The organism is Streptomyces sp. NPDC001858 (assembly GCF_053594615.1).
In genome coordinates, this window is record NZ_JBSFEV010000005.1 from 283,978 (window position 1) to 396,959 (window position 112,982).

Below are 112,982 nucleotides of genomic sequence, written 5' to 3' on the forward strand. Positions count from 1 at the left end.
GCCGAACCGCGGGGGCCTGGCGAAGTCGGCTGCGCCCTGGAGGGGCGCGGGGAACTGCGCGACCGGCCACGATGGCGCCGCACCGGAACGACGGCAGAACGAGCGCACATCGCGGCACGTCCAGCGGAGCGCCTAGTGTGCGGAGCCCGACAGTTGGAGTCCGATCACTCCTATGATCACCAGGCTGATCGAGACGAGCTTCAGGACCGACACCAGGTCGCCGAGGAAGATCATGCCGTAGATCGCGGTGCCTGCCGCGCCGATGCCCGTCCACACGGCGTACGCGGGGCCGACGTCCAGTTTCTTCAGGGAGAGGGTCAGCAGGCCGAAGCTCCCCAGCGCGAAGATGCAGAACGCGACGGTGGGCCAGAGCCTGGTGAAACCGTGGGACAACTTGAGGCACACGGCGAACCCGGTCTCGAGCAATCCGGCTACGACGACCAGCAGCCACGCCATGAGCTGTCCCTCCGTGTGTCCGGCTCGGTGCGATTATGCACTTACCGGACTCGGGTGTACGCAAACAACGCGGTGGTCAACAGCTTGTCCGTCGGCTGCCGATCAGCGGCTCAGTCGCCTTCCGTGCGTTCGCGCGTGGAGAGCAGCCGGCGCAGGGAGTAGAGCCGGGCCGGGTCGGCGTGGCCCTCGGCCACCCACGCGTCCAGCGCGCAGTCCTTCTCGTCGTGACTGCACGCGCGCGGGCAGCCCTCGGTGCCCGGCACCAGATCGGGGAAGGCGAGGATCACCCGGGAGGGGTCGATGTGCGCGAGACCGAACGACCGCACGCCCGGAGTGTCGATCACCCAGTCGTCCGTGCCCGCCAGGGGCAGGGCCAGCGCCGAGGTCGTGGTGTGGCGGCCCCGGCCGGTCACCGCGTTCACATGGCCGGTCACCCGCCGCCGCTCCTCCGGCACCAGCGCGTTGACCAGCGTCGTCTTGCCGACGCCGGAGTGGCCGACGAACGCGGTGATCCGCCCGGCCAGCAGCTCGCGCACCCGGTCCGCCGCGTCGCCGTTCTCCAGCTCCTCGCGGCTGGTCACGACGTACGGGATGTCCAGATGGCCGTACAGCTCCAGCAGCTTGTCCGGCGGGGCCAGGTCCGACTTCGTCATGACCAGCAGCGGGGTGAGACCGCCGTCGTAGGCGGCCACCAGGCAGCGGTCGATCAGCCGGGGGCGGGGCTCCGGGTCGGCCAGGGCGGTGACGACGGCGAGCTGGTCGGCGTTGGCGACGACCACGCGCTCGTACGGGTCGTCGTCGTCGGCGGTGCGGCGCAGCGCCGAGGTGCGCTCCGCGATGCGGACGATGCGCGCGAGGGTGTCCTTGGCGCCGGACAGATCGCCGACCAGGGCGACCCGGTCGCCCACGATCGCCGCCTTGCGGCCCAGCTCACGGGCCTTCATCGCCATGACGATCCGGTCGTCGACGAGGCAGGTCAGCCGGCCCCGGTCGACGGTGAGGACCATGCCCTCGGCGGCGTCCTCGTGCTTGGGCCGGATGTGCGTACGCGGTCGGTTGCCCTTGCGGTTCGGGCGGCTGCGGATGTCGTCCTCGTCGGTGTGCTTGCCGTAGCGGCGCATGGCTGTCTCCCGCCGTCCCTATACCCCGAGCATCCCGGTCCACAGGTCGGGGAAGTCCGGCAGGGTCTTCGCCGTCGTCGCCACGTTCTCGATCTGTACGCCCTCCACCGCCAGGCCGATGATCGCACCGGCCGTGGCCATGCGGTGGTCGTCGTAGGTGTGGAAGATCCCGCCGCGCAGTGGGCGCGGACGGATGTGCAGGCCGTCGGCGGTCTCCTTGACGTCCCCGCCGAGCTCGTTGATCTCCTTGGTGAGGGCCGCCAGCCGGTCCGTCTCGTGCAGGCGCAGATGGGCCACGCCGCGCAGGGTGGACGGGGAGTCCGCGAGGGCGGCGACCGCCGCGATGCCCGGGGTCAGCTCGCCGACGTCGCTCAGGTCGACGTCGATGCCGTGGATCGAGCCCGAGCCGGTGAAGACCAGGCCGTAGTCGGCCAGCTCGCAGGAACCGCCCATCTCGGTGAAGATCTCCCGCAGCCGGTCACCCGGCTGGGTGGTGCGGGCCGGCCAGTCCGGGATCAGCACCCGGCCGCCCGTGACCAGCGCCGCCGCCAGGAACGGCTGGGCGTTGGACAGGTCCGGCTCGATCGTCAGGTCCCGGCCGAGCAGGGCGCCCGGCGTGACCCGCCAGACGTTCGGCTCGCCGCCCGACTCCGGGGTGTCCACCTGGGCGCCGACCGCGCGCAGCATGTCCACCGTCATCCGGATGTGCGGCATGGAGGGCAGGGTGGAGCCCGTGTGACGGACCTCCACCCCCTGGTTGAAGCGGGGGGCGGAGAGCAGCAGGGCGCTCACGAACTGGGACGACGAGGACGCGTCGATGGCCACCGGGCCGCCGTCCAGCGCGCCCGAGCCGTGCACCGTCAGGGGCAGCGCGCCCCGGTCGTCGTCGTCGATCCGCGCGCCCAGGACGCGCAGCGCGTCGATGACGCCGTTCAGGGGACGCTCGTACGAACGCGGGTCGCCGTCGAAGCGGACGGGGCCGTCGGCGAGGGCGGCGACCGGCGGCAGGAAGCGCATGACCGTGCCGGCGTTGCCGACGTCGACCGTGGCCGGGCCGCGCAGCCCCGCGGGCAGCACCCGCCAGGCCTCGCCGGTGCCGTCCGGACCCACGCCCTCCTCGATGCCGACGCCCATCTCGCGCAGCGCGCCCGCCATCAGCAGGGTGTCCCGAGAGCGCAGGGGGCGGCGCAGCCAGCCGGGCTCGGAGGCGAGGGCGGCGAGGACGAGGGCGCGGTTGGTGACGGACTTCGACCCCGGCACGTGGACCGTCGCGTCGACGGCCTCGCTCGCGTGCGGGGCGGGCCAGAGGGCGGTGGCTGCGGCGGGGTTCACGGGCATGCGCCCACTTTAGTCTGCGGGCGTGCTTCGGGTGCCGTGCGTAGGCCTGCGGCGGGCTGTGGTCGGGTGCGGCGCCGTGGGGGCTGGTCGCGCAGTTCCCCGCGCCCCTTAGGAGGAGGGCGTTTCTATGGTCCAGTAGCCAGGCGTCTGGGCCTGCGGCCGGTTGTGGTCGGGTGCGGCGCCCGTGGGGGCTGGTCGCGCAGTTCCCCGCGCCCCTTAAAAGCAGTCCTCCGCGCCCCCGAGAACTACAGGCCCAGCAGCCACCTGCCGCCGCCCAGTAGTGCGCACAGGCTCACCGTGTGGAAGAGGAACAGCCACAGGGCCGCCGGGACGTGGGTCAGGCGGGAGAGCTGGTCGGCGTCCGAGTCGCCCGCGCCGCCCCGCGAGCGCTTCATCTGCAGCTCGAAGGCCGGGCGGACGCCGCCCAGGAGCAGGAACCAGACCACCGCGTACGCGAACGCCGCCTGCACCTGGGGGCCCGCCAGCCAGGAGACCAGCAGGAACGTGCCGCCGGAGAGGACCACCGTCAGCGCGCCGTACGCGTTGCGGATCATCACCAGCATCGCCACCAGGAGGGCCGTCGCCACCCACAGCAGCAGGGTGATGCGGCCGGCGCCGAGCAGGGACGCGCCGCCGAGGCCGAGGAGCGGGGGAGCGGTGTAGCCGGCGGCGGCCGTGAGGATCATGCCGAGGCCGTGCGGCTTGCCGCGGCTCACGGTCAGGCCGCTGGTGTCGGAGTGCAGGCGTATCCCGGTGAGCTGCCGGCCGGTCAGCAGGGCTATCAGGCCGTGACCGCCCTCGTGGGCGATGGTGATCGCGTTGCGGGAGACGCGCCACAGGCTGTGCGGCACCACGACCGCGAGCGCGGCGACCGCGGTGGCGATCACCACCCACAGGTCGGGGTCGGACTGGGTGCCGACGAGACGGTCCCACAGGTCGGGCAGCGCGGTGGCGGCGGTGCTGTCCATGGTGTGCGGTGGCTCCCAATCGACGGACGGAGTCTGGCAGTGTGGCACGTATGTGCGGACGGTATGCAGCGAGTCGCAGGCCCGAGGATCTCGCAGGAGTCTTTGAAATCGAGAAGTGGGAACCTGAGGAGACCTTGGAGCCCGATTACAACGTGGCGCCGACGAAGGAGGTCTACGCCGTCCTCGACCGTCCGTTGAAAGACGCCGCCGACCGGCGCCCGGTTCGCCAGCTGCGCACGCTGAAGTGGGGGCTGGTGCCGTCCTGGTCGAAGACGCCCGAGGGCGCCGCCCGGATGATCAACGCACGCGCCGAGACCGTCCACGAGAAGCCCTCGTACCGCCGCGCCTTCGCCGCCCGGCGCTGCATCCTGCCGGCCGACGGCTACTACGAGTGGGTCACCGCCAAGGACGAGCGCGAGCTGGAGGTGGAAGGGAAGAAGAAGCGGGGCCGCAAGCAGCCCTACTTCGTGCTGCCGGCCGACGGCTCGGTCTTCGCGATGGCCGGGCTGTACGAGTTCTGGCGGGACCGCACCCTCCCCGACGACCATCCGCAGGCCTGGTGGGTGACGTGCTCGGTCATCACCACGGAGGCCGAGACGTCGCCGCTCGCCGTGGCCCCCGCCGACGGACCGCACGCCCTGGCCGACATCCATCCCCGGATGCCGCTCATGCTCACCCCGGACCGCTGGGACGCCTGGCTCGACCCCGCGCGGACGGACGTCGACGACCTGCGCTCGCTCCTTGCGCCACCCCCGGCCGGGCTGATGCGCGCCTACCCGGTGTCCACGGCCGTCAGCAACGTCCGCAACAACGCGCCGGAGCTGCTCAAGGAGCTGGAGGGGCCCGAGGAGGGCACGCTCTTCTGACCCGCTCTTCTCACCCTCTGTTCTGACCCGCTCTTCTGGCTCTCTTCTGACACCCTTCTCAGGTGAGCACCGAGATCGTTCCCACCGACGCAGGTGACGCCCGCGTCACCTGGCACCGGGCCGAGCAGGCCCGCCTCGTCCTCGCCGTCAGCCATGGCGCCGGCGGGGGCATCGAGGCCCGTGACCTCCGGGCGCTGGCCGCCGTGCTGCCCGGGCACGGGGTCAGCGTGGCCCTCGTCGAGCAGCCCTGGCGGGTGGCCGGCAAGAAGGTCGCGACCGCGCCGAAGACCCTCGACGTCGGCTGGCGCGGGATCTGGCCGGCCGTCGCCGCGCCGGGACTGCCGGTGATCTCCGGCGGGCGGTCGGCGGGCGCGCGGGTGGCCTGCCGTACCGCCGTCGAGCTGGGCGCCCACGCCGTCCTGGCGCTCAGCTTTCCGCTGCACCCGCCGGGCCGGCCCGAGAAGTCCCGCGCCGACGAACTGCTCGGCGCCGGGGCGCCCACCCTCGTCGTCCAGGGCGCGAACGACCCGTTCGGCCGGCCGGACGAGTTCCCCGAGGGCGCCTACGAGCTCCTGGAGGTGCCGTACGGCGACCACGGGCTCGCGGTGCCCAAGAGGGCCGCCACCACGCAGGAGGAGGCGCTGGAGGCCGTCACCGCCGGTGTCGTCCGGTGGATCACGTCACTCGGGTAAAGAGCGGGGAATGTCGAGGGGCGGGTCGCTGTTGAGGCGGACAGAAGTGCTGAACGTCCGGCACCGACGCCAGTGGGAAGGAAGTCCGCCGCATGGGTTCGACCGCATGCCCGAGCCGCAGCAGCCGTACCGACCTTGACTGGACGGTGCTGCACGCCGCCAAGGCCGCCCCTATTCGAGCGGCGGCGGGCACGGGTAGTCGTCTATCCTCCGATTCGAGTGGGATCGGTTTCGTTCCCACCCGCGATCTTGAGGAGGTGGGTCCGGTCACCGGTACCGACGCAGGGACCGACAACGGCCAGGCGGAGCTGCCCGAGGGCCAGGGCGTGAGCGCGGAGACGGGCACGGAGTCCACCGTGGAGCGCAGTGCGCGCTTCGAACGGGACGCGCTGGAATTCCTCGACCAGATGTATTCGGCCGCGCTGCGCATGACGCGCAACCCCGCGGACGCCGAGGACCTGGTGCAGGAGACGTACGCCAAGGCGTACGCGTCCTTCCACCAGTTCCGCGAGGGCACCAATCTCAAGGCCTGGCTGTACCGGATCCTCACCAACACCTTCATCAACTCGTACCGCAAGAAGCAGCGCGAGCCCCAGCGCAGTGCGGCCGAGGAGATCGAGGACTGGCAGCTGGCGCGCGCCGAGTCGCACATGTCCACAGGTCTGCGCTCCGCCGAGTCGCAGGCGCTGGACCACCTGCCCGACTCGGACGTGAAGGAAGCGCTCCAGGCCATCCCCGAGGAGTTCCGCATCGCCGTGTACCTCGCGGACGTCGAGGGCTTTGCGTACAAGGAGATCGCGGACATCATGGGGACACCCATCGGTACGGTGATGTCCCGGCTGCACCGGGGCCGCCGTCAACTGCGCGGCATGCTCGAGGACTACGCCCGTGAGCGCGGGCTGGTCCCGGCGGGCGCCGGAGAGTCGAACGAAGTGAAAGGTTCGGGCTCATGAGCTGCGGAGATCCGCACGAGACGGACTGCGGTGAGGTCCTCGACCACCTGTACGAGTATCTCGACAGCGAGATGCCCCCTCTCGACCGGGACAAGTTCCAGCACCACTTCGAGGAATGCTCGCCGTGCCTGGAGAAGTACGGTCTCGAAGAGGCCGTGAAGAAGCTGGTCAAGCGGTGCTGCGGGCATGACGACGTGCCCAGCGACCTGCGGGCCAAGGTCATGGGCCGGCTCGACCTGATCCGTTCCGGTCAGGCCGTTCCCGAGCGTGACGTGTACGAGGCGGCGCCGCCGGCCGAGCTGCCGGGCGCGACGGCCGCCGAGGGCTGAGGCCCCCGGCCGCCGTCGCGGCACGGGCCGAACCCGCGGGCCGAACCTGCCGGCCGAACCCGCGGGCCGGGTCAGATCTCCAGCGTGCTCTCGATCTTCTTCAGGCTGTGCCGGGCCAGCGCCAGGTTGCTGCGCGAGCGGTCGAGGGCCAGGTAGAGGAAGAGCGTTCCGGTCGTGCTCGCGAGCGGCCGGATCAGGTGGTACTGCCGGCCCAGCGTGATCAGGATGTCCTCGATGGTGTCGTCCATGTGCAGGGACGCCAGGGTGCGCATCTTCGAGCGCACCACCTCCGTGTTGCCCGCCGCGGCGAGCTCCAGGTCGAGCTGCGGACCGCCGCCGAGCGTGCCCAGCGACATGCCGCTTTCGTAGTCGACGAGGGCGACGCCGAGGGCGCCGTCCACGGTCATGGCTTCCTTGAGCGCTGACTCGATGTTCATGGTGTTGCCTCAATTCCCCAGTGCCGCTGACTGGTCGCTGCACGTACAACTACGATCGAACGCAAGCGACTTCTGAGTCACGGAACTTCAACTTTGTTGCTTGTTCTGAAAGATGACGTTCAACGTACTGTGTGACGTCTGCACGTGAAGGGGGAAACGCGGAAATGACGACCGCGCTCCAGGCTTCCCTGGCCCGGCTCCTCGACTCCCCCGGGGTCACCGGGGTTGCTCTGGTCGACGCCGTCACCGGTCTCACCTACGGGGAGGCCGGCGACGCCGGAGCGGTCGGGGACGGGGCGGCCGACGCCGCACTCGCCGCTCTCATCGCCGAACGGCTCGGACAGGCCGGCGCCGAAGGGGAGTTGGAGAGCGTGATCACCACCAGCACCCGGCGCCACCAGGTGCTGCTCGCGGTGGCCCGACCGGTCGGCGACCCCCTGCTGCTGGCGGCGGGCCTGGACCGGGAGCGGGCCAACCTGGCGCTCGCCGTCCGCAGCCTGGACTCGCTGGCCGCCGAGGTCCTCGGATGACGGCCGGCGCGCGCAACCTTCCCGCGCTGCTGCAAGGGCTGCACGACGACGGCTTCAGCGGCACGGTCCGGGTCTCCGGCACCCCAGGGGGAACGATTCATCTGCGGCAGGGCCTGATCGGCGCGATCGAGACCCCGGGCGCGCCGCCCGCCTCCTCGCTGCTGCTCACCCCGGGCCGGGTCGACGACGAGGCCTGGCTCGCCGCCCGCGCCGCCCAGCCCGACGTGGATCTGCTGAGCGGACAGCTGGTGGCCGCCGGTCTGATCGGCGCCGCCGAGCTGGAGGTGGTGTGCGTCGCCGCCGTGTTCGACGCCGCCTTCGCCATGGGGCTCGGCCCGCCCGGCAGCTGGCAGCTCAGCGGCCTGGAACCGACGCTCCGCGCCGAACCGGGCGTGGAGCCGAGGAAGGTGACCGAGGAGACCGGTCGGCGCATCGCGCTGCTCACCGAACAGTGGGGTCCGCCGGGCGAACTCGTCCGGGTCCGGCCCACTGCGGTCCCGGACGCCGCGGCCGGCGGGCCGCCCGAGTGGCTGTCGCTCCGCCATCGGTCGGTGCTCGGCGGTGTCAACGGCCGCCGTACGGCGCGGGACATCGCCTTCACGCTCGGCCGCGGGCTGTACGCGGTCATGCTCGACCTGATCCGGCTGCGGACGCTCGGGCTCGTCCGCTGGGAGCCCGGCGAAGGGCCCCGCGAACGGCCCAGCACCGCCCCGCGCGTGCTGCCGGCGAACGGAGCGGCGCCCGAGGCGGCGAGCCGGCCGGTGCGAGTCGTGCCGCTGCCGAGACGCACGCCGGGCGGCAACGCCCGGCGGCGCGGGGACACCCAGGGAGAGGACCCGACGAGCCCGAACGGCTCAGAGAGTTGGGGCGGTCGGTGAACTCACGCCAACGCCGTGCGGAGTTGCGCAACAGACGGCGCGCGAACGCCGAAGCGAAGCGGACCGTCCGGAGCCAGCGGCTCCGGGCCCGGGAACCGGACCGGTACCGGGACCCGCCCCCGACCCGCGATCGACCTTCGACACCAGCCCCGCCCCGGACACCTGATCGACCCCCGACACCAGACCCGCCCCCGACACCTGATCGACCTTCGACACCCGATCGGTCCCCGACCTCCGATCGGTTCCCGGCCCCCCACCGGCCCCGGACGCCTCGGCCCGACCCGCCGACCCGAGACCGGCCGACCCTTGACCGACCGCCGCCGCCCGCCCTGCCGCCTGATCGACCATCGCCTGACCGACCGCCGCCTGTTCAACCGTCCCCGCAGAAGCCGCCGTTGCCCGTGCGGGGCGCTTCGCCGTCCACGGACTGCGCCGGCGCCCTGCCGTTCGTCCTACCGATGCTGTCGGCTGAAGCCCTGGCCGCCGATCAGCCCTCCCTCGACACCCTGCGCCGAGTCCGGCGGGGCCTGGACGCGCTGCCGGAATCCGACTGAGGCGACCAGGACGGCACAGCGGGAAGAATATGCCAACTGCAAGGTACCAAGGAGTAGTTCATGAGTGAAGACCCGTCGCCGCAGCCGCCGCCGAACCCCTTGACCGACATCCTGATCTCGCTGCGCGACCGGGTGATGGGGGTCTCCGAAAGCGTGCTGTCCACGGTGGACGGTCTTCTCGTCGTCGCCGACGCGGACTCCGCCCACCCCGAGTCCGTCGCCGCGCTCGCCGCCGCCACCCTCGGGGTCGCGAGCCGCATGGCCGAGCAGGCGGGCACCGGCACGCTGCGCGAGGTGGTCGCCAGATGCGGCTCCGGACACGTCATCGTGGTGGGCGTCGGCGAACGGGCCCTGCTGACCGTCATCGCGGACGACGGCCTCGACCTCGCCGCGTTCCAGCGCGAGTCGCCGGCCACGGTGGAGCAGCTGAACCGGACCTTGGCGGCGGACGTGCCGAGGTGACACGTGTGACGCGTGTGACGCGGACCGGCCGCCCGGCCGGTCCGCTCACTCGAACGGGCTAATCTCACGCCGCTGGGACCGCGGAAACGTCCATTGCCTCCCCGGGGTCCCGTCCGGCCGTCCTATCCTCCAATTCCCGAGCATGTCCCGTAATCCGTACCGGGATTGAGCCCGAGCAGGTCCGCACGGCCGGCCGACGCCTCGGGTCACCGGGGAGGAGAGCGATGCGGTCGGTTCCGCCGCGGGCGTGGGGCTACGTCGCCTGTGTCGTGGTCGGCGCCGCGTCCTGTCTCTGGGGGCTGCCGTCCGTGCGGACGCCCTGGTGGGCGGTGGCCCTGCTGGCCGGGGTGTACGTCGGCTGCGAGCGGGTCACCCGGTGCCGCCCGGTCGGCCGAGCCGCCGCCGGGGACCTGGGCGCCTTCTACCCCGTGCTGCTCGCCGGGGCCTTTCTGCTGGCGCCGCCCGCCGCTGCGCTCGTACCGCTGCCGGGGGCGCTGCTCGCGCGGGTCGAGCAGCGGCCCCGGGGGCTGCGCCGGATCTGGCGGGCCGCCCAGCTCGCCGTCGCCGTCTGGGCGGCGTCGCGCACGCACGAGGCGCTGGGCGGGCGGGCCGCGATCGGCGACTGCGACTTCCCCGCCGCCCTCGGGCCCGCCGGGGCCGCCGTGCTGGCGTTCTGCCTGGTGCTGAGCGTGCTGGACGGCGGAGTGCGCACCCTCGCCGAGGGACTGCCGGCGCGGGCCGCCGGGCGCGGGCTGTTCGCCCGGTCGCTCGCCCCCGTCGCCGTGCACGGGCTCGCCGGGCTGATGATGGCCGTCCTGTGGCGCAGCCCGTACGGTCCGGTTGCCGCGCTGCTCGTGCTGTTCCCGATGGCCGTGTCCTGGTGGGTGTTCGCGCAGTACCACCGCGAGCGCGCCGCCCACCAGGCGACCATCCGCGCCCTGGTGCAGGCCGTCGACATCAAGGACGGCTATACGCGCGGCCACAGCGAACGCGTCGGACAGGCCTCGATGCTGATCGGGCGCGAACTGGGCATGGACGAGGACCGGATCGAAGTGCTCCGCTTCGCCGGGATCCTGCACGACGTCGGCAAACTCGGCGTCCCCACCCGCCTGTTGCGCAAGGACGGGCCGCTGACGCCCCAGGAGCGGCGGGTGATCGAACTGCACCCCGAGTACGGGCACGAGATCACCCGCGGGATCTCCTTCCTCGGCGACGCCCGCTCGGCGATCCTCCACCACCACGAACGCATCGACGGCACCGGCTACCCGTACGGCCTGGCGGGCGGGCAGATCCCGGAGTCCGCCCGGGTGGTCGCCGTGGCGGACGCCTTCGACGCGATGACCTCCACCCGCTCCTACAGCCGGGCCCGGCCGGTCGAGGCGGCCCTCGCGGAGCTGCGGCGCTGCGCGGGCGCCCACTTCGACCCGCGGATGGTCACCGCGCTGACCCGGGCCGTCGAGCGGGACGGCTGGCATCCGGTCGTCACCGCCGAGGAGACCCGGCCCGCCGCCGTCCCGACGCCCGCGCAGGCCCCCGCCGACGACCGGTCCGAGGTACGCCGATGATCGCCCCCCGCCCCTTCCCGGCTCCCCGCCCCTTCCCAGCCCGCCGCGCCTTCCTCGCCCCCCGCCCCCTCCTGGCCCTCTACAGCGCCGCCGGCCTCCTCGTCGTGGTCTCCCTCCTCGTGACGTTCATGACAGGCGTCGAGGAACGCCCCGTCGCGCTCGCCTTCGGGATCCTCGTGGCCGTCGGCGAGCTCATCCGGTGGAACGGGCCCGGGCTGCGCGAGGCCGCGCCGCTCGGGGCCGCCGGGTCGCTGTCCTACGCGCTGGTCGGGGAGCACGCCGGGCACCCCACGCACCACGGGGTCGCGCAGGTCGTGTCGGTCGTGGTCGCCGCCTCCCTGCTGGGCAGCGTGCCGCACCTGGCCCGCGGCGAGGGACCCGTCCTCGACCACCTGGTCCGGCGCGTGCTCGCCGTCGGATTCGCCGCGGTCTGCTTCCAGCCCCTCTACAACCGCGGCGTGTTCGACGGCTGGAGCGGCTCCGCCTACGCGCTGCTGCTGCTCGCGCTGCTCGTCCTGACCGTGCTGTGCGACGCCGTGGTCGGCGCCGCGCTCGCCCGCTCCCGCACCGGCTGGCCGTTCGCCCCGCTGCTGCGCGACGAGCTGCGGGCCGTGCCCGGCATCGGGTCGGCGGTGGCCGCGACGGGCGCGGTGATGGCGCTCGCGGTCGCCGTCGTCGGCCTGTGGGCGCTGCCCGTGTTCTCGGTGCCGCTGCTGCTCACCCAGCTGTCCCTGCGCCGGTACGCGGCCGTGCGGGCCACCTACCGGCAGACCATCGCCTCGCTGGCCCGCGCCACCGAGATCGCCGGTTACACCCCGGCCGGGCACGCCCGCCGGGTCGCCGCCCTGAGCCAGGCCGTGGGCCGCGACCTCGGGCTGCCGGAGCCCGAGCGGGCCGTCCTGGAGTACGCGGCCCTCATGCACGACATCGGGCAGCTCAGCCTCGTCGACCCGGTCCCGGCCGGGGCCACCGCCGGACTCCCGGCGGCCGAGCAGCGGCGGATCGCGCTGCTCGGCGGGGCGGTCGTGCGTCAGACCGGGGCCGGCGTCCAGGTCGCCACGGTCGTCGAGCGGCAGGCGGACCCCTACCCGGAGCAACCGGTGGCCGCCCGCATAGTCCGGGTGGTGAACGCCTACGACGAGAAGGTGCGCGGCACCGGTCCCGGCGGGCCCCTCACCGCACTGGAGGAACTGCGGCTGGGCACCGGCGGGGAGTACGCGCCGGAGGTGGTGGAGGCCCTGGCCAGGGTGCTTTCGAGAGGCTGTCTGACCTTGGCTGAGGGTGGGTAACCCATGGGTAATGAGCGGCCCTCCGGCGTCACGTGGTTGGATGCGAGGGAGAGAGTGTCCGGGGGCACTGGCCAGCCCACAGAACGGAACTGGCAGGCGGGAATCGTGAGGATCTTCGGCAAGGGACGGCACCGGCCCTCCGCCTCCTGGCGGCAGGCCACCGACCGCGCGTTCACGCTGATCGGCGACGGGCGGTACGAGGACGCGGGCGCGCTGCTGACACGTGCCGCCGACCTGGAACCCTGGCTGTCCGAGTCCTGGTTCAACCTGGCCCTGCTGCACAAGTTCCGGCACGACTGGGAGCAGGCCCGCACGGCCGGCCTGCGCGCGGTCGCCCTGCTCGACCGCGAGGCCGGGGCCCCCGACTGGTGGAACGTCGGCATCGCCGCCACCGCCCTCCAGGACTGGCCGCTGGCCCGCCGTGCCTGGCAGGCGTACGGGCTGCACGTGCCGGGCCATGCCACCGGCGCGGGCGAGCCCGTCGGCATGGAGCTGGGCAGCGCGGCCGTCCGGCTGTCGCCCGAGGGCGAGGCCGAGGTGGTGTGGGGGCGGCGGCTGGACCCCGCCCGGATGGAGGTGCTGTCGATCCCGCTGCCCTCCTCCGGACGGCGCTGGGGCGAGGTCGTGCTGCACGACGGCGTGCCCCACGGCGAGCGGACCACCTCCGTAGGCCACTCCTACCCGGTCTTCGACGAGATCGAGCTGTGGGCGCCGTCCCCGGTGCCGACCTGGGTGGTCCTCCTGGAGGCGGCCACGGAGGCGGACCGGGACGCGCTGGAGCAGCTGGCCGCCGACGCGGGGTTCGCGGCGGAGGACTGGTCCTCCTCGGTGCGGCTGCTGTGCCGGATGTGCTCGGAGTCCCGGATGCCGTCCGACGAGGGCGACGGCGAGCATCTCGATCCGCACGACCACAGCGAGCCCGGGCATCCCGGGCCGCTGGGGCATCGCACGGACGGGCAGCTGTGGGTGCCGGAGCGGGAATGTGGCGTGGCCGCCCCGGCGTCGCTCGTCCGCGGGTTGCTGGACGGGTGGGTCGCGGACAGCCCGGATTCCAGGGACTGGCGCGACCTGGAAGAGGTTTGCTGAGACCATTGCTCGGCTGCGGCCCGGTTGTGGCTGGTCGCGCCCGCGCGGCGGAGCCGCATATAAGACACAGCCCCGCGCCCCTTCAGGGCGCGCCCCCGTACCCTGTATCGAGCATTCACCCCATGTGTTTCCAGGAAGGCATCGTCGGTCATGGCGCAGCAGGACACCGATCAGCAGCACGCGGGCGTGCTCCCCGTGGACGACGAGGGCTTCGTCATCGACACCGAGGAGACGGAGGCGCGCGAGCTGGCCTGGCGTGAGGCCGGCACCTCGCGGCCGATCACCGTGGTCGGGAACCCGGTGCTGCACAAGGAGTGCAGGGACGTCACCGAGTTCGACGACGAGCTGCGGCAGCTGGTCGCGGACATGTTCGCCTCGCAGCACACCGCCGAGGGCGTGGGCCTGGCCGCGAACCAGATCGGCGTCGACCTGAAGGTCTTCGTCTACGACTGCCCCGACGACGAGGGCGCCCGGCACACCGGTGTCGTCTGCAACCCCAAGCTCGTCGAGCTGCCCGCGGACCGGCGCCGGCTGGACGACAGCAACGAGGGCTGTCTGTCGGTGCCCACCGCCTACGCGCCGCTCGCCCGTCCCGACTACGCCGAGGTGACCGGGCAGGACGAGCGGGGCAACCCGATCAAGGTGCGCGGGACCGGCTACTTCGCTCGGTGTTTGCAGCACGAGACCGATCACCTGTACGGGTACCTGTACATCGACAGGCTGTCCAAGCGCGAACGCAAGGACGCCCTGCGGCAGATGGCCGAGAACGAGCCCCGCTACCCCGTGGTCGCCAACGACTGAGCCCACCCGCAGCCCACCCGCACGAACGACGACGCCCGGCCGGGAAGCCCCCCGGCCGGGCGTCGTTCGTGTGTCCGACGGACGTTCGATCGCTTACGCACATCAACCGCACATCTACTGCACATCTGCTGATCCGTAATCAGTCAGGCCGGGGTGGATTCTCGGCATGTTGGGGTAGTGAATGAGGCAAATCCGTTCCCAGAACGGTCAGTTGTAGTGCTGAATAGGAAGTGCGGGGATACGCAACGGCGCACGCCCGGCACAGCGGGAGGGGTGTGTGCCCACTGGCGGCTGAGAGGGGTTGTTCGTGCCAGCTTTGCCATGCAGCACCACATACAGCACCACAGCGACGGTGGCCGCGCCCGCGGTTCCTCCTTCGCTCTCTCTTCCGGTCATCGAGGCGGCGTTTCCCCGGCAACTGCATCCGTATTGGCCTCGGTTGCAGGAGAACACGCGCTCCTGGCTGCTGAAAAAGCGGTTGATGCCGGCGGACAAGGTCGCAGAATATGCCGACGGTCTTTGCTATACGGACCTGATGGCGGGCTACTACCTCGGCGCACCCGACGAGGTGATGCAGGCCATCGCCGACTTCAGCGCGTGGTTCTTCGTCTGGGACGACCGGCACGACCGTGACGTCGTGCACGCCCGGTCGGCCTCCTGGCGGCAACTGCGGTTCCGCTTACACGCGGCCCTGGAGGCACCGGCCCTGCATCTGCGGCACCCGGATCCGCTGGTCGCCGGACTCGCCGACAGCGTGGGCCGGCTCTTCGCGTTCCTCCCCGGCACCTGGAACGCACGGTTCGCCCGGCACTTCCACACCGTGATCGAGGCGTACGACCGGGAATTCCGCAACCGTGTCGAAGGACGCATTCCCGGCGTCGAGGAATACCTCGCACTGCGCCGGCTGACCTTCGCCCACTGGATATGGACCGACCTGCTCGAACCGAGCGCGGGCTGTGAACTCCCGGACCCGGTACGGAAACACCCCGCCTTTCGGCGCGCGGCCCTGCTCAGTCAGGAATTCGCCGCCTGGTACAACGACCTCTGCTCGCTCCCCAAGGAATTGGCGGGCGATGAGGTGCACAATCTCGGAATCAGTCTCATCACCCATCAGGGACTGACTCTGGAAGAAGCGGTCGAGGAAATGCGGCGCCGCGTCGAGGAATGCATATCCGAGTTCCTCGCCGTCGAGAAGGACGTCCTGCTGCTTGCCGACCGGCTCACTGACGGGACCGTCCGCGGAAGGGAACTCGGCGCCGCGGTGCGGGCCTGCCTCGGCAATATGCGGAACTGGTTCAGTTCCGTCTACTGGTTCCACCACGAGTCCGGCCGATACATGGTCGACAGCTGGGACGACCGGTCCACGCCCCCGTACGTCAACAACGAAGCGGCAGGTGAGAAATGACCGTCGAGTCGGTGAAGCCCGCGACCCCCGAGACATCCGAACCGGGTGAGCCGCCGGTGGCCGGTGGCGGGGTTCCGCTGCTCGGACACGGCTGGAAGCTGGCCCGCGATCCGCTGGCCTTCATGGCCCGGCTGCGCGACCACGGCGACATCGTGCGTCTGCGGCTCGGCCCCAAGACGGTGTACGCCGTCACCGCGCCGGAGCTCGTCGGGGCCCTCGCGCTCAACCCGGACTACATCATCTCCGGACCCCTGTGGGAGACCCTGGAGGACCTGCTCGGCAAGGAGGGCGTGGCCACGGCCAACGGCCCGCTGCACCGCCGTCAGCGACGCACGATCCAGCCCGCGTTCCGGCTCGACGCCCTCCCCGGCTACGGGCCGGTCATGGAGGAGGAGGCGCATGCGCTCGTGGAGCGCTGGCAGCGCGGCGAGATCCTCGACGTCACCGCCGAGTCCTTCCGGGTGTCCGTGCGCATCTCCGCCCGCTGTCTGATGCGCGGCAGCTATATGGACGCCCGGTCCGAGCGCATCACCTCCGCGCTCGCCACCCTGTTCGCCGGTATGTACCAGCGCATGGTGGTACCCCTCGGACCGCTTTATCGGGTACCGATTCCGGCCAACCGCGTATTCAACCGCGCACTGGCCGATCTGCATCGGCTGGTGGACGAGATCATCGCCGAGCGCCGCGCGTCCGGTCAAAAACCGGACGATTTGCTGACGGCTTTGCTGGAGGCGAAGGACGAGAATGGCGACCCCATCGGGGAACAGGAGATCCACGACCAGGTCATCGCGATACTGACCCCGGGCAGCGAAACCGCCGGCTCCGTGGTCATGTCGCTGCTGCACGTCCTCACCGAGCATCCCGACCAGGTGGACAAGATCCGGGCGGAGGTGAAAAGCGTCGTCGGTGACCGGCCGGTCGCATTCGGCGACGTCCGAAAGCTGCGGCACACCGCCAATGTCGTGGTCGAGACCATGCGGCTGTATCCCGCCGTATGGATATTGACCCGGCGCGCGGTGACCGACACCGAGCTCGGCGGATACCGCATTCCCGCCGGCGCCGACATCGTCTACAGCCCCTACGCGGTGCAGCGCGATCCGCGGTCGTACGAGCGGCACACGGAGTTCGATCCCGACCGCTGGCTGCCCGGCGGCTCCCCGGAGGTGCCGAAATACGCCATGACGCCGTTCGGCGTCGGCAACCGCAAGTGCCCGAGCGACCACTTCTCGATGGCCGAGCTGACGCTGATCGCCGCCGTGGTGGCGTCCGCGTTCCGCTTCGAGTCCGCGCCCGGCTCCGACGCGCGGACGCACGTCGGCATCACGCTGCGACCGCGCAAGCTGCTGCTGCGGGCGATACCCGGGTGAGGACGGGGTGAGAGCCGCGGCTCAGGCGACCGCCTGCGGGCCGCGGAACGTGCGCCGGTAGGCGTTGGGGGTCGTCCCCAACGCCTGCACGAACTGGTGGCGCAGGGCTCCCGCGGTGCCGAAGCCGGCCCGCCAGGCGATCGCGTCCACCGTCTCGTCCGTGGCCTCCAGCAGGTGCTGTGCCAGCAGCACCCGCTGGCGCAGCAGCCACCGGTAGGGGGTGGTGCCCGTCTCCTGCTGGAAGCGGCGGGCGAAGGTGCGCGGGGACATATGGGCGCGCTCGGCGAGCTGCTCGACCGTGACCTCCTGGTCGAGATGCGCCTCCATCCACACCAGCACCCCGCCGACCGTGTCGCACGCCGACCGGGGCAGCGGCCGGTCGACGTACTGCGCCTGTCCGCCGTCCCGATGCGGCGGGACGACCATCCGCCGCGCGATGCCGTTGGCCACCTCGGGCCCCTGCTCCTTGCGCACGAGGTGCAGACAGGCGTCGATCCCGGCGGCCGTGCCGGCGGAGGTGATCACCGGGTCCTCGTCGACGTAGAGGACGTCCGGCTCGACGGTCGTGCGCGGATAGCGGCGGGCCAGCAGCTCCGCGTGCCGCCAGTGCACCGCGCAGCGCCGCCCGTCGAGCAGTCCCGCCGCGCCCAGCACGAAGACGCCCGAGCAGACGCTGAGCACCCGGGCGCCCCGGTCGACGCCCCGGCGCAGCGCGGCGAGCAGCTCGGGCGGAAACTCCCGCGCGACCATCGCGTCCGAGGCCGGCACGGCGATCAGGTCGGCCTCCTCCAGCCGGTCGAGGCCGTACGGCGTGGAGACGGTGAGTCCGCCGACATGGGTGCCCAGCACCGGGCCTTCCGCCGACACGACGGCGAAGTCGTAGGCCGGCAGCCCCTCGTCGCTGCGGTCGAGGCCGAACACCTCGCACAGGACGCCGAGCTCGAAGGGATGCACACCGTCGAGGAGGACCGCGGCCACGTTCGTCAGCATGGTGCCAGTGTGCCACCGATGTGGCAGGAATTTGAAGGTGTACGGCAGTCCTGCCACTCCCGGTCAGGAGTCTCGCGCAGGACAGTGGTGTCCATGAACACGAACCAGATCGAAGGCCTCATCGGAATGCTCACGGTCCTCGGGATCCTCGTCCTCCTGGTCCTCCCGTCCGCGGTCGGCATCGTGCGCGACCGGCGCGCCGACCGGCAGATCAGGGAGGCCCAGGAGGCCCGAGGGGAGAGGGCGGGTCAGAAGTCCTCGTCCAGGTCGACGGTGCCCTCCACCGCGACCTGGTACGCCGACGGACGGCGCTCGAAGAAGTTGGTCAGCTCCTGAACGCCCTGCAGCTCCATGAAGGAGAACGGGTTCTCCGAGCCGTACACCGGAGCGAAGCCCAGCCGCGCCAGCCGCTGGTCGGCGACGCACTCCAGGTACTGCCGCATGGAGTCGGTGTTCATCCCCGGGAGGCCGTCGCCGCACAGGTCACGGGCGAACTGCAGCTCGGCCTCGACGGCCTCCCGCAGCATGTCGGTGACCTCCTGCTGGAGCTGGTCGTCGAACAGCTCCGGCTCCTCCTTGCGGACCGTGTCGACGACCTCGAAGGCGAAGCTCATGTGCATCGTCTCGTCGCGGAACACCCAGTTGGTGCCGGTCGCCAGGCCGTGCAGCAGACCCCGGCTGCGGAACCAGTAGACGTACGCGAAGGCCCCGTAGAAGAACAGGCCCTCGATGCACGCGGCGAAGCAGATCAGGTTGAGCAGGAAGCGGCGCCGGTCGGCCTGGGTCTGCAGGCTGTCCAGCTTCTCGACCTCGTTGATCCACTTGAAGCAGAATTCTGCCTTCTCGCGGATGGAGGGGATGTTCTCCACCGCGTCGAAGGCGGCCGCCCGGTCCTGCGGATCGGGGAGGTAGGTGTCCAGCAGCGTCAGATAGAACTGGACGTGCACGGCCTCCTCGAACAGCTGCCGCGACAGATACAGGCGCGCCTCGGGCGAGTTGATGTGCTTGTACAGCGTCAGCACCAGGTTGTTCGCCACGATCGAGTCGCCCGTCGCGAAGAACGCGACCAGCCGGCCGATCATGTGCTGCTCGCCCTCGGACAGCTTCGCCAGGTCGGAGACGTCCGAGTGGAGGTCGACCTCCTCGACGGTCCAGGTGTTCTTGATGGCGTCCCGGTAGCGCTCGTAGAAGTCCGGGTAGCGCATCGGACGCAGCGTCAGTTCGAAGCCCGGGTCGAGCAGGTTCTTCTCGGTCTTTTCGGGGGCGGTGGACATTACTGGCAGGCCTCGCAGGACTCGGGGTTCTCAAGAGAGCAGGCGACCGCGTCTTCAGGGGTCGCCTGTACGGGGATCGGGGCTTGCGCCTGGGCGGCGCGGGCGATCCGGGTCGCCGGGCGCGAACGCAGGTAGTACGTCGTCTTCAGACCCGACTTCCACGCGTACGCGTACATCGAGGAGAGCTTGCCGATGGTCGGCGTCTCCAGGAACAGGTTCAGCGACTGCGCCTGGTCCAGGTACGGGGTACGGGCGGCGGCCATGTCGATCAGGCCGCGCTGCGGGATCTCCCACGCCGTGCGGTACAGGGCGCGCACCTCGGCCGGGATCCACGCGAACTCCTGCACCGAGCCGTTGGACTCGCGCAGCGCCTCACGGGTGCGGGCGTCCCAGACGCCGAGCTCCTTCAGCTCGTTCACCAGGTAGGAGTTGACCTGGAGGAACTCGCCGGACAGCGTCTCGCGCTTGAACAGGTTGGACACCTGCGGCTCGATGCACTCGTACACGCCCGCGATGGACGCGATGGTGGCGGTCGGCGCGATGGCGAGCAGCAGCGAGTTGCGCAGGCCCGTCGCCGCGATCCGCGACCGCAGCGCCGCCCAGCGCTCCGGCCAGGTGAACTCGACGCCGTAGTGGTCGGGGTGCAGCACACCGCGCGCGGTGCGGGTCTTGTCCCAGGCGGGCAGCGGGCCGCTGCGCTCGGCCAGGTCGGCGGAGGCCTCGTACGCGGCGAGCATGATGCGTTCGGCGATCCGCGTGGACAGGGCCTGGGCCTCGGCGGAGTCGAACGGCAGCCGCAGCTTGAAGAAGACGTCCTGGAGGCCCATCGCGCCCAGCCCGACCGGCCGCCAGCGGGCGTTGGAGCGGCCCGCCTGCTCGGTCGGGTAGAAGTTGATGTCGACGACCCGGTCGAGGAAGGTGACGGCGGTGCGGACGGCCGCGTCCAGCCGCTCCCAGTCGATGCCGTCCCCGCCCGCGGCCGACGGGTCGACGAACGCGCCGAGGTTCACCGAACCCAGGTTGCACACGGCCGTCTCGCCGTCGTCGGTGACCTCCAGGATCTCCGTGCACAGGTTCGAGGAGTGCACGACGTGACCCGGTTCGGCCGTCTGGTTGGCGGTGCGGTTGGCGGCGTCCTTGAAGGTCATCCAGCCGTTGCCGGTCTGCGCGAGGGTGCGCATCATGCGGCCGTACAGGTCCCGCGCCGGGATGGTCTTCTTCGCGAGGCCCGCCTCCTCGGCCTTGCGGTAGGCCGCGTCGAACTCCGCGCCCCACAGGTCGACCAGCTCGGGCACGTCGGCCGGGGAGAACAGCGACCACTGCCCGTCGGCGTTGACCCGTCGCATGAACTCGTCCGGGATCCAGTGCGCGAGGTTCAGGTTGTGCGTACGGCGGGCGTCCTCACCGGTGTTGTCCCGCAGCTCCAGGAACTCCTCGATGTCGGAGTGCCAGGTCTCCAGGTAGACCGCGGCCGCGCCCTTGCGCCGGCCGCCCTGGTTCACGGCGGCGACCGAGGCGTCCAGGGTCTTCAGGAACGGCACGATGCCGTTGGAGTGCCCGTTGGTGCCCCGGATCAGCGAACCGCGGCTGCGGATGCGGGAGTACGACAGCCCGATGCCGCCGGCGTGCTTCGACAGCCGGGCGACCTGGTGGTAGCGGTCGTAGATGGAGTCCAGCTCGTCCAGCGGGGAGTCGAGGAGGTAGCAGGACGACATCTGGGGGTGCCGGGTGCCGGAGTTGAAGAGCGTGGGGGAGGACGGGAGGTAGTCCAGCCGGCTCATCAGCCCGTACAGCGCGGCGACCTCGTCCAGCGCCCGCGCGCTGTCGTCCTCGGCCAGGCCGGAGGCGACGCGCAGCAGGAAGTGCTGGGGCGTCTCGACGACCTTGCGGGTGATCGGGTGCCGCAGCAGGTAGCGGCTGTGCAGGGTGCGCAGCCCGAAGTAGCCGAAGCGGTCGTCGGCGGCCGTGTCGATCAGCGCGTCGAGGCGGGCCGCGTGGACGCGCACGAACTCGGCGGTGCGGTCCGCGATCAGACCCTCGCGATGGCCGACGGCGACCGAGGCGGTGAACGACGTGACGCCCTGGGAGGCTGCCTCCGCGGCGATGCTGATGGTCAGCAGCCGGGCGGCCAGCTTCGAGTAGGCCGGGTCCTCGGAGATCAGACCGGCGGCCGCCTCCGTCGCCAGCTCGCGCAGCTCCGCCTCGTCGGCCCGCGAGGACCGGCCGCGCAGGGCGGCGGCGGCGACCCGGCCGGGGGCGGCGTCGGGAAGGTCGGCGGTCAGCTCGGTCAGGGTCCGCAGCAACGCGTTCCCGGGACCGTCGGTCTCCAGCTCGAAGACTGAAACCGGGTCGGCTGGCGCGATGGTCACGTGAGGCTCTCCCTCGCTCGGCAGGGGGCCTGGCGGAGGGCGGGGCAGCACACGAGCGCACGGGGCGTCGCGCCCACCGGCCCACTCCGCGAGGCCCGGACGTCAGGGCACCCGGACCGGGACGGCCGGGCGCGCTGTCGGCAGGACCTCGGACTGAACAGGCGTGCACATATGGGTGGACATGCACGCGTGTACACCGTTGCGGGACAGTTCCGGATTCGCACCGGATTCCCCTGCGACGACAGCGAGCATGAGCATACATCTTGTGCCTGCCTGTCGCGTCACCCCCAGATGTTGTGTCGCGCTGATTTCAGAGCGTCAACTCGTAGGTGAGGAGAGTGATGTCGTCAGGTGCGGCACGGGATTCCGGTCCCGCTCTGGTGTGCGGACGAAACCGAGACGTTCGTAGCCGACGGCCGGGGACGGCCGGGTTGCGGGTCGTCCCCGGAGTGTTTCCATGGAAAGTAGGTGCCGACACCGCACAGTCCCCCGTCCCGAGAACCCTCTCGGAGGGAGCAGACTCATGACGAGTGTCGTCCGCCGCCCGCCCGGGAAGACCCGTCTGCCCAACGCGCCGATGGCCACACTGGAACTCAGACGCTGGGGCAAACGGATCCGCGGCGCCCTCGTCGGCCGCTGGCACACCCACACCATCCGCCGGGAGGCCCGGCGCGGAACCACCCGGCCCAGGAAATGGCGGAGGTGGTTCTCCTACGCCAACGTGACCCGGTTCGTCTGGGTGCTCGCTGTGCTCGCGGTGTTCGCCTGGTGCATAGAAGGTCTGTACATCCTGCTCACGGGGGAGACGACCGGCTTTGAGGAGTGGCGCAAGGGCAACGGCGGCTTCGACGCCCTGCTGCGCTTCATCGGGCCCGTCCTCACCGCCTCGATCGCCGCGGCGTCGTTCCTGTTCTGCTGGTACAGCTGGACCAAGCGACGCTATCTCCTGGACGCCCGTAGAAATCCCGACAAGCTGGTGCTCACCGCAGGCCCGGAGACCGACGAGATCGTGGGCCGCGAGGAGGTCGCCGAGGTCATCGCCCAACGGCTGCGCGACCGCGACACCCGCCGGCCCTATCTGCTCGTCGGAGGCGTCGGCGTCGGCAAGACCGCCGTCCTCGTGCGGCTCACCGAACTGCTGGCCCATCAGCACGCCGTACCCGTGCCGATCCGGCTCCGGGACGCGACGGACGAGGCCACCCTGAACTTCGAGCGCTTGGCCAAGCAGAGGTTCGCCGAGGAGACGCCTCAGGGGACCCTGGCCCGCACCAAGATCGACCGGGTCTGGCAGCAACTGCTCGCCGACGACAAGCCCGTCGTCATCGCCGACGGGCTGGAGGAGGCCCTGCTCGACGAGGGACTCCAGCAGAACCGGGACAACATCATCCGCCGGGCCATCGAACGGGCCCACAAGGAGCGGCTGCCGCTGGTCATCGCCTCCCGGCCGCACAGCCCGCTGGAGAACACCGTCGCCGCCATCGTGGAGTTGGAGCCGCTCAGCGAGGAGGAGGCGCTGTACTTCGTCGAGGCGCGCGCCTCGGACGCCGAGGAACGGTACCTGGACGACCTCGTGGAGCGGGCGGAGGTCACCGAGTCGCCCATCTACCTCCAGATCGTCCGCGATCTGCATCACCACGGCAGGCTGCGCCCCGACGAGCCGGGCCACCTGGACACCTCGGACCGGGACCGGGGCACGCTGCGCCTGCGGCTGCTGGACCGATGGGCCGAGGAGCTGTGCGCGGGCCGGCTGCGGGAGAAGGTCGCGCTGAACCTGCAGGAGCGCCAGGACACCGTGGCGGTGGTCGCCGCGATGGCCTGCGTCGGCCTGCTCCAGGACAAACTGGAGGTCGGCTTCGAGGAGTTGTTGAGCACGGACGTGCACCCTGGTCCGGTGCGGTATGCGGCCGGCCACGCGGAGCACCTGTGGACCAGAGCCCGCGGCTTCGACCGGTACGGCAAGCGCGTCAACGTCTTCTCCGAGTGGCACCGCGAACAGATCTGGAACGCCCTGTGCAGGCTGCTCGGCGAGGAGGAGCGCAAGCGGCTCAGCGAGGGCAGCATGGAACAGTGCCAAGCCGTGCTCGCCCGTCACGCGACCAACGCGCACAAGCTCAAGCTGGTGGAGAGCCTGGGGCGAAAGGTCCGTTTCCCGCACAGCATCATCCAGGCCTATCTGGGATTCCGCGTCCTGGACGAGCTGGGGGAGCGGGTCGCCGGAGAGCTGGTCGACCAGGCGCTGCGACCGCCCGGCCCCAGCCGGGAGCTGCTCATCGCCCTGGTGTTCCTCTCCCGGCGGCGGGCCGCGAAGCTCGCCGACCGGGGCCACGGTGTCCGGACCGAGGTGAAGAAGGAGATCGAGGAGTGGATGCGGCAGGCACCCGTGCACGGCCGCACCCTGACCCACCGGCTCTGCTCGGCGGCCGAACACCGCACCGACGACCCGAAGGTCCTCGACCTCTACGCGGCGGCGCTGGAGGTCGAGAGCGCGGAGGAGTCCCCAGGACACCTGGACGACATCGTGCATGCGGCGCACGCGTCCTGGTCCGGCATCAAGGGGGACCGCCGCAGCCTCGACGACGCGAAACTGGCCTTCGTCAGGCAGCTCGGGGCGACACTGCGGACGGTCTCCGGGCGGCTCGGCAGGTCGACGCTGTACTCGGAGCTCTTCGACATGGCCATCGAGGAGCCCTCCTACGCGATCCGTATGGCCGCCGCCCAGGAGTGCGGCGCCGGAGGCAACGAGGCGTTCACCGTGATCCGCGAGCGTTTCCGCCTCGACAGCGACCCCGTCCGCGAGTACATCGACCAGGTCAACCGCCTCAAGGACGAAAGGAGGCAGAACTACCAGACATGGGCGGCGCAGATGGCGCTGGCGACGTACGGCACCCCCGTGCCGTCCAACCGCCGCCAAGGGCTGCGCCGCCAGCAGCTCACCCTCAAACAGCTCCAGCAGAAACGGCGCGAACTCAACGACGGGTACGAGGAACGGCGGGTGCGGCTGCTCCGTAACTTCATGATGCGGGCCTGGATCCTGCCCATGCTCCTGGGCTCCGTCGACGCCGCCCACCGCGACGAGGCGTCCGAACGCCTCGGCAAGTGGCTGCGCCACCTGGACCCGGTACACACCGGCGGCACCCCCGACATGCCGCTCGCGCTGGAGGCCGCACTGGCCCAGGGGTTCAAGTACGCGGCCAACCGGCGCATCCGCCACCCGCAGTCGGACCCGGGCAGCCGGGCCGGCCTGATCCGCCAGGCGGTGACGCTCCTGGAGCGCTCGCGGTGCTGGTACGCACAACTGAGCCTGCTCCAGGCGCTGTGCCTGTGGGAACTCCCGGACGACAGCGGCCGGCCGGCACACGCCCGCGGCGGCGGGTCGAACCCCGCGTCCCGCACCGTCGGTGGGGCCACCGCCGTGGAGACCGTCCGGCGCTGGCTGTCGATGGCCGGCACGGTCAACCGGCCGCCCGGCCCGCCGGGAGTGAACGGCGACTCGCCGCGGCGCCTGCTCCACCCGTTCGTCGCCGAGGCGGGCGACCTGGTGGCCCTGGCCCTCGAGACCGGGCAGCCCGAGCGCTTCCTGTGGATCGACGAGAAGGGCACCGCCGACAACATCGGCGCCCGCGTCGGCCGTGACGGCGGCTCCCGCAGGCACAACCTGTGGATCCCGCCCTCGGTCGGCTGGAGCACGCTCGACGGGCGCGCCCAGCGCCTGGTCGCCGATGTGCTGGTCATGGTGAACCTCATCGAACGGGACGGCCACCCGGACGAGGTCGAGGAGCGGATGGCCCGCGTGGAGCAGCCCGGCATGCCGCTCCCGCCGTGCATTCGCACCGACCGCGGACCGCTGCACCCCGGGTGGCCGGCCGGCAAGGCCGAGCCGCCCGCCCCGGGCTCCCAGTGCCTGCCCGACTGCAAGTTCCAGCTCTGCCCGTACCCGCCGCGCGGCTCGGTGCCCCGGGACGAGATCCGCGAGCCCTTCTGCCGCCAGCAACAGGCCCTGCTGCCGGGACGGCTGCGGCGGTGCCTCCCCAGACTCCTGCGCCGCAAGACACCGCACTGGGTCAGCATGCGCGTAGGCGAGCTGGACGACTTCTGGGACGCGATGGCCAGGCGCACCCGCTGAACAGCGCGGAACACGCCTGGCCGTCGGAGAGGCCCGGCCGGTGCGGACTAGTGCGTCGCCGCCGGCAGCTCCTTCTGGACGCCCGGGTCGCCGGCGTCCGCCGTGTAGTCCTCCGGCCTGGTCTCGTCGACGCCTTCCGGGGTCTTGAGCGCCTTCAGGACGAAGGTCAGGGCCACGGTGACGGCTACGTTCAGGACGAACGCCGTCAGGCCGATGTAGCCGATCTCGCCGATGCCCGGGATCTCCTTCGACGAGCCGCCGAAGTGCTTCTGGGTCGGGGAGGCGACGCCGTAGGCGGCGACCGTGCCGTAGAGCATGCCGACCGCCCAGCCGCCGAGCAGGGCCCAGCGGTGGAACCAGCGGGTGAAGAGGCCGCCGACCAGCGCCGGGAAGGTCTGCAGGATCCAGATGCCGCCCAGCAGCTGGAAGTTGATGGCGACCGTCTTGTCCATGGTGAGGACGAAGACCAGGGCCCCCACCTTCACCAGCAGCGAGACCAGCTTGGAGACCCTGGTCTCCTGCGCGGGCGTCGCGTCCGGCTTGATGAAGTCCTTGTAGATGTTGCGGGTGAAGAGATTCGCGGCCGCGATCGACATGATGGCCGCCGGCACCAGCGCGCCGATGCCGATCGCCGCGAACGCCACGCCCGCGAACCAGGCCGGGAACATGTCCTCGAACAGCTGCGGGATGGCCAGCTGCCCGTTGCTCACCTTGACCCCGGCGGCGATCGCCATGAAGCCGAGCAGCGCCAGCAGGCCCAGCATCAGGGAGTACAGCGGCAGGATCGTGGTGTTGCGGCGGATCACCTCACGGCTGCGGGAGGAGAGCGTCGCCGTGATCGAGTGGGGGTACATGAACAGCGCCAGCGCCGAGCCCAACGCCAGCGTCGCGTACGTCCACTGACCGGGTTCGGCCGGAGTCAGCGCGCCGCGCGGTTTGTCCGTGGCCGGGTTGGTCTGGCTGAACGCCTCGCCGGCCTTGGCGAAGATGTCGTCGAAGCCGCCGAGCTTGATCGGGATGTAGATGATGGCCACCGCGATGACGAGGTAGATCAGCGTGTCCTTCACGAACGCGATCAGTGCGGGAGCCCGCAGACCCGAGGAGTAGGTGTAGGCGGCCAGCACGCCGAACGCGATCAGCAGCGGCAGGTCCTTCACGAACCAGTTGGTGTCCTCGCCGCCGCCGACGCCCATCACGTCGAGCACCGCCTGGATGCCCACGAGCTGCAGCGCGATGTAGGGCATCGTCGCCAGGATGCCGGTGAGGGCGACCGCCAGCGACAGGCCCTTCGAGCCCCAGCGGCCGCGCACGAAGTCGGAGGTCGTCACATAGCCGTGCTTGTGGGAGACCGACCACAGCCGGGGCAGGAACGTGAAGATCAGCGGGTAGACGAGGATGGTGTAGGGCACCGCGAAGAAGCCGGCCGCGCCCGCCGCGTAGATCGCCGCCGGGACGGCGACGAAGGTGTACGCGGTGTAGAGGTCGCCGCCGAGCAGGAACCAGGTGACCCAGGTGCCGAACGACCGGCCGCCCAGGCCCCATTCGTCGAGGCTGTTCTCGTTCTCGGCCTTGCGCCAGCGCGCGGCCAGGAAGCCCATGGCCGTGACGGCCAGGAAGAAGAAGATGAAGACGGCGAGTGCCACGCCGTTCACGCCGCCGTCGTTCACTGCGCCGCACCGCCGCCCTGGGTCTTACGCCCGCGCCGGTCGATCTGCCACAGCTTGTACGCGATCACCGTGAGCGCGGTGGACAGCAGCACCCACAGCATCTGGTACCAGTAGAAGAAGGGGATCCCGATGAACGCCGGATCCACCTTCGCGTACGACCCCACCCACAGCATCGCCACGAACGGCGCGAGCAGACACAGGGCGATGACGACGCGCACAGGCGTCACCACCGGCTCCTTGGGCACTTCCGGGGCATCTGACATCGGCGGCTCCATCCCCTCGCTGATCGCCTTGATCACCGTTGTAATGCGCAGGCAATGTAGGGGACGAATAAGCGCAGCGGAAGACCGCCTCCGTATACGACGGCAGACGACTACAAGATCCTCACTCGGCGGGCCGCTTCAGGCGCGCGACGAACTTGTACCGGTCGCCCCGGTACACCGACCGCACCCACTCCACCGGCCCGCCGTCCTTGTCCAGCGAGTGGCGGGACAGCATCAGCATCGGCAGGCCCACGTCGGTGCCGAGCAGACCGGCCTCGCGCGGGGTGGCCAGGGAGGTCTCTATGGTCTCCTCGGCCTCGGCGAGATGGACGTCGTAGACCTCGGCGAGCGCGGTGTACAGGGACGTGTACCGGGCCAGCGACCTGCGCAGGGCGGGGAAGCGCTTCGCCGACAGATGGGTCGTCTCGATCGCCATCGGCTCGCCGTTGGCCATGCGCAGCCGCTCGATGCGCAGCACGCGCCCGCCCGCCGTGATGTCGAGCAGCTCGGCGAGCCGGTCGTCGGCGGTGATGTAGCCGATGTCCAGCAGCTGAGAAGTCGGTTCCAGTCCCTGGGCTCGCATGTCCTCGGTGTACGAGGTGAGCTGGAGCGCCTGGGAGACCTTCGGCTTGGCGACGAAGGTGCCCTTGCCCTGGATCCGCTCCAGCCGGCCCTCGACGACCAGTTCCTGCAGCGCCTGCCGGACGGTGGTGCGCGAGGTGTCGAACTCGGCCGCCAGCGTGCGCTCGGGCGGGACCGGGGTGCCCGGGGACTGGGTCTCCGTGATGTCCAGCAGGTGCTTCTTGAGGCGGTAGTACTTGGGCACCCGCGCGGTACGGACGGTCGCCCCACCCTCGTTCTCCGCACTGCTGACGTCGGTGCTCATGGCCTGCCTTCCCGGCTTCGGATGGGGTCACATCGTGGCACGGCAGCCTATCGGGAGGTCCGCGCACTTCGTGATCCCTTCTGTATACCGTCGCCGCCCCTTCTGGTCTAGTCCACCAGGGCAAGTGGTCTACCGGACCCATGGCTTCCGCCGGCGATGTTTTCGACGACTTCTTACTTAAAGGTTCCTGCATATGTAGGTCCCATAACGGCTGGTCAAAGCCGTTTCGACCACCCTTGACAGGCGTATTGGTCTCGGCCAAGCTCTGCCCACTGGTCTACACCATTGGTCCAGGTCCCGGCTTGTCGGCGGGAGGTGTGGGCATCCCTGAGGAGGGTGGCGTGAAGCGCAAGCTGATAGCCGCGATCGGTATCGCGGGCATGATGGTGTCCATCGCGGCGTGCGGGGACGACAGCGGCAGCGGTGACTCGAAGGGCTCCGACGCGAAGGAGCTGACCGTCTGGCTGACCGTCGACGCGCAGAACAACTGGCCCGAGCTGGTGAAGGCGGCCGACGCGGCGGTGGTGAAGGCGCACCCCGGCGTCAAGATCACCCACGAGTACTACGGCTGGCCGGACAAGAACGCCAAGCTCGACGCGGTTCTCGCCACCGACAAGGCCCCCGACGTGGTCGAGATGGGCAACACCGAGATGCTCGGCTACATGGTCAAGGGCGCCTTCGCCCCCCTCGACGCCTCGAAGTTCGACAACTCCGCCGCCTGGCTGGACGGCCTCAAGGACTCGGTGACCTACGACGGCAAGACCTACGGCGTGCCGTACTACGCCGGCGGCCGCGTCGCCAACTGGCGCAAGGACGTCTTCGCCGCCGCGGGCGTCAAGTCCACGCCGAAGACCTACGCGGAGCTGACCGCCGCCCTGGACAAGGTCCAGAAGAAGGAGGGCGACAAGTTCTCCGCCTGGTACCAGCCCACCCGCGACTGGTACGCGGCCATGTCCTTCGTCTACGACGCCGGCGGCTCCATCGCCAAGGAGGACGGCGGCCAGTGGAAGGGCACCCTGTCCTCGCCCGAGTCCGTCAAGGGCCTCACCGACTTCAAGAACATCGTCGACACGTACATGCACGGCGACAAGACCAAGGACGAGTCCGACCGCTACATCGTCTACGGCCAGGGCAAGTCCGGCATGATCTTCGCCCCCGCCTGGGAGGGCGCGACCGCCGCGGCCAAGGAGAACGACAAGACCGGCAAGCTCGCCGGCAACGTCGAGAACTTCGTGATGCCCGGCCCGTCCGGCAAGAACCTCCCCGTCTTCCTGGGCGGCTCCGACCTCGCCGTCCCGGTGAAGTCCAAGGCGCAGGACCTCGCCGCCGAGTGGATCAACGCCTTCACCGGGCCCTCCGGCCAGAAGGGCCTGATCGCCAAGGGCAACCTGCCCAACAACAAGACCGACCTCGCGACCCTCAAGAACGACCCGGCGACCGCCGTCCCGGCCACCGCCGCCGAGTCCAACTGGTTCGTCCCGATGGCCCCCGGCTGGGGACAGGTCGAGAAGGCCCAGGTGCTGCAGAACATGCTCCAGAGCATCGGCACCGGCAAGCAGACGGTCGAGGCCGCCGCGAAGGAAGCGGACGCCGCGATCGACAAGGTCATCAACACCAAGTGACCTGACGGCGGGGCCCCGACGCCTTTGGGGCCCTGCCACTCGTACGACCCGAGGGACCGCTGAGGAGCGCGCGGATGAGTGCCGCAGACACGACCACCCCTGCCAAGGCGCCGCCGACGCGGCCGTCACCCCCACCGCCCGCGCCGCCGGGAAGACCACGGGCGAAACGTTCCCCCGCCGGCACTCCCTGGCTGCTCCTGGCCCCCTGTCTGCTGGTCCTCGCCCTGGTCATGGGCTATCCGCTGGTCCGGCTGGTCACCCTCTCCTTCCAGAAGTTCGGGCAGTCCCAGCTCTGGGGCTTCCAGCCGGCCGAGTCGGTCGGGTTCGACAACTTCGCGGGCGTGCTGGGCGACGGCGAGTTCTGGCAGGTCGTCGTCCGCACGATCGTCTTCGCGGCCGGCTGTGTGATCCTCACGATGGTCCTCGGCATGCTGATCGCCCTGCTGCTCCAGCGGGTCTCCGGCTGGGTGAAGACCCTGATCAACATCGCGCTGGTGGCCGGCTGGGGCATGCCCGTCATCGTCGCCACCACCGTCTTCAAATGGCTGTTCGACTCCGACTACGGCATCCTCAACGCCGTCCTGAGCAAGCTCCCCGGCGTGGATCTGATCGGCCACAACTGGTTCGCGAGCGGACCGCAGGGCCTGGCTGTCATCATGCTGCTGGTGATCTGGGGCGCGGTCCCCTTCGTGGTCATCACCCTCAGCGCCGGCCTCACCCAGGTCCCCGCCGAACTGGAGGAGGCCGCCCGCCTCGACGGCGCGGGCTCCTGGGGCGTCTTCCGGTACGTCACCCTGCCCATCCTCAAGCCGATCATCGTGATGCTCACGACCCTGTCGGTCATCTGGGACATGGGCGTGTTCCCGCAGGTCTTCGTGATGCGCAACGGGCATCCGGAGCCCGAGTTCCAGCTCCTGACGACGTACTCCTACGACCGCGCGTTCGTGGTCAACGACTACGGACAGGGCTCCGCGATCGCCCTGATCACCGTGTTGTTGCTGCTCGGGGTGGTCGCCGTCTACATGCGTCAGATGCTCAAGATCGGAGAGGTCGAATGAGCAGCACGGTTTCCGCCCCGCGGCGGTCGAGACTCGGCTGGAACCTCGTCGGCCTGCTGGTCTTCACCGTCGTCGGCTTCCCCGTCTACTGGATGCTCAACACGGCGTTCAAGCCCGCCAAGGACGCCATCGACCCGGACCCGAGCCTGCTGCCGACCGGCTTCACGCTCTCCAACTTCAGCCGCGCGCTGAACATCGCCGACTTCTGGGGCCCGGTGGGCCGCAGCCTGATCGTCTCGCTGGCAGTCGTCGTGATCGGCGTCGTCGTCGGCCTGCTGGCCGCCCTCGCCATCTCCCGGTTCGCCTTCCGCGGCCGCAAGATCGTGATCGTCGGCATCCTGGCCGTCCAGATGGTCCCGCTCGTCGCCATGATCATCCCGGTCTTCCTGCTGCTGAACGACCTGGGCCAGTACGACAAGCTCACCGGCCTGATCATCACGTACCTGACCTTCATCCTCCCCTTCACGGTGTGGACGCTGCGCGGCTTCATCGTCAACATCCCCAAGGAGCTGGAGGAGGCCGCGATGGTCGACGGCTGCTCCCGCACCGGCGCCTTCGTCCGCGTCGTCTTCCCCCTCCTGGCCCCCGGCATGGTCGCCACCTCGGTCTACGGCTTCATCCAGGCCTGGAACGAGTACCTCTACGCCCTGATGCTGCTCAGCCAGAAGAACCAGACCGCGACCGTGTGGCTCGGCAACTTCACCACCAAGCACGGCACCGAGTACGCCCCGATGATGGCCGGCGCCACGATGATGGCGCTGCCGATCGTCGCCCTCTTCCTCCTCGTCCAGCGCAAGATGGCCGCGGGGCTGACCGCGGGCGCCGTGAAGGGATAACGCCCCCGATGACGACAACCGCGAGCCGCACGGACACCCTGACCCGCGACGCGCTCACCGTCCTGCAACCCGGCTTCCCCGGCACCACCGCCCCCGACTGGCTGCTGCGCCGGCTCGGCGAGGGCCTGGCATCGGTGGGACTGTTCGGCCGGAACATCGCCTCACCCGAACAACTCGCCGCCCTGACCGCCCAGTTGCGCACCGAACGCGACGACGTCCTGGTCGCGATCGACGAGGAGGGCGGAGACGTCACGCGCCTGGAGGTGCGCACCGGCTCCAGCTTCCCCGGCAACCACGCGCTGGGCGCGGTGGACGACGTCTCCCTCACCCGGGAGGTCGCCGCCGAACTGGGCCGCCGCCTCGCCGAGTGCGGGGTCAACCTCAACTGGGCCCCGTCCGCCGACGTCAACTCCAACCCCGCGAACCCGGTCATCGGCGTCCGCTCCTTCGGCGCCGCCCCCGACCTGGTCGCCCGGCACACCGCCGCCTACGTCACCGGCCTGCAGTCGGCGGGCGTCGCGGCCTGCACCAAGCACTTCCCGGGCCACGGCGACACGGCGGTCGACTCCCACCACGCGCTCCCGCGCATCGACGCCGACCCGGCGGTCCTCGCAGCACGCGAGCTGACCCCGTTCCGCGCGGCCATCGCCGCCGGCAGCCGCGCCGTCATGACCGCGCACATCCTGGTCCCCGCCCTGGACCCGGCCCGACCGGCAACGTTGTCCCCGCGCATCCTCACCACCCTCCTCCGCGAGGAACTCGGCTACGACGGCCTGATCGTCACCGACGGCATGGAGATGCAGGCCGTCGCCGCGACCTACGGCATCGAGCGCGGCAGCGTCCTCGCGATCGCCGCCGGCGCCGACGCCATCTGCGTGGGCGGCGGCCTCGCCGACGACGAGACCGTGCGCCGGCTGCGCGACGCCCTGATCACGGCCGTCCGCACCGGCGAACTCCCCGAACAACGGCTGGCGGACGCGGCGGAGCGGGTACGCGCGCTGGCCCGCTGGACGGCGACGGAGGCGAAGACCGGCGGCGCCGCCGCGCACCCGCCCGGGCGCGCCGACATCGGCCTGGTCGCCGCCCGTCGGGCCCTCCGCCTCACCGGCGGCGAGGTCTTCACACCGCTCGTCGAGCCCCCGTTCGTCGCCGCGTTCACCCCGGTCGCCAACTTCGCCGTCGGGGACGAGACCCCGTGGGGCGTCGCCGCGGAACTGCTGCGCCTGCTGCCGGGGACGGAGACGGCGAGCTTCGCGGGCGCGGACGCCGGGCACGCGGCGCTGGTCGCGGCGGGGGAGCGGCGCATCGTCGTGGCGGTCCGCGACGAGCACCGGCACCCCTGGATGGCGACCGCCCTCGACACCGTCCTGACGGCCCGCCCGGACACGATCGTCGTCGAGATGGGCGTCCCCCAGGCCCCACCCCGAGGCGCCCTGCACATAGCCACCCACGGCGCAGCCAGAGTCTGCGGCGATGCAGCAGCAGAGATCATCGCGGGCGCGTAAGGGCTTTTACGTCAGGACGGGGCGCCGGCTCCTTGAAGGACTCGGCACCCCGTCCCACCTAGGGGCGCGGGGCTGTGTTGAATGTGCGGCTACCGCCGCGTGGGCGCGACCAGCCACAGCGCACCCGCGCCCCGCAGACCACCGAACCAGGCAGTCGGATCCGCCCTAGATCCCCTGCCACGCAGGCTTGTTGCCGAAGGTGTAGCGGAAGTAGTCCGCAAACTTCAGCTTCGACGCCGCCCCCTCGTCGACGACAACCGTCGCATGCGGATGCAGCTGCAGCGCCGAGGCCGGGCACACCGCGGCGATCGGCCCCTCGACGGTCGCCGCGACCGCGTCCGCCTTCCCCTCGCCCGTCGCGAGCAGCACCAGGTGCCGCGCCTCCAGGATCGTGCCGATGCCCTGGGTGATGACGTGGTGCGGGACCTGTTCGATGTCGCCGTCGAAGAAGCGCGCGTTGTCGACGCGGGTCTGCTCGGTCAGCGTCTTGATCCGGGTGCGCGAGGCCAGCGAGGAGCAGGGCTCGTTGAACCCGATGTGTCCGTCGGTGCCGATCCCGAGCAGCTGGAGGTCCACCCCGTCGGCCTCGGCCAGCGCGCGGTCGTAACGCTCGCAGGCGCCCTGTACGTCCTCGGCCGTGCCGTCCGGGCCGAGGAACGCCTGCGTCCCGATGCCCAGCGGTTGCAGCACCTCGCGCAGCAGGACCGAGCGGTAGGACTCGGGGTGCTCGGCGGGCAGGCCCACGTATTCGTCGAGCTGCGCGATCCGCGCCCGCGCGGTGTCCACCGCGCCGGCGCGCGCCTTGGCCGCGAGCGCCTCGTAGACGGGCAGCGGGGTGGAGCCGGTGGCCACGCCGAGCAGCGCGTCCGGCTTGCGCCGCAGGAGCTGTGCCATGGCCTCGGCGATGAGCTCGCCGCCCGCCCGGGCGTCCGAAACGATGACAACTTCCACGCTGGCCTGCCGTTCTCGTAGCGCTGTGTATCCGTATATGTGGTTTAGACCAATCTAGCAGGGCTCCCCGAAATTGCCCCTCGTATCTCACTCCGTGGAGGAACCCCTACAGGCTAGGCTGCGTTGTGGACCATAGGGCATGGACACCCTTAGTGGTCTAGTCCACAATGGATGGTGCGGAAACAGCACAAGAACGTCCGTCTTCCCCGCACAGGAGGACGGATCGAGGACCCGGAGCTCTCTGCCCTGACTGCCCCGGCTCCTCACCTTCGGCCTGTGGGACCGCACACCCCGCGGCCGATACTGCTCCGGGCTGCGGTGCCGGGAGGGCTGAGGGTCCCTCTCAGGCGCCGCGGCCCGCGGGTGTTTCCGGGCCTCTTCCCGGGCGCCTCGGGCGCTCGCACGCCACTCGGCGCATTTAGGCCCCCGACAAACCCACAGGTACGCTCGCAGACGTGCCCTCCATGAACGAACTCGTACGCCAGCACACCGCACTCGACGACTCCGACCTCGAGTGGCTCCACCTGCTGGTCTCGGAGTGGCAGCTGCTCTCCGACCTGTCCTTCGCCGACCTGGTCCTGTGGGTCCCCACCCGCGACGGCGCCCGCTATGTCTCCGTGGCCCAGATGCGCCCCAACACGGGCCCCACCTCCTACCAGGACGACATGGTCGGCCACCTCGTCCCGCGCGGCCGCCGCCCGCTGCTGGACGCCGCCCTGGACGAGGGCCGGATCGTCCGCGAGGGCGACCCGGAGTGGCGTGAGGAGGTCCCCGTACGGGTCGAGTCGATCCCCGTGCGGCGTGAGGGCCGCGTCCTCGGCGTCATCGCCCGCAACACCAACCTGCTCACCGTGCGCACCCCGAGCCGCCTGGAGCTCACCTACCTCCAGAGCGCCTCCGACCTCGCACAGATGATCGCGGCCGGCTCCTTCCCGTTCCCCAACCAGCAGATGGACATGGACGCCGCCCCGCGCGTCGGCGACGGCCTGATCCGGGTCGACGGCGAGGGCATCGTCCAGTACGCCTCCCCGAACGCGCTGTCCGCCTATCACCGGATGGGCCTCGCCTCCGACCTGGTCGGCCAGCACCTCGGCCTGACCACCGCCGAACTCGCCCCGACCCGGGGTCCGGTGGACGAGGCGCTCGCCAAGGTCGCCAGCGGCTGGGCCCCCCGCGAGTTCGAGATCGAGGCCAAGGACGGGGTCATCCAGTTCCGGGCGATCCCGCTCAAACCCAAGGGGACCCGCATCGGCGCGCTCGTCCTGCTCCGGGACGTCACCGAACTGCGCCGCCGCGAGCGCGAGTTGATCACCAAGGACGCGACCATCCGGGAGATCCACCACCGGGTGAAGAACAATCTCCAGACGGTGGCCGCCCTGCTCCGCCTGCAAGCCCGCCGGATCGAGTCCGAGCGCGGCCGCGAGGCCCTCGAAGAGGCCGTGCGCCGGGTCGGCTCGATCGCCATCGTGCATGAGACGCTGTCCCAGAACCTGGACGAGCGGGTGGAGTTCGACGAGATCGCCGACCGGGTGCTGGCCATGGTCGCCGAGATCTCACCGGGCAAGGTCGCCGGCCGGCGCACCGGACGCTTCGGGATTCTGGACGCCGAGGTCGCCACCCCGCTGTCCATGGTCCTCACCGAGATCCTCCAGAACGCCCTGGAACACGGCTTCCGCGAGGGCGAGACCGGCACGGTCGAGGTCTCCGCGGTCCGCAGCGGCGGCACGAAGGAGGCCCGCCTCCTCGTCACCGTCCAGGACGACGGCGTCGGCCTCCCCGAGGGCTTCGACCCGCACACCTCCGGCAACCTCGGCCTGCAGATCGTCCGGACACTGGTGGAGGGCGAGTTGGGCGGCGCCTTCGACATGGTCCCGGCGCCGGACCGCGGCACCCGGGTGATCCTGGACATCCCGGTGCGCTCGCAGAAGTGACCGGCGGGAGCGACTCGCAGAAGTAAGAGGTCTGTAAGGGCGGTTGTGCACAGCAAGAAGCCCCGGACCGTTCAGGGGTCCGGGGCTCGAATGCTCGCTGGCAGCTTGTGCTGCGCATCGGGGGTACTGCGCGCTGCGGCTCGGGGGCGGGAGATGCGTACTCGCTGTACGCGCCGCCAAGCTCAGGCTTGTGGGGCGGGTGTTGTCAGGCGGTGGCCTGACGGGCCCGGTTGCGGGCGGCGCGACGCTTCATGGCACGGCGCTCGTCCTCGCTGAGACCACCCCAGACGCCGGAGTCCTGGCCGGACTCGAGCGCCCACTGCAGACACTGCTCCATAACCGGGCAGCGACGGCAGACGGCCTTGGCTTCCTCGATCTGCAGCAGCGCAGGACCGGTGTTGCCGATGGGGAAGAAGAGCTCGGGGTCTTCCTCGCGGCAAACGGCGTTGTGACGCCAGTCCATGGCTGCTACCTCTCCTTGGTATTACGTGCAGGTTGCTTGTGAATGTGAACGCTTTCACGAATCCCTCAACAAGTGAAGGGCCAACCCGCCAGCATGACTGGCGTGGTCCTGTGTGTTTGAAGAGGGGTTCCGGTGATCAGTGGATGCCGGTGTTGCGGGCTGTCCCGATCGCCACGTAGAGACTCGCAAACCTCAGCGGCGGATACAACCCCTACCGGAAAGTTTTTTTTGATTCCTCGGTGTCGACTAGGTCACAGCCGTACTTCCATGGGGTGGACCCTGGCCTAAACGTTCGAGTGAAAGGACTTCCGCCCTTTCTGCTCACACAATCACACGCAGTGCACGGCGTACGCCTGTGAACGTCACGCTCGTTCGCAGCCCGAGGTGGTCGCCGTCCATCTGGAGGGGCAACGGCACCTTCGAATGCAAGGTGAACTGGTCCAGGTCGTGCAGCGAGACGGCATGCTTGCCGTGCGGTCCCCGTTCGGGGGACGAAGTGAGCATCTGGGTGCCATATCGGGCAACCGCGACGGTGGACAGACGGCTGAGACCGAGTACGTCGAGCCCGGTATCGAACGAGGCCTTAGGCGACGCGTACACCGGGCGATTGCCCAGATAGGTCCACGGAGCCGTGTTGCAGACTATGGACAGCACCAAATCGGTCACCGGCTCCGCACCCGCCCGTTCCAGGGTGATCGACCCGTGCCGGCGCTGTGATTCGCCCAACAATTGGCGGACGGCCTGGCGGAGGTAAAGAGCGTGTGTGGATTTCCTGCCGCGCTCCCGCTGCTGCTCCACCCGGCCCACCACCCCGGCGTCGAAACCGAGCCCGGCGTTGAAGGTGAACCAGCGCGACGGCACCGCCTCGTCCTCCGTGCCGTGCGTTCCGGAGGCCAGGCCGAGGCCGACCGTGCGCTCGCTGTTCTCACGCAGCGCGTCCAGCAGCGCGCCGGTGGCCTCCACCGGGTCGTTGGGCAGACCCAAAGCGCGGGCGAAGACATTGGTGGAACCGCCGGGGACCACCGCGAGGCCGGGCAGGTTGTCCGGATCCGGGCCGGCGTGCAGGAGGCCGTTGACGACCTCGTTCACCGTGCCGTCGCCGCCGAGGGCGACCACCAGATCGACGTTTCCGCTGTCCGCGGCCTGCCGGCCCAGGTCACGTGCGTGACCGCGGTACTCGGTCGTCACCGCGTCCAGCTTCATCTCGCTCGCGAGCGCGTGGATGAGGACGTCGCGCGTCCGTGCACTCGTAGTGGTTGCCGCCGGATTGACCACAAGAAGTGCACGCATGAGTTGCAGCGTACCTACTGGGTGGTACCGGGCACAGGCCGAGGTGGGGATCGGGTAAGACATCACGGAGTGAGCCTCGACACGAGCGCCGTGCCCCCGCGCATGGGCGGCCCGAGGTCCGGCGGCGGGTGCGGGCTACCCTTCAGACGTGAGCAGTGAGCAGACCCCGGCCGCCCCGGAAACCGCAGCACCCCGCCCGCGTCGGCTGACGTACGCCGCCGCCCTCGTCGCCCTGGAGGGGCTGACGCTGGTCGTCGGCGGGGTGTGGATGCTCGCCCTGGGGATCACCGGTGATCCGGACGACCGTCAGCAGGCCGTCACCGGCGGGATCACGCTGGTGGTGCTCGCGCTGCTGCCGCTGCTCGCCGCCCGGGGGCTGCTGGGGCTGCGCAGCTGGAGCCGGGGGCCCGCCGTCATCACGCAGATCATGGCGCTGCCGGTGGCCTACAACCTGCTGCAGGCCGACAGCATCGCGATCCCCGCGGGCATCGCGCTCGCGGCCGCGGCCGTCACCTCGCTCGTGCTGCTCGTCAACGCCGAGGCGACGCGGGCCCTCGGGATCCGGGGGCCCGGCCGTACGTCGGAGTGACCGCCACTCCTCGACCGCTCGGCTGCTCCGCTACTCCTCGACGAGGAGCTTCTCCCGCAGCTGGGCCAGTGTGCGCGCCAGCAGCCGGGAGACGTGCATCTGGGAGATGCCGACCTCCTGCGCGATCTGCGACTGGGTCATGTTGCCGAAGAACCGCAGCAGCAGGATCCGCTTCTCGCGCGGCGGGAGATCCTCCAGGAGCGGCTTGAGCGACTCCCGGTACTCGACGCCCTCCAGCGCTTCGTCCTCCGCGCCGAGGGTGTCGGCGACCGCGGGCGACTCGTCGTCGGTGTCGGGGACGTCCAGGGACAGCGTGGAGTACGCGTTGGCGGACTCCAGGCCCTCCAGGACCTCCTCCTCCGAGATCGCCAGTTTCTCGGCGAGCTCGTGGACCGTGGGGGAGCGGCCGTGCTGCTGGGAGAGCTCGGCCGTCGCCGTGGTCAGCGCCAGCCGCAGCTCCTGGAGTCTGCGCGGCACCCGTACCGCCCAGCCCTTGTCGCGGAAGTGCCGCTTGATCTCGCCGACGACCGTCGGGGTCGCATACGTGGAGAACTCCACGCCGCGCTCGGGGTCGAAGCGGTCGACCGACTTGATCAGGCCGATGGTGGCGACCTGGGTCAGGTCGTCCAGCGGCTCGCCGCGGTTGCGGAAGCGGCGCGCGAGATGCTCGACCAGCGGCAGATGCATCCGGACCAGCTGGTTGCGCATCTCCGCGTACTCGGGACTGCCGTCCTTGAGCCCGCGCAGCTCGATGAACATCGCCCGTGCCCCGCTGCGGTCCCCCGCAGCCGGGGGCGCCGGTGGTGTCGGGGGCGCCGGGGATGCCGGTGGCGCCGGTGGGGGTGGTGGTTCGTGCTGCGTGCCGGGCACGCTCTGTTCGCCGTCTCGCTCGTGCTCGCTCATCGTCCCGCCCGTCGCCCTCTGTCGAGCCCTCGCCTCTGCCCGGCCCGGGGGCGAGCCCCCGTTGAGCCTCTCCTGAAGCGAGCCCTGCACGGCACCTTCCGGCAGCTCCGTCCGAACGGAGGCCGAGTCGTCCTCCGGATGCGGCCGGGCCTGCTCGGGGATGCCGTCGACACCGTCCGCCATACGTCGGGAACCGTCCGGAGAGGCTGGAATCTCGGCGTTCTCGGCCGGCAGCTCCCGTGTGCCGCGCTCTTCGTCCCGCACCGGCCCGTCCCCGTTCCTCACGCCGGCCCGGGTCCCGCGCCGCGTTGTTTGTAGAGGCTGATCGTCACGGTCTTGTCCTCGTCGACGGCGGAGGACACCTTGCCCGCGAGGGCGGACAGGACGGTCCAGGCGAAGGTGTCGCGCGAGGGGGCGTGTCCGTCCGTGGTCGGCGCCGAGACGGTGACCTCGAGCGAGTCGTCGACGAGTCGGAACACGCAACTGAGAACCGAGCCGGGCACGGCCTGCTGGAGCAGGATCGCGCAGGCCTCGTCCACCGCGATGCGCAGGTCCTCGATCTCGTCCAGGGTGAAGTCCAAACGGGCCGCCAGGCCGGCCGTGGCCGTCCGCAGCACCGACAGGTAGGCACCCGCAGCCGGCAGCCGGACTTCCACGAAGTCCTGGGTCGCGGGCTCGCCTGCGATCTGGGACACCCTCACCTCCAAGGTGGTACAAGCTTTTCGGGGCCGAGGGTCGCCCCCCGGGGTAACGCGTGTGTGGTGCAGCGGTGACGCTATCGCGCTCTCAGGTTTCCTTTCCCGGGACCCCAACCCCCTGGTCGTCACTCACAGTAAAGCTGTGAACACGCTCCGCGTCTAGAGGTCTGCGGGCCCAAATGGGAAGAGGGCGCGCCGGGTTGACGTACCCAGGCGTCAGATGGTCGAACCGTACCCGCCGGACGGCCGGGGCGTCTCATGAGTTCAACGGTCGCACCACCTCAGAAGTTCACGCGAGCACGGTCAAACCAGGACGTGATCGACGAAGCACCAGCGCCAGTCCTCGCCGGGCTCGAAGGTCCGCATCACGGGATGGTCGGACTCCTTGTGATGCGCCGCGGCGTGCCGGCTCGGCGAGGAGTCGCAGCAGCCGACATGGCCGCACGTCAGGCACAGCCGCAGTTGCACCGGGTGCGTGCCGTCCCGCAGGCACTCCAGACACGTCTCGCTCAGCGGGACGGGTTCGGGGTGGGGCAGCGCGTCGGAGTGCGTGCACTGTTTCATGATTGCCACATTACGACGGGCGCGCGGACGATCGCGCGAAAAAACGAGGGCGGGGGAGACATGGACGTGATGCCACTGCTGCTGCTGGTGGCCGGCAGCGCCGCGATCGCGGCGGCCGCCCGCCGCACGCCGGTGCCCGCGCCGCTGCTGCTGGTGGCGGTCGGCCTGGCGGTGTCGTACCTGCCCGGGGTCCCGGACTACACCCTGGAGCCCGACGTCGTCCTGCCGCTCCTGCTGCCGCCGCTGCTCTACACCTCGGCCACCGACAGCTCCTACCTCGACCTGCGGGCCCAGATGCGGCCGGTGGCCCTGCTCTCGGTCGGCTACGTGCTCTTCGCGACCTTCGCCGTCGGCTGGGCCGCCTACCTGCTCGTCCCGGGCCTGCCGCTGACGGCCGCCCTGGTGCTCGGCGCGGTGGTGGCGCCGCCGGACGCCGTCGCGGCCACCGCCGTGGCGCGCCGGCTCGGCCTGCCCTCCCGGATCACCACGATCCTCCAGGGCGAGTCCCTGCTGAACGACGCCACCGCGATCACCGCCTACAAGGTGGCCCTCGCGGTGGTCGTCGGCGAGGGCGCCTCCTGGGCCGGCGGCATCGAGGAGTTCCTGGTGGCGGCGGTCGGCGGGGTCGCCGCCGGGCTGATCCTCATGGCGCCCCTGCACTGGCTGCGCACCCACCTCAAGGAACCACTCCTCCAGAACACCCTCTCCCTGCTGATCCCGTTCGTCGCCTACGCGGCCGCCGAGCAGTTCCACGCCTCCGGCGTCCTCGCCGTGGTCGTCGTCGCGCTGTACCTCGGCCACCGCGCGTGGGAGGTCGACTTCGCGACCCGCCTCCAGGAGGAGGCGGTGTGGAAGATGGTCGCCTTCGTCCTGGAGTCGGCGGTCTTCGCACTGATCGGCCTGCAGCTCCCGGTCGTCCTGCGGGGCCTCGGCGACTACGAGGGGGCGGACGCCGCCTGGTACGCCGTCGCCCTCTTCCTCGTGGTCGTCGCGGTGCGCTTCCTGTGGGTCTATCCGGCGACCTTCCTGCCCCGGCTGTCGCCACGCGTGCGTGCGCGGGAGACGAACCCGACCTGGCGGGGGCCGATCGTGATCAGCTGGGCGGGCATGCGGGGCGTGGTCTCGCTCGCCATCGCCTTCTCCATCCCGCTCACCGTCGACGACGGCGAAGCGCCCTTCCCGCACCGCAACCTCATCCTGTTCCTCACCTTCACGACCGTCATCGGCACCCTGGTCGTGCAGGGCCTGACCCTGCCCCCGCTGATCCGGCTCCTGAAGTTCCCCGAACCCGACCCCCAGGCCGCGACCCTCGCCGAGGCCAACGCCCAGGCACAGGCCTCCCGGGTCGCCGAGGAGCGCCTGGACGCCCTCCTCGCCGACGAGCGCAACGCCCTGCCCCCACCCCTCGCCGCCCGCCTGCACAGCGTCCTGGAGCGCCGCCGCAACGCCGTCTGGGAGCGCCTCGGCCAGGTCAACCCGATCACCGGCGAGACCATCGACGACACCTACCGCCGCCTCTCGCGCGAGATGATCGGCGCCGAGCGCGAGATGTTCGTCCGGCTGCGCGACGGCCGCTACATCGACGACGAGATGCTCCGCACCCTGCTGCGCCGACTGGACCTGGAGGAGGCCGCGGCCTACCGGGAGACGACATGAGCGGCGCTCACGCGGCGAACGGCGCGCCCGTCACGACGGCCGCGAGACGGGTGCCGGGCGGGAAGGCGCCCTCATCGGCCAGAGCGACAAGGGCGTAGAGCGACTTGGCGACATAGAGCCGTTCGACGGGGATGCCGTGACGCCGTTCGAAGTCCGCCGCGAAGGCCTCCAGCTCGGGGGTGACGCGCGCGTATCCGCCGAAGTGGAAGCGCTCGTCGAGCCGCCACTCGCCCCGCTGGCCCCCGAACGCCTCCTCCTGGAGCGCCTGTATCTCCGCGCCCAGGAAACCGCCCCTGAGCACCGGGACGCCCAGCGCCCGCTGGCCGGGGGCGAGACCGGCGGCCAGGCCCGCGAGCGTCCCGCCGGTGCCGCAGGCGAGCGCGACCACGTCGGCGTGGCCGCGCAGCTCCGCGCCGAGCGCCCGGCAGCCGCGGACCGCCGCCGCGTTGCTGCCGCCCTCGGGGACGACGTACGCGTCCGCCGCGCCGGCCGCGGCCGCCAGCCTCGCCAGCACGTCCGGCTCGGCCTTGCGGCGGTACGTCGAGCGGTCCACGAACCGCAGCCGCATCCCGTCGGCCGCGCAGCGGGCCAGCGACGGGTTCAGCGGCCGATCGGCCAGCTCGTCGCCGCGCACCACGCCCACCGTGGGCAGCCCCAGGAGCCGCCCGGCGGCGGCCGTGGCCCGCAGATGGTTGGAGTAGGCGCCGCCGAAGGTGAGCACCGTCCGCCCCGCCGCCCGTTCCAGGTTGGGCGCCAGCTTGCGCCACTTGTTGCCGATCAGCTCCGGATGGATCAGGTCGTCCCGCTTCAGCAGCAGCCGCACGCCGTGCCGTCCGAACCGGTCGTCGGCCACTTCCTGGAGGGGGGAGGGGAGGCGCGGGCGCAGGTCGGTCACCCGCTCATTGTCGAACACCGTTCGGGGAAACGTGCCTCTTCCCAGCCCGCGGTGATCCATTCCCGCTCTTTCGGGTAATAGCACGAGCACACTCCGTGATGGAAGGGTTGCCCGGGACAAATGCACCGGCGCAGTTCGGCGCCCGTGCATGATCTGGGAGGCAACCTTCATGTCGGTAGGCGAAGAGGTCCGCACGGATTCGGGCAAGCCGCAGCAGAGTCTCGGCACCGCAGCCGCGCGGAACCTGGCCACCACGACCAAGTCCGCACCGCAGATGCAGGAGATCAGCTCCCGCTGGCTGCTGCGGACTCTGCCCTGGGTGGATGTGCAGGGCGGTACGTACCGGGTCAACCGGCGCCTGACATACGCGGTCGGCGACGGCCGCATCACGTTCGTCAAGACCGGCGACCGGGTCGAGGTCATCCCCGCCGAGCTGGGCGAACTGCCCGCGCTTCGCTCCTACGAGGACGAGGAGGTGCTCGCGGAGCTCGCCCAGCGCTGCCGGCAGCGGGAGTTCGGTCCCGGCGAGATCATCGCCTCCTTCGGCAGTCAGAGCGACGAGGTCTACCTGCTGGCGCACGGCCGCGTGGAGAAGGTCGGCAGCGGCCCCTACGGCGACGACCAGGTGCTCGGCGTCCTCGCCGACGGCGCCTACTTCGGCGACCAGGCGCTGCTCGACCCCGACGCCATCTGGGAGTACACCGCCCGCGCGGACACCGCCTGCACGGTGCTGATCCTGGCCAGGCAGGACGTCGAGCAGGTCGCGGAGCGCGCCGACTCCCTGGGCGAGCACCTCCGGCAGCTGCGCGCGATCCCCGAGCAGCGCACCAACAAGTACGGCGAGAAGGAAGTGGACCTCGCCGCGGGCCACGCGGGCGAGCCGGACATCCCGCACACCTTCGTGGACTACGACGCCCGGCCGCGCGAGTACGAACTGAGCATCGCCCAGACCGTCCTGCGCATCCACTCGCGCGTGGCCGACCTCTACAACAAGCCGATGAACCAGACCGAGCAGCAGTTGCGGCTGACGGTCGAGGCGCTCAAGGAGCGCCAGGAGCACGAGCTCGTCAACAACCGGGAATTCGGGCTGCTGCACAACTGCGAGTACGACCAGCGGATCCAGCCGCACGACGGCGTGCCCGGCCCGGACGACCTGGACGAACTGCTGTGCCGGCGGCGCGGCACCAAGATGCTGCTCGCCCACCCGCGCGCGATCTCCGCGATCGGCCGTGAGCTGAACAAGCGCGGGCTCGTCCCCGAGACGATCGACGTCGGCGGGAACCGGATCCCCACCTGGCGCGGGGTGCCGATCTACCCGTGCAACAAGATCCCCGTCACCGAGGCCCGCACCAGCTCGATCATCGCGATGCGTCTGGGCGAGCAGGACCAGGGCGTCATCGGCCTGCGCCAGTCCGGCATCCCGGACGAGATCGAGCCCAGCCTCTCCGTGCGGTTCATGGGCATCAACGAACAGGCCGTCATCAACTACCTGGTCACGGCCTACTACTCGGCCGCGGTCCTCGTGCCGGACGCGCTGGGCGTCCTGGAGAACGTCGAGATCGGCCGCTGGCGGTGACCTTCGCCACCAGGCGGACGCAAGTGCGGGGCAGGGCGCGCGAAAGGCGGAGGTCCATCGGGAGTCAGGGCGGCGGCAGTAGTGGTCCGGGGCCGGGCGACGGACAGGAGGCGGCGGCGATCCTGGAGCGGTCCCGGGCGTCGGTCGACCCCGAACTGCGGGCGGCGATCGACTCGTTGCCCGGCTCGATGCGCCGGATCGCGCTCTACCACTTCGGCTGGGAGCACGCCGACGGCACTCCGGCGGCGGGCAACGCGGGCAAGGCGATCCGCCCGGCCCTCGTGCTCGCCGCGGCCACCGCGCTCGGCGGCCCGGCGGCCCGCGCGGCGGCCGTCCGGGCCGCTGCGGCGGTCGAACTGGTCCACAACTTCACGCTGTTGCACGACGACGTGATGGACCGGGACGCCACCCGCCGGCACCGCCCCACCGCCTGGTCGGTGTTCGGCGTCGCCGACGCGATCCTCGCCGGGGACGCGCTGCAGGCCCTCGCGCTGGGTCTGCTCGCCGGGGATCCGCACCCCGCGTCCGCGCAGGCCGTCGGCCGGGTCGCCGCCTGCGTGGTCGAACTCTGCGCCGGCCAGCAGGCGGACACGGCCATGGAGAGACGCGGCCCCACCGAGATCACCCTCGACGAGGTGCTCGCCATGGCCGAGGCCAAGACCGGCGCGCTGCTCGGCTGCGCCTGCGCGGTGGGCGCGCTGTACGCCGGAGCGGCCGAGGACGACGTCGACGCGCTGGACGCGTTCGGCCGCGAGGCCGGGCTCGCCTTCCAGCTCATCGACGACGTCATCGGGATATGGGGCGACCCGCGGCACACCGGCAAGCCGGCCGGCGCGGATCTCGCCGCCCGCAAGAAGTCCCTGCCGGTGGTCGCCGCGCTGACCTCCGGCACCCCGGCGGCCGGGGAACTGGCCGAGCTGTACGCCGGGCCCTATGAACCGGCCGACCTGGACCGCACGACGCTGGCCGTGGAGCGGGCCGGCGGCCGCGAGTGGGCCCAGGAACAGGCGGCCGACCGCATGTCCCGCGCCATGCACGAACTCGCCCGGGCGATCCCGGACCCGGAATCGGCGGGCGGCCTGCTCTCCTTGGCCGAATTCGTGACCCGCCGCAGCAACTAGGCGCTCTGTTGGGGGTGCCGCGATGTGCCGTCGTTTGGCTGCGGCGCCGTCGTGGCCGGTCGCGCAGTTCCCCGCGCCCCTTCAGGGCGCTGCCGAACCGCAGCCGACTTCGCCCGACCTGCTCAGGCGCTCCGCTGGGGCCCCGCGATGTGCCGCGATCTGCCGTCGTTTCGCTGCGGCGCCGTGGTGGCTGGTCGCGCCCGCGCGGCGGAGCCGCAGATGCCAGCGCCCCGCGCCCCTTCGGGGCGCTGGTCCGGCGGGTCCCGCGCAGCCCCACGGTGGGCGGGGCCCGCCTCTTGACGTCGGGCAGGATCGGCCCTTGAAGTAGTCGGAGCAGTTCCGGCGCAGCCTACGGAAGGATCCCTTCTTGCGAAAGCTCACGTACTTCGTCGCCTGTTCCCTCGACGGTTTCATCGGGGACGCGACCGGGGACGGCTCCGCGATGTTCTCCTTCGTCGACGAGGAGTTCTTAGAATTCCTCAAGACGGAGTATCCGGAGACCCTGCCCACCCACGCCCGCCGCCCGCTCGGCATCGACGACCTGGCCAACCGGCGGTTCGACACGGTCATCCAGGGCCGGGCCAGCTACGACCTCGCGCTGAAGGAGGGCGTCACCAGCCCGTACGCCCATCTGCGCCAGTACGTCGCCTCGCGCACCCTCGCGGAGTCGCCCGACCCGGACGTCGAGATCATCGTGGACGATCTGCTCGGCAGGGTCCGCGAGCTGAAGGCCGAGGACAGTGGCCTAGACATCTATCTGTGCGGCGGCTCCCGCATCGCGGGCGAGCTGTTCGACGAGATCGACGAGCTGGTGATCAAGTCGTACCCGATCGTCTACGGCACCGGCATGCCCATGTTCGGCGCGCGCCCCGACCTGAGCCATTTCGACCTGGCCCGCTTCGCCTTCGGCGGCCTGCGCACCTTCGGCAACGGCGTGGTGGTGCGGACGTACGCCAGGGAGCGCTGAGGCGGGACCGGGCGTACAGCAGGGGGCGCGCGCGCCCGGCCCGGCCTACCCTGAGGAGATGGACAGGGAACAACGCGTCTGTCCCACGTGTGGGCAGCCCGTGCAGTCCGTCATCCAGCGCCACAAGACGCTGGGGGCGTGGGTCCCGCGCTGGGTGCCGGGGCCGTGCCACAACCCGAAGTGCGACGCGCATGTCGGGCCGGACGCCGAGCCCGAGCGGGAGTCCGAAGAGGCGCCCGAGCAGGAGTCCGGGCAGCGGCCCGACGCTCACACCGCCCCGACCTCCTGACATTCGGCCCCGCCGGGCCGCCCGCGCGGCTACCGTGACGCCATGGGGAGCAGTCGGCGTCGGATGTGGCAGTGGGTCGGCGGGGCGTGGCTGGCGGCCGTGGTCGTCGCGGGCGCTCTGACGCTGTGGCTGCAGGACGCCGCCGCACCCCCGACGCAGTCGCCGCGCGGCGGCACCGCGGCCAACGAGTCCGCGGCGCCGCTGCTGCACATGGACACGGGTGACCACCCGTGTTCGAGCCCGGGCGGGCAGGGGTCCTCGACCGACGACCGGGTCATCTGCGTGTACGCGACAGGCCCATAGCCGTCACTGAGCGCGTCGGGCGAGGTCGGCGGCGGTTCGGCAGTGCCCTGATGGGGCGCTTCCAGCGGAGCGCTCAGGACTGTCGCGGCAGGCCGCCCGTCTCCGCGTCGCGCGCGGTCAGGCAGTACAGGCCGCCGGCCGGGTCGCGCAGCACCGTCCAGTGGGGGTGGCGGGCGACGAGCTCCGCGCCGAGCCGCTCGTGCCGCACCCGCACGGCGTCGACGTCCGGTCCGCAGGCCAGGTCGAGATGGGCGGTGGCCGAACCGCCGCCCTCGCCGTCGAGCCGCTGGAGCAGGATGCGGACCGGAAGCCCGGACGGCGGTTCGATCACGTGGAACTCGGGCCGGGAACCCGGCCGGGCCGACCAGTCGGGCAGCAGGCCGCTCCAGAAGGCGACTTCGGCGTCGTACGCCGACGGCGGGACGTCGAGGCACACCTGGTCCAGACGGCTGCCGGCCACCACGGGCGGCCGCACCGACTCTCCCTGCCACGGCACCACGCAGAACGCCGGCCCGGCGGGGGAGCGCAGCACGGCCCACTCCTCCTGCACGGCGGCCGTCGCCGCCCCCAGCCTCCGCGCGGCCTCGACGAACGCGGGCACGTCCGCCACGGCGAAGTCGAGATGCGCGCCCCCGTCGCCGTCGGCGACCCCCTGGACCTTCACACAGGCGTCGGCGCCCTCCGTCAACAGGGTGACGAACTCCCCGTCGTCGCCCCGGAGGTCGGAGAGCGAGGTGTCCGTGACGGCGGTCCAGAACGCGCAGGCACGCTCGAACAGCGCGGCGGGCCGGTCGACGAAGGCGTACGTCCAGCGAACCGGGGTGGTGACGGGGGCGTGGGCGGTCATGGCGCGATCGTAGGCGGCCGGGCGGCGCCGCCCGTCACGCGTCCTTGCGTTCCATGAACCGCAGCAGGTTTCCAGCCGGATCCCGGAACGCGCAGTCGCGCACCCCGTACGGCTGGTCGGTCGGCTCCTGGAGCACCTCGACGCCGGCCTCCTGCACGCGCGCGTGGAGCGCGTCGCAGTCGGCGGTGGAGAAGATGACCCCGCGCAGCATGCCCTTGGCGAGCAGCCGGGCCAGCGCGTCCTTGTCGGCGGGGGAGGCGTCGGGGTCGGCGCCCGGGGGTTCCAGCACGATGCTGACGTCCGGCTGGAGCGGCGAGCCGAGGGTCACCCACCGCATCCCCTCGAAGCCGACGTCGTTGCGTACCTCGAGCCCGAGGACGTCACGGTAGAAGTACAGGGCCTTGTCGTGGTCGTCGACGGCGATGAAGCACTGGTGCAGTCTCAGGTCCATGGTGTCCAGCCTCAGGGTCGTCGGGGCAGCTTCGGGCGGGTGAACTTCCGGGCGACGCACGGCGGGATCGCCGCGCTCGGCTCGTGCGACCGCGCCCGGTACGCACTCGGAGTCTCGCCGACGAGTTGCGTGAAGCGGGAGCTGAACGAGCCGAGCGAGGTGCAGCCGACCGCGAGGCAGACCTCCGTCACGGTCAGGTCGCCGCGGCGCAGCAGGGCCTTGGCGCGCTCGACCCGGCGGGTCATCAGATAGCCGTAGGGCGTCTCGCCGTAGGCCTCGCGGAAGCTGCGCTGGAAGTGTCCCGAGGACATCAGCGCGGTGCGGGCCAGCGCGGCGACGTCGAGCGGTTCGGCGTACTCACGATCCATGCGGTCACGCGCCTGCCGCAGTCTCACCAGGTCCGCCCGTTCCATCACGCCAGGATCGCACGATCCGCACTCCACGGGCGCGGGGACCTGGAACAGCCTTTGCCTCCAGTTCGCCTCCCGTACGGAAGCGCTTGTTCCCATGAGGCCATGGACCACATCACGTTCCTCGTGGCGGTCGTCATCCTCACCTCCGCCCCCCTCGGCTTCGCCCTGTCCACCACACCGGCGGAGGTGCGGTGGGGCGTCGCGGGACGCATGGTGATCGCATGGCTGGTCACGCTGCCCGCCGCCGCGCTGGTCGGCGGCCTCGCCGCGAGCGCGGTCACGCACGGCGGGAACCTCGGCACCACGGTCGTGGCCCTGGTCGGCGTCACCGTCGCCGTGGTCACCGGCTTCGCCCTCGGCGTCCTGGGCCCGGCCCGGGTGGAGGGGGCGTGCCGCAGTTCCACTGAGATCCGAGACCGGGAGCAAGGATGACCATGCAGCCCCTGCTGTCCGAGTCGACCGACCTGACGGTCGACTACACCGACGCCGACGACCCCGTACTCGTCCGGCCGGACGGAAGTCCGATCGACACCTGGCGGGAGAACTATCCGTACGCGCACCGGATGGAGCGCAAGGAGTACGACTGGCACAAGCGGCTCCAGCAGATCGAGCTGTTGAAGCTGCAGCGCTGGATCAAGGAGACCGGGCGCCGGCTCGTCATCGTCTTCGAGGGGCGGGACGCGGCCGGCAAGGGCGGCACCATCAAGCGCTTCACGGAGCACCTCAACCCGCGCGGCGCACGGGTCGTGGCGCTGGAGAAGCCGACCGAGCGCGAGCGCGGGCAGTGGTACTTCCAGCGCTATGTCCAGCATCTGCCGACGGCGGGCGAGATCGTGCTGTTCGACCGCTCCTGGTACAACCGTGCGGGCGTGGAGCGGGTCATGGGCTTCTGCACGGACGACGAGTACCGGCGCTTCATGCGCCAGGCGCAGATGTTCGAGCGGATGCTCGTGGACGACGGCGTCGACCTGCTGAAGTTCTGGTTCTCCGTCTCGCAGGGCGAACAGCGCACCCGCTTCACGATCCGTCAGGTCGACCCCGTACGACAGTGGAAGCTCAGCCCCATGGACCTGGCCTCCCTCGACCGCTGGGACGACTACACCGCCGCGAAGGTCGCCATGTTCCGGGAGACGGACACCGAGCACGCGCCCTGGACCGTGGTCAAGAGCAACGACAAGAAGCGGGCCCGCGTCGAGGCCATGCGCAGCGTGCTCGCCCGCTTCGACTACGGGGACAAGGACGACGAGGTCGTCGGCACCCCCGACCCGCGCGTGGTGGGCGCGGCGGCCGGCCTGCTGGAGGTCGGCGAGGACGACCCGGCCGACGGAGGCGACGCCACGACCGCCTGAGCATCCCGGTACCCCGGTGCCGGTCGGCCCGCCTGAGTACGCGTACTCAGGCGGGCCGAGTCGCTCGGCCCTGGCCCGGCCGGCCCGTGCTCCGCACGATGGAGTGCTTTCCGTGCCGAGTCGGTCGCTCGAGAGGTGCCCATGGGCCGTGAACTGCAGTTGCGCGTTGCCACTCCGGAGGATTTCGAGTGGATCCACGAACTACGACACCGGGTGTATGCGGCGGAGCTGGGCCAGCATCCGCCGCATCCGGCCGGGCGGCTCCGCGACGCGCTGGACGACGACGGCGGCAACGTCTACCTCGTCGCGGCGCGCGGACCGGCCCGCATCGGCTTCGTCAGCCTGACTCCGCCCTGGTCGGGGCGGTACGCGCTGGACAAGTACCTGACCCGTGACGAACTGCCGCTGCTGACCGACGACGACCCGTTCGAGGTACGCATCCTCACCGTCGAGCCCCGCTGGCGGACCACCGCGGCGGCGCCCCTGCTGATGTACGCGGCGCTGCGCTGGATCGCCTCGCGGGGCGGTCGCCGGGTGGTCGCGATGGGCCGCACCGAACTGCTCGACATGTACCTGGCCGTCGGCCTGCGCCCGGTCGGCCGCACGGTCCACAGCGGCGCGGTCACCTTCGAGGTGCTGACCGGCGAGGTCGTCGAGCTGACGAGGCGCGCGGGGCAGCGGTACGGGGCCCCGCTGGAGCGGCTGCGGTCCACCGTCGACTGGCGGCTCGACATGGCGTTCGCGCCCCGGCCGGACGGCTGTGAGCACGGCGGCGCGTCGTTCACCGCCATCGGCACGGACTTCCGCACCCTGCACCGGCGTGCGGACATCGTCGCCGCCGACGTGCTGGACGCCTGGTTCCCGCCGGCCCCCGGGGTGCGGGCCGCGCTCGCGGAAGACCCGGCCTGGGTCGCCCGGACCTCGCCGCCGTCCGGCGCGGAGGGCCTGCTGGCCGAGATCGGCACGGTCCGGGCGCTGCCTACGGAGAGCCTCTGCGTCGGCGCGGGCTCGTCCGATCTGATCTTCCGGGCGTTCGGCCAGTGGCTGACCCCGCAGAGCCGGGTCCTGCTGACCGACCCGTGCTACGGCGAGTACGCCCATGTCACGGAGCGGGTGATCGGCTGCCGGGTGGACCGGTTCCCGCTGCGCCGCGAGGACGGCTGGCGGATCGACCCCGACCGGCTGTCCGCCGCCGTCGGTTCCGGCCGCTACGACCTCGTCGTGGTCGTCAACCCGAACAACCCGACCGGACGCCACGCGCCGGCCGCGGAGCTGCGCTCGGCGATCGCCGCCGCGCCGGCCGGCACCCGCTGGTGGATCGACGAGGCATACCTGGGATACGTCGGCCCGGCCAAGTCGCTCGCCGAACTCGCCGCGACGGACCCGCGGGTGGTCGTCTGCACCTCGCTGTCCAAGATGTACGCGCTGTCCGGCCTGCGGGCCGCGTACCTGGTGGCCGAGCCGAGCACCGCGGCAGAGCTGCGCCGACGGACACCGCCCTGGCCGGTGAGCCTCCCGGCGCAGCTGGCCGCCGTGGCTGCCCTGCGCGACCCGGGGCACTACCACGACCACTGGCGTCGCACGCATGAGCTGCGCCGCCGACTGGCCACCGCCCTGGCCGGGTTGGACGACAGCCTGGCGGTCGAGGAGTCCGTGGCGAACTTCCTCACCGTGACCCTGCCCCCGGACGGGCCGAGCGCGGCCCGACTGGTGGCCGAGTGCCGCCGCCACGACGTCCACCTGCGCGACCTGTCGCCGCTGTCGCCCCGCTACGAGGGGCGCACGGTGCGGATCGCGGTCAGGGACACCGCGGAGAACGCGCGCATCGTGGCGGCGTGGGGGGCTGCGCGGGACGCGTTGAACACGCTGCGGCCGGGGCCGGGCTCAGGGTCGGTGGTGCGTGCCGGGACGCAGGCCGTCGTCTCCGCCGCCGCTCGATGATCACTGTGGCATCGCTGGCGCCCTACCTGGGTGGGGCGCTGGCGCTCGGCGGCGTTGCGGTGGCGGTGTCCCGCCGTCGTGAGCTGATGGTCCGATGGTGTGCTTGGGCGGTCGGAGTGCCGCTGGTGACCGGTGCGTTCTGGTGGGGCCGGCCCGGGGCGGCGGCTGTCGCGATCGTCGTCGGGGTCATCGCGGTGCTGGAGTTCGGCGGGCTGCTGCGGCTGGGCCGGGCCGACCGGCTGGTGCTGGCCGCGGCGGTGGCCGGCGTGGTGCTGACGGCCTGGCTGGCGCCCGGAGAGGTGTTCCGGGCGGTCGGGGTCGGGGCGCTCGCGGTGGCCGCGGTGCCGCTGCTGGCCGGCGACGCCGACCACGGGCTGCGCCGACTCGGCGCCGGTCTGCTCGGGCTGGCCTGGCTCGGCGTGCTGGCCGCGCTGGTGCCGCTCGGGGCGAGCGCGCTGGCGTTGTTCGCGGCGGTCTCGATCGCCGACATCGCGGCGTACTTCGCCGGTCGAAGGCTCGGCGGGCCGCACCTGTCGCCGCTGTCCCCGGCCAAGCGGTGGAGCGGGACGCTGGCCGGCGCCGCGGCGGGCCTGGCCACGCTCGCCGTGCTGTCCGCGCTGAGCTGGCCCGCGGCCGTCGCGGTGGCGGTCGGCGGCCCGGCCGGGGACCTGCTCGAATCCATGGTCAAACGAGGTGCGCAGGCCAAGGACGCCGGGCGCTGGCTGCCGGGCTCGGGCGGCCTGCTGGACAGGATCGACTCGCTGCTCGTCGCTCTGGCCGTCGTGCTGGTCCTGAACTGAGCACGCTTCCTGAAACTCCCATGCGGAGATGAGTAGGTGTACCCATCTGCGTGCGAGGCCGCTGGTTCACCGTGGACCTCACGAACCGGACCGACCCGAACTCGAAGGAACCCAGATGCAGTCGCAGAACGCCTCCCGTCCGCGCCGCGTGCCGAGCAGCCTGCCGCGCCGGCTCTTCGCACTCGCCACGGAGAGCCGGCTCGCCCGGGGCTATCTGGCGGCCTTCGCCGCCTCCGTCCTGGTCATGTTCCTCTTCCCGGACAGCGGCTTCGCCGTCAGCTCCATGGTGCTCACGGCGCCCCTTTCCTTCCTGGGCGTGGTGCTTCCCTTCGGCCCCGGCACCGAGGGCGGCGGGGCGGCCGAGGTGTCGGCCGTCGTCCTGTGGGCGGTCTGGCTCGGCCTGTGCGCCCTCGTGAACGCCGCCGTGCTCGGCGCCCTCGCCGGGGGCTCCACGACGGCCGCCTCGCCCCGCACGCCGACCCCGGCGCGCTCGCCGCGCACCGGCCGGCAGCGCACTCGGGAGCTCCTGACGCCCGCCGTGGACAACTGGCTCTCGCGCGGCTACCTCGCGGTGGTCGCGGCGGCGCTGGGCTTCTTCCTGGTCGCCGTCTACGCGCTGCCGGACCCGGGATTCGCCGGCATCTGGCCGCTGATGTCCACGGCGCCGTTCAGCTTCCTCACCTTCCTGGTGGAGGTGCCCGCGGACGACTCCGCGCTCGCCTGGCTCAACCCGCTGACCTTCTCCGCCGGCGTGGCCCTGAGCGGCCTGTTCAACGCGGTGCTGCTCGGCCACCTCGCCCGCCGACTGCGGGTGCGGGAAGCACGTCCGGCCGCCTGAGCGGATGGAGCGGCGCGCGAAGGCCAGGCCTCCCTGGTCTTCCGGTACTGGGTCAGCGCGCGGTGTAGTCGGGGAGACGGACCGCTTCCGTGCGGATGTCCTCCGGGGCGTCGGCGGCGAGCAGGTCCAGCACCTCCTGAGTGGGGGCAGGCAGGAAGAACCGCTCCGCTCCCTCGCGCCCCACGGCCTGGTGCTCGGCGACGAAGGGCCGCATCGCGCTCTCGTAAGCGGGGAACGCCGTCGTGTGGTCGCCGTGGGCCTGTGCCAGCTCGCCGGCCAGCAGGTACGCGCCGATAAGCGCCTGTGACGTGCCGCGTCCCGAGGTGGGGGCCGCGCAGTAACCGGCGTCCCCGAGCAGCGCGATCCGCCCGTTGATCCAGGTGTCCATCAGGACCTGGGCGTTGGCGTCGAACCAGAAGTCCTCGGCGCTCCGCATCTCCGTCAGCAGCCGTGGGATCTCCCAGCCCTCACCAGCGAACCGTTCGGCGACGATGCGCTGTTGTCCGCCGATGTCGTGGCGGTCGTACTCCAGCTCCTCGGCGGCGAAGTGCAGGGCGGCGCGGGCTCGGCCGGCGGAGTCCTCGGCGAACATGTTGGCCGCTTTGCCGGGGGAGACGTAAAGCTGCCCGGTGTGGTGCAGCCCCAGGTGGTTCGGCAGGCTGAAGATCGCGGTGTGGATGCCCAGGGAGCGTACGAAGCGCTCCTCGGGGCCGAAGGCCAGCGCCCGGGTCCGCGAGTGCAGCCCGTCGGCGCCGATCAGCAGGTCGAACCGGCGGGGCGGCCCGCTCTCGAAGGTGACGTCCACTCCGTCGACGTCCTGTTCCACCTCGGCGATGGAGTCGGCGAAGAGGTACTCCGTCCACCCCTGGGCAGCGGCGTGCAGCAGCCGGGTCAGGTCTCCCTTCGGAACCTCCAGGTCGCCGGCGAAGACCGCGGCCGGCAGGGTCGCGTACCGCCTGCCGTCGGCGTCCACCATCGCCGCGTCGCCCATCTCGGTGTCCAGCGCCCGGACCCGCTCCAGCAGGTCCATCCGCTCCAGCACGTCGAGGGCCTCACCGCGGAAGTCGACGGCGTAGCCGCCGTGGCGGACGTGCGGGGCGCGCTCGACCACCGTGGGGCGGAAGCCGTGGTGCTCCAGCCAGTGGGCGAGCGTCAGGCCGGCGACACCGGCGCCGGAGATCAGAACCGTCTTGTTCGTCGTCATGAGTACAACGTACGAGCCGCCGACACGGTCTTGAAGTGCTGTTCTGCTGTAAGTGTTCTAGTGCGGTGAAGGTGGGGTGTACTAGTGCACCGCGTTAAGGTGCGCGAACGAGCCGGATCAGAAGGAGGCCCTCCGTGACTCAGCCGCCGTACGCACGGATCGCGGGAGAACTGCGTCACCGGATCGAGACGGGGGAACTCGCTCCCGGCGACCGTGTGCCGTCCACCCGGGCGATCACCCAGCGGTGGGGAGTCGCCATGGCCACCGCCACCAAAGCGCTGGCGGCACTGCGGAACGAGGGCCTGGTGCGGGCTGTCCCAGGAGTCGGGACCGTGGTCGCCGACACCGCGCCGCCGGCGCGCCCGGCCGGGTCGTCCGCCGACGATCCGGCCGTCCGGACCCGTATCGTCCGCGCGGCCGTCGCACTCGCCGACGCCGAGGGAACAGCCGGGCTGACGATGCGTCGCATCGCCGCGGAGCTCGGCATACCGACCATGTCGCTCTACCGCCACGTCGCGAACAAGGAGCAGTTGATCGCGCTGATGGTGGACGCGGCCTTCGCGCGCGAACCGCTGCCCGCGCACGGGCCGGAGGGCTGGCGGGCCCGGCTGGAGCTGTCCGCGGCCGTCCAGTGGAACCTGTACCGGGCCCATCCGTGGCTGGCCGCGGCCCTCAACCTCAGCCGCCCCCTGCTCGCCCCGCACGGCATGCGGCACATCGAATGGGCCCTGGCGGCACTGGACGGCCTCGGACTGGATGCAGGCACCCGCATGCACGCGGCCGTCACCCTGTTCGGATATGTCAGAGGCCAGGCGATCGACACCGAACCCGAAGCGCGCGCTGCCCGGACCAGCGGGATCACCGGGGAGCAGTGGATGGACGCCCAGCACGACCGTATGACGGCCCTGCTGGCCCAGGGACGGCTGCCGCATTTCGCGTCGGTCGCCCCCGAGGCCGACCTCTCGCCTACCTCGCTCTACGAGTTCGGCCTGACCACCCTGCTGGACGGCCTCGCAGCCCGCATGCTGCGCTGCCGCCGCTGATGCCGACTCGGGCCGACAAGACCGCACCCGGGCCCGCTGGACGCCGAGATCGGCGACCTGTGGGCCCGGGTGCGGTCTGGTGGAACAGGTGGAACGGGTGAAGCAGGCGGAGCCGGTGGAGCAGGTGATCGAGAGATCAGGCCTTCTTGGTCTCCCAGAAGATCCTGTCGATCTCGGCGATGAGCTCCAGGGCCTTCTCGCCGGTCTTCGGGTCCGTCGAGGCCTTGGCGGCCGACAGGGCCTTCAGGGTTTCGTTGACCAGAACGTGGAGCTCCGGGTACTTCTCGAAGTGCGGAGGCTTGAAGTAGTCGCTCCAGAGGACCGACACGTGGTGCTTGGCGAGCTCGGCGCGCTGCTCCTTGATGACAACGGCGCGGGCCTGGAAGTGCGGGTCGTCGTTGGCGGCCATCTTCTCCTGCACGGCCTTCACCGACTCCGCCTCGATGCGGGCCTGGGCCGGGTCGTACACACCGCAGGGCAGGTCGCAGTGTGCGCTGACCTTGACCTTGGGGGCAAACAGGCGGGAAAGCATGGAGCATTCCTTCCTCGTGATCGTCTTCTCAGGTGGGACATTACTCCCTGAGGGACGGCTTTTCGCGAGTGCCCCCTAGGGCTTAGGGCAAAAGTCCGGGGTCAGACTGAGACTGGTGGAGGAACGACCGGGGAGGTGCCGGCGATGCCGGAGCTGTCGCAGGAGACCGAGCGCGCGAGGGCGTCCGCGCTCTTCGGACTGGCCGAGGTGACCGGCCCGTCCATGGTGCCGACGCTGTACCACGGCGACCAGCTGGTGGTGCAGTACGGCGCGCGGGTGCGGCCGGGGGATGTGATCGTGCTGCGGCATCCGTTCCAGCAGGACCTGCTGGTCGTCAAGCGGGCCGTGGAGCGGCGGGACGGCGGGTGGTGGGTGCGGGGGGACAACGCGTACGCCGGCGGCGACAGCACCGACTACGGGGTCGTGCCCGACGAGCTGGTCCTGGGCAGGGTGCGGCTGCGCTTCCGTCCGCGGAAGCCGGCTCAGCGCTCGCCGCTGGCCTTGGTGCGCTGGGCGCTGTCGGCGGCCAGGCCGGTGCCGAGGGTCCGGTCGGGCCGCTCCGGCCGCTCCGCTCGGTCCGTCCGGTCCGCCTCCAGGCGTTTGCGGGCGCGGTAGGCGGCCACGTTGGCGCGGGTCGCGCAGCGGTCGGAGCAGTAGCGCCGGGAGCGGTTCGTGGACGTGTCCAGGTAGGCGTTGCGGCACGGGGGCGCCTCGCACAGGCCCAGGCGGTCCACGCCGTACTCGGTGAGGTGGAACGCCAGGCCCATGGCGGCGATCGCCGCGTAGCCCGCCGTCGCGTTCGACGGATGGTCGGCCAGGTGCATGTGCCACAGCGGGCGGCCGTCGTCGTCGCGGAAGTCGTGGCCGGAGATCTGCGGGCTCACCGGGAACTCCAGGAGCAGGGAGTTCAGCAGGTCGACGGCGAGGGTCTCGTCGCCGTCGTCGGCCGCCTCGAACACCGCGCGCAGTCGGGCCCGGACCGAGCGGAACCGGGTGACGTCCGCGTCGGTGGCCCGACGGCCCGCCGACTGGTTCACGCCGAACAGGGCGCGCACGGCCTCGACCGAGGTCAGCGCGTCCTTGCCCCGGGCCGGCTCCTCGCTGTTCACGAGGCGCACGGCGTAGTCCGAGTAATAGGCCAATTCCACTTGTAGTCCTTACGGGGGCGCTCTAGTGTCGGGGTGCGGGCGGAGTAACGGCCGTTCGTACTTCCAGGGTATTACGGGACATACGCGGTGGAGGGTTCCGATGACGGACGCGCAGACGACCACGACCGATACCGACTGGGCTGCCTGGCAGCAGAGCTGGGACCGCCAGCAGGAGTGGTACATGCCGGACCGCGAAGAGCGCTTCCGGGTCATGATCGACATGGTGGAGGCCGTCGTCGGGCCGCAGCCGCGGGTGCTCGACCTCGCCTGCGGGACCGGGACCATCACCGCCCGGCTGCTCGCCCGCCTCCCCGGCGCCACCAGCACCGGCGTCGACCTCGATCCGGCGCTCCTTGCCATCGCCGAGGGCACCTTCGCGGGCGACGACCGGGTCGCCTTCGTCACCGCCGACCTCAAGGACCCGGACTGGGCCTCGGCGCTGCCGTACGACGCGTACGACGCCGTCCTGACCGCGACGGCCTTGCACTGGCTGCACAGCGAACCCCTCGCTGCCCTCTACGGATCGGTCGCGGGACTCGTCCGCGACGGCGGTGTCTTCATGAACGCGGACCACATGATCGATGACACGACGCCCAGGATCAACGCGGCGGAGCGGGCGCTGCGGCACGCCCGTATGGATCAGGCCAAGGCCGACGGGGCGCTGGACTGGGCGCAGTGGTGGGAGCTGGCAGGCGAGGATCCCGTCCTCGCCGGGCCCACCGCCCGCCGGTTCGAGATCTACGGCGAGCACGCGGACGGGGACACGCTCTCCGCCCAGTGGCATGCGCGGGAGCTGCTCGCGGCGGGGTTCGGCGAGGCTCGCACGGTGTGGGCGTCGCCGTCGGACGCGTTGGTCATCGCGCTGAAGTGAGCCGCGGGGCGCGGCCGACCGGGACAGCGGCGGGGAAGGCGGACGGGAAGGCGCAGGGGCGGTGCGGAGACTTCGAGTCTCCGTACCGCCCCTGCCTCCTTCGTCCGCCGTCGCTACAGCACCTTGGACAGGAACGCCTGCGTCCGCTCGTGCTGCGGGTTGGTCAGGACCTCGCGCGGGTTGCCGGACTCGACGACGACGCCGCCGTCCATGAAGACCAGGCTGTCGCCGACCTCGCGGGCGAAGCCCATCTCGTGGGTGACGACGACCATCGTCATCCCGGACTCGGCGAGGTCGCGCATGACGTCGAGGACGTCGCCGACCAGCTCCGGGTCGAGGGCCGAGGTCGGCTCGTCGAACAGCATCAGCTTCGGGTCCATGGCCAGCGCCCGGGCGATGGCCACGCGCTGCTGCTGGCCGCCGGAGAGCTGCGAGGGGTAGGTCCCGGCCTTGTCGGCGAGGCCGACGCGGTCCAGGAGCTCCTTCGCGCGCTCCCGCGCCTGGGCCTTGCCGACGCCCTTGACCTGGACCGGGGCCTCGATGACGTTGTCCAGCGCCGTCATGTGCGGGAACAGGTTGAACCGCTGGAACACCATGCCGATGTCCCGGCGCTTGCGTGCGACCTCGCTGTCCTTGAGCTCGTACAGCTTGTCGCCCTTCTGGCGGTAGCCGACCAGCTCCCCGTCGACGTACAGGCGGCCGGCGTTGATCTTCTCCAGGTGGTTGATGCACCTCAGGAAGGTCGACTTGCCGGAGCCGGAGGGGCCGATGAGGCAGAAGACCTCACCGTTCTTGACCTCCAGGTCGATGCCCTTGAGGACCTCGACCGGGCCGAAGGACTTGTGGACGCCCTCGGCCTTCACCATCGCGTGCGAGGGCTGAGTCATGCCGAGACTCCCTTCGGGCGGCGCGTCGGCAGGACGAGGGCCCTGAGGCGCTGGAGCGGCGTCGGCGGCAGGCTTCGGCTCGAGCCGCGGGCGTAGTACCGCTCGACGTAGTACTGGCCGACGCTCAGGATCGAGGTCATGATCAGGTACCAGGCGGCGGCGAGGAAGTACATCTCCACCGTGGAGCCCGCGTTCTGACCGATGTCCTGCGCTTCCTTGAAGAGGTCCGCGAACTGCACCGCCGAGACGAGCGAGGTCGTCTTCAGCATGTTGATGACCTCGTTGCCCGTCGGCGGCACGATCACGCGCATCGCCTGCGGGATGACGATCCGGCGGAGCGTCTTGGTGTGGCTCATGCCCAGGGCGTGCGAGGCCTCGGTCTGCCCCTCGTCGACCGAGAGCAGACCGGCACGGCAGATCTCGGCCATGTACGCGGCCTCGTTCAGGCCCAGGCCCAGCAGCGCCGTCAGCAGCGGCGTCATGAAGGACGACCAGTAGTCCTTGTAGATCGGGCCCAGGTTGATGTACTCGAAGACCAGGCCCAGGTTGAACCAGACGAAGAGCTGGACCAGGACCGGGGTGCCGCGGAAGAACCAGATGTAGAACCACGCGATCGACGAGGTCACGGGGTTCTTCGACAGGCGCATCACCGCGAGCAGGATGCCGCCGGCGATGCCGATCACCATGGAGAGCACGGTGAGCAGCAGGGTGTTCCAGACGCCGTGCAGGATCCGGTCGTCGAAGAAGTAGTCGGGGATCGCGCCCCAGTTGATGTTGCCCTGCGCGAAGGCATAGACGACCGAGCCCAGCAGGCCGAGCGCGACGATCGCCGAGACGTACCGCCCGGGGTGCCGGACCGGGATGGCCTTGATGGCCTCCGGCCCGGCGGGGGGCGTCGCGTCGGGACCGTCCGTCTTGTTGACGTCAACAGTCACGGGTGGAGCCTTTCAGAGCCGAGTCGAACGGTGCCGGTCTCAGGAACCGCCGTTGACCTTGGACTCGGTGATCGCGCCGTCGGCGACGCCCCACTTCTCGATGATCTTCTTGTACTCGCCGTTGTCGATGATCGCCTGGACGGCCGCCTGCAGCGCGTCGCGCAGCTGGGTGTTGTCCTTGGCGACGGCGATCCCGTACGGGCCGGCCTCGACCTGGTCGCCGACGATCTCGAAGTACTTGCCGCCGCCGGCGTTCTTGACGGAGTAGGCGGCGATCGGGAAGTCGGCGGAGACGACGTCCGCGCCCTTGGAGCGCATCCGGGTCTCGGCCTCGGGGTTGGTGGCGAAGTCCTCGATCTTGAGGGCGGCCTTGCCGTCGGTCTTGCACTTCGCCGCCTGGTCCTTGGCGAGGTCGTGCGAGAAGGTGTTGCGCTGGACCGCCATCGTCTTGCCGCAGAGGTCGTCCCAGGTCTTGATGCCCTGGGCGTCGCCCTTGTTGGTGTAGAGGGAGACGCCCGCGGTGAAGTAGTCGACGAAGTCGACGCCCGCGCCGACCTTCTTGCCCGTGTCGGAGTCGACGCCGTCCTGGCGGTCCTTGGTGTCGGTCATGGCCGACATCGCGATGTCGTAGCGCTTGGACGCCAGACCGCCGATGAGGGTGTCGAAGGTGGCGTTCTGGAACTCGAACTTCACGCCGAGCTGCTTGCCCATGGCCTCGGCCAGGTCCGGGTCGATGCCGGCCGTCTTGCCGGAGCTGTCCTTGAACTCGACCGGGGCGTACGCGATGTCGGATCCGACCCGGACGACGCCCTTGTCACGGATCGCCGCGGGGAGCTTGTCCGCCAGCGGGGCCGTGCTCGCCGAGCTGCTCTCATTGCTCGCGGAGTCGTTGTCCTTGGTCTGGTCACCGCAGGCGGAGAGCAGCAGAGCGCCCGCGACCGCGAGGGATCCGACCGCTGCCAGGCGGGTGCGCGCGGCGGTCGTGCGTCGGGTGATGCTTGCGGTCATGGTGGGTTCCTCCGGCGGATGGATGGAGATGCCGATGGTTCGACAATGCCGATGGGTCGACGAGAACACACACCTTTGGGTGTCGCGACCTCGTGTGATTAGGGCATCTTGCCATTCGGACTACGCCAATCAGGGGTGCACCCATGTCAAAATCGGATAACGGGCGACCCCCGAACCCCATCAGTCCGGTACATCACGACCGGACGGAGCCGGACCATCTGCGGGAATCTCCCGTTCCGGCCGGAAGATCTTCGGCTCATCTCATCATGTGATCGTTTGGCGTGCGCTTCATGCTTCGAATTGACTCCATGCGGGTCCATGTCGAGCCATTTCAGGACCTTGGCGAGTCTTCGCACATGACGCATGTCACTCCCGGTGACCACTGTCGAAGGTCCACAGGCCACGCGATGTGACCTTGCACGAATCGACTCGTCGGGTGTGGTCTCCGTCCGGTAAGAAGGTTTTTTACACCCCTCATCCGGGGCTCAGGGCGCGTGTGCGGCGCGCCCGACGCGCGGGCGCCCGTCGCATCACCTCTGGGGCCCGCGCGATGCCCGCCCACTTCTCAATCAGGAGTGGCCACCCTCAAGCCAATGAAGACCTAAGGGGTAAGACACAGTGGCAGCGGAGATCGTCAATCCTCGCGGCAAGAGCACCGACGGATCGGGCCCGGAGGGCGGTGCGGAGCCCCTCGACTCGTTCGACCCGGTGTTCGCGCTGCACCGTGGCGGCAAGATGGCCGTGCAGGCCACCGTCCCCGTCCGTGACAAGGACGACCTGTCCCTCGCCTACACACCCGGTGTGGCGCGGGTGTGCACCGCGATCGCGGAGCAGCCGGAGCTGGTCAACGACTACACGTGGAAGTCGTCCGTCGTCGCCGTCGTGACCGACGGCACGGCCGTGCTCGGGCTCGGGGACATCGGCCCGGAGGCCTCCCTTCCGGTGATGGAAGGCAAGGCGATTCTGTTCAAGCAGTTCGGCGGCGTGGACGCGGTTCCGATCGCGCTCGCCTGCACGGACGTGGACGAGATCGTGGAGACGGTGGTGCGCCTCGCGCCCTCGTTCGGCGGAGTGAACCTCGAGGACATCTCGGCGCCGCGGTGCTTCGAGATCGAGCGCCGCCTCCAGGACGCGCTCGACATCCCGGTCTTCCACGACGACCAGCACGGCACCGCGATCGTGTCGCTGGCGGCGCTGCGCAACGCGGCGAAGCTCAGCGGGCGGGAACTCGGCGAGCTGCGGGCGGTCATCTCGGGCGCCGGCGCGGCCGGTGTCGCCATCGCCAAGATGCTGCTCGGGGCCGGTATCGGGGACGTCGCGGTCACCGACCGCAAGGGCGTCGTCTCGGCGGACCGCGCGGACCTCACCGACGTCAAGCGCGAGCTGGCCGAGATCACCAACAAGGCCGGGCTGAGCGGTTCGCTGGAGGACGCGCTGGCCGGCGCGGACGTGTTCATCGGCGTCTCCGGCGGCACGGTCCCGGAGGACGCGGTGGCCTCGATGGCGAAGGGCGCGTTCGTCTTCGCCATGGCCAACCCGACCCCCGAGGTGCATCCGGACGTCGCCCACAAGTACGCGGCGGTCGTCGCCACCGGGCGGTCGGACTTCCCGAACCAGATCAACAACGTGCTGGCGTTCCCGGGCATCTTCGCCGGTGCGCTGCAGGTGCGGGCGTCCCGGATCACCGAGGGCATGAAGCTCGCGGCGGCGGAGGCGCTGGCCGGGGTCGTCGGCGACGATCTCGCGGCCGACTATGTCATTCCCTCGCCGTTCGACGAGCGGGTCGCTCCCGCGGTGACTGCGGCGGTTGCCGCGGCTGCCCGGGCGGAGGGCGTCGCCCGCCGGTGACGTTGGGCTGAATGGCCCCGCCCGTCAGGGCGGGGCCATTCCTTTGCCCACCCACCCGCCCGTTCGGGTGAGCTGCCTCGGCGCCGTCCTGGGGGGCTTCGCCCCCCAGACCCCCCATCGGCCCCGAAAGGGCCTCGTCCTCAAACTCCCCCAGAGGGGGTGCCCCCAGACGGGCTGAGGGGCCGCCGTTCGGCCCTCGCCGTCGACACTCACCGCCCGCCGTGGCCGAAGCGCAAGAGGGCATGTCTCACAGCCGCCCCCGGTTTCGCCCGCCCCTCACCGCCCCTATCGTCGACGTCATGTTCGCCGTCTACGCCGCCCGAATCGACCGCGACCAGCCGCTTTCCGGCCTGGAGTTGGGGGAGCGCCCGGCCCCCGAGATCCGGCCCGGCTGGAGCACCGTCGACGTCAGGGCCGCCTCCCTCAACCATCACGACCTCTGGTCGCTCCGAGGCGTCGGCCTCCCGGAGGGCCGGCTGCCGATGATCCTCGGCTGCGACGCCGCCGGGGTCGACGCGGACGGCAACGAGGTCGTCCTGCACTCCGTGATCGGGCAGACCGGGCACGGTGTCGGACCCGACGAGCCCCGCTCCATCCTCACCGAGCGCTACCAGGGCACCTTCGCCGAGCAGGTCGCCGTGCCGACCTGGAACATCCTGCCCAAGCCCAAAGAGCTCTCCTTCGAGGAGGCCGCCTGTCTGCCCACGGCCTGGCTGACGGCGTACCGGATGCTCTTCACCAACGCGGGGGTGCGGCCCGGTGACTCCGTCCTCGTGCAGGGCGCGGGGGGCGGGGTCGCCACGGCGGCCATCGTGCTGGGCAAGGCGGCCGGCCTGCGGGTCTTCGCCACCAGCCGGGACGAGGCCAAGCGGAAGCGGGCGCTGGAGCTCGGCGCGGTCGAGGCCGTGGAGCCGGGTGCGCGGCTCCCGCAGCGGGTGGACGCCGTGATCGAGACCGTCGGCGCGGCCACCTGGTCCCACTCGGTGAAGTCGCTGCGGCCCGGCGGCACGCTCGTCATCTCCGGCGCCACGAGCGGCGACCGGCCCTCGCACGCCGAGCTCACCCGGATCTTCTTCCTGGAGCTGAAGGTCGTCGGCTCCACCATGGGCACCAAGGACGAGCTGGAGGACCTGCTCTCCTTCTGCGCCGCCACCGGCGTTCGCCCCGTCATCGACGAGGTGCTCCCGCTCGACCGGGCCCGCGAGGGCTTCGAACGGCTCGCGTCCGGCGACCAGTTCGGCAAGATCGTGCTCACCCACGCCTGACGAGGACGGGACGGCCAGGGACGTCAACGGTCCAGGGGCGCCCAGGGGTGCCCAGGGGTGCCCAGGGGCGTCAACTTTGATTGACACTGCCTCTCGTGTCAATGTAAGTTGACGCCATGACCGAAGCAACGGATCTCGCCGAGCGCGCCGGCGACCGCGATCCACGGGTCGGACTGCGCGCCGTCGCCGCACTGCGCCGGCTGCTGGAGCAGCTGGAGTCGGTGCAGGTGCGCAGTGCGCGCCATCAGGGCTGGTCGTGGCAGGAGATCGCCGCGGAACTCGGGGTCAGCAGGCAGGCCGTGCACAAGAAGTACGGGAGGCAGTGATGTTCGAGCGATTCACGAAGGACGCCCGAGCCGTCGTCGAAGCGGCGGTGGAGCATGCCGAACGGGCGGGGGCCGAGCGGGTCGAGGAGACCCATGTGCTGCTCGCCCTCCTCGACCGCGAGGGCAGCCGCGGCTCGTTCGCGCTGGCCGCGCTCGGACTGCCGCCCGGCCGACGCGAGGGGCTCGTACGGGATCTCGGCGAGGTCCGCCGCCGGGGCGGCCTCTCCCGCGCCGACACGGACGCCCTCTCGGGGCTGGGCATCGACGTCTCGGAGATCGTCTTGCGGGTCGAAGAGGCCCACGGGGAAGGCGCGTTGGCGGCGGAGGGCAACGGCGGGCGGGGCGGTTCCGGGGCGCGCCTCTTCGGCGGACGGCCCTTCGGCAGGCTGCCCTTCGGCCAGGGGGCCAAGGAGCTGCTCACGGACACCCTGCGCATCGCCCTCGGCCGCCGCGAACGGTCCATCGGCGACGAGCACATGCTGCTCGCCCTCACCAGCCGCCGCGGCGCCCCCGCCGAGATCCTCGCCGACCACGGCGTCACCTACACCACCCTCACCCGGGTGCTGTACGGCCAGGGTCATGGCCATGGCCAGGGGCGAGACGGCGAGGCCAAGGCCGGCTGAGGGGAGCCTCAGGGCCGCGGGGCGCGGAGTATCACTCCGATGTGCGCCGCCGCCGTCGACAGATGGCGGCGCGCCTCACGGAGCTGGTCGCCGGTGACGCCGTGGTCGCGCGCCGCGTCGCGGATGTCGTCCCGGAAGCGGTCGAGCAGGCGGTCCAGGTCACGGGCCGGGTCGCCGCCGGACTCCTCGTGCGCCCAGGCCGGCTCGTACTCGGCCGGGAAGTCCTCCGGGGTACGGGAGTACTCCGGACGCTCGGTCGCCGAGGCCTTCGGGGGAGTGCCGGAGCCGGTGGTCGTCGCGGAGTCCGTCGGCGCTGCGGAGTCCGTGGGCGTCTGGGTCTGCGTCGGCGTCGTCGGGCCTGTCGTGCCGGGGCGGCCGAAGCCGAAGTCCTTGCCGTACTCCCGTCCGAAGTCCTTGCCGAACTCTCCGAACTCCTTGGCGAGTTCGGTCAGGCCCTCCCTGACTCCCATCGGCCAGTCGCCACGGGTGAAGTGGTCCTGGACCTGTTCCTGGACCCGGCGGGCGATGCGCTGCACCTCTTCCTGAGCCTGGGTCCGGGCCCGCTCCTGGGCTTCCTTGGCCTGGCGGCGGGCCCGCTGCGCTTCGTCCCGCGCGCGACGGCTCTCGTCCTTCGCCCGGCGGGCCTGCTCCTTCCACTCCTGCTTGACGCGGCGCATCTCCTCCTTGGCGGCGCGCCACGCCTCCCGGTCGCCGTACTCTCCGTACTCCGCGGAGTCGCCGTGCTCGCCGTACTCGCTGTGGTCTCCGTGCCCGCCGTGTTCCGCGGAGTTCGCCCCGGCGCCCCTGCGGGCCTCCGAGGCCGCCGCTCGCATCTCGCGGCGCAGATCGCCCGCCGCACCGCGTACGTCGGCCCGGATCTCCGCGGCCAGCTCGGCCACGGACTCGCGGATCTCCAGCTCCAGGTCGACCAGTTCACCGCTGCGGTCCGCCAGTTCGGCCCGGCCCGCGTCGGTGATCGCGTACACCTTGCGGCCGCCCTCGGTGGTGTGGGTGACCAGACCCTCGGCCTCCAGCTTGGCCAGCCGCGGGTACACCGTGCCCGCCGAGGGGGCGTAGAGGCCCTGGAAGCGCTCTTCGAGGAGGCGGATCACCTCGTAGCCGTGGCGCGGTGCTTCGTCCAACAGCTTCAGCAGGTAGAGGCGGAGACGGCCGTGGGCGAAGACGGGAGGCATGTCAGAGCACCTTCTTGTCGGTCGTGCTGTCGGCCGGGCCGGCGGAGGAACGCTCGCCGCCCGGGCCGGAAACGGCATTGTCCCCCGAGTCGGAGTGCGGACCGGATCGCGCTTCGGCCTCCGGCCCGGCGGCGGGGTCCGATGCCGGCGCCGACGCCGGGGCGGACGTCGATGCCGGCGCGGACGTCGGGGCCGACTCCGACGCCGGGGTCGACGTCGGGGCCGATGTCGGTTCCGGGGCTGGTGCCGGTGCTGGGGCGGGTGCCGTTTCCCAGGCGTCCTCCCGCGCCTCGCTTCCCGCCTCGTCCGCCGGCGGTCGCCGGAGCAGGGCGATCGAGCCGGAGACCGTCGTCGCCTTCAGCCGGCCCGTGCCCGCGCCCAGGCGGCCGGTGATCCGCTTGGCGCCCCACTGCCCGCTGACCCGGAGATCCTCGAAGGCGTTGGAGACCGAGCCGCTCGCGGTGTTCGCCTCCACCCGTGCGTCCGCCGGGTGGGGCAGCCGGATGGCGATCTCGCCCGAGACGCTGGTCAGGTCGATGTTCGTGGGGCGGCTCGTGGGGTCGAGGTCGACGATCATCGACCCGCTCACGGAGTCCGCCTTCACGGAGGAGCCGGCCTCGACGACGGTCAGGTCCCCGGAGACGGAGTTGAAGCGCAGGTCGCCGGTGAGGGCCTGGGCCTCCACGTTCCCGGAGACGGTGTCCGCGCGCACCGGGCCCGCGAGCCCGACCAGGGTCGTGTCGCCGTTAACCCCCTTCACCTCGGCATGGCCGTCCATGCCCGAGACCACCGCGCCGGCGCTCACCACGCCCACTTCCACCCGGGTGCCGGCCGGCACGGCGAGCGAGACGACGGCGCTGCGCCGCCAGCCCTTGCGGTCGAGCCACTTGAGGAAGCCCTTCCAGGGCAGATCCTCGTACGCCACCGTCAGGTTCCCGTCGCGGTGGCTCACCACCAGGGGCGGTCCCTCGATCCGGGAGACCTCCAGGCGGGCGGAACCTTCGTCCGTACCCACCACGTTCACAGTGCCGTCGACGATGCGCACGTGCAGTTCGTGCACGGGCTCGTCGAAAGAGAGCTTCTTCGGCTCGGCGACGGACCACTCGGACATGGTGCGGACCTCCCTCTCGACAGCGACACGACACGCCATATCGCGTCTCACGTAAAACACGATATATCGCGGTCATCGAAAGTCAAGACACCCGTTCTGGTGATCACTCCCGCCCAAAGGTGACGAACTGGCCTAGCGTGTGATCATGCCGAGCGATGACACGGAAGCCGGGGAACGCGGTGGGGCGCTGCTGCTCTGCGGGGCGGAGCCCGAGTCCGTGGCCCCCGCCGCCCATCTCCTGCGCGCCCGCATGCTGCTCACCGGGGCCGGTCGAGCCGGCGGCGAGTGGAGCGTGCTGGTTCCCGAGGGCGAGCTCTGGCAGAGCGGCGACGAACCGGTGGACCGCGTCCTGACCGGCTGGGCCACCGCCCTCGCCGTCGGCGCGCCCTGGCCGGTGCTCGCGCTGTGGTGGGACGCCGACCGCGCCGGCTTCACTCTCGCCTCCGGCTTCCGCCGTCCCGTCGGCTACGTCTGGCTCGCCGACGGCACCCCGGTCGGCGAGGACGAGGCCATGCGCACCTTCGCCGCCCGCCTCGGCCTCGACCCCGTGCACGACATGGAGTCCCTGGAACGGCTGACGCGGCAGGACGACGGAGCCGACGCCCACGCGCGCGTACGCGCCCTGGTCGCCGTCCTCGCCCGCACGGGCCTCGCGCTGCCCGCGGGCCTGGCTCCCGGTGCGTCCGCCGACCGGCTGCGCGAAGTCGCCCGCGCCCGGCCGGACGTCCGGCAGATCGCCTGGCTGGGCTGGTGGGAGACGCTCCGCGTCGAACTCGACGCCGTGGAGGACAGGGTCGAGCACAGCCCCCTGGGCCCCTGGCTGCCCTGGTCGGGCAGCCCACGCGCGCGTGCGCTCGTCCTCGCCCAGGTGGCGGCCGGTCTGCCCCTCACGGTCTGGGGCGTGCGCCGGCGCAGCGCGGGCTGGATCGCGGCGGGCGCGCTGCTCCTGGCCCACGGTGCGCTCGGACTGTCGTACGAACTGGTCCGCCCCCGCGACTGACCGCCGCCCGGGTCTACGGTCGGTTCGTGCTCAGGAACGGGCCTGCTCGCTGCCCGGAGCGACCGGCCACGACGGCGCCGCAGCGGAACGACGGCATGTCGCGGCGCTTCCGGCGGAGCTACTCGTCGTCCTCGTCGTCGTCCAGGCGGGCCAGCCACGTCGCCAGGCGTTCCACCGGGACCTCGAAGTCCGGGTTCAGGTCGACGAACGTCCGCAGCTGCTCGGCGAGCCACTCGAAGGTGACCTCCTCCTCGCCGCGCCGCTTCTCGAGTTCCTCGATGCCGCGATCGGTGAAGTACATGGATCGTGCTCCGTGGGTGGGTCGCAGGGATAGGGGTCCTCCGTCGGGGGAAGGACCTTTGTTCCTGTGAAGGGGAAAGGTTCCGCTCTCCGGTCGGGAGGGGACAGGAAAAGGATAGGCGTACGCACGGGCGGGACCAGGGGGACGGGGAAGCGGGGGAGTGCCATGAGCGCTGAGGACGTGACGCGGGTAGCGCGGATCGCGCTACCGGACGGGACACCGGTGTGGGCCCGGATCTCGGGGGCCGGGGAATTGACCGCGCCGGCCGGGCAGGCCGGGCGGCTGTCGTACAGCGACACCGGGTTCACCGAACGGGTGGAGGCGAGCGTGGAGAGTCTGCACGCGCTCGTCACGGGGGTCGCGCGGTCGCTGGCGGAGCCGCTGCGCGCGGTGCGGCCCGACGAGGTCAGCGTCGAGTTCGGCATCGAGCTGACGGCCAAGGCCGGGAAGGTCGTGGGCCTGCTCGCGGACGGGGAGGCGAAGGCCGGCATCACGGTCACCCTCACCTGGAACAGCGGACCGCCGGACCTCGAAGCACCGCCCCCCGCCGCCGATCCGCACGCCGCCACGGCACCACGCGCGCGTGACGGATCGTCGTCCATGGCACCACGCGCGCGTGACGGATCGTCCTCCACGGCGCCACGCGCGCGCGGCGGTTCATCGTCCGCCGCGGGCGGGGCGGGGCACGAGGGCGCGTCCCCCGGCGCGCCGATGCACGGGGGCGGCGACGGCACGCCGGGCGGGGGCGGAGCGTGACGGGCGGGCACGCCCTGGGCGCATCGAACACGTTCGATGCGGCCCGCCGTGCACTGCGTGGACTCGTCGTGGCGGCGACCGTGCGCATTCATCGCCCGGTCGTCGGGTATGCCCTGGAGGAGCCCGGCACGTTCCTGGGAAGCGGCTTCTTCGTCGCCCCGAACTGGGTTCTGACCTGCGCACATGTGGCCTGCGGCGGGGAGGGGGGCGAGGTCGCGGTGGTCTATGAGACGGCTCCCGGGCGGGGAGTGTCGACCGCACCCGGCAGGGTGGTGGCGACCCTCCCCGACCGCGCCGAACAGTCCGTGCCCGCGGCCGGCAACTGGCCGGCCCCGGACCTGGCCCTCGTCCAGCTGACCGAACCCGTGGACGACCACGAGTGCGTCTACGTCTCCGAGCGCCCGGCCGCCTACTACGGCGAGGGACGGGTGCTGTACGCCGGCTGGACCGAGAACGAGGGGCGTCTCCAGGTCCTGGACGGCACCCTCACCGTGCAGGGAACGATCGGCGGCTGGTCCTCGGACGTGCAGATGCGGCTGGGCGACAACGATCTGCCCTACGGCGTCTCGGGCGGCCCGGTGATCGACCCCGCGCGCGGTGAGGTGATCGGCGTGCTGAAGGCGCGCTCGGACCACCGGCCCGGCGGCACGTCCACCGGGATCGAGCAGCTGCGCACCCTGCGGGTCCCCGCGGAGGGGGTGTCCGCCGAGCACAGCGACCTCTACCAGGCCGTCTTCCATGCCCACGACCGCTACCACCGCGACCGGCAGCGCCATCCGGCCGCCCGCCGCCAGACCTGGACCGACGTACAGGGCCGGCTCGGCGCCCGGCCGGGCCGCACCCTCAGCCCGGACGAGCGGATCCAGCTGCTCGGCCGGCTCGCCGAACTCCCGCCGCCCGAGAGCACCCGCGGTCTGCTGGACGTCCTCGACTCCCTGCCGGACTTCGAGGCGCCCACCCCGCTGCCCGCGCCGCGCGGCTGGCGCGACGGCCTCGGGGCGCTGTACGAGAGCGCGAGTGACGACGGCGCGCTGGAGCTGGTGCTCGACTACGCGATGCGGGCGATGTCCGCTCCGCGTCCGTTCCTCGTGCCCAGCACCCCGGACGCCGAGAAGGCCCTGTGGGTCTGGGTGTGGCAGGCCGCGCAGCGGCTGAGCATCCGTTACCGGTCCGGCCTCGCCGAGCAGCGCATCGAGCGCCTGCGCCGCCGGGACCAGGCGGAGCGCGAGGCGGAACGGCACCCGAACCACGACACCCCCGACACGTTCTCCGGCCCCCCTGGTCCGGCCCCCGGCGGCATCGCCCCGACGCCCGGCACGGGCGCGCACAAGCAGCACCGGCGGCCAGGCTCCTACGCACACGCGCCTACCGACACACAGGCAAGTACCGACGCACACACGCGTACCGGCTCCGATGCATACGCGCATACCGACGCACACGCGCGTACCCGCACCCGTGCCGTCGGCAGCGTCGCCCGGCCCTCCGCGCTGCTCGAACTCGTGCAGCGCGGCTGGGAGCCGGACCGCTGCGACTGGTCGGTCGCCGTGTCCGCGCCCGGCGGGGACGCGGTCCGGCTGCACGAGGCCGAGCGCACGCCCCTGGCCGAGCTGCCCGCCCACCTGGCCGGTCCGCTCGCCGAGGCCTTCCGGCACTGCGACGAGCCCGGCCGGCCCGCGCTGCTCCAGGTCGCGCTGCCCCACGCGCTCCTCGGCCTGGAGGTGGACGCCTGGCAACTGCCGCCCGAGACCGAGTCGTTGGGCACCCTGCGGCCGGTCGTCGTGCGCTGCGCGGACCGCGACCGGCTGCCCGACGAGGCGTTCGGCGCATACGACACCGACCGCTACGACGACCCGTACTACCGGTACGACCCGTACGGCGCGGACGACTCCGGCGACGTGGACGAGGAGCGCCGGGCCCGCTGGCGCTGGCTGCACGCCCACCGCGCGCGGGCCGAAGTCCTGGACTGCGACGAGGGGTTGCGCAAACCCGTGCCGACCGTGGAGCAGCTGCGCGCCCTGTCGCACGGCACCGTCCCGGTGCTCTGCCGGTACGGCGACCTCCGCTTCGAGGACGACGCGGCGGCGCTCGCGCGGATCGTGCTCGGCGGCTACGGCGTGGCCCTGTGGCGGCGCCGGCGCGGACAGCCCGACGACGTGTGCGGGGAGTTCCACCGCGGCACGATCGACGAGATCGCCGAACCGCCCAGCGCGCAGGCCCTTCCCGAGGCCGTGCACGATCTTCGGATGCGCCTGCGCGCGGGCCGCACCGAGTCCTTCTGGGCGGACGGGGTCGCCCTCCTGTACGACGACCCCCACCAGCCCCTCCCCGGAACCGGTGACCTGCTGGAGGCCCCTTGAGCCCACCCGCGCGCGGGCCGGTCGGCCCCTTACCAGGCACCCGCAGGATGGATAACGTGATGCACGTTCGGACGGCCGCGGCGGTGGACGAGTGACGAGGACCGGATCATGACCGAATCCAGTGAGTGGCTCATCTACCGAGGCGCCGGCGAACCGCACGACGGGATCGAGCGGCTGCCCGATCCGCCCCCGTGGCGGGACTTCACCAGCCGTGACGCGGCGGCCGGCTCCGGCGACGGCTCCGAGGACCGCAGGCTCGGCGCGCACCGGCATCTGGCCGAGCTGCACCGGCCGGGCGCCGAGGAGCTGGAGATGATCAACGCGGCGCTCTATCTGCGCCGCCCGCTGCTCGTCACCGGCAGTCCCGGCGCGGGCAAGAGCACGCTCGCCCACTCGGTGGCCTACGAACTCGGCCTCGGCAACGTGCTGCGCTGGTCCATCGTCAGCCGGTCCGCGCTCCAGGACGGGCTCTACCACTACGACGCCATCGCCAGGCTCCAGGACGTGCAGATCGCCGCGCAGGGCGGGTTCGGGTCGGCGGCGGGCACACCGGGCGCGGTCGAGGGCATCGGCAGCTACATCCGGCTGGGGCCGCTCGGCACCGCGCTGCTGCCCTCCGACACCCCGCGCGTGCTGCTCATCGACGAGCTGGACAAGAGCGACATCGACCTGCCCAACGACCTGCTGAACGTCCTGGAGGAGGGCGAGTTCGCGATCCCCGAGCTGGAGCGCATCGCCGACCGGCTGCCCGACGGCGAGGCCGAGGTGCTCACCGCCGACGGCGTGAAGGTCCGGGTGCGCGACGGCCGCGTCCGCTGCCGCGCCTTCCCCTTCGTGGTGCTCACCAGCAACGGGGAGCGGGACTTCCCGGCCCCGCTGATGCGCCGCTGTATCCACCTGGAGCTGGGGCGCCCCGACCACAACCGGCTCGCCACGTTCGTCCGCGCCCATCTGGGGGACGAGGCGGCGCGCGCGGGGGACGATCTGATCACCCGGTTCCTGGAGCGGTCGCGCAGCGAACTCCTCGCGGCGGACCAGCTGCTGAACGCGATCTACCTCACCGACGCGGCCGCGCCGCCCAGTCGTGACCGCCTGGCAGACCTGCTCATCCAGCGACTCGACCGCCCGAGGTGAGGGCCTGATGCCCGACGCAGCGGCCCGCCACGGCCCCGTCCCGCCCGACGGCGATCCGCTCGCCGAACTCGTCGTGCGGCTGCGCGAGGTCGGGCTCGATCCCGACGTCACGCAGTTGTGCGACGCACTCTGGCTGGCGCGCTGGACCCGGCCGGTGGAGGCGGTCGAACCGGAGGAGCCGCACACCGCGACCGGCGCGCTCCCCGGACTCCGGCTCACCGGCGGGCGCGACCGGGACACCGGCGGCCGGGACTCGGGGGAGCGGACCGGGCGGCCGGAGCGGCGCCCGCAGGACGTGATGGCCGACGGGCGCGTCAACCTGTACCCGATGCCCCAGGACGGGCTCCCGCGCGCCCGCGGCACGGGCCGGGCCGCCGCGCTGCCGGTCGGCGTACCCGCCGCCCCCGCGCTGCCCGCCCCACTCGAACTCCAGCGCGCATTACGCCGGTTGCAGCGCTACCGGAGCCCGGCGCCGCCGCTGCGCACCGTGCTCGACGAGACGGCCACGGCGGAGCGCAGCGCGCAGGCCGGCGGTCTGATCCTGCCCGTCCACCGGGCCGTCACCCGGGGCGACGCCCGGCTGCAACTGGTCCTCGACGCCTCGTCGTCGATGCGCGTATGGGACCGGCTGTTCGTCGAACTACAGCAGGTTTTCGGTCAGTTGGGGGCCTTCTCCGACATCCAGGTCAGCCATCTGCACCAGGGCCCGGACGGCGAGCCCGCCGTCAGCCGCAGCCCCGACACCTTCGCCGCGCCGCTGCACTCCACGGACCGGCTCAGCGACCCCACCGGCCGCCGGATCGTGCTCTTCGTCAGCGACTGCGCGGGCCCGCTGTGGCACAGCGGCCAGGCTCACCGGCTGCTGCACCACCTCTCCCGGCAGGGCCCGGTCGCCGTGCTCCAGCCGCTGCCGCAACGCCTGTGGAACCGCACCCGACTGCCCGTGGCCAACTGCGAGTTGAGCCGCGGCGAGACGCTCGGCGGAGCCTCCGCACTGCGCGTACGCACCCCCGCCGGCGTCCCCGTCGAGATCCGCCGCGGCGCGCTGCCCGTACCGGTGCTGCCACCCGAGCCGGTCGCCCTGGGCGCCTGGGCCAGGCTGCTGTCCGGGGCCGGCGCCGGGCCCGTGCCCGGCACCGTGGGCTGGGTGCGCGCCGACCAGCCGCCCGCCCCGACCGCGCGCGCCGACCGGCGGCGCACCCCGTTCGAACGCGTCAGCAGGTTCAGCTCCACCGCCTCCGCGCCCGCCGCCCGGCTCGCCGTCTACCTGGCCGCCGCACCCCTGTGCCTGCCGGTGATGCAACTCGTCCAGCGCACCATGCTGCCCGACTCAGGCCCGTCCGAACTCGCGGAAGTGCTGGTCGGCGGCCTGCTCACCCGCGCCACGGAACCGGCCGAGTACGCCGACGACGGCGCCCAGTGGTACCGCATCGAGCCGGACGTCCGCGACGCCCTGCTGTCCCGGCTCGGCCGCGACGAGGCCATGCTGGTGCTCAAGCACTGCTCGGAGTACATCGAGCAGCGCTTCGGCAAGGGCGGCCCCAACTTCCCGGCCCTCGCCCTCGCCCAGCTCGGCGACGGCGGCGCCGGCCGCCCCTACACGCCCACCGCCCGCCCCCCGGGCAACGGCGACCACGGCGACCACGGGGACAACGGCGGCAACGCCGACGAAGCGCCCGTACCGCAGCCCTTCGCCGAGGTCGCGGCCCGCGTCCTGCGCCGGTTCATGCCGCTGCCCGAGCAGTTCGAGACCCACGGCGGGCGCGGCGGCCCCGGGCAGCCCGCGGACCGGCCCACGCACCAGGCGGTCCGCCGGGCCCGCATCCTGATCGAACGCTTCGACGACGAAGGCATGATCCAGGACGTCATCGACGCGGTGCAGCTGCTGCGCGGCGCCACCGAACGCGAGCGGCCCACCGGCGCGGACCCCGAACTGTGGGCCGAGTACGCGCACTGCACCCTGCGCCTGTGGGAGGTGCAGGGCGGCGACGACCTGCTCCAGGAGGCGGAGGCCGCCGCCGAACGCGCCACCGCGCATCCGCGCCGACTGCACGAACGGGCCGTCCTCGCCCGGGTGCTGCACGCGGCGGCGACCGACCGCAGGCGCCGCGGCGACCGCACCGGCGCCCTGGACCTGCTGCGCCGCGCCGACCGCGAGTACGCCGTGGCCTGCGCGGCCCCCGACCTCGACGAGAACCAGGCGCTCAAACTCACCCTGGAGCGGGTGCGCGCCCTGGAGGCCCAGTGGCGGCTCGGCGGAGACAGCGCACTGCTCCAGGGCGCCGTCGGCATGCTGGAGGCCTTCGCCGACGTCTGGCCCGACCGCCGGCTGCGCCCGCCCGAACTCCCCCTGGAGCACGGGCGGATCCTGCTGCGGCTCTCCGGCGCCACCGCCGACGCCGTCCAGGCCCGGCTCTACGCCGAACAGGGCGCGCAGTCGCTGCGCAACGCCCTCGACACGGCCGAGCCGCCGTCCACCGCCGAGTCCGTACGCGCACGCGTACGCATCCTGCTCGACCTGGTCGACGCGCTGCTCCAGGCCGGCGGCCCCCTGGACGACGCCCAGACCCGGGTCGACGAGGCCCTCGCCCTCGTCCGCGAACAGGGCCGGCGGGCCGCCGTGCTGGCCCGCGCCGGACGGATCGCCCTGGCCCGCCACGCCGAATCGGGCGAGCCCGCGGAACTGGAGACGGCCGCGGACCGCTTCGCGCAGGCCGCCCAGCGCATGTCACGCGACGCGCCCGCACACGCCGACGTCCTCGCCGAGTGGGGCGAGGCGCTGCTCCGGCTCGCCGGACTGCAGTCCGGGACCCGGGCGCAGGGCACCCTCTCGCGGGCGATCCGCGTCCTGCGGGACTGCCGGATGGAGACCCCGGCGGGCAGCGCCCAGGTCGCCCACCGGCTGCTGCTGCTCGGCCGCGCGCTGATGCTGCGCTACCGGTCCCGCGGCGACCGCGTCGACCTGCGGGAGGCCGAGCACCTGTTCGGCCTCGCCGCGGCCGATGCGGAGGACCCGCTGCTGGCCGCCCGCTGCCGACTCGACCTCGGCCAGGTCCAGTTCGAGGCCTACCGCAGCCTGCGCCGCCCCGCCCGCCTCGACCTCGCGGTCGACGCCTTCCGCGACGCGGCGGAAGCCGCCCGGGAGGCGGAAGGGGTGGCCGAAACCGACCGTCGGCGCCATGAGGCCGTCGAACTGTGCGCTCAGGCGCACCACTGGCGGGGTAGGTCCTATGAAGCGGCCGCCCGGCCGCGTGCCGCACGCGAGGCCTACCGCCTCGCCCGCGCGGAGTGGTCGAGACTGCCGGACGACCATCTGGGCGCGGGCGAGCCGACGGCGGAACAGACGGCACGCCGGCTGGCCGAGCTGGGGTGAACGCGCCGGTACGGGTCACGTCGGCACGAGAGGGGAACGAGATGGACAGCACGGACGGCGCGGAACCCACGGTGGAACTGTCGGCGCTGCCGGATCTGACAGAGCTGAGCCTGGCCGAACTGGCGACGATCCGACACCCGCTGCTCCAGGAGGTGCTGGCGGATCTGCGCGAGCGGGCCAAGCGGCCGAGCGATGTGCTCTGGGGATTCAGCAGTTCCTTCTGATCCCATCGGGCTGATCCCATCGGGCTGATCCCATCGGGCCGACCTTCCGCCAGCCTGACTCGACACCGACACACGGGGGTGCTGATGTGTCCGGACAGCGCGTGCCGTTCCGGCAGTTCATCGTCAAGGTCCACGGCCGCTGCAACCTCGCCTGCCGGTACTGCTACCTCTACGAAGGCCCCGACGCCACCTGGCGGGACCGCCCCGCCGCCACCTCGCCCGAGGTGCTGGACCGCACCGCCGACCGCATCGCCGAGCACGCCCGCGGCCACGGCCTGACCGCCCTCTCGCTGACCCTGCACGGCGGCGAGCCGCTGCTGGCGGGCGCCGAGACCCTCGGCCGGTTCACCGACCTGGTCCGCGAGCGGGTCCCGGCCGGCTGCACGGTCCGCGCCGTCGTCCAGACCAACGCCACCCTGCTGACCGAGCGGCGCCTCGCGATCCTCGCCCGGCACCGGATCGGCGTCGGCATCAGCCTCGACGGCGGCCGCCCCGCCCACAACGCCCGGCGCGTCGACCACGCCGGACGCCCCTCCTGGCCCGCCGCCGCACGCGGGGCGCGCCTGGTCGCCGAGCGCTTCCCGGAGTCGTACGCCGGAATCCTGGCCGTCGTCGACGTCACCCAGGACCCGCACGACACGTACGAGTCGCTGCTCGCCCTGCGCCCGCCCGCCCTCGACCTGCTGCTCCCGCACGGGAACTGGTCCGCGCCGCCGCCCCACCGCGGCGGCACCGGGACGGCGTACGGCGACTGGCTGTGCGCCGTCTTCGACCGCTGGTGGGAGGCCGGGCGGCGGGAGACGCGCGTGCGGCTCTTCGAGGAGTGCATCGCGCTGCTCCTGGGGCTCCCGGCGATCACGGAGACGCTCGGGCTCGAGGCCTTCGACGCCGTGGTCGTCGAGACGGACGGTTCGATCGAGCAGGTGGACGCCCTGAAGTCGGCCTACGACGGAGCGGCCCGCACCGGCCTGGACGTCTTCCGGCACGGATTCGACGAGGCGTTGCGGCACCCGGGGGTGGCCGCCCGGCAGGCGGGCGCGGCGGCCCTCGCCGGGCAGTGCCGGGCCTGTCCGCTGCTCTCGGTCTGCGGAGGCGGTCACTACGCCCACCGCTACCGGGCGGGGCACGGCTTCCGCAACCCCTCCGTGTACTGCGCGGACCTCCAGCGCTTCATCCGCCACGTCTCCACCCGGCTGGCCGGTACCACCGCCACTGCCGCGGCGACGGCCCTGTCCGCATCCACCCGCGAAGGGGGCGCCCCGTGATTCTCCCGGCGATCTGGGACCGGGCCCTGGCCGAACTCGGCAGCTCCGAGGGCGGCGCGGACACCCTCGCGCTCCTGGTCCACGACCAGGACACCCGACGGCTGCTCCTGCTGCGTGCGGTACTCGACGCAGCCCAGGCGGCCGACCGCGCCACCTGCTCCCCCACCGAGAAGTCCCGACTCCAGGACGACTGGACCCTACTCACCGAAGCAGACCGAACCACACCAACCGGTCGACTGGCCTCCACTGCGGCCGGCGCGACCGGCGTGACCGGCGCAACTCCCGCCCCCGGCGCCCCCGGCACAGGCGCTGTGACCGGCGCGGCCGGCGTAACCGCCACGGCCAGCGGGAGCGCCGCGGTCGGCGCGAGTGCCGCGGCGGAAGCAGCCGCCGCAGCTGGCGCAGCCGCCCTGACCGGCGCGGCCAGCGCAACCGGCGCGACCGCCGCGACCCCCGCGACCGGCGCAACCGGCGCGACCGGCGTGGCCGCCGCGACCGCCGCGACCGCCGCGACTGGCGCGGCCAGCGCGACCGCCGCAACCTCCGCCGCCGCCGACCCCGGCGGTCGTGTTGCGCTTGTGCGGTTGTTGTATCCGTTGGTCGGGCCGTGGGCGTTGAGTGTGCTGCGGGGGTTGGATGCGGCAGGGCGGGTGTCCGGGCCGGGGCGGGAGCGGGAACTGGGGCGGGGGCTTGCGCACTTCAGTGCACTTGCCGCGGTGGCCGCGGCCCGCGCCGAGATCCCCTTCAGCGTCGAACTCACCGCCTACGACGGACAGCTCAACCTGCCCTCGCTCGGCACCCTGCACACGGCCACGTCCGGCGACGTCCCGGTCCGGGCGGCCTACGCCCGAGGGCGGGTCACGCTCTCGCAGCCCGACGCGTCGGACGTGATCGTGTTCCTGGAGCGCGGGTTCGGCGCCTGGTCCGGGGCCCTCGCCTGGACGCCCGCCTACGCGCTGCCCGGCCTGGTGCCCGAGGCCGCCCCCATGCCGCTCGACGACCTCGACCCGTACCGCACCGCGCGCGGCGACCCCCGCCACCGGGCGCTCAGCGCGCCGACGACCCTGGACGACCCGGAACGCAAACGGTGGCTGCAGGCGTGGTCCGGCACGGCCGCCGCCCTGCACACGGGCGGCGAGCACCGGGTGACGGAGGCACGGGCGCTGTTGCGCTGTCTCGTCCCGCTGGAGATGCCGCCGGACGCGGAGGGCAGCGGCGCCTGCAGCGCGACGCGGCGCGACGCGTTCGGCGCGCTGCTGTGCAGCACCCCGCCCTCCCCGGTGGCCTTCGCCGCGACGCTCGTCCATGAGCTGCAGCACGCCAAACTGGCGGCCCTCAGCGATATGACGACACTCCATCAGGCGGGCCCGCAGGCCCGGTACTTCGCGCCCTGGCGCGCGGACCCCCGGCCGTTCGACGGACTGTTGCAGGGCGCCTACGCGCACCTCGGCCTCGCGGACTTCTTCCAACGCCGCGCCCTCACCGCGGACCCCGCGCACCGGGAATCCGCCTGGGCCCAGCACGCCCGCTACCGCGCCCAGGTCGGGGCCGCGCTGCCCGCACTCGTCGGAGCACCGCATCTCACCGTCCGGGGGCGGCGCTTCGTCGACGCGATGGCCGCCGCCTACGAGGGCATGGACGCGCACCCCGCGCCCCGCGGCCACACGGCCCGCGCCCAGGCCTATCTGAAGGCCGCGCGAACCCTGTGGACGCAGCGTCAGACTCCGTCCCCGTCCTCGCCACGGCTGAATGAGTGAAGATACCCGCGTCGAGCCCCCCACTGCGGAAAGATCGTTGCGCCGAGGTGTCGTTCGCGGGCCCGCCACACTTACCAGCGATGCGCCGAGGTTCTAGGATTTTTGTGGACTACGCGCTGGAGGCCGCTGCATGTCTGGAGCTCGTACGCCGGTCGGGACGACCGTGGGGGAGGCGGCGCAACAGACCGTCACGATCAGCTTCGCCGGGTTCAACCGCGCCTGGGCGGCCTGGATCGGGGACCGGCTGGAGCGCCGGGGGCTGCGCGTGGTGTTCCAGCGGTGGGACTCCCCGGCGGAGGTTCCGCTGGCCGACCTGCTGCGCCATCTCAAACTGGCCGAGGGCCGGATCCTCGTCGTGGTCAGCGAGTGGTACTTCCAACTGGGCCCGCGCACCCGCGAGGAGTGGAACGCGGCCCTCGGCGAGGTCGTCGCCCCCGACCCGTCCCGGTTCGCGGGCGTCTCCGTCACCACGGCGGCCGTGCCGACCGCCGCCGCCGTGCTGGCCCCGGTCGAACTGATCAACGTCGGAGCCGACGAGGCCGAGCGCCGCCTGGTGGAGCGGCTCGGCCTGGCCGCCGGCCCGCTCCCGGAGCCCGCCGAGGTGGAGCGGCGCTCCCCCCGCTTCCCCGCGTCCATGCCCGAGGTGTGGGGCGGGGTGCCGCGCCGCAACACCCGCTTCACCGGCCGCGAGACGATCCTCAACGACGCCTACCACCAGCTGCAGGGCGCGGCGCCGGGCGCGGGCGTGGTGACCTTCCACGGCATGTCGGGCGTGGGCAAGACCCAGCTCGCCGCCGAGTACGTCTACCGCTTCGGCTCCGAGTACGACGTCGTGTGGTGGGTCAACGCCGAGAAACGGGTCACCTACCGACGGCTGCTCGCCGAACTCGCCCCCAAACTCGGCCTGCGCACCGGACAGGAGTACGGCGAGCGGCTGCGCGCCGTCCGCGACTCCCTGCGCCGGGGCGACCCCTTCGCCCGCTGGCTGCTGATCCTGGACGGCGCGGACGAGCCCGACCAGATCTGGGACCTGGTCCCCACCGGCCCCGGGCATGTGATCATCACCTCGCGCAACCCCGAGTGGAGCGAGCACAACAGCATGCTCCTGGAGGTGCCGGTGTACGACCGCTTCGAGTCGGTGGCGTTCATCCGCCGCCGCGCCCCCCGGCTCACCGACGCGGAGGCCGACCAGCTGGCGGACGCGCTGGAGGACCTCCCGCTGCTGCTGGACCAGACGGCGGGCTGGCTCAACGACTCCGACCTGTCGGTCCAGGAGTACATCGGGCTCCTGGAAGGCGGCATCGACCAGGACGTCGTCAAGGTTTCGGCGGACTTCCCGCTCGCCTTCCAGACCGCCTGGTCGATACTGCTGAACAAGCTCCGCGAGACCGTCCCCGAGTCCGTGGACCTCCTGAGGCTGTGCACCTTCTTCGCGCCCGGCTTCATCCCGGTACGCCTCCTCAAGGAGATGCCGAGCGGCGATCTGCCCGAACAGATCGCCGGACTGCTCAACGATCCCCTGCTGTGGAACAAGGCGATCAGCCAGCTCCGCCAGTACTCCGTGGTGCGCCTGGAGTCCCACGAGACCCTCGGCGACGAGGGCTCCTCCACCGGCGAGTCCCTCTACCTGCACCGCATGGTCCACCAGATCGTCCAGAAGGACATGCCGGACGCCGACCGGGCCGAGTTCATCGACGTCGTGCGGCGGGCCCTGGCCGCGGCCGATCCGCGCCGGCCCACCGACACCAGCCTGTGGCAGCGGTACGCCGAGATCGTGCCGCACCTGAAGTACGCGGACGTCCTCAAGAGCACGGACCCCGGCGTGCAGGGCATGGTGCTCAACTGTCTGCGCTACATGTACTTCTCCGGCGAGTACACGGCCGGCATCAAGCTCGGCGAGCGCGCCATCGAAGCATGGCCGTCGGTGCTCGGCGAGAGCCACCCGAGGCTCTGGGAACTGACCTTCCACTACGTCAACGTGCTGCGCGCCGGCGGCGAGTACACCCGCACCGAGGCCATCAACCGGGCCACCGTCGAGCAGCTGCGCGAGGAACGCGGACCGCAGGACCTGGAACACCTGCGCGCCGCCGGCGGCCTGGCCGCCGACCTGCGCGGCCTCGGCCGCTACGACGAGGCGCTCGAACTGTCCCGCTGGATCCAGCTGGCCTACCACGAACTCCTCGGCGAGCAGGACTCACGCACCCTGAACGCGCGCAACAACGTCGCCGTCTCGCTGCGCCTGCTCGGCGCCTACCAGGAGGCCCTGACCATCGACCGGCAGGTCATGGAGTCACGGCGGCTGGTGCTGAAGGGGCGTCACCCGTGGACCCTCGACTCCCAGATCTCCTACTCCATCGACCTGCGCCTGCTGGGCCGCTACACCGAGGCCGAGTCGATCCAGGCGCAGAGCGTGCGCGACAACCGGATCGTCATGGGCGACAGCAACCCGCAGACCCTGAAGGCCGAGTACAACCTCGCGCTGTGCCACTACCGCAACGGTGAGCGCGCGAAGGCGGGCGAACTCTTCACCACCGTCCTGGAGAGCGGCGAGCGGGTCATGGGCGAGACCCACCCGTGGACCCTCATGTTCGGCTGCGCCCAGAGCTGCTTCGCCCGGGAGCACGGCGACATCGACCAGGCCCGGGAGCTCAGCGAGGCCGTCGTCGCCCGCTACGAGGTGATGCTCGCCGACGCCCATCCCTTCGTCGCCGGAGCCCGCGCCAACCAGGCGCTCATCCTGCGCAACGTGGGGGAGCGCGAACACGCCCACGTCCTCATCGAGCAGGCGCTCGCCGCCATGACGGAGGCCGTCGGGGAGAGCCACCCCTGGACCCTGGGGTGCGCCCTCAACGCCTCGGCCCTGCGCAACCTCGTCGGAGACACCGAGAGCGCGGCCGCCCTCAGCCGGGACACCGTGACCCTGGCCACCGAGGTGCTGGGCCGCACCCACCCGCTCACCCTCTCGGCCCGTATCGCGCACGCGGCCGACCTGCGCGGACTGCGGGACCGCCGACAGGCGGAGAAGGTCGAGCAGGAGGCCCTCTCGGACCTGGAGGCGACCTTGGGCAAGCAACACGTCCACACCATCTCGGCCCGCTCCCGCAACCGCCCGTACTGGGACTTCGAACCCCAGACGACCTGAGCGACGACCCGCTTCGCACGCTGAAGGGCCCGCCCCCCGGAAAACCTCCGGGGGGCGGGCCCTTCACTCATCGAGCGCCTTCATCGAGCGCCCTCAGCGAGCGCCTTCAGCGGGCGGCGAGGCTCAGGCCTCGAACACCTCGGTCACCAGCTGCTCCTGCTCCGCCTGGTGCCGCTTCGCCGAGCCGACCGCCGGGGACGAGCCGTGCGGGCGCGAGATGCGCCGCAGCCGCTCGCCGTGCGGGACGTCCGCGCCGACCGCGAGGTCCAGGTGGTCGATCAGGTTCAGGGCGATGAACGGCCATGCGCCCTGGTTGGCCGGCTCCTCCTGCGCCCAGATGTATTTCTCGGCGTTGGGGTACTTGTTGACCTCGGCCTGAACCTCCGCGCCGGGCAGCGGGTACAGCCGCTCCAGCCGGATGATCGCCGTGTCCGTGACCCCGCGCTTCTGCCGCTCGGCTTCGAGGTCGTAGTAGACCTTGCCGGTGCAGAAGACGACCTTCCTGACCGCGTTCGGCTCCACCGAGGCGTCGCCGATGACCGGGCGGAACTGGCCCGTGGTGAACTCCTCCGCCTTCGACGCGGCGGCCTTGAGGCGCAGCATCGACTTCGGGGTGAAGACGACCAGCGGCTTGTGGTGCGGGTTGTGCACCTGCCACCGCAGGAGGTGGAAGTAGTTCGACGGGAGCGTCGGCATCGCGACCGTCATGTTGTTCTGGGCGCAGAGCTGCAGGAACCGCTCGACGCGGGCCGAGGAGTGGTCCGGGCCCTGACCCTCGTAGCCGTGGGGGAGGAGCAGGGTGACGCCGGACGTCTGGCCCCACTTCTGTTCCGCGGCCGAGATGTACTCGTCGACGACCGTCTGCGCGCCGTTGACGAAGTCGCCGAACTGCGCCTCCCACATCACGAGCGCGTCGGGACGGGCCAGCGAGTAGCCGTACTCGAAGCCCATGACCGCGTACTCGGACAGCAGGGAGTTGTAGACGTTGTAGCGCGCCTGGTCCTCGGCGAGGTACTGCAGCGGGGTGTGCTCCTCGCCCGTCTCACGGTCGATGAGGACCGCGTGCCGCTGGCCGAAGGTGCCGCGCTGGGAGTCCTGGCCGGACAGCCGGACCGGGGTGCCCTCGAGGAGCAGCGAGCCCACGGCCAGCGTTTCGCCCATGCCCCAGTCGATCGTGCCGTCCTCGACCATCGTCGCCCGGCGCTGCAGCTGCGGCAGCAGACGCGGGTGGACGTGGAAGTAGTCGGGGATGTTGACCTGGGACTCGGCGATCCGCTTCACGGTCTCCGTGGTGATCGCGGTGTTCACGGCGACCGGGAACTCCGCGTGCGGGTCAGAGACCGCGCCCGAGGCCGGCTGCGAGGTGATGGCCTCGCGGACCTCGGTGAAGACCTTCTCCAGCTGGCCCTGGTAGTCCTGCAGCGCCTGCTCGGCCTCTTCCAGGGTGATGTCGCCGCGACCGATGAGGGACTCGGTGTAGAGCTTGCGCACCGAGCGCTTCTTGTCGATCAGGTCGTACATCAGCGGCTGGGTGAAGGCCGGGTTGTCCGACTCGTTGTGACCGCGGCGGCGGTAGCAGATGAGGTCGATCACCACGTCCTTGTTGAACGCCTGACGGAACTCGAAGGCCAGGCGCGCGACGCGCACGACGGCCTCGGGGTCGTCGCCGTTCACGTGGAAGATCGGGGCCTCGATCATGCGCGCCACGTCCGTGGCGTACATCGAGGAGCGCGACGACTCGGGAGCCGCCGTGAAGCCGACCTGGTTGTTGATGACGATGTGGACCGTGCCGCCGGTGCGGTAGCCGCGCAGCTGAGACATGTTCAGCGTCTCGGCCACCACGCCCTGGCCCGCGAAGGCCGCGTCGCCGTGCAGGGCCACCGGCAGGACGGTGAAGTCCGTGCCGCCCTTGTTGATGATGTCCTGCTTGGCGCGGCTGATGCCCTCGATGATCGGGTCGACCGTCTCCAGGTGGGACGGGTTCGCGGCCAGCGAGACCTTGATCTGCTCACCGTCGAGACCGGTGAAGGTGCCCTCGGCGCCCAGGTGGTACTTCACGTCGCCGGAGCCGTGCATCGACTTCGGGTCGAGGTTGCCCTCGAACTCGCGGAAGATCTGGGCGTACGACTTGCCGACGATGTTGGCCAGCACGTTCAGCCGGCCGCGGTGGGCCATGCCGATGACGACCTCGTCCAGGCGGGACTCGGCGGCGCTGTCGAGGACGGCGTCCAGCAGCGGGATGACGGACTCGCCGCCCTCCAGGGAGAACCGCTTCTGGCCGACGTACTTGGTCTGCAGGAAGGTCTCGAAGGCCTCCGCCGCGTTCAGCCGGCGCAGGATGCGCAGCTGCTCCTCGCGCTCCGGCTTGCTGTGCGGGCGCTCGATGCGGTCCTGGATCCAGCGGCGCTGCTTCGGGTCCTGGATGTGCATGAACTCGACGCCGGTGGTGCGGCAGTACGAGTCGCGCAGCACGCCGAGGATGTCGCGCAGCTTCATCAGGGACTTGCCGGCGAAGCCGCCGACCGCGAACTCGCGCTCCAGGTCCCACAGGGTGAGGCCGTGCTCGGTGATGTCGAGGTCGGGGTGCTTGCGCTGGCGGTACTCCAGCGGGTCGGTGTCGGCCATGACATGGCCGCGGACCCGGTAGGAGTGGATCAGCTCGAAGACGCGCGCGGCCTTGGTGACGTCGTCGTCGTGGCTGGCGTCGATGTCCTTGAGCCAGCGGACCGGCTCGTAGGGGATGCGCAGCGCCTCGAAGATCTCGTCGTAGAAGCCGTTCTCGCCGAGCAGGTAGTTCGCGACGACCCGCAGGAACTCGCCGGAGGCGGCGCCCTGGATGACCCGGTGGTCGTAGGTCGACGTGAGCGTCATGACCTTCGCGATGCCGAGCTTGTTCAGGGTGTCCTGGCTGGTGCCCTGGAACTCCGCGGGGTAGTCCATCGAGCCGACGCCCATGATGACCGACTGCCCGGGCATCAGACGCGGCACGGAGTGGACGGTGCCGAGGCCGCCGGGGTTGGTCAGCGAGACGGTGACGCCGGTGAAGTCGTCCATCGTCAGCTTGCCCTCGCGGGCGCGGCGGACGATGTCCTCGTAGGCCTGCCAGAACTCGAAGAAGTTCAGCGTCTCGGCCTTCTTGATGCCGGCGACGACGAGCTGGCGGTCGCCGTTGGCCTTCACCAGGTCGATGGCGAGGCCGAAGTTGACGTGCGCGGGCTTGACGAGGGTGGGCTTCCCGTCCTTGTCCGCGTAGTGCCAGTTCATCGACGGCATGGCCTTGATGGCCTGCACCATCGCGAAGCCGATCAGGTGCGTGAAGGAGATCTTCCCGCCCCGGGCCCGCTTGAGGTGGTTGTTGATGACGATGCGGTTGTCGAACAGCAGCTTCACCGGGACCGCGCGCACGGACGTGGCCGTGGGCAGCTCCAGCGAGGCGTTCATGTTCTTGGCGACTGCGGCGGACGGACCGCGCAGCGTCACGAACTCCGGGCCCTCGGGGGCCGCGGGAGCCGCAGCGGCGGGCGCGGGCTTCGCGGCGGCCGGAGCCGCCTGCACCGGGGCGGGAGCCGCGGCAGCCGGGGCGGCCGCGGGCTTCGGCACGGCCGCGGGGGCCGGGGCCGGTGCGGGGGCCGCAGCGACGGGCGCGGCGGGGGCCGCGGCAGCCGGGGCGGCGGGCGCCGGGGGCGTGCTGGTGGTCGCTGCGGCCACCGGGGCCGCAGTACCCGCCGGAGCCGAGGGCGCGGCGGCCCCGGGCTTGTAGTCGGCGAAGAAGTCCCACCAGGCACGGTCTACCGAGTTCGGGTCCTGGAGGTACTGCTGATAGATCTCGTCGACGAGCCACTCGTTCGGTCCGAACGCGGCCGCGGGATTCTTGCCCGCTTGGTCTGCGTCGGTCGAGATGCTCGATGCGTTACTGGGGGACTGTGGCGACACGGCGGCAACCGCCCTCTTCCGCTTCACAAGGTTATGGACAGCGGGAATAAAGGCTACGCCCCCGGGAGGGTGAAGGTCAGGTCGAGCCGGGCCATCGTCGCGTAAGTCACATCGGAAAGCGCGTTTCGCGGGTGGAAATGGCGGGAAACAAGCGCGGTTACGCTGCAAAAGGGAAGAGTTGATGCAGGTCGCGCACCCCAAGCGTGCGAACCCGTGCCGACCTGGGCCGGTCCTCTGCCTGATCACACGTGTCCGTCTGCGCGGACGCCCGTGGATCTTGTGGCTCCGCTTCGAACTTTACGTCAACTTGGAACGGATGACTCTCCCGGAAGGGTGATAAGAATCCGACAACCCCGCTCGGATTCGGCCACCCCGATCCGGCCGCCGTGAAGATCGACCGCCCAGCGGGCGATCGCCAGCCCCAGCCCCGTGCCGCCGTCGCTGCCCGGCCCGTGCGGCCGGCGGACGGCTCCCCGGTTGAACCGCTCGAACACGCGGTGCCACTCCGAGCGCGGAATGCCGGGCCCCTCGTCCAGGACCTCCAGCTCCAGCGACTCCGGCTGCGGCCCGCGCCGCGCCTTCACCGTCACCCGTCCGTGCGGTGGGCTGTGCTTGACGGCGTTGTCGATCAGGTTGGCGACGACCTGATGGATGCGCTCCGGGTCCGCGTGCGCGGTCAGCTCCGGCGGGGACACGTCCAGGTGCAGATGGACGTCCGTGCGCGTGTGGTTGCCGCCCGAGCCCATCGTGGCGCGCGCGGAGGCGACCATGTTGGCCTCCTTCAGCACGCCGGACAGATACGGCCACACCTCGAAGCGCCGCCGGCGCAGCGGGACGACGCCGTTGTCGAGGCGGGACAGGTCCAGCAGGGTCTCCACCAGCCGTCCGAGCCGCTCCGTCTGCTTCAGGGCCGTGCGCATCGTCTCGGTGTCGGCCTCGGCGATGCCGTCGACCACGTTCTCCAGGACGGCGCGCAGCCCCGCGATGGGCGTGCGCAGCTCGTGCGAGACGTTGGCCACCAGCTCCTTGCGCTGCCGGTCCTGCGCCTCCAGCTCGTCCGCCATGACGTTGATCGTCTGGGCCAGGTCGCCCAGCTCGTCACGGCGGTTCTCACGCACTCGGCGGGTGTAGTCGCCGTGCGAGATGGACCGGGCCACCGTGTTCATCTCGTCCAGCGGCGCGGTGAGCGAATGCGCCACGAACTGCGTGATCAACAGTGTGGCGATCATCGAGAAGACCGTGATGAAGCGCAGCTCCGTCTTGGTGTGCACCGCGATCATCGACAGACCGGTGGTGATCAGCACCGAGATCACGACCAGCGCGCCCAGCTTGGTCTTGATCGAGAACGGGCGTACGCGGCCCCAGGGCTCCGCGGGGCTTCTCGGTCCGTCCGGCCCGGGGCTCATGGCGTCGGGGTCTCCAGCGCGTAGCCCACGCCGTGCACCGTGCGGATCCGCTCGGCGCCGATCTTCCGCCGCAGCGCCTTGATGTGGCTGTCGACGGTACGGGTGCCGGAGGCGTCCGCCCAGTCCCAGACCTCGGCGAGGAGCTGCTCACGGGAGAGCACCGCGCGCGGGGTGTTCGCCAGGCAGACCAGCAGGTCGAACTCGGTGGGCGTCAGGTGCACGTCGTCCGAGCGCACCCGCACCCGGCGCTGCGCGTGGTCGATCTCCAGCTCGCCGAGCCGCAGGATCCCGCTGCGCGGGGTCGTCGCCGCGATCGCGGCCCGCTCCACCCGGCGCAGCAGCACGTGCACGCGTGCCGCCAGCTCCCGCATCGAGAACGGCTTGGTCATGTAGTCGTCGGCGCCCACGCCGAGCCCGACCAGCATGTCGGTCTCGTCGTCGCGCGCGGTGAGCATCAGCACCGGCACCGGACGGGCGGCCTGCACACGACGGCAGACCTCCAGACCGTCGAAGCCGGGCAGCATGATGTCGAGGATCAGCAGATCGGGCTGCCAGGCCTCGGCGGTGTCGACGGCCGCCGGGCCGTCCCCCGCCGTTTGCACGAGGAATCCCTCGGCGCGCAGGCGGGCCGCGATGGCGTCGACGATCGTCGGGTCGTCCTCGACCACCAGGACGCGCCGCTGCGCGCCCGGGGTCGCCGTCGCCGTGCCGTTGTGTGCGGTGTGTGTCTGCTCCATCGCCCGCCCCTGAGTGTGCTTTCCGGAACCAGTGGGGTGATCCCTTGTCTGCGCATGACTGCGGTTGACGCATGAATGATCGGCGTCAGGGGTGCAGCGTACGGGGAGTCACCGCGGGTTTGCTATCCAGGTCGGACGCCGAGGTGCACGACGTCCGGCACGCCTCGGGCAACCCGGATCTCTTCGGTACGCACCTGCTGGAACCCGGCATTCCCCATGGTTCCCTCGAATTCCGGAGAGGGCCGGGCGGACCATACGGCCAGTACTCCACCGGGTCTCAACACCCGTGCGCAGCTTGCCAGTCCGGCCGTCGAGTAGAGGCTTTCGTTGCCCTCGGTGACGGTCCAGTCGGGCCCGTTGTCGATGTCCAGGCATACCGCGTCGAACGTGTCGCATGTCTCATTGACGTAGTCGAGGAGATCCGTTTCGACGATCTTCGTCCGGGGGTCGGTGAGCCCCGCTCCGGAGAGCGCGGCCAGCGGGCCGTCGAGGTGCCAGTCGATGACGGCGCGCTCGCGCTCCACGACCGTGATCCCGCCCCAACGGGGGTCGGCGCCGGCGTGCGCCAGCGAGAAGCCGACGCCGAGCCCGCCGATCAGCAGGTCGGGGGCCGGGCGGTCGTCCAGCGCATCCCGGGCCGCGTCGACCAGCAGCCGCTCCGAGCGGCCGTCCGAGGTGTCCATCAGGAAGCAGCCGTTCGCGATGATCTGGAGCAGCTTCCCGTGCCGGCGCAGGACGACCTCGCCGTAGGGGCCCTCGCGACGGTCGAGTACCTGGGGCGCGTCGGGGATGTCGTACGGGAGGGGCATCGGTCCATCCTGGCAGCTCCCTGACGGTTTGTTGAGGGAATTCCGTGGGCGGCGAATGCGGTTGACGCACCCCTGTTCGGAACAGGCTCCGTGCGGCCGGGAATCGCCCGGGAGAAGCCTCGGAGCTTCCTGTGAATCGGCTTCGACGTGGCGCCCGTCACAGACAGCGGTCGGCCGCGGCCCGAAAGGTGGAGCGAAACGGAAGGAGCGCCCGACGGTGGAACGCACGGCAGCACCCACGGGCCCGCCCGTGCCCGAAGCCTCCGCACTCCTCGACGGCATCCCGGGCCAGCGCGGTCCGCACCCCGCCGAGCCGCCCCCGGTGCGGCCCGCCGCGACGGACTCCCCGCCCCGCTTCCGGCTCCCGGTGCCCTTCACCCTGGCCTACACGGCCGTCCTCGCCCTCACCTCGTACGTCACCGCGCAACTCGACCCCACCCTCGTGCACGCCCTGCACCAGGGCTTCAGCACCGACGTGGCGCACCTGTCGCAGACACCGGTGCTCGTGCTGGCGGGCAGCGCACTGTGGGTGGCGGGCGGCTTCGCCTCGCTCTTCACGCTCAGCTTCCTGGTCGTCCTCACCCTGCTGGAACGGCGCATCGGCGGGGCCCGCACGGCGCTCGTCTTCCTGCTCGGGCACGTCCTGGCCACCCTCGCGACCGAGGTCCCGGTCGGGCTGGCCGTGCTCGTCGGCCGACTGCCCGACAGTTCGCTGCACCGCCTCGACTACGGCATCAGCTTCGGCGTCGCCGCGTGCGTAGGCGCCCTGGCCGGGCTGCTCGCACCCTGGCCGCGCCGGCTCCTGCTCGCCGCCTTCGGCGGGATGCTGCTCCAGGACCTGATCGCTTTCACCGACCCGCTGACGAACTGGGGCCACCTGATCGCCCTGACGATAGGCATCGCCACCTGGCCGCGGACCCGCCGCTGGGCCGAAACCGCACCGAGCCCCGGGCCGGCCGCCCAGCCTTCGGACTAGTCCTCGAACTGGACCGTGCCGTCCTCGTGCAGGGTCGGGTGGAGCTTCATCGGGCCGTACTCGTCGACGTCCGACGGGCGGGGCGGCTCGGGGCCGTCCGGGCCGAGGCGGACCATCCGCTCGACGCGGCAGATCCGGAACAGCCGGTCCTCCACGCGGGCCTCGTCGGCCCGGCCCGCGTTCCTGAACGCCTCCGCGGCCCGCGCGTACAGCGCCTTCTTCCGCTCGTCGAAGCGGTACAGCATCGCCCACACGCGGGACATCCCCTCGTACAGCGTGCGGCGCGCCTCGTGCGGGGTCGCCGCGAGCGCCCCGCACGGGGTCCAGCCCGAGTCGTCGCGTTCGGCCACCGAGAAGCCGACGGGCAGCCGGACCACGTCCGGGTGCGTCCTGGTCGCCCGCGCGGAGTCCGCCCGCACGTCGGCCGGGAACCGGGCCCCCGTGTACGTGAAGTCGCGCAGGCCCAGCCGCAGGGCGCCCGCCATCGGGCCCTCGTCCCGGCCGGGGTGGAGGACGAAGCCCACGTCGGGTGACGGGGCGGCGCTCTGGTCCTCCCAGGACGGGGCCGTGGTCTCCGGGTCGGTGGGCCGTGGCGGCTCCAGGCCGTCGTCGCCGGTGCGGGCGAACTCGTCGCCGCGCACCACCCGGTAGCGCACGCCCAGCGCCTCCACCTCGTCGGCCGGCGCCCGCTCCAGGACGGCCACGGCCGCCAGCAGTTCCCGCCGGGCGGCCGGGTCGCCGGCGCCGTCCTTCGCCTTGAACCACAGGTGCGAGTTGAGCCCGTCCCGGGCCTGCTGGGGCATGCCGTCCACCATCGGTTTCAGCAGCCGCCAGCGTGGATGGGCGGCCGGGTCGCGCGCGGCGATGCCGAAGACGGGCCCGCGCAGCGCGATGTGCGGATAGCGCCGGGAGGCCTCGACGGCGTCCGCCTCCGTCACCCAGGCGACGGGGTCGTCGCGGCGGACCAACTCGGCGTGGAGGGCGTCGAGACGTCGCTTCCAGTCATCGGTCATATGCGCATTGTGGTCGGGGGAGGGGACGCTTCGGGGCGAATGCCGGAAGTGAGCGGGGTACGGGGAGGGGGCGCGAGGGGCGTGCCCCGTCGTGCGGCACCGGAGGGTGCGCCCTCCCGGCCGCCGGACGTCACCCGCGTGCGCTTCCGCCGGGCTTCGCGCTGGTCAGCGGCGCCTCGACGGACCGGCCCGACGACTCGTACGCCGTCGGCCCCTCCGGCGTGGCCCCCGCTACGCCGGTGCTCGCGCCCTGTGCGACCCGCAGTGCGCCGGAGCGCGCGCAGGACGCGGCGGCGGACGCGGCGACGGACGCGGCGACGGACGCGGCGCGGACACGCCGACCGACGCTGCTGCGGACCCTTCGTGATCGCCCACAGCGAACGGGCCGCCCCGCGGGGAACATTCGCGGGCTCATGTGCATTGAGTCGGCATAGCTCAACTTGACTGCCTAAGGGGAGATCATGGCTTCGACGTCCGTACAGCTCACCCTGCCCGTACTGCCTCTCGATGACGAGGTCGTGCTCCCCGGCATGGTGGTTCCACTGGACCTCAACGACACCGACGTGCGCGCCGCTGTCGAGGCCGCCCAGGCCGCCGCCCGTACCGCGGGCGGGAAGCCCCGCGTGCTGCTGGTGCCGCGCATCGACGGGACGTACGCGAGCACGGGTGTGCTCGGCACCGTCGAACAGGTCGGCCGCCTCGCCGACGGCGACCCGGGCGCGCTGATCCGCGGCCGCGGCCGGGTGCAGATCGGCGCCGGCACCACCGGCCCCGGCGGCGCGCTGTGGGTCGAGGGGACGAGGGTCGACGACAGCCTGCCCGAGCCGCTGCCCGGCCAGGTCGCCGAACTCGTCAAGGAATACAAGGCGCTGGCCACCGCGTGGCTGCGCAAGCGCGCCGCCTGGCAGGTCGTCGACCGCGTCCAGGCCATCGACGACGTCTCCGCGCTCGCCGACAACTCCGGCTACTCGCCGTTCCTGACCACCGAACAGAAGATCGAGCTGCTGGAGACCGCCGACCCGGTGGCCCGGCTGAAGCTCGCCACCCAGCAGCTGCGCGAACACCTCGCCGAGCAGGACGTCGCCGAGACCATCGCCAAGGACGTCCAGGAGGGCGTCGACAAGCAGCAGCGCGAATTCCTGCTGCGCCGCCAGCTCGACGCCGTCCGCAAGGAGCTGCGCGAGCTCAACGGCGAGCAGGAGGGCGAGGAGTCGGACGACTACCGCGCCCGCGTCGAGGCCGCCGACCTGCCCGAGAAGGTCCGCGAGGCCGCCCTCAAGGAGGTCGACAAGCTGGAGCGGTCCAGCGACCAGTCGCCCGAGGGCTCCTGGATCCGCACCTGGCTGGACACCGTCCTCGAACTGCCGTGGAACGAACGGACCGAGGACCGCTACGACATCCAGGGCGCCCGCGCGGTCCTCGACGCCGAGCACGCCGGTCTGGACGACGTCAAGGAGCGCATCACCGAGTACCTGGCCGTGCGCAAGCGACGCGGCGAACGCGGCCTCGGCGTCGTGGGCGGCCGGCGCGGCGGCGCGGTGCTCGCGCTCGTCGGCCCGCCCGGCGTCGGCAAGACCAGCCTCGGCGAGTCCGTCGCCCACGCCATGGGCCGCAAGTTCGTGCGCGTCGCCCTCGGCGGCGTCCGGGACGAGGCCGAGATCCGCGGCCACCGCCGCACCTACGTCGGCGCGCTGCCCGGCCGGATCGTGCGGGCCATCAAGGAGGCCGGGTCGCTGAACCCGGTGGTGCTGCTCGACGAGATCGACAAGGTCGGCTCCGACTTCCGGGGCGACCCGGCCGCCGCCCTGCTGGAGGTCCTCGACCCGGCGCAGAACCACACCTTCCGCGACCACTACCTGGAGGTCGAACTCGACCTGTCGGACGTGGTCTTCCTGGCCACCGCCAACGTGCTCGAAGCCATCCCGGAGGCCCTGCTCGACCGCATGGAGCTGGTCCGCCTCGACGGCTACACCGAGGACGAGAAGGTCGTCATCGCCCGCGACCACCTGCTCCCGCGCCAGCTGGAGCGGGCGGGCCTGGACCAGGACGAGGTCGCGCTCGACGAGAGCGCGCTGCGCAAGCTCGCCGGCGAGTACACCCGCGAGGCGGGCGTGCGCACCCTGGAGCGGTCCATCGCCCGGCTGCTGCGCAAGATCGCGGCCCAGCACGAACTCGGCGAGCGGAAGCTGCCGTTCACCGTCCGGGACGAGGACCTGCGCGCACTGATCGGCCGGCCGCACCACGTGCCCGAGTCGGCCCAGGACCCGGCCGAGCGCCGCACCGCCGTGCCCGGAGTCGCCACCGGCCTCGCGGTCACCGGCGCGGGCGGTGACGTCCTCTTCGTCGAGGCGTCGCTGGCCGACCCGGAGACCGGCGCGTCGGGCCTGACCCTGACCGGTCAGCTCGGCGACGTGATGAAGGAGTCGGCGCAGATCGCGCTGAGCTTCCTGCGCAGCCACGGCGCCGAACTGGAACTGCCGGTGGGCGACCTCAAGGACCGGGGCGTGCACATCCACTTCCCGGCGGGCGCGGTCCCCAAGGACGGCCCGAGCGCCGGCGTCACCATGACGACGGCCCTCGCGTCCTTGCTGTCCGGCCGGCTCGTCCGCACCGACGTGGCCATGACCGGCGAAGTCTCGCTGACCGGCCGGGTGCTGCCCATCGGCGGCGTGAAGCAGAAGCTGCTCGCCGCGCACCGGGCCGGCGTCACCACGGTGATCATCCCCAAGCGCAACGAGGCCGACCTGGACGACGTCCCGGCGGAGGTGCTGGACAAGCTCGACGTCCACGCCGTCACCGACGTCCGCCAGGTCCTGGAGCTGGCGCTCGCCCCCGCCGCGAACGCCGCGAGGCCACAGGTCCCCGCGGCGGCGTGACGGACGCCGCGGGAGGGCGGGGCCCGGGCCTCCCTGTGGGACCCCCGGGCCCCGCCGCACCCAGGCCGCCCCCGCCGTGCACCTTGGGGAGCGCGTCGCCCGCGCCCGCCGCCCCACGGCGCACGGCCGTAGGTTCCCGCAGGCGGCGTGACGGACGGCCCCTGAGGGCAGGACCCGGGTTTCCCTGAGGGAGCCCGGGCCCCGCCGTACCCGGGCCGCCCCCCGCCGCGCGCCCTGGGGAGCGCGGCGCTCGCGCCCGCCGCGAACGCCGCGAGGCCGCAGGTCCCCGCGGCGGCGTGACGGACGACGCGGGAGGGCGAGGCCCGGGTTTCCCTGAGGGAGTCCCGGGCCCTGCCGTACCCGGGCCGCCCCCGCCGCGCGCCTTGGGGAGCGCGGGGCTCGCGCCCGCCGCCGCCGGCGCGCGGTCGGCGCAGCGACGGTCGGCGCCACCGCCTGCCCCGTCGTGCGGCGCCGGGCCGGCCTGGCGGCGAGGGCCCCCGCGGGGGGACGCCGCGCCTCCGGGGCGCGCCGTGTCCCCCGCCGTACCCGTCGCGCGTTCTGGGCGGTGTCAATGGTCTGTGCCTGCGGAATACTTAGGGGCTGCGCCGATGGCGGCGAGGCGGCGAGATCAGGGGTGCTGACGTGCACGAGGACACAGACGGCGGGACGTCGTCGCGTGGGGTGGAGCAGGGCGACCGGGAGTTCCTCTCCCTGGAGCGGGAGCTCACGGTGCTGCTGCGCCGCGCCCGCGCCAACCAGGGCGAGATGGCCCGCGAGGTCCATCCGGACCTGGAGTCCGCCGCCTACGGGCTGCTCGTCCGGCTGGAGGAGTGCGGCCGCCAGCGCGCCACGGAGCTCGCCGCCTACATCGGCGTCGGCAAGGCCACCATGTCCCGCCAGCTGCGCGCCCTGGAACAACTCGGCCTGGTCGCCCGCGAACCGGACCCGGCGGACGGCCGGGCCTGGCTGGTCGACCTCACCGAGGAAGGCCGCACCCGGGTGCGCCGCGTCCGCGAGGCCCGCCGGGAGCGGTACGTCACCCATTTCTCCGACTGGGACCGCACCGAGGTCTCCGAACTGGCCCGCCTGCTCCACCAGCTGAACCGGGGCATGGAGAAGTAACCGGCGTGGGCCGGGGCGCGGGCTACGGCTGCACGCACACCACCGTCGCGTCGTCGTGGGTCTTCGCCCGGCCCAGGAAGGCCCGCCCGGCGGCGTCGTCGGCCCGTTCCAGCGCCCGGACCCGCTCCACCAGCGAGCGGGCCCCCTCCGCGCGGACCACGGCGAGCAGGTCCGCCCAGTCGCCCTGCCGGAAGAGCTCCGTCCAGCGGGCGGCCCCGTCCGACAGGGCGGCCAGCGAGCGGACCTCCGCGCGCGGCACGGCCGCGGTCACCGCCCGGGCGGCCACCGACGGGTCGGCCGCGGCCGTGAAGAACCCGCCCTCCTTGTTACGGAGCGTGCCGTCGACGACCTCGGCGCTCCGCAGCAGCTCGCGCGGCAGCCGGGCCAGCCGGTCGTCGTGGACGGGAACGACCGTGCCGTCTGGGGACACCAGCAGCAGCGTCGCGTCGCACAGGACCAGGTACTCGACCAGTTCCGGGGACCAACGCGCCAGAACCACTGTGGCCTGAGGCGTGCGTGGGTGAGAAAGGTCACAGGTGTCGGCATGGGCCTCGGCGGTACGCGCGATGGCCAGCGCAAGCGTCTCGGCCAGCGGAACATCCGTGAGTGAAACGGTCAGTTCGGTCAGCGCGCCGCCCAGCCGCGCGGTGAACCAGGGGACCGAATGCAGACAGCCCGCATCACCCTTCGGCGGGGTCACCCCGTCCAGCACGACGAGCGAACCGCCCTGACCGGAGGCGGAAAGCCCGACACTCGCGAAGTCCTCGTTGGGGCGCGCCCGATCGCCGGCCTCCGACACAAGTTCCGTACGCATTCGGCCAGTCTGCACGACCCCCTCACAGTCTTCGCAAAAGGACGGCATTGCTCGCGGAACGGTTGCGCCGCCGCAGGTCAGACGGGCGCTTTGGGCGGGAATGCAGTACTCCGGGAAGACGTGGCGGCGAATACTGTCAAAGCCCGTCGCCCACGTCCAACCGGCCTGCCGCACAAGGCCGCTGCGCGCGCCGGAGGAACTTGCCCGCCCACTCGACTCCGATGTTCACTCCTTCGGGTGGCGGGGCAAGCGATGCGCGGCCCCTGTCCACCGGCACTGGGAGGGTCGGGAGCCGTACCGGACGTACGCGCCAGTTGACGGAGCGTCACATCCGGCCCATGGGTACACGAGTCAGGAATGCGAGCACCGGTGCAGAAGACGCGGCCTCGGCGTACAGGCAGGCAGACGGCCTCCGAGGGGGGCGCGGAGCGCACCCCTGTCGGCAAGGGCCGTCCGACCCACGTACGCAACCGGCTGATCGTCGGGGTGGCCGTGGTGGCCGCCGCGATCGCCGGGGCCGGCGCCCCCTCGATCCTGGCCGCCTCCGGCCAGTTGAAGGACGCCCAGGACCTGGTCACCCTGGCCGAACAGACCCAGGACGCCCTCGCCCTCGCCCAGTCCCTCGCCGACGAACGCGACGAGGTCACCACCTATGTCGCGGCCGGCCGGATGAAGTCCAAGGCGCCCACCGCCGAGGGCAGCGCCCGGGTGGACCGGCAGGTGCGCGAACTGACCACCGAGACCGAGGTCTCCGCCGCGCTGCGCGAGGCCCTCGGCTCCGTCGCGACCGTGCGGCAGTCCGCCCTCACCGGCAAGACCTCCGCCATCCAGGCGCACGAGGCGTACTCCCGGGCCATCACCGCCCTCCACGTCCTCGTCGACCGGCTCGCCGAGCAGATGCCGCCCCGCGCGGGCTCCGGCGCCTACGCCCTCGCCGAACTCGACACCGCCGTCCAACAGGCCTCCGCGGCCCGGGGACTGCTCCTCGCCGCGCTGAACGTGCCGACGCGGACCGAGACCGACTACGACCCCCTCACCGGCCGCGAGACCACCGAGAAGGTCTCCTCCAAGGCCGACGCCAAGCAGCGCGACGCCCTCACCGCCGCCGCGCAGCAGGCCCGGCTGCGCTCCGACGCAGCCCTCGCCGACTTCCGCGAGGGCGCGCCGCAGGACGCGGTCGACTCGTACGACTCCACGGTCACCGGCGGCGACGTCGACGCCGCCGAGGCCTACCTCGCGTCCCTCACCGACCAGCCCGAACTCAGCGGCGCCGAACTCGACACCAGCGTCAAGAAACTGGACGCCGCGCTCTCCGCCCGGGTCGACCAGATGCGCGGCGTCGAGTCCTCCCTCTACGGCAAGCGCACCGAACACCTCGCCCAGTTGCGGGACGACGACGTCACCGACCTGGAGCTGCGGGTCACCCTCCTCGGCGCGCTGATGCTGCTCGCCGTCGTCGTCGCCACCGGCATGGCGCGCAGCCTCACCCGCCCGCTGGCCGTGCTGCGCCGGGGCTCGGCACGGCTCGCGCAGGCCGAGAACCCGGCCGCCGAGGAACCGGTCAGGTTCACCGGCCGCAACGACGAGTTCGCCCAGGTCGTCCGCTCCGTCAACGCCCTGCACGAGCACGCCGCGGCCCTCCACGAACGCGTCGCCACCCTGGAGTCCGACCGCAAGCACCTGGTCGGGCAGCGCCAGCGGATGGCCGACGCCCGCGAGGAGCTGCGCGCCGAACTCACCGACTCGGCCTCCCAGTTGGACGGCCTGCGGGACAGCATCAGCAGCACCTTCGTCAACCTCGCGCTGCGCACCCTCGGCCTGGTCGAGCGCCAACTCGCCGTCATCGAGGGCCTGGAGGAGCGCGAACAGGACCCCGACCGGCTGGCCACGCTCTTCAAGCTCGACCACTTCGCCACGGTCATGCGCCGCCACAGCGAGAACCTGCTGGTCCTGGCCGGCACCGAACACGTCCAGCAGCACGCGGGCCCGATCCCGCTGGTGGACGTGGTCCGCGCGGCGGTCAGCGAGATCGAGCGCTACGAGCGCGTACGGATCGCCGCGCTGCCCCCGCACGCGCACGTGGCCGGCTTCGCCGCGGACGACCTGAGCCATCTGCTGGCCGAACTCATGGAGAACGCCACCGCGTTCTCCCCGCCGGACCTGCCCGTCGAGATCTCCGGCTGGCTCCTGGAGAACGGCGAGGTCATGCTCTCCGTCCAGGACGAGGGCATCGGCATGGCCGAGGAGCGGATGGACCGGCTCAACGCCCGCCTCGCCGCCTTCGACCCCGAGACGCCCTACGACCAGGAGGGCGACGAGGGTCTCGGCCTCGGTCTGTACGTGGTGGCCCGGCTCGCCCACCGGCACGGCGTGCGGGTGCGCCTGCGCGAGCAGAAGCAGGGCGGGGTGGCCGCGGTCGTCGTCCTGCCGAACCCGCTCCTGGCCGCGGCCCCGGCCGCCGCGCTCCCCTCGGCGGTCCCGGCCTCGGCCGCCAACCAGAGCTTCACCCTGCCCGGCGCCGACGCGGAGGCCAACTCCAACGTCCTGCCGGGCCGTGCCAAGTCCACGGACCCGCTGATCGCCCTGGCGGAGCAGACGGCACGCCAGGCGGAGACCCCGGAGCCGACCCCGGAGCCGGCCCCGGCCCCGGAATCGGCAGCCGAGACCACCATGGAACTCCTGCTGCCGACCCCGGCACCGGAACCGGCGGCCGCGCCCCACCCCGAAGACGGCGGTGACGACAGCAGCGCCGAGCACAGCCGCGTCCCGGACGGCCTGGACGCCCTGGACGCACCGGACGCGACCGTGGAGCCCGTCACCGACAAGGGCCTCCCCAAGCGCACCCCCAAGATCACCGCACCCGCCCAAGCCCCGCGTCAGCGGACCGGTTCCGTCGACGCGGACGCCCTCCGCCGCCGGCTGGGCGGATTCCGTCAGGGCGCGCAGGCCGGCTACCGCGAGGTGGAAGCGGAGATCGCCGAACGGACGGGCCAGAACAAGGTCCCGTCGGCTCAGGTGTCCCACAAAGCTCAAGAAGCACACGCACACGCCGAAGATGACACGGGGGGCACAGTCGAGGAGGCAAGCAGTTGACCGCGCCCAGTACCTTCGGACTGAGCAGTGAAGCCCGAAACCTGCACTGGCTGTTGACGAACCTCGTGGAGGAAGTGCCCGGCATCCAGTCCGTCGCGGTCGTCTCCTCCGACGGTCTGCTCCTGCTGTCCTCGGACCCAGGCCGAAACGATCAGGCACGTCAGCCCCGTGAGACGAAACCTTCCGGCCCGCGCGGCTCCTCCGCCGACCTCGCGACCATCGTCTCCGGCATCGGCAGCCTCACCATCGGCGCCGCCAAGCTCATGGCGTTCGGCGGGGTGAAGCACACCATGATCGCGATGGCGGAGGGCAGTCTCTTCGTCATGTCGATCAGCGACGGCTCGCTCCTCGGCGTGCACGGCTCCGCCGACTGCGACATGAGCGTGGTGGCCTACCACATGGCCCTCTTCGTGGGCCGCGCCGGACACGTCCTGACCCCGGAACTCCGCAGCGAGCTCAGGAAATCCCTGGAAGCCGCCGAGTCCGGGTCGCAACCCGAGTCGGAGTCGGCCGGGAGCGTCCGATGAGCACACGTCCCGAGAACGCCAGGCAGCAGCTCCCCGTCCGCGGCGGCGACCGCAAGCCCGCCCGGGTGCGCCCCTACTCGCTCACCGGCGGCCGCACCCGCTTCGGGCACGTCCTCCTCGTGGAGACCTTCGTGGCGGCCCTCGAAGCCCCCGAGGAGCGCCGGGAACTGACGAACGGCTCGTTGAAGTCGGCGGTGATGCCGGAGCTGCTGGCCATCGTCGAACTGTGCCGCCGGATGCGCACGGTGGCCGAGATCGCCGCGCTGCTGAAGATGCCGCTCGGCGTGGTCCGGGTACTCCTCAGCGACCTCGCGGACCAGGGAAAGATCCGTGTGTACGGCACCGGTACCGCCCACGGTACGGGCCGTCCCGACCGCGCTCTGCTGGAAAGGGTGCTGAGTGGACTCCGTCGTCTCTGACGCCGCCTCCTCCGTTGGCGTCACCCCGCCCGTCGAACCCGACGAGCCCCTGCAGCCCTGGCAGCTGGACCGCACCCGCGCCCCCATCGCGACGAAGATCGTGGTCGCGGGCGGCTTCGGCGTCGGCAAGACCACCCTCGTCGGCACCGTCTCGGAGATCGAGCCCCTCCAGACGGAGGCGCTGATGACCGAGGCCAGCGAGGAGACCGACGACCTCACCGGCACGCCCGAGAAGACCACCACCACGGTCGCCATGGACTACGGCCGCCTCACGCTCGACGACGACCTCGTGCTCTACCTGTTCGGCACGCCGGGCCAGCAGCGGTTCTGGTTCATGTGGGACGACCTGGTGCGCGGCGCGATCGGCGCGGTCGTCCTCGCCGACACCCGCCGGCTGAAGGACTGCTTCCCCGCGCTGGACTACTTCGAGAGCTGCGGACTGCCCTACGTCGTCGGCGTCAACCACTTCGACGGCAGCGAGCAGTTCGAGCCGGACGACGTGCGGGAGGCGCTCACCATCCCCGCGCACATACCTGTCATGATCATGGATGCGCGGCGCCGGATCTCGGTGATCGAGACCCTCTTGGCCCTGGTGGGCCACGCGCTCGACGAAACCCCCGAGTAGGAGACGTTCCCCGCATGCGGAAGATACTCGTCGTCGGAGCCGGCCAGTCCGGTCTCCAGCTCGCCCTTGGCCTCCAGTCGCACGGGTACGAGGTCACCCTGATGTCCAACCGGACGGCGGACGAGATCCGCGCCGGACGGGTCATGTCGACGCAGTGCATGTTCCACACGGCGCTGCAGCACGAGCGCGATCTCCAGCTGAACTTCTGGGAGTCCCAGGCCCCGAAGATCGCCGGACTCGGCATCTCGCTCGCCGCGCCCGGCTCGCACGACCCGGGCCCCACCCAGCGCGTCATCGACTGGGTCGGCACCCTCGACGGCTTCGCGCAGTCCGTCGACCAGCGGGTGAAGATGGCCGGCTGGATGGAGACCTTCGCCCAGCGCGGCGGCCAGCTCGTCATCCACGGCGCGGCCGTCTCCGACCTCGACTACTTCTCCCGCGCCTACGACCTCGTCCTGGTCTCGGCCGGCAAGGGCGAACTGGTGTCGATGTTCGGCCGCGACCCCGAGCGCTCCCCGTACGCCGAGCCGCAGCGCGCCCTCGCCGTCTCCTACGTCCACGGTCTGGGCCCGCGCCCCGAGCACCCGGACATGGAGGCCGTCCGCTGCAACCTCGTCCCCGGCGTGGGCGAGCTCTTCGTCATGCCGACGTTCACCACCTCGGGACGCGCCGACATCCTCTTCTGGGAGGGCATACCCGGCGGCCCGCTGGACGTCTTCAACGGCGTCAAGGACCCGGCGAAGCACCTCTCCCTGACCCTGGAACTCATGGAGAAGTTCACGCCGTGGGAGTACGCCCGCGCCACGAACGTCGAACTGACCGATGCGGGCGGCACGCTGGCCGGCCGCTACGCGCCGACCGTCCGCAACCCCATCGGCCGGCTGCCGGGCGGCGGCCTCGTGCTGGGCGTCGCGGACGTCGTCGTCGCCAACGACCCGCTCACCGGGCAGGGTTCGAACTCCGCGTCCAAGTGCGCGGCCGCCTATCTCGCCTCGATCCTGGAGCGCGGTGAGAAGGAGTTCGACGAGGAGTGGATGCGGGCCACCTTCGACCGGTACTGGGACACCGCCCAGCACGTCACCAAGTGGACCAACGCCATGCTGTCGCCGCCGCCGGAGCACGTGGTGAACCTGCTCGGCGCGGCGGGCCAGCTGCCGCCGGTGGCGAACCGTTTCGCCAATGCCTTCGACGACCCGGCCGACCTCGAGAACTTCTTCTACGAGCCGGAGAAGACGGGCGCCTATCTGGCAGAGGTCGCCGGGGCATAAGCCGGGCCGTCCGGGCCGTCCGGGTTGACCGGGCCGTCCGGGCGCACGGCGCCCAGGACCGGGAAGGACGCGATCGGGGAGACCTTGACCTTCTCCCCGGTCCTCGGCGCCTGGACCACCTCGCCCCTGCCCAGGTACATCGCCACGTGCGTGGCCTCGGGGAAGTAGACCACCAGGTCGCCGGGGCGCAGCTGATCGAGGGGGACTCTCGGCAGCCGGGCCCACTGCTCCTCGCTGGTCCGGGGGATCGGCGTCCCGGCGTGCCCCCACGCCTCGGACGTCAGACCCGAGCAGTCGTACGTCCTCGGGCCCTCGGCGCCCCATTCGTACGGCTTGCCGAGCTGCCGCAGCGCGTACCGCACGGCCCGCCCGCCCTCCTTCGACGGCTTGCGCGGCTTGCCGTCCTCGCCGATCGCGCCGGACGCCATCAGCTCCTCCTGCGCCCGCGCGACCCCCTTCTTCTCCAACGCGGCGAGGGCGGCGAGCTGTTCGGCGGTGAGCGAGGCCAGCAGCCCCTCGACGTCGGCCAGCCGCCGGTCGACGCCGTCGCGCTCCTTCTTCCTGCGCTCCGCGAGGGTGAGCTGGTCGTCGAGGGCGGCGCGGGCCGCGCGCGCCAGCCCGTCCGCCCGGCGTTCGCCGCTCTCCAGCCGTCCGACCGTCTCGGCCCGCGAGCGCGCCAGCCGGCCGATCACCTGGCCCTGGTCGAGAGCGTGCTGCGGATCGCGGGCGAACAGCAGCCGTACGTAGGACGAGATGTCGGCGCCGGTGCTGCCCTGGTACTGCTCGCGGGCCAGCCGGCCGGCCGCGCCCCGGCTGTCCTGCAGCGTGAGCCGGGCCTTCGCCAGTTCGGCGTCCAGCCGCCGGGTCTCGGCCCGCCGCCGCTTCAGCCGCTCCTCGGTGGCGTTGAAGGCCTCGGTGGCCTGTTCGGCCTCCCGGTACAGCTGCTGAAGCTCCGTCAGCAACTCGGCCACGGTCCGTCCGCCCGGGCCCTTCGCCTCGGTAGCCGACGGTTCACCCGGTTCCCGGGCCCCCGCCCCGGCCACCGGCGCTGCCCCCGGCACCGACGACTCCGGCGCCGACGACTCCGGCGCGGTGGCCGCCGGTTCGGGTTCGGCCGGGTCCGGGGTCCGTGGCTCGGCGACGGTCCGTTCGGCGGGCTCCGGCGGCTCCGGTGCGGCCAGGGCGAGCCCGGGGGGCAGGACGGCCTGTGCGGCGAGCGCCGCCGCCCCGACCGTACCGGCCAGACGCAGCAGTCTTCCTGACACGTCATCACCTCCGCTGCGGGGTGGCCCCTCCATCCCGCAGGGCGAGCATCGGACGCGGGTGCGCGGCCCGCGCGCCGGGTGCGCGGTTCGGCGCAACGCGCTCACTCGTCGGCGTCGTCCCGCGGCCGGCCCGGCGTGGCGTCCGGCTTGGACCAGGGCCAGCGTGGTCGGCCGCTCTTCTTCCCCTCGGGGTCGAACTCGTACTTCCAGCCCTGGGGCAGTCCGAGCTTCTTGCTGTGGCCGCGGGGCACGCGCCGGTAGACCAGGACGGTGGGCGGTCCGCCGGCCGCGTCGGGGACGGGGATCCGGTACGTCTTCGGCGGGTGGCCGGTGGGGCCCAGCAGCACGGACAGCACCCGGCCGTCCATGGGCCCGCCCTCGAAGGGGGTGTCTTCGCTCTTCACGCCACCAGTGTCGATCAGGTCCGCGCGGTCGGCGCATCCCGGAGCAGCTCGGCGGTCTGCGGGTCCCGGGCCGCGGTCACCGTCAGGGCGGCGACGAACTGGTCGACCAGCCAGTCCCGCAGCTCGTCGGCGGGCGGCTGCTGGTCCTCGTCGAGCCAGATCAGCGAGGCCGCCTCGACCGCGGTGATCCACATCCGCACGGTCATCCGGAGCCGCGGCCCGGGATCGGCGACCCCCAGATGGCGGTAGATGTGCTCGGCGGCGGCCCGGCGGACGCCGTCCACGATGGCCGTCGTCCGGGACGTCTCGACGACGCTGCCGCCCTGGAGCAGGGCGCTGAAGCCGGCGTCGTGGCGGCCGACGAACGTGAGGTACCGGTCGAGGGCGCGGGCCAGCCGGGGGAGGAGCGGACCCTCCAGCGGCTCGCCGAAACAGTGCCGCAACTCCTCGGCGGCGGAGCGCAGCGCGGCCTCGTAGAGCTGCTGCTTGCCGCCGGGGAAGTACCGGTAGACCAACGGCCGGGACACCCCGGCGGCCTCCGCCACGTCGTCCAGCGAGACGTCCTCGGGGACGCGGTGGGCGAACAGCGAGAGCGCGGCGTCGAGCAGCTGACTGCGGCGCTCCTCGACGCTGAGCCGACGGTAGGCGGGGGCGGCGGGGGGCATGGTTGCAGCGTAGTCCGGTCGCCCCGGGTTCGTTGCCCTATGCAAGCAGCCCCGAGGACTGCCACAGCCGCCGTCCCACCCCGCGCAGCACGCCGATGTCGTCCAGGAAGTCCGTCAGCCGCTTCGCTCCCGACTGCATGACCTCCCGCCGGTGCCCGCTCGCCTGCACCTGCGCGATCGCCTCGCGCCGGTCCAGTCCGACGTTCGTGTAGACCTCCGGATTCACGAACGCCACCGAGAACACCCGCGCGAACTCACCCGACGTGACCCTGGTGAACTCCTGGGACCACCGCGGCGCGGTCACCATCTGCCGGCGCAGCTCCTCGCGGGCGTAGCGCACATGCCGGGCCTCCTCCACGACATGGATCCGGGTGACGCCCCGGACCAGCGGCTGCACCCGCTCGTCGGCGAAGGTCAGCCGCTGCATCCAGTCGAGGACCTCCTCGCCGAGCAGGGTCGCGGTGAACGAGCCGGGGGTGGTGGAGATCGTCTTGAACAGGCGGCCCAGGTTCTGGTGGGCGCGGCTCACCGGGTACCAGGGCGTCTCGCCGCGGGTGATCAGCCGGGCGAACATCTTCGAGTGCCGGCACTCGTCCTCGATCTCGGTCAGCGCGTAGCGCACATGCGCGCTCGTCGCCGCCTTGTCGTAGATGTGCCGCACCAGCAGCTGCATGAGGATGATCTCGAACCAGATCCCCAGCGAGGCGAGCGCGGCGGCCTCGTGCCGGGACAGCAGGATCCGCTGCTCCTCGCTCATCCGCCGCCATATCGGCGTGTCGTACAGCGACACCAGCTCCGGCGGCCAGAACCACTTGCCGTCCTCGAAGGGGGCGTCCCAGTCCAACTCCTCGTCCGGGTCGAAGGAGTGCTTGGCGGCGGACGCGAGCAGCCGTTCGGCCACCTGCTCCCGGTCCTTGAGCAGGCCCAGCGCGTCCCGCAGCCCGGCGAGCGCGTCGGCATCGGTGAGGGTCGTCGTCATGGCTCTTATGAGACTGCTTGTCAGCAAGGGCGTCAATGCCTGCGCCATGATCACTCTTCGAGGTGGCGGATCGGCGTACTCCGCTGGGCACGCGGCGACGCCTGCCAGGCTCCACCGCATGGGAGCAACCATGAGCACCGGACGCGAGTACGGGCTGGATGAGGACTACGAGTGGCCTCGCCCGCCACAGAGCGGCTGGGTGGCGGAGGACCTGGATCGGCTCCCGAACCTGCCTCCGCACACGGAGCTGATCGACGGGAGCCTCGTTTTCGTGAGTCCGCAGACCCGTTTCCACATGCGCACCCTGCGTCTGGTGGAGCACGCCCTGCTGGAACAAGTGCCGGACGAGTTCGACATCTACCGCGAGTTCACCGTCAGGCTGGACGAGCGCAACCGCCCGGAGCCCGACGTCCTGGCGGTTCGCGCGGACGCGGACGCCGGGCCCCTGCAGAACCGGCTTCACCCCGACGACGTCGTCCTCGCGGTGGAGATCGCCTCGGGGGACTCGCGGGACCGCGACCGCCACGTCAAGCCCTTGAAGTACGCGGCTGCGGGCATCCGTCACCACTGGCGCGTCGAGGAGAAGGACGGCGGCTTGCCCGTGGTGTACGTCTACGAACTCGACCTCGCCACCAAGAGGTACGTCCCGACCGGGATCTACCACCATCAGCTCAGCGTGGCCGTGCCCTTCTTGATCGAGATCGACCTCACCGACATCAACCGCCGACGCGGCTGACCGCCGACGACCGGCCGGCTAGACCGAGCAGCCCAGGTCCTCCGGGATCGTGAAGGCGACCGGTTCCGCGCCCTGGGGCGGGAACGAGGTGCGCAGGGTGAAGGCGTACGGGGTCGGGCCGTTGGTGCGCAGATGGAGCAGGCGGGACTCGGCCTCCGCGACCGTCGGACGGTGACCGGCCGGCACCCACCACAGGGTCGTCATCGACTCCGCGACCCGCTCGAAGAACTCCCGTCGGCGGGACATGATCTCTCGGTGCCCGCCCTGGTACATGTACGTGGTCAGGGCGTTCGCGTCCCGCCACACCGACATGTTGACGATCAGCCAGTCGTCGCCGAAGAAGCTGATGTCCGTCGCGTTGCCCTCCTCGGACTGCAGCCGCCACGCAAATCCGTCCGCCGCGTCGGCGTCGGCGTTGACCGGATCGAGGGCGTCGACGAAAGGCTTCAACTCGTCGGAATCCAAAGGAAACTTGAGGCGCGAGATGTTGACCTGGGCAAGCTCGAAGGCTGCGTCGGGAACGGCTGCGGAGGCGGTTCCAGCGGCGGTCTCAGGGGCGGCTTCCGGGACGATTTCGGCGCTGGCATCAGTCATGGGCGAACCGTAGAACGCTCCTGTACAGTCCCGGAAGCCCCCGTCTCACGAGTTGAGCACCGCCTCCATCACCGCTCTGGCGATCGGCGCCGCCATCCCGCCGCCGGTGATGTCCCCGCGGCGCGCCGACCCGTCCTCCACCACCACCGCGACCGCGACCCTCGGCTCCATGTCCCGCTCGCCCTGCGCCCAGGACACGAACCAGGCGTACGGCGTCCCGGCGTTGCCGATGCCGTGCTGGGCGGTGCCGGTCTTGCCGCCGACGACCGCGCCGGGGATCGCCGCGTTCGTGCCGGTGCCCTCCCGCACCACGTCCTCCATCAGCTCGCGCAGCCGCCGCGCCGTCGAGGGGTACATCGCCTGGCGGACCGGACGGGAACCGGCCGTCGCCACCGTCGCCCCGCTCTTCCGCGTCGTCCGCTCCACCAGATACGGCGTGCGCACCAGCCCCCCGTTGGCCACCGCCGCCGACACCATCGCCATCTGCAGCGGGGTCGCCCGGGTGTTGTACTGGCCGATCGAGGACAGCGCCAACTGCGCCTTGTCGAGCGAGGTGTCGAAGGTGCTCGGCGCGACCGCGAACGGGATCCGCACATCCACGTCGTTGAAGCCGAACGCCTGCGCCGTCCGCGTCATGTGCGCCAGCCCCGTGTCCACACCGAGCTTCGCGAACACCGTGTTGCACGACCACCGGAACGCCTCCCGCAGCGGAGCGTCCTCGCAGCCGTCGCCCTCGTTGGTCAGGCGCGTCGTCGTGCCGGGCAGCCGGTAGGGGGCGGGGGAGCGGGTCGCCGCGTCGAGGTCCGTGATCACCCCCGCGTCCAGCGCCGCCGCCGCGGTGACCACCTTGAACGTCGAACCAGGCGGATACGTCTGCCGCACCGCCCGGTTCAGCATCGGCTTGTCCGGATCGCCGTTGAGCCGCGCCCAGGCCCGCTCCGCCCCCGCGTCGTTCCCGGACAGCACGGCCGGGTCGTACGACGGACTCGACACCAGCGCCAGCACCCGCCCCGTCGCCGGCTCCACCGCCGCCACCGCGCCCTTGCGCCCGCCCAGCCCCTCGTAGGCCGCCCACTGGGCATGCCGGTTCAGCGTCGTCACCACGTTGCCGCCGGCCGGCCGGCCGTGCGTGACGTCGTTCCACAGCGGGAACGGCGAGAGCCGCGGATCGGACCCGGACAGCACCTCGTCCCCGGCGTGCTCCAGGAACGTCGTCCCGTAGACCTGCGAGGCGAAGCCGGTCACCGGCGCGTACAACGGCCCGTCGAGATACGTGCGCTCGTAGCGCAACTGCTCCCCGGTGTCCCGGGACCCGGTGACCGGATCGTCATCGACCAGGATGTCGCCGCGCGGCTGGGCGTAACGGGCGATGGAGTCACGCCGGTTGGCCGGATTGTCGTCGTAGCTCCCGGACCGGACGACCTGGACGCGCGCGGCGTTGACCAGGAGCGCCACCAGCAGCAGAGCGCAGAAGACGGCGGCGTGCCGGATGTGCCGGGTCACGCGGGCCTCCGGAGGTTCTTGTCGAACGGTTCACGACGAGGATCGTCGAACGATTCGATCGTCGACTTCCCGGACGATTCCATGGAGGGCTCTATGGGCGGTTCCCTGGGCGGTTCCATGTGCGGCCGTCTCGCCGAGTCGCTCACCCGGATCAGCAGCGCCACGATCGCCCAGTTGGTGACGACCGACGAGCCGCCCTGCGCGAGGAACGGCATCGCCATGCCGGTCAGCGGGATCAGCCCGGTCACCCCGCCGGCGATCACGAACACCTGGAGCGCCACGATCGAGGCGAGGCCCGTCGCCAGCAGCCGTCCGAAGGGATCCCGCAGGGACAGCCCCACCCGGTAGCCGCGTTCGACCAGCAGCCCGTAGAGGAGGAAGAGCGCCGACAGCCCCGCCAGCCCCAGTTCCTCGCCCGCCGTCGCCAGGATGAAGTCCGACTTCGCGGCGAAGCCGATCAGGATGGAGTGGCCGAGCCCCAGCCCGGTGCCGAACACCCCGCCCGCCGCGAAGGAGAACAGCGACTGCGCGAGCTGATTGGGCCCCTGACCGGCCTCGATCGACGCGAACGGGTGCAGCCAGTCCTCCACCCTGCTGTGCACATGCGGCTCCAGACGGCCGACGGCGACCGCGCCGAGCGAGGCGAGCAGCAGACCGACGGCGATCCAGCCGGTGCGGCCGGTGGCGACGTAGAGCATGACGACGAACAGCCCGAAGAACAGCAGCGACGTGCCGAGGTCCCGCTCCAGGACCAGCACGCCGACGCTCAGCAGCCAGATCGCGACGATCGGGCCGAGGACGCGCCCGGTGGGCAGTTGCATGCGCGAGAAGCGCCAGATCCGGCGGCCCGAGTACGCCAGCGCGGTGCGGTTGGCGGCCAGGTACGCGGCGAAGAACACCGCGAGCAGCACCTTCGCGAACTCACCCGGCTGGATGGAGAAGCCGGCGATCCGGATCCAGATGCGGGCCCCGTTCACGGCCGGGAAGAGGATCGGGAGGATGAGGAGAGCGAGCGCGGCGACCACGCACACGTACGCGTACCGCTGCAGCACCCGGTGGTCGCGCAACGCGACGACGACCACGATGAACAGGGCCACCCCGACCGTCGACCACACCAGTTGGGTGGGCGCGGCCCGGTCGCCCGGCGTCTCCAGGTCCAGCCGGTAGATCAGCACGAGGCCGATCCCGTTGAGCAGCACGGCGATGGGGAGGAGGAGCGGATCGGCGCAGGGCGCGCGCAGCCGCACCGCGAGATGCGCGAGCAGCGCGAGCACGCCGAGCCCGGCGCCGTAACCGGCGGCGCCGGGCGGGACGGTGCCGTTCTTCGCGAGGCCGACCGCGCAGTACCCGTACACCGAGAGCAGGACGGCCAGGACGATGAGGGCGAGTTCGACGCCACGGCGCCGGAGGAGGCGCACCGCGGGTGCGGGCGCGTCCGCCGCCGCGACAGTGGTCCCGGTTCCCGGCCCTGCTCCCACTTTCGTCATGTCCGGAACTTACCCAAATAGGGCTCCTTGTGAGCCTTGAAGGTGTTTGCGTGTCAGCACCAGCGCGGCGCCGCCCCGATGTTGTCGATGTAGCGCGCCGAGCCCCAGGCCCAGGTGCCGTCCGTGAGGAGGTACCAGAGGGAGTTGCCCTGGACGTTCTGCCCGGAGGTCTTGCAGAAGATCGAGACGACCTCGCCGCGATACGCGACGCGGATCACCTGACTGGCGCGGGTCGGCCTGCTGCGCAGCAGCAGTTCGCTCGCGGTCACGCGTCCGCGGTAGGTACGGGAGTCGTTGTGGTCGTCGGGACGACCGCCGCCGCCGGACTGCCAGTCACCACCGTCACCCCCGGACTCCCAGTCACCACCACCCCCTGACTCCCAGTCACCGCTTCCCCCCGACTGCCAGTCACCACCGCCGGCGGACTGCCAGTCACCACCGTCACCCCCGGCCTGCCAGTCGCTCCCACCACCGGACTGCGAGACATTGCCCCCGCCGGACTGCCAGTTCCCGGTCTGACCGGTCTGACCTGTCTGGCCGGTCTGCCCTGTCTGGGTGCTCTGATTGCCCTGCCCGGTCTGGCCACTCTGGTTGCTGCCTTGGCCGGTCTGACCCGACTGCGTGCCCTGCCCGGCCTGGTTGCCCTGGCCCGCCTGGTTGCTCTGCCCGGTCTGGTTGCCCTGGCCGGTCTGAGTGCCCTGACCCGCCTGGTTCCCCTGACCGGTCTGCGCGCCCTGACCCGTGGGGTTGCCCTGGCCGGTCTGGCCGGTCTGCGTGCCTTGGCCGCTCTGGTTGGCCTGGCCGGCTTGGGTGCCTTGGCCGGTCTGGTTCCCCTGACCGGTCTGTGCGCCCTGACCCGTGGGGTTGCCCTGGCCGGTCTGGCCGGTCTGCGTGCCTTGGCCGGTCTGGTTGGCCTGGCCGGCTTGGGTGCCTTGGCCGGTCTGGTTGCTCTGCCCGGTCTGAGTGCCCTGACCTGCCTGGCCCTGGCCAGCCTGAGTGCCCTGACCCGCCTGGTTCCCCTGGCCTGCCTGGTTCCCCTGACCCGCCTGAGTGCCCTGACCCGTCTGGTTCCCCTGACCCGTCTGGTTCCCCTGGCCCGTCTGCGTGCCCTGACCCGTGGGGTTGCCCTGGCCGGTCTGACCCGTCTGAGTCCCCTGGCCGGTCTGACCCGTCTGAGTCCCCTGGCCCGCCTGTGCGCTTTGGCCGGTCTGGCCCGCCTGCGTGCTTTGGCCGCTCTGGCCGGTCTGGCCGCTGCCGCCCGCCTGGCTCTGCCAGTCGTATGAGCCGGTGCCGCTCTGCTGTGGGGCGGTGCCGGTGCCGCTCTGCTGGGCGGCCGTGCCGGTGCCGGTGGTGCCGTCGCCGTCGTCGGCGAGGGCCGGGGTGACGGCCGCGGTGGCCGCGAGGGCGCCCGCCGCGGTGACTATGGCGAGGCGGGTGAGGGGGGAGCGCAGGGACGTGGCGGACATGGCGATACCTCCATGAAGAGGGTGAAGCTGACTAATCGCCACATTAGGAGTGCTTCGCGCGTGTCGCCCGTCACGCTGAGCCATCGGGGAGGACGCTCACGGCAGGAGGCGTCTGAGGGAGCGTCAGCGTGGCCACCGCACCGCCGTCCGGCGCGTTCGTGAACGTCAGCCGAGCGCCCAGCACCTCCGCCTGACCGACCGCGATCGTCAGCCCGAGCCCGTGCCCCCTCGCCCCGCCCTCCGTACGGAACCGCTGCGGCCCGTGGGTGAGGAGGTACTCCGGATAGCCGTCACCGTGGTCCCGCACGGTGACGACGGGACCGTCGACCGTCAGCACGACGGGCGACCGCCCGTGCCGGTGCGCGTTGGCGAGCAGGTTCCCCAGCACCCGTTCGAGGCGCCGCCGATCGGTCTCCACGCGCGCGTCCCGGACGACC

100 protein-coding genes, 2 pseudogenes and 1 riboswitch (1 of these 103 running past the window's edge) are annotated in these 112,982 nt (G+C 71.7%); of the genes and pseudogenes, 57 read left to right on the top strand and 45 right to left on the bottom strand.

What is annotated here, in order from left to right:
- Window positions 1–132: 132 nt before the first annotated feature.
- From ACWCPF_RS09930 to ACWCPF_RS09945, 4 genes are all read right to left on the bottom strand, one after another.
- Window positions 133–456, bottom strand: coding sequence for a DMT family transporter (locus ACWCPF_RS09930; RefSeq protein ID WP_451044473.1), 324 nt, complete (start codon window positions 454–456; stop codon window positions 133–135).
- A 110-nt stretch (window positions 457–566) separates the two neighbouring features.
- On the bottom strand, window positions 567–1,577 hold the full coding sequence (gene rsgA / locus ACWCPF_RS09935) for a ribosome small subunit-dependent GTPase A (protein ID WP_451044474.1): 1,011 nt from the start codon (window positions 1,575–1,577) through the stop codon (window positions 567–569).
- 18 nt (window positions 1,578–1,595) lie between these two features.
- Window positions 1,596–2,915 (bottom strand): 3-phosphoshikimate 1-carboxyvinyltransferase, encoded by a 1,320-nt coding sequence (gene aroA / locus ACWCPF_RS09940; protein ID WP_451044475.1) that lies wholly within the window; start codon window positions 2,913–2,915, stop codon window positions 1,596–1,598.
- A 245-nt stretch (window positions 2,916–3,160) separates the two neighbouring features.
- Window positions 3,161–3,883 carry a M50 family metallopeptidase gene (locus ACWCPF_RS09945; protein ID WP_451044476.1) on the bottom strand — a complete coding sequence of 241 codons (723 nt, stop codon included), beginning with the start codon at window positions 3,881–3,883 and terminating at the stop codon, window positions 3,161–3,163.
- A 50-nt stretch (window positions 3,884–3,933) separates the two neighbouring features.
- On the opposite strand from ACWCPF_RS09945, the gene ACWCPF_RS09950 reads away from it, so the two are divergent.
- The 4 genes from ACWCPF_RS09950 to rsrA all read left to right on the top strand — a co-directional run bounded on the left by ACWCPF_RS09950 (window position 3,934) and on the right by rsrA (window position 6,723).
- Window positions 3,934–4,749, top strand: coding sequence for an SOS response-associated peptidase (locus ACWCPF_RS09950; RefSeq protein WP_451044477.1), 816 nt, complete (start codon window positions 3,934–3,936; stop codon window positions 4,747–4,749).
- A gap of 62 nt (window positions 4,750–4,811) precedes the next feature.
- Window positions 4,812–5,441: an alpha/beta hydrolase family protein gene (locus tag ACWCPF_RS09955; protein ID WP_451044478.1), complete on the top strand. Its 630-nt coding sequence runs from the start codon at window positions 4,812–4,814 to the stop codon at window positions 5,439–5,441.
- A 257-nt stretch (window positions 5,442–5,698) separates the two neighbouring features.
- Window positions 5,699–6,394, top strand: a complete 696-nt coding sequence (gene sigR, locus ACWCPF_RS09960; protein WP_451044479.1) for an RNA polymerase sigma factor SigR — start codon at window positions 5,699–5,701, stop codon at window positions 6,392–6,394.
- A complete protein-coding gene (rsrA, locus tag ACWCPF_RS09965; RefSeq protein WP_451044480.1) occupies window positions 6,391–6,723 on the top strand; it encodes a mycothiol system anti-sigma-R factor in 333 nt (110 codons plus the stop codon). The genes sigR and rsrA overlap by 4 nt, the downstream gene beginning before the upstream one ends.
- 71 nt (window positions 6,724–6,794) lie before the next feature.
- Here rsrA and ACWCPF_RS09970 read toward each other — a convergent pair whose 3' ends face one another.
- The gene (locus tag ACWCPF_RS09970; RefSeq protein ID WP_451044481.1) at window positions 6,795–7,160 is read right to left on the bottom strand and encodes a hypothetical protein; all 366 of its coding nucleotides are present in this window, start codon (window positions 7,158–7,160) and stop codon (window positions 6,795–6,797) included.
- 164 nt (window positions 7,161–7,324) lie between these two features.
- Between ACWCPF_RS09970 and ACWCPF_RS09975 the strand changes: the two genes are divergently transcribed.
- The 9 genes from ACWCPF_RS09975 to ACWCPF_RS10015 all read left to right on the top strand — a co-directional run bounded on the left by ACWCPF_RS09975 (window position 7,325) and on the right by ACWCPF_RS10015 (window position 17,097).
- Window positions 7,325–7,690 carry a hypothetical protein gene (locus ACWCPF_RS09975; RefSeq protein ID WP_451044482.1) on the top strand — a complete coding sequence of 122 codons (366 nt, stop codon included), beginning with the start codon at window positions 7,325–7,327 and terminating at the stop codon, window positions 7,688–7,690.
- Complete coding sequence (locus ACWCPF_RS09980) at window positions 7,687–8,568, top strand: hypothetical protein (protein ID WP_451044483.1); 882 nt, start codon at window positions 7,687–7,689, stop codon at window positions 8,566–8,568. The genes ACWCPF_RS09975 and ACWCPF_RS09980 overlap by 4 nt, the downstream gene beginning before the upstream one ends.
- Before the next feature lie 614 nt (window positions 8,569–9,182).
- Window positions 9,183–9,584 carry a roadblock/LC7 domain-containing protein gene (locus ACWCPF_RS09985; RefSeq protein ID WP_450948895.1) on the top strand — a complete coding sequence of 134 codons (402 nt, stop codon included), beginning with the start codon at window positions 9,183–9,185 and terminating at the stop codon, window positions 9,582–9,584.
- A gap of 224 nt (window positions 9,585–9,808) precedes the next feature.
- Entirely contained in the window at window positions 9,809–11,149 is a 1,341-nt protein-coding gene (locus ACWCPF_RS09990; protein ID WP_451044484.1) for an HD-GYP domain-containing protein, read from the top strand.
- On the top strand, window positions 11,146–12,438 hold the full coding sequence (locus ACWCPF_RS09995) for an HD-GYP domain-containing protein (RefSeq protein WP_451044485.1): 1,293 nt from the start codon (window positions 11,146–11,148) through the stop codon (window positions 12,436–12,438). Before ACWCPF_RS09990 ends, ACWCPF_RS09995 begins: the two co-directional genes overlap by 4 nt.
- 105 nt (window positions 12,439–12,543) lie before the next feature.
- On the top strand, window positions 12,544–13,524 hold the full coding sequence (locus ACWCPF_RS10000) for a tetratricopeptide repeat protein (protein WP_351903208.1): 981 nt from the start codon (window positions 12,544–12,546) through the stop codon (window positions 13,522–13,524).
- Window positions 13,525–13,674: 150 nt separating this feature from the next.
- Window positions 13,675–14,325 carry a peptide deformylase gene (def, locus tag ACWCPF_RS10005; RefSeq protein ID WP_451044486.1) on the top strand — a complete coding sequence of 217 codons (651 nt, stop codon included), beginning with the start codon at window positions 13,675–13,677 and terminating at the stop codon, window positions 14,323–14,325.
- A 307-nt stretch (window positions 14,326–14,632) separates the two neighbouring features.
- On the top strand, window positions 14,633–15,730 hold the full coding sequence (gene cyc1, locus ACWCPF_RS10010) for an epi-isozizaene synthase (RefSeq protein ID WP_451044487.1): 1,098 nt from the start codon (window positions 14,633–14,635) through the stop codon (window positions 15,728–15,730).
- The gene (locus tag ACWCPF_RS10015; protein WP_451044488.1) at window positions 15,727–17,097 is read left to right on the top strand and encodes a bifunctional albaflavenone monooxygenase/terpene synthase; all 1,371 of its coding nucleotides are present in this window, start codon (window positions 15,727–15,729) and stop codon (window positions 17,095–17,097) included. Before cyc1 ends, ACWCPF_RS10015 begins: the two co-directional genes overlap by 4 nt.
- Before the next feature lie 21 nt (window positions 17,098–17,118).
- On the opposite strand, the gene ACWCPF_RS10020 is transcribed toward ACWCPF_RS10015, so the two are convergent.
- Window positions 17,119–18,087, bottom strand: a complete 969-nt coding sequence (locus ACWCPF_RS10020) for a helix-turn-helix domain-containing protein (protein ID WP_451044489.1) — start codon at window positions 18,085–18,087, stop codon at window positions 17,119–17,121.
- A gap of 93 nt (window positions 18,088–18,180) precedes the next feature.
- Here ACWCPF_RS10020 and ACWCPF_RS10025 point away from each other — a divergent pair, with 93 nt between their 5' ends.
- The gene (locus tag ACWCPF_RS10025; protein ID WP_451044490.1) at window positions 18,181–18,423 is read left to right on the top strand and encodes a hypothetical protein; all 243 of its coding nucleotides are present in this window, start codon (window positions 18,181–18,183) and stop codon (window positions 18,421–18,423) included.
- Here ACWCPF_RS10025 and ACWCPF_RS10030 read toward each other — a convergent pair.
- Both ACWCPF_RS10030 and ACWCPF_RS10035 read right to left on the bottom strand, forming a co-directional pair.
- A complete protein-coding gene (locus tag ACWCPF_RS10030) occupies window positions 18,336–19,361 on the bottom strand; it encodes a ribonucleotide-diphosphate reductase subunit beta (protein ID WP_451044491.1) in 1,026 nt (341 codons plus the stop codon). The genes ACWCPF_RS10025 and ACWCPF_RS10030 overlap by 88 nt on opposite strands.
- Window positions 19,361–21,730 (bottom strand): ribonucleoside-diphosphate reductase subunit alpha, encoded by a 2,370-nt coding sequence (locus ACWCPF_RS10035; protein WP_451044492.1) that lies wholly within the window; start codon window positions 21,728–21,730, stop codon window positions 19,361–19,363. Before ACWCPF_RS10035 ends, ACWCPF_RS10030 begins: the two co-directional genes overlap by 1 nt.
- Window positions 21,731–21,852: 122 nt before the next feature.
- Window positions 21,853–21,988: riboswitch (cobalamin riboswitch) on the bottom strand.
- 265 nt (window positions 21,989–22,253) lie between these two features.
- Between ACWCPF_RS10035 and ACWCPF_RS10040 the strand changes: the two genes are divergently transcribed.
- Complete coding sequence (locus ACWCPF_RS10040) at window positions 22,254–25,853, top strand: NACHT domain-containing protein (protein WP_451044493.1); 3,600 nt, start codon at window positions 22,254–22,256, stop codon at window positions 25,851–25,853.
- A gap of 47 nt (window positions 25,854–25,900) precedes the next feature.
- Here the strand turns inward: ACWCPF_RS10040 and mctP are convergent, their stop codons facing one another.
- From mctP to ACWCPF_RS10055, 3 genes are all read right to left on the bottom strand, one after another.
- Window positions 25,901–27,520 carry a monocarboxylate uptake permease MctP gene (mctP, locus tag ACWCPF_RS10045; protein ID WP_451044494.1) on the bottom strand — a complete coding sequence of 540 codons (1,620 nt, stop codon included), beginning with the start codon at window positions 27,518–27,520 and terminating at the stop codon, window positions 25,901–25,903.
- Window positions 27,517–27,783, bottom strand: coding sequence for a DUF3311 domain-containing protein (locus ACWCPF_RS10050; protein WP_451044495.1), 267 nt, complete (start codon window positions 27,781–27,783; stop codon window positions 27,517–27,519). Before ACWCPF_RS10050 ends, mctP begins: the two co-directional genes overlap by 4 nt.
- A gap of 121 nt (window positions 27,784–27,904) precedes the next feature.
- On the bottom strand, window positions 27,905–28,669 hold the full coding sequence (locus ACWCPF_RS10055) for a GntR family transcriptional regulator (protein WP_451044496.1): 765 nt from the start codon (window positions 28,667–28,669) through the stop codon (window positions 27,905–27,907).
- A 341-nt stretch (window positions 28,670–29,010) separates the two neighbouring features.
- Here ACWCPF_RS10055 and ACWCPF_RS10060 point away from each other — a divergent pair, with 341 nt between their 5' ends.
- From ACWCPF_RS10060 to ACWCPF_RS10075, 4 genes are all read left to right on the top strand, one after another.
- Entirely contained in the window at window positions 29,011–30,291 is a 1,281-nt protein-coding gene (locus ACWCPF_RS10060) for an extracellular solute-binding protein (protein WP_451044497.1), read from the top strand.
- A 74-nt stretch (window positions 30,292–30,365) separates the two neighbouring features.
- Entirely contained in the window at window positions 30,366–31,349 is a 984-nt protein-coding gene (locus ACWCPF_RS10065) for a carbohydrate ABC transporter permease (protein WP_451044498.1), read from the top strand.
- A complete protein-coding gene (locus tag ACWCPF_RS10070; RefSeq protein ID WP_451044499.1) occupies window positions 31,346–32,185 on the top strand; it encodes a carbohydrate ABC transporter permease in 840 nt (279 codons plus the stop codon). Before ACWCPF_RS10065 ends, ACWCPF_RS10070 begins: the two co-directional genes overlap by 4 nt.
- An 8-nt stretch (window positions 32,186–32,193) precedes the next feature.
- The gene (locus tag ACWCPF_RS10075) at window positions 32,194–33,690 is read left to right on the top strand and encodes a glycoside hydrolase family 3 protein (protein ID WP_451044500.1); all 1,497 of its coding nucleotides are present in this window, start codon (window positions 32,194–32,196) and stop codon (window positions 33,688–33,690) included.
- Between the two features lie 165 nt (window positions 33,691–33,855).
- Here ACWCPF_RS10075 and nagB read toward each other — a convergent pair whose 3' ends face one another.
- A complete protein-coding gene (nagB, locus tag ACWCPF_RS10080) occupies window positions 33,856–34,641 on the bottom strand; it encodes a glucosamine-6-phosphate deaminase (RefSeq protein WP_451044501.1) in 786 nt (261 codons plus the stop codon).
- Window positions 34,642–35,105: 464 nt separating this feature from the next.
- On the opposite strand from nagB, the gene ACWCPF_RS10085 reads away from it, so the two are divergent.
- Complete coding sequence (locus ACWCPF_RS10085; RefSeq protein WP_451044585.1) at window positions 35,106–36,572, top strand: PAS domain-containing sensor histidine kinase; 1,467 nt, start codon at window positions 35,106–35,108, stop codon at window positions 36,570–36,572.
- Between the two features lie 205 nt (window positions 36,573–36,777).
- Here ACWCPF_RS10085 and ACWCPF_RS10090 read toward each other — a convergent pair whose 3' ends face one another.
- Together ACWCPF_RS10090 and ACWCPF_RS10095 are read right to left on the bottom strand one after the other, a co-directional pair.
- A complete protein-coding gene (locus tag ACWCPF_RS10090) occupies window positions 36,778–37,035 on the bottom strand; it encodes a WhiB family transcriptional regulator (RefSeq protein ID WP_006380970.1) in 258 nt (85 codons plus the stop codon).
- 321 nt (window positions 37,036–37,356) lie between these two features.
- Entirely contained in the window at window positions 37,357–38,325 is a 969-nt protein-coding gene (locus tag ACWCPF_RS10095) for a diacylglycerol/lipid kinase family protein (protein WP_451044586.1), read from the bottom strand.
- A 148-nt stretch (window positions 38,326–38,473) separates the two neighbouring features.
- Here ACWCPF_RS10095 and ACWCPF_RS10100 point away from each other — a divergent pair, with 148 nt between their 5' ends.
- Window positions 38,474–38,914 (top strand): hypothetical protein, encoded by a 441-nt coding sequence (locus ACWCPF_RS10100; protein ID WP_451044502.1) that lies wholly within the window; start codon window positions 38,474–38,476, stop codon window positions 38,912–38,914.
- 30 nt (window positions 38,915–38,944) lie between these two features.
- On the opposite strand, the gene ACWCPF_RS10105 is transcribed toward ACWCPF_RS10100, so the two are convergent.
- The 3 genes from ACWCPF_RS10105 to ACWCPF_RS10115 all read right to left on the bottom strand — a co-directional run bounded on the left by ACWCPF_RS10105 (window position 38,945) and on the right by ACWCPF_RS10115 (window position 41,079).
- Window positions 38,945–40,081 (bottom strand): RNA polymerase sigma factor SigF, encoded by a 1,137-nt coding sequence (locus ACWCPF_RS10105; RefSeq protein ID WP_451044503.1) that lies wholly within the window; start codon window positions 40,079–40,081, stop codon window positions 38,945–38,947.
- A gap of 17 nt (window positions 40,082–40,098) precedes the next feature.
- Window positions 40,099–40,512: an ATP-binding protein gene (locus ACWCPF_RS10110; RefSeq protein WP_020130755.1), complete on the bottom strand. Its 414-nt coding sequence runs from the start codon at window positions 40,510–40,512 to the stop codon at window positions 40,099–40,101.
- A gap of 306 nt (window positions 40,513–40,818) precedes the next feature.
- Complete coding sequence (locus tag ACWCPF_RS10115) at window positions 40,819–41,079, bottom strand: UBP-type zinc finger domain-containing protein (RefSeq protein ID WP_451044504.1); 261 nt, start codon at window positions 41,077–41,079, stop codon at window positions 40,819–40,821.
- A 60-nt stretch (window positions 41,080–41,139) separates the two neighbouring features.
- Here ACWCPF_RS10115 and ACWCPF_RS10120 point away from each other — a divergent pair, with 60 nt between their 5' ends.
- The gene (locus ACWCPF_RS10120) at window positions 41,140–42,735 is read left to right on the top strand and encodes a Na+/H+ antiporter (protein ID WP_451044505.1); all 1,596 of its coding nucleotides are present in this window, start codon (window positions 41,140–41,142) and stop codon (window positions 42,733–42,735) included.
- A gap of 7 nt (window positions 42,736–42,742) precedes the next feature.
- Here ACWCPF_RS10120 and ACWCPF_RS10125 read toward each other — a convergent pair whose 3' ends face one another.
- The gene (locus ACWCPF_RS10125) at window positions 42,743–43,690 is read right to left on the bottom strand and encodes a 1-aminocyclopropane-1-carboxylate deaminase/D-cysteine desulfhydrase (RefSeq protein ID WP_451044506.1); all 948 of its coding nucleotides are present in this window, start codon (window positions 43,688–43,690) and stop codon (window positions 42,743–42,745) included.
- Window positions 43,691–43,799: 109 nt separating this feature from the next.
- Between ACWCPF_RS10125 and ACWCPF_RS10130 the strand changes: the two genes are divergently transcribed.
- The 5 genes from ACWCPF_RS10130 to ACWCPF_RS10150 all read left to right on the top strand — a co-directional run bounded on the left by ACWCPF_RS10130 (window position 43,800) and on the right by ACWCPF_RS10150 (window position 47,886).
- The gene (locus ACWCPF_RS10130) at window positions 43,800–45,206 is read left to right on the top strand and encodes a family 2B encapsulin nanocompartment shell protein (RefSeq protein WP_451044507.1); all 1,407 of its coding nucleotides are present in this window, start codon (window positions 43,800–43,802) and stop codon (window positions 45,204–45,206) included.
- Between the two features lie 56 nt (window positions 45,207–45,262).
- Entirely contained in the window at window positions 45,263–46,327 is a 1,065-nt protein-coding gene (locus ACWCPF_RS10135; RefSeq protein WP_451044587.1) for a family 2 encapsulin nanocompartment cargo protein polyprenyl transferase, read from the top strand.
- Window positions 46,328–46,694: 367 nt separating this feature from the next.
- Entirely contained in the window at window positions 46,695–47,294 is a 600-nt protein-coding gene (locus ACWCPF_RS10140) for a dihydrofolate reductase family protein (RefSeq protein ID WP_451044508.1), read from the top strand.
- Between the two features lie 58 nt (window positions 47,295–47,352).
- Window positions 47,353–47,583 (top strand): hypothetical protein, encoded by a 231-nt coding sequence (locus tag ACWCPF_RS10145; RefSeq protein WP_451044509.1) that lies wholly within the window; start codon window positions 47,353–47,355, stop codon window positions 47,581–47,583.
- 42 nt (window positions 47,584–47,625) lie between these two features.
- The gene (locus ACWCPF_RS10150) at window positions 47,626–47,886 is read left to right on the top strand and encodes a hypothetical protein (RefSeq protein WP_451044510.1); all 261 of its coding nucleotides are present in this window, start codon (window positions 47,626–47,628) and stop codon (window positions 47,884–47,886) included.
- A gap of 73 nt (window positions 47,887–47,959) precedes the next feature.
- Here the strand turns inward: ACWCPF_RS10150 and ACWCPF_RS10155 are convergent, their stop codons facing one another.
- Genes ACWCPF_RS10155 through ACWCPF_RS10165 form a run of 3 tightly spaced genes read right to left on the bottom strand, consistent with a single transcriptional unit; the run spans window position 47,960 to window position 49,597 of the window.
- The gene (locus tag ACWCPF_RS10155; RefSeq protein WP_451044511.1) at window positions 47,960–48,733 is read right to left on the bottom strand and encodes a VOC family protein; all 774 of its coding nucleotides are present in this window, start codon (window positions 48,731–48,733) and stop codon (window positions 47,960–47,962) included.
- 34 nt (window positions 48,734–48,767) lie between these two features.
- Window positions 48,768–49,184 carry a VOC family protein gene (locus tag ACWCPF_RS10160; RefSeq protein WP_451044512.1) on the bottom strand — a complete coding sequence of 139 codons (417 nt, stop codon included), beginning with the start codon at window positions 49,182–49,184 and terminating at the stop codon, window positions 48,768–48,770.
- A gap of 11 nt (window positions 49,185–49,195) precedes the next feature.
- Window positions 49,196–49,597 carry a helix-turn-helix domain-containing protein gene (locus ACWCPF_RS10165; protein ID WP_451044513.1) on the bottom strand — a complete coding sequence of 134 codons (402 nt, stop codon included), beginning with the start codon at window positions 49,595–49,597 and terminating at the stop codon, window positions 49,196–49,198.
- Window positions 49,598–49,729: 132 nt separating this feature from the next.
- Between ACWCPF_RS10165 and ACWCPF_RS10170 the strand changes: the two are divergent.
- The 5 genes and pseudogenes from ACWCPF_RS10170 to ACWCPF_RS10190 all read left to right on the top strand — a co-directional run.
- Window positions 49,730–49,933 (top strand): annotated as a pseudogene (locus ACWCPF_RS10170) (inorganic phosphate transporter); the annotation flags it as partial.
- A gap of 98 nt (window positions 49,934–50,031) precedes the next feature.
- Window positions 50,032–50,946, top strand: a complete 915-nt coding sequence (gene ppk2 / locus ACWCPF_RS10175; protein WP_451044588.1) for a polyphosphate kinase 2 — start codon at window positions 50,032–50,034, stop codon at window positions 50,944–50,946.
- Window positions 50,947–51,087: 141 nt separating this feature from the next.
- Window positions 51,088–52,887, top strand: a complete 1,800-nt coding sequence (locus ACWCPF_RS10180) for an aminotransferase class I/II-fold pyridoxal phosphate-dependent enzyme (protein WP_451044514.1) — start codon at window positions 51,088–51,090, stop codon at window positions 52,885–52,887.
- Window positions 52,884–53,687 (top strand): phosphatidate cytidylyltransferase, encoded by an 804-nt coding sequence (locus ACWCPF_RS10185; RefSeq protein WP_451044515.1) that lies wholly within the window; start codon window positions 52,884–52,886, stop codon window positions 53,685–53,687. The genes ACWCPF_RS10180 and ACWCPF_RS10185 overlap by 4 nt, the downstream gene beginning before the upstream one ends.
- Window positions 53,688–53,802: 115 nt before the next feature.
- A complete protein-coding gene (locus ACWCPF_RS10190) occupies window positions 53,803–54,525 on the top strand; it encodes an SCO4225 family membrane protein (protein WP_451044516.1) in 723 nt (240 codons plus the stop codon).
- Window positions 54,526–54,577: 52 nt separating this feature from the next.
- On the opposite strand, the gene ACWCPF_RS10195 is transcribed toward ACWCPF_RS10190, so the two are convergent.
- Complete coding sequence (locus tag ACWCPF_RS10195) at window positions 54,578–55,729, bottom strand: FAD-dependent monooxygenase (protein WP_451044517.1); 1,152 nt, start codon at window positions 55,727–55,729, stop codon at window positions 54,578–54,580.
- Window positions 55,730–55,863: 134 nt separating this feature from the next.
- Between ACWCPF_RS10195 and ACWCPF_RS10200 the strand changes: the two genes are divergently transcribed.
- On the top strand, window positions 55,864–56,772 hold the full coding sequence (locus tag ACWCPF_RS10200) for a TetR/AcrR family transcriptional regulator C-terminal domain-containing protein (protein WP_451044518.1): 909 nt from the start codon (window positions 55,864–55,866) through the stop codon (window positions 56,770–56,772).
- A 136-nt stretch (window positions 56,773–56,908) separates the two neighbouring features.
- On the opposite strand, the gene sodN is transcribed toward ACWCPF_RS10200, so the two are convergent.
- Window positions 56,909–57,304, bottom strand: coding sequence for a superoxide dismutase, Ni (sodN, locus tag ACWCPF_RS10205; protein ID WP_451044519.1), 396 nt, complete (start codon window positions 57,302–57,304; stop codon window positions 56,909–56,911).
- A 222-nt stretch (window positions 57,305–57,526) separates the two neighbouring features.
- On the opposite strand from sodN, the pseudogene ACWCPF_RS10210 reads away from it, so the two are divergent.
- Window positions 57,527–57,700, top strand: a pseudogene (locus ACWCPF_RS10210) (nickel-type superoxide dismutase maturation protease); the annotation flags it as partial.
- Between the two features lie 86 nt (window positions 57,701–57,786).
- On the opposite strand, the gene ACWCPF_RS10215 reads toward ACWCPF_RS10210, so the two are convergent.
- Window positions 57,787–58,452: a CGNR zinc finger domain-containing protein gene (locus tag ACWCPF_RS10215; protein WP_451044520.1), complete on the bottom strand. Its 666-nt coding sequence runs from the start codon at window positions 58,450–58,452 to the stop codon at window positions 57,787–57,789.
- 100 nt (window positions 58,453–58,552) lie between these two features.
- Between ACWCPF_RS10215 and ACWCPF_RS10220 the strand changes: the two genes are divergently transcribed.
- Complete coding sequence (locus ACWCPF_RS10220; protein ID WP_451044521.1) at window positions 58,553–59,323, top strand: class I SAM-dependent methyltransferase; 771 nt, start codon at window positions 58,553–58,555, stop codon at window positions 59,321–59,323.
- A 113-nt stretch (window positions 59,324–59,436) separates the two neighbouring features.
- Here ACWCPF_RS10220 and ACWCPF_RS10225 read toward each other — a convergent pair whose 3' ends face one another.
- From ACWCPF_RS10225 to ACWCPF_RS10235, 3 genes are read right to left on the bottom strand one after another with little or no spacing between them, the layout of a single operon-like run.
- A complete protein-coding gene (locus ACWCPF_RS10225; protein WP_451044589.1) occupies window positions 59,437–60,189 on the bottom strand; it encodes an amino acid ABC transporter ATP-binding protein in 753 nt (250 codons plus the stop codon).
- 17 nt (window positions 60,190–60,206) lie between these two features.
- On the bottom strand, window positions 60,207–61,145 hold the full coding sequence (locus ACWCPF_RS10230) for an amino acid ABC transporter permease (protein ID WP_451044522.1): 939 nt from the start codon (window positions 61,143–61,145) through the stop codon (window positions 60,207–60,209).
- Between the two features lie 39 nt (window positions 61,146–61,184).
- Window positions 61,185–62,153: an ABC transporter substrate-binding protein gene (locus tag ACWCPF_RS10235; protein WP_451044523.1), complete on the bottom strand. Its 969-nt coding sequence runs from the start codon at window positions 62,151–62,153 to the stop codon at window positions 61,185–61,187.
- Between the two features lie 618 nt (window positions 62,154–62,771).
- Here ACWCPF_RS10235 and ACWCPF_RS10240 point away from each other — a divergent pair.
- The 4 genes from ACWCPF_RS10240 (at window position 62,772) to ACWCPF_RS10255 (ending at window position 66,215) form a co-directional block, all read left to right on the top strand.
- Complete coding sequence (locus tag ACWCPF_RS10240) at window positions 62,772–64,001, top strand: NAD(P)-dependent malic enzyme (protein ID WP_451044524.1); 1,230 nt, start codon at window positions 62,772–62,774, stop codon at window positions 63,999–64,001.
- Window positions 64,002–64,300: 299 nt separating this feature from the next.
- A complete protein-coding gene (locus ACWCPF_RS10245; RefSeq protein ID WP_451044525.1) occupies window positions 64,301–65,266 on the top strand; it encodes a zinc-binding dehydrogenase in 966 nt (321 codons plus the stop codon).
- Window positions 65,267–65,382: 116 nt separating this feature from the next.
- Entirely contained in the window at window positions 65,383–65,592 is a 210-nt protein-coding gene (locus ACWCPF_RS10250) for a helix-turn-helix domain-containing protein (RefSeq protein ID WP_358801192.1), read from the top strand.
- A complete protein-coding gene (locus tag ACWCPF_RS10255) occupies window positions 65,592–66,215 on the top strand; it encodes a Clp protease N-terminal domain-containing protein (RefSeq protein WP_451044526.1) in 624 nt (207 codons plus the stop codon). Before ACWCPF_RS10250 ends, ACWCPF_RS10255 begins: the two co-directional genes overlap by 1 nt.
- An 8-nt stretch (window positions 66,216–66,223) precedes the next feature.
- Here ACWCPF_RS10255 and ACWCPF_RS10260 read toward each other — a convergent pair whose 3' ends face one another.
- Together ACWCPF_RS10260 and ACWCPF_RS10265 are read right to left on the bottom strand one after the other, a co-directional pair.
- The gene (locus tag ACWCPF_RS10260; protein WP_451044527.1) at window positions 66,224–67,408 is read right to left on the bottom strand and encodes a helix-turn-helix transcriptional regulator; all 1,185 of its coding nucleotides are present in this window, start codon (window positions 67,406–67,408) and stop codon (window positions 66,224–66,226) included.
- A gap of 1 nt (window position 67,409) precedes the next feature.
- Window positions 67,410–68,519 (bottom strand): DUF4097 family beta strand repeat-containing protein, encoded by a 1,110-nt coding sequence (locus ACWCPF_RS10265; protein WP_451044528.1) that lies wholly within the window; start codon window positions 68,517–68,519, stop codon window positions 67,410–67,412.
- Between the two features lie 145 nt (window positions 68,520–68,664).
- Between ACWCPF_RS10265 and ACWCPF_RS10270 the strand changes: the two genes are divergently transcribed.
- Window positions 68,665–69,519 (top strand): hypothetical protein, encoded by an 855-nt coding sequence (locus tag ACWCPF_RS10270; protein ID WP_451044529.1) that lies wholly within the window; start codon window positions 68,665–68,667, stop codon window positions 69,517–69,519.
- A 118-nt stretch (window positions 69,520–69,637) separates the two neighbouring features.
- Here ACWCPF_RS10270 and ACWCPF_RS10275 read toward each other — a convergent pair whose 3' ends face one another.
- A complete protein-coding gene (locus tag ACWCPF_RS10275; protein ID WP_019058231.1) occupies window positions 69,638–69,820 on the bottom strand; it encodes a DUF6104 family protein in 183 nt (60 codons plus the stop codon).
- 165 nt (window positions 69,821–69,985) lie between these two features.
- Between ACWCPF_RS10275 and ACWCPF_RS10280 the strand changes: the two genes are divergently transcribed.
- The 8 genes from ACWCPF_RS10280 (at window position 69,986) to fxsT (ending at window position 83,828) form a co-directional block, all read left to right on the top strand.
- Window positions 69,986–70,576: a CU044_2847 family protein gene (locus tag ACWCPF_RS10280; protein WP_451044530.1), complete on the top strand. Its 591-nt coding sequence runs from the start codon at window positions 69,986–69,988 to the stop codon at window positions 70,574–70,576.
- Window positions 70,573–72,933, top strand: coding sequence for a VMAP-C domain-containing protein (locus ACWCPF_RS10285; RefSeq protein ID WP_451044531.1), 2,361 nt, complete (start codon window positions 70,573–70,575; stop codon window positions 72,931–72,933). The genes ACWCPF_RS10280 and ACWCPF_RS10285 overlap by 4 nt, the downstream gene beginning before the upstream one ends.
- A gap of 108 nt (window positions 72,934–73,041) precedes the next feature.
- Window positions 73,042–74,067: an AAA family ATPase gene (locus ACWCPF_RS10290; RefSeq protein ID WP_451044532.1), complete on the top strand. Its 1,026-nt coding sequence runs from the start codon at window positions 73,042–73,044 to the stop codon at window positions 74,065–74,067.
- A gap of 7 nt (window positions 74,068–74,074) precedes the next feature.
- Entirely contained in the window at window positions 74,075–77,440 is a 3,366-nt protein-coding gene (locus ACWCPF_RS10295; protein WP_451044533.1) for an SAV_2336 N-terminal domain-related protein, read from the top strand.
- 41 nt (window positions 77,441–77,481) lie between these two features.
- Window positions 77,482–77,664: an FxSxx-COOH cyclophane-containing RiPP peptide gene (gene fxsA / locus ACWCPF_RS10300; RefSeq protein WP_451044534.1), complete on the top strand. Its 183-nt coding sequence runs from the start codon at window positions 77,482–77,484 to the stop codon at window positions 77,662–77,664.
- An 86-nt stretch (window positions 77,665–77,750) separates the two neighbouring features.
- Entirely contained in the window at window positions 77,751–78,929 is a 1,179-nt protein-coding gene (locus tag ACWCPF_RS10305; protein ID WP_451044535.1) for an FxsB family cyclophane-forming radical SAM/SPASM peptide maturase, read from the top strand.
- Window positions 78,926–80,686, top strand: a complete 1,761-nt coding sequence (locus ACWCPF_RS10310) for an aKG-HExxH-type peptide beta-hydroxylase (RefSeq protein WP_451044536.1) — start codon at window positions 78,926–78,928, stop codon at window positions 80,684–80,686. Before ACWCPF_RS10305 ends, ACWCPF_RS10310 begins: the two co-directional genes overlap by 4 nt.
- 130 nt (window positions 80,687–80,816) lie before the next feature.
- Window positions 80,817–83,828: an FxSxx-COOH system tetratricopeptide repeat protein gene (gene fxsT, locus ACWCPF_RS10315; RefSeq protein WP_451044537.1), complete on the top strand. Its 3,012-nt coding sequence runs from the start codon at window positions 80,817–80,819 to the stop codon at window positions 83,826–83,828.
- A 123-nt stretch (window positions 83,829–83,951) separates the two neighbouring features.
- Here fxsT and ACWCPF_RS10320 read toward each other — a convergent pair whose 3' ends face one another.
- The 4 genes from ACWCPF_RS10320 to ACWCPF_RS10335 form a co-directional block, all read right to left on the bottom strand.
- Window positions 83,952–87,761 carry a multifunctional oxoglutarate decarboxylase/oxoglutarate dehydrogenase thiamine pyrophosphate-binding subunit/dihydrolipoyllysine-residue succinyltransferase subunit gene (locus tag ACWCPF_RS10320; protein ID WP_451044538.1) on the bottom strand — a complete coding sequence of 1,270 codons (3,810 nt, stop codon included), beginning with the start codon at window positions 87,759–87,761 and terminating at the stop codon, window positions 83,952–83,954.
- A 302-nt stretch (window positions 87,762–88,063) separates the two neighbouring features.
- Window positions 88,064–89,167, bottom strand: coding sequence for a sensor histidine kinase (locus tag ACWCPF_RS10325; RefSeq protein WP_451044539.1), 1,104 nt, complete (start codon window positions 89,165–89,167; stop codon window positions 88,064–88,066).
- Window positions 89,164–89,904 carry a response regulator transcription factor gene (locus ACWCPF_RS10330; RefSeq protein WP_451044540.1) on the bottom strand — a complete coding sequence of 247 codons (741 nt, stop codon included), beginning with the start codon at window positions 89,902–89,904 and terminating at the stop codon, window positions 89,164–89,166. Before ACWCPF_RS10330 ends, ACWCPF_RS10325 begins: the two co-directional genes overlap by 4 nt.
- A gap of 122 nt (window positions 89,905–90,026) precedes the next feature.
- Window positions 90,027–90,713 carry a spermidine synthase gene (locus ACWCPF_RS10335; RefSeq protein WP_451044541.1) on the bottom strand — a complete coding sequence of 229 codons (687 nt, stop codon included), beginning with the start codon at window positions 90,711–90,713 and terminating at the stop codon, window positions 90,027–90,029.
- A gap of 217 nt (window positions 90,714–90,930) precedes the next feature.
- Between ACWCPF_RS10335 and ACWCPF_RS10340 the strand changes: the two genes are divergently transcribed.
- A complete protein-coding gene (locus ACWCPF_RS10340; RefSeq protein WP_451044542.1) occupies window positions 90,931–91,689 on the top strand; it encodes a rhomboid-like protein in 759 nt (252 codons plus the stop codon).
- On the opposite strand, the gene ACWCPF_RS10345 is transcribed toward ACWCPF_RS10340, so the two are convergent.
- Window positions 91,686–92,702, bottom strand: a complete 1,017-nt coding sequence (locus tag ACWCPF_RS10345; protein WP_451044543.1) for a DUF5954 family protein — start codon at window positions 92,700–92,702, stop codon at window positions 91,686–91,688. The two genes, ACWCPF_RS10340 and ACWCPF_RS10345, sit on opposite strands and share 4 nt — an antisense overlap.
- Window positions 92,703–93,163: 461 nt before the next feature.
- Here ACWCPF_RS10345 and lon point away from each other — a divergent pair, with 461 nt between their 5' ends.
- Together lon and ACWCPF_RS10355 are read left to right on the top strand one after the other, a co-directional pair.
- Complete coding sequence (gene lon, locus ACWCPF_RS10350) at window positions 93,164–95,578, top strand: endopeptidase La (RefSeq protein WP_451044544.1); 2,415 nt, start codon at window positions 93,164–93,166, stop codon at window positions 95,576–95,578.
- Window positions 95,579–96,220: 642 nt separating this feature from the next.
- Window positions 96,221–96,700, top strand: coding sequence for a MarR family winged helix-turn-helix transcriptional regulator (locus ACWCPF_RS10355; RefSeq protein WP_451044545.1), 480 nt, complete (start codon window positions 96,221–96,223; stop codon window positions 96,698–96,700).
- 22 nt (window positions 96,701–96,722) lie between these two features.
- Here ACWCPF_RS10355 and ACWCPF_RS10360 read toward each other — a convergent pair whose 3' ends face one another.
- Window positions 96,723–97,514 carry a protein phosphatase 2C domain-containing protein gene (locus tag ACWCPF_RS10360; protein WP_451044546.1) on the bottom strand — a complete coding sequence of 264 codons (792 nt, stop codon included), beginning with the start codon at window positions 97,512–97,514 and terminating at the stop codon, window positions 96,723–96,725.
- 369 nt (window positions 97,515–97,883) lie between these two features.
- Here ACWCPF_RS10360 and ACWCPF_RS10365 point away from each other — a divergent pair, with 369 nt between their 5' ends.
- Genes ACWCPF_RS10365 through ACWCPF_RS10385 form a run of 5 tightly spaced genes read left to right on the top strand, consistent with a single transcriptional unit; the run spans window position 97,884 to window position 103,446 of the window.
- Window positions 97,884–100,607, top strand: coding sequence for a sensor histidine kinase (locus ACWCPF_RS10365; protein ID WP_451044547.1), 2,724 nt, complete (start codon window positions 97,884–97,886; stop codon window positions 100,605–100,607).
- Complete coding sequence (locus tag ACWCPF_RS10370; protein ID WP_451044548.1) at window positions 100,604–101,134, top strand: roadblock/LC7 domain-containing protein; 531 nt, start codon at window positions 100,604–100,606, stop codon at window positions 101,132–101,134. Before ACWCPF_RS10365 ends, ACWCPF_RS10370 begins: the two co-directional genes overlap by 4 nt.
- On the top strand, window positions 101,131–101,553 hold the full coding sequence (locus tag ACWCPF_RS10375; protein ID WP_451044549.1) for a DUF742 domain-containing protein: 423 nt from the start codon (window positions 101,131–101,133) through the stop codon (window positions 101,551–101,553). The genes ACWCPF_RS10370 and ACWCPF_RS10375 overlap by 4 nt, the downstream gene beginning before the upstream one ends.
- Window positions 101,534–102,178, top strand: a complete 645-nt coding sequence (locus ACWCPF_RS10380; RefSeq protein ID WP_451044550.1) for a GTP-binding protein — start codon at window positions 101,534–101,536, stop codon at window positions 102,176–102,178. Before ACWCPF_RS10375 ends, ACWCPF_RS10380 begins: the two co-directional genes overlap by 20 nt.
- Window positions 102,179–102,192: 14 nt before the next feature.
- Window positions 102,193–103,446 (top strand): styrene monooxygenase/indole monooxygenase family protein, encoded by a 1,254-nt coding sequence (locus ACWCPF_RS10385; protein WP_451044551.1) that lies wholly within the window; start codon window positions 102,193–102,195, stop codon window positions 103,444–103,446.
- On the opposite strand, the gene ACWCPF_RS10390 is transcribed toward ACWCPF_RS10385, so the two are convergent.
- The 4 genes from ACWCPF_RS10390 to ACWCPF_RS10405 all read right to left on the bottom strand — a co-directional run bounded on the left by ACWCPF_RS10390 (window position 103,419) and on the right by ACWCPF_RS10405 (window position 106,759).
- The gene (locus ACWCPF_RS10390) at window positions 103,419–104,711 is read right to left on the bottom strand and encodes an NlpC/P60 family protein (protein WP_451044552.1); all 1,293 of its coding nucleotides are present in this window, start codon (window positions 104,709–104,711) and stop codon (window positions 103,419–103,421) included. The genes ACWCPF_RS10385 and ACWCPF_RS10390 overlap by 28 nt on opposite strands.
- 101 nt (window positions 104,712–104,812) lie before the next feature.
- Window positions 104,813–105,115, bottom strand: coding sequence for a hypothetical protein (locus ACWCPF_RS10395; RefSeq protein ID WP_451044553.1), 303 nt, complete (start codon window positions 105,113–105,115; stop codon window positions 104,813–104,815).
- A gap of 14 nt (window positions 105,116–105,129) precedes the next feature.
- Complete coding sequence (locus tag ACWCPF_RS10400; RefSeq protein WP_451044554.1) at window positions 105,130–105,780, bottom strand: TetR/AcrR family transcriptional regulator; 651 nt, start codon at window positions 105,778–105,780, stop codon at window positions 105,130–105,132.
- 37 nt (window positions 105,781–105,817) lie between these two features.
- Window positions 105,818–106,759, bottom strand: a complete 942-nt coding sequence (locus tag ACWCPF_RS10405) for an AurF N-oxygenase family protein (RefSeq protein WP_451044555.1) — start codon at window positions 106,757–106,759, stop codon at window positions 105,818–105,820.
- A 130-nt stretch (window positions 106,760–106,889) separates the two neighbouring features.
- Between ACWCPF_RS10405 and ACWCPF_RS10410 the strand changes: the two genes are divergently transcribed.
- On the top strand, window positions 106,890–107,495 hold the full coding sequence (locus ACWCPF_RS10410; RefSeq protein ID WP_451044556.1) for a Uma2 family endonuclease: 606 nt from the start codon (window positions 106,890–106,892) through the stop codon (window positions 107,493–107,495).
- An 18-nt stretch (window positions 107,496–107,513) separates the two neighbouring features.
- Here the strand turns inward: ACWCPF_RS10410 and ACWCPF_RS10415 are convergent, their stop codons facing one another.
- The 5 genes from ACWCPF_RS10415 to ACWCPF_RS10435 all read right to left on the bottom strand — a co-directional run.
- Entirely contained in the window at window positions 107,514–108,089 is a 576-nt protein-coding gene (locus tag ACWCPF_RS10415) for a DUF3291 domain-containing protein (protein WP_451044557.1), read from the bottom strand.
- A gap of 45 nt (window positions 108,090–108,134) precedes the next feature.
- Entirely contained in the window at window positions 108,135–109,592 is a 1,458-nt protein-coding gene (locus ACWCPF_RS10420) for a peptidoglycan D,D-transpeptidase FtsI family protein (RefSeq protein WP_451044558.1), read from the bottom strand.
- Window positions 109,589–111,079: an FtsW/RodA/SpoVE family cell cycle protein gene (locus ACWCPF_RS10425; protein WP_451044559.1), complete on the bottom strand. Its 1,491-nt coding sequence runs from the start codon at window positions 111,077–111,079 to the stop codon at window positions 109,589–109,591. The genes ACWCPF_RS10420 and ACWCPF_RS10425 overlap by 4 nt, the downstream gene beginning before the upstream one ends.
- A gap of 53 nt (window positions 111,080–111,132) precedes the next feature.
- Window positions 111,133–112,545, bottom strand: coding sequence for an SH3 domain-containing protein (locus ACWCPF_RS10430; RefSeq protein ID WP_451044560.1), 1,413 nt, complete (start codon window positions 112,543–112,545; stop codon window positions 111,133–111,135).
- 70 nt (window positions 112,546–112,615) lie between these two features.
- Window positions 112,616–112,982, bottom strand: the final stretch of a protein-coding gene (locus ACWCPF_RS10435) for an ATP-binding protein (RefSeq protein ID WP_451044561.1). It continues 959 nt past the right edge of the window; the window shows 367 of its 1,326 coding nt (coding positions 960–1,326); its start codon lies beyond the right edge, outside the window; it ends in the stop codon at window positions 112,616–112,618.

Coding starts and splice junctions, on each gene's coding strand:
- ACWCPF_RS09930 (WP_451044473.1), bottom strand. CDS start 456: ATGGCGTGGCTGCTGGTCGTCGTAGCCGGATTGCTCGAGACCGGGTTC.
- rsgA (WP_451044474.1), bottom strand. CDS start 1,577: ATGCGCCGCTACGGCAAGCACACCGACGAGGACGACATCCGCAGCCGC.
- aroA (WP_451044475.1), bottom strand. CDS start 2,915: ATGCCCGTGAACCCCGCCGCAGCCACCGCCCTCTGGCCCGCCCCGCAC.
- ACWCPF_RS09945 (WP_451044476.1), bottom strand. CDS start 3,883: ATGGACAGCACCGCCGCCACCGCGCTGCCCGACCTGTGGGACCGTCTC.
- ACWCPF_RS09950 (WP_451044477.1), top strand. CDS start 3,934: ATGTGCGGACGGTATGCAGCGAGTCGCAGGCCCGAGGATCTCGCAGGA.
- rsrA (WP_451044480.1), top strand. CDS start 6,391: ATGAGCTGCGGAGATCCGCACGAGACGGACTGCGGTGAGGTCCTCGAC.
- ACWCPF_RS09970 (WP_451044481.1), bottom strand. CDS start 7,160: ATGAACATCGAGTCAGCGCTCAAGGAAGCCATGACCGTGGACGGCGCC.
- ACWCPF_RS09975 (WP_451044482.1), top strand. CDS start 7,325: ATGACGACCGCGCTCCAGGCTTCCCTGGCCCGGCTCCTCGACTCCCCC.
- ACWCPF_RS09980 (WP_451044483.1), top strand. CDS start 7,687: ATGACGGCCGGCGCGCGCAACCTTCCCGCGCTGCTGCAAGGGCTGCAC.
- ACWCPF_RS09985 (WP_450948895.1), top strand. CDS start 9,183: ATGAGTGAAGACCCGTCGCCGCAGCCGCCGCCGAACCCCTTGACCGAC.
- ACWCPF_RS09990 (WP_451044484.1), top strand. CDS start 9,809: ATGCGGTCGGTTCCGCCGCGGGCGTGGGGCTACGTCGCCTGTGTCGTG.
- ACWCPF_RS09995 (WP_451044485.1), top strand. CDS start 11,146: ATGATCGCCCCCCGCCCCTTCCCGGCTCCCCGCCCCTTCCCAGCCCGC.
- def (WP_451044486.1), top strand. CDS start 13,675: ATGGCGCAGCAGGACACCGATCAGCAGCACGCGGGCGTGCTCCCCGTG.
- ACWCPF_RS10015 (WP_451044488.1), top strand. CDS start 15,727: ATGACCGTCGAGTCGGTGAAGCCCGCGACCCCCGAGACATCCGAACCG.
- ACWCPF_RS10020 (WP_451044489.1), bottom strand. CDS start 18,087: ATGCTGACGAACGTGGCCGCGGTCCTCCTCGACGGTGTGCATCCCTTC.
- ACWCPF_RS10025 (WP_451044490.1), top strand. CDS start 18,181: ATGAACACGAACCAGATCGAAGGCCTCATCGGAATGCTCACGGTCCTC.
- ACWCPF_RS10030 (WP_451044491.1), bottom strand. CDS start 19,361: ATGTCCACCGCCCCCGAAAAGACCGAGAAGAACCTGCTCGACCCGGGC.
- ACWCPF_RS10040 (WP_451044493.1), top strand. CDS start 22,254: ATGACGAGTGTCGTCCGCCGCCCGCCCGGGAAGACCCGTCTGCCCAAC.
- ACWCPF_RS10050 (WP_451044495.1), bottom strand. CDS start 27,783: ATGTCAGATGCCCCGGAAGTGCCCAAGGAGCCGGTGGTGACGCCTGTG.
- ACWCPF_RS10055 (WP_451044496.1), bottom strand. CDS start 28,669: ATGAGCACCGACGTCAGCAGTGCGGAGAACGAGGGTGGGGCGACCGTC.
- ACWCPF_RS10065 (WP_451044498.1), top strand. CDS start 30,366: ATGAGTGCCGCAGACACGACCACCCCTGCCAAGGCGCCGCCGACGCGG.
- ACWCPF_RS10070 (WP_451044499.1), top strand. CDS start 31,346: ATGAGCAGCACGGTTTCCGCCCCGCGGCGGTCGAGACTCGGCTGGAAC.
- ACWCPF_RS10075 (WP_451044500.1), top strand. CDS start 32,194: ATGACGACAACCGCGAGCCGCACGGACACCCTGACCCGCGACGCGCTC.
- ACWCPF_RS10085 (WP_451044585.1), top strand. CDS start 35,106: ATGAACGAACTCGTACGCCAGCACACCGCACTCGACGACTCCGACCTC.
- ACWCPF_RS10090 (WP_006380970.1), bottom strand. CDS start 37,035: ATGGACTGGCGTCACAACGCCGTTTGCCGCGAGGAAGACCCCGAGCTC.
- ACWCPF_RS10095 (WP_451044586.1), bottom strand. CDS start 38,325: ATGCGTGCACTTCTTGTGGTCAATCCGGCGGCAACCACTACGAGTGCA.
- ACWCPF_RS10115 (WP_451044504.1), bottom strand. CDS start 41,079: ATGAAACAGTGCACGCACTCCGACGCGCTGCCCCACCCCGAACCCGTC.
- ACWCPF_RS10120 (WP_451044505.1), top strand. CDS start 41,140: ATGGACGTGATGCCACTGCTGCTGCTGGTGGCCGGCAGCGCCGCGATC.
- ACWCPF_RS10125 (WP_451044506.1), bottom strand. CDS start 43,690: ATGGATCACCGCGGGCTGGGAAGAGGCACGTTTCCCCGAACGGTGTTC.
- ACWCPF_RS10130 (WP_451044507.1), top strand. CDS start 43,800: ATGTCGGTAGGCGAAGAGGTCCGCACGGATTCGGGCAAGCCGCAGCAG.
- ACWCPF_RS10145 (WP_451044509.1), top strand. CDS start 47,353: ATGGACAGGGAACAACGCGTCTGTCCCACGTGTGGGCAGCCCGTGCAG.
- ACWCPF_RS10150 (WP_451044510.1), top strand. CDS start 47,626: ATGGGGAGCAGTCGGCGTCGGATGTGGCAGTGGGTCGGCGGGGCGTGG.
- ACWCPF_RS10155 (WP_451044511.1), bottom strand. CDS start 48,733: ATGACCGCCCACGCCCCCGTCACCACCCCGGTTCGCTGGACGTACGCC.
- ACWCPF_RS10160 (WP_451044512.1), bottom strand. CDS start 49,184: ATGGACCTGAGACTGCACCAGTGCTTCATCGCCGTCGACGACCACGAC.
- ACWCPF_RS10165 (WP_451044513.1), bottom strand. CDS start 49,597: ATGGAACGGGCGGACCTGGTGAGACTGCGGCAGGCGCGTGACCGCATG.
- ppk2 (WP_451044588.1), top strand. CDS start 50,032: ATGCAGCCCCTGCTGTCCGAGTCGACCGACCTGACGGTCGACTACACC.
- ACWCPF_RS10180 (WP_451044514.1), top strand. CDS start 51,088: ATGGGCCGTGAACTGCAGTTGCGCGTTGCCACTCCGGAGGATTTCGAG.
- ACWCPF_RS10185 (WP_451044515.1), top strand. CDS start 52,884: ATGATCACTGTGGCATCGCTGGCGCCCTACCTGGGTGGGGCGCTGGCG.
- ACWCPF_RS10190 (WP_451044516.1), top strand. CDS start 53,803: ATGCAGTCGCAGAACGCCTCCCGTCCGCGCCGCGTGCCGAGCAGCCTG.
- ACWCPF_RS10195 (WP_451044517.1), bottom strand. CDS start 55,729: ATGACGACGAACAAGACGGTTCTGATCTCCGGCGCCGGTGTCGCCGGC.
- sodN (WP_451044519.1), bottom strand. CDS start 57,304: ATGCTTTCCCGCCTGTTTGCCCCCAAGGTCAAGGTCAGCGCACACTGC.
- ACWCPF_RS10220 (WP_451044521.1), top strand. CDS start 58,553: ATGACGGACGCGCAGACGACCACGACCGATACCGACTGGGCTGCCTGG.
- ACWCPF_RS10225 (WP_451044589.1), bottom strand. CDS start 60,189: ATGGTGAAGGCCGAGGGCGTCCACAAGTCCTTCGGCCCGGTCGAGGTC.
- ACWCPF_RS10235 (WP_451044523.1), bottom strand. CDS start 62,153: ATGACCGCAAGCATCACCCGACGCACGACCGCCGCGCGCACCCGCCTG.
- ACWCPF_RS10245 (WP_451044525.1), top strand. CDS start 64,301: ATGTTCGCCGTCTACGCCGCCCGAATCGACCGCGACCAGCCGCTTTCC.
- ACWCPF_RS10250 (WP_358801192.1), top strand. CDS start 65,383: ATGACCGAAGCAACGGATCTCGCCGAGCGCGCCGGCGACCGCGATCCA.
- ACWCPF_RS10255 (WP_451044526.1), top strand. CDS start 65,592: ATGTTCGAGCGATTCACGAAGGACGCCCGAGCCGTCGTCGAAGCGGCG.
- ACWCPF_RS10260 (WP_451044527.1), bottom strand. CDS start 67,408: ATGCCTCCCGTCTTCGCCCACGGCCGTCTCCGCCTCTACCTGCTGAAG.
- ACWCPF_RS10265 (WP_451044528.1), bottom strand. CDS start 68,519: ATGTCCGAGTGGTCCGTCGCCGAGCCGAAGAAGCTCTCTTTCGACGAG.
- ACWCPF_RS10270 (WP_451044529.1), top strand. CDS start 68,665: ATGCCGAGCGATGACACGGAAGCCGGGGAACGCGGTGGGGCGCTGCTG.
- ACWCPF_RS10275 (WP_019058231.1), bottom strand. CDS start 69,820: ATGTACTTCACCGATCGCGGCATCGAGGAACTCGAGAAGCGGCGCGGC.
- ACWCPF_RS10280 (WP_451044530.1), top strand. CDS start 69,986: ATGAGCGCTGAGGACGTGACGCGGGTAGCGCGGATCGCGCTACCGGAC.
- ACWCPF_RS10290 (WP_451044532.1), top strand. CDS start 73,042: ATGACCGAATCCAGTGAGTGGCTCATCTACCGAGGCGCCGGCGAACCG.
- ACWCPF_RS10295 (WP_451044533.1), top strand. CDS start 74,075: ATGCCCGACGCAGCGGCCCGCCACGGCCCCGTCCCGCCCGACGGCGAT.
- fxsA (WP_451044534.1), top strand. CDS start 77,482: ATGGACAGCACGGACGGCGCGGAACCCACGGTGGAACTGTCGGCGCTG.
- fxsT (WP_451044537.1), top strand. CDS start 80,817: ATGTCTGGAGCTCGTACGCCGGTCGGGACGACCGTGGGGGAGGCGGCG.
- ACWCPF_RS10325 (WP_451044539.1), bottom strand. CDS start 89,167: ATGAGCCCCGGGCCGGACGGACCGAGAAGCCCCGCGGAGCCCTGGGGC.
- ACWCPF_RS10330 (WP_451044540.1), bottom strand. CDS start 89,904: ATGGAGCAGACACACACCGCACACAACGGCACGGCGACGGCGACCCCG.
- ACWCPF_RS10335 (WP_451044541.1), bottom strand. CDS start 90,713: ATGCCCCTCCCGTACGACATCCCCGACGCGCCCCAGGTACTCGACCGT.
- ACWCPF_RS10345 (WP_451044543.1), bottom strand. CDS start 92,702: ATGACCGATGACTGGAAGCGACGTCTCGACGCCCTCCACGCCGAGTTG.
- lon (WP_451044544.1), top strand. CDS start 93,164: ATGGCTTCGACGTCCGTACAGCTCACCCTGCCCGTACTGCCTCTCGAT.
- ACWCPF_RS10360 (WP_451044546.1), bottom strand. CDS start 97,514: ATGCGTACGGAACTTGTGTCGGAGGCCGGCGATCGGGCGCGCCCCAAC.
- ACWCPF_RS10375 (WP_451044549.1), top strand. CDS start 101,131: ATGAGCACACGTCCCGAGAACGCCAGGCAGCAGCTCCCCGTCCGCGGC.
- ACWCPF_RS10385 (WP_451044551.1), top strand. CDS start 102,193: ATGCGGAAGATACTCGTCGTCGGAGCCGGCCAGTCCGGTCTCCAGCTC.
- ACWCPF_RS10400 (WP_451044554.1), bottom strand. CDS start 105,780: ATGCCCCCCGCCGCCCCCGCCTACCGTCGGCTCAGCGTCGAGGAGCGC.
- ACWCPF_RS10405 (WP_451044555.1), bottom strand. CDS start 106,759: ATGACGACGACCCTCACCGATGCCGACGCGCTCGCCGGGCTGCGGGAC.
- ACWCPF_RS10410 (WP_451044556.1), top strand. CDS start 106,890: ATGAGCACCGGACGCGAGTACGGGCTGGATGAGGACTACGAGTGGCCT.
- ACWCPF_RS10415 (WP_451044557.1), bottom strand. CDS start 108,089: ATGACTGATGCCAGCGCCGAAATCGTCCCGGAAGCCGCCCCTGAGACC.
- ACWCPF_RS10425 (WP_451044559.1), bottom strand. CDS start 111,079: ATGACGAAAGTGGGAGCAGGGCCGGGAACCGGGACCACTGTCGCGGCG.
- ACWCPF_RS10430 (WP_451044560.1), bottom strand. CDS start 112,545: ATGTCCGCCACGTCCCTGCGCTCCCCCCTCACCCGCCTCGCCATAGTC.